General features: G+C 55.8%; 96 protein-coding genes and 4 tRNA genes (1 of these 100 running past the window's edge). 58 read left to right on the forward strand and 42 right to left on the reverse strand.

The window, feature by feature from the left end; genetic code table 11:
- Positions 1–117: 117 nt before the first annotated feature.
- Genes DYY88_RS00575 through thrS form a run of 3 tightly spaced genes read right to left on the reverse strand, consistent with a single transcriptional unit; the run spans position 118 to position 2,716 of the window.
- Positions 118–540: a nucleotidyltransferase domain-containing protein gene (locus DYY88_RS00575; RefSeq protein WP_044150251.1), complete on the reverse strand. Its 423-nt coding sequence runs from the start codon at positions 538–540 to the stop codon at positions 118–120.
- A complete protein-coding gene (locus DYY88_RS00580; protein WP_039724763.1) occupies positions 494–886 on the reverse strand; it encodes a HEPN domain-containing protein in 393 nt (130 codons plus the stop codon). Before DYY88_RS00580 ends, DYY88_RS00575 begins: the two co-directional genes overlap by 47 nt.
- An 18-nt stretch (positions 887–904) precedes the next feature.
- Positions 905–2,716, reverse strand: coding sequence for a threonine--tRNA ligase (thrS, locus tag DYY88_RS00585; RefSeq protein ID WP_039724762.1), 1,812 nt, complete (start codon positions 2,714–2,716; stop codon positions 905–907).
- Positions 2,717–3,198: 482 nt separating this feature from the next.
- On the opposite strand from thrS, the gene DYY88_RS00590 reads away from it, so the two are divergent.
- From DYY88_RS00590 to cax, 3 genes are all read left to right on the forward strand, one after another.
- On the forward strand, positions 3,199–5,397 hold the full coding sequence (locus DYY88_RS00590; RefSeq protein ID WP_044150255.1) for an amino acid permease: 2,199 nt from the start codon (positions 3,199–3,201) through the stop codon (positions 5,395–5,397).
- Positions 5,398–5,466: 69 nt separating this feature from the next.
- On the forward strand, positions 5,467–5,844 hold the full coding sequence (locus DYY88_RS24395; protein WP_207223279.1) for a hypothetical protein: 378 nt from the start codon (positions 5,467–5,469) through the stop codon (positions 5,842–5,844).
- A 339-nt stretch (positions 5,845–6,183) separates the two neighbouring features.
- Positions 6,184–7,299 (forward strand): calcium/proton exchanger, encoded by a 1,116-nt coding sequence (cax, locus tag DYY88_RS00600; RefSeq protein WP_084606903.1) that lies wholly within the window; start codon positions 6,184–6,186, stop codon positions 7,297–7,299.
- Positions 7,300–7,411: 112 nt separating this feature from the next.
- On the opposite strand, the gene DYY88_RS00605 is transcribed toward cax, so the two are convergent.
- Complete coding sequence (locus DYY88_RS00605; protein WP_039724761.1) at positions 7,412–11,809, reverse strand: tetratricopeptide repeat protein; 4,398 nt, start codon at positions 11,807–11,809, stop codon at positions 7,412–7,414.
- A gap of 639 nt (positions 11,810–12,448) precedes the next feature.
- On the opposite strand from DYY88_RS00605, the gene DYY88_RS00610 reads away from it, so the two are divergent.
- Positions 12,449–15,025, forward strand: coding sequence for a GAF domain-containing protein (locus tag DYY88_RS00610; RefSeq protein WP_039724759.1), 2,577 nt, complete (start codon positions 12,449–12,451; stop codon positions 15,023–15,025).
- Between the two features lie 70 nt (positions 15,026–15,095).
- Here DYY88_RS00610 and DYY88_RS00615 read toward each other — a convergent pair whose 3' ends face one another.
- Both DYY88_RS00615 and pta read right to left on the reverse strand, forming a co-directional pair.
- A complete protein-coding gene (locus DYY88_RS00615; protein WP_039724758.1) occupies positions 15,096–17,342 on the reverse strand; it encodes a glycosyltransferase family 2 protein in 2,247 nt (748 codons plus the stop codon).
- A gap of 340 nt (positions 17,343–17,682) precedes the next feature.
- Positions 17,683–19,824, reverse strand: coding sequence for a phosphate acetyltransferase (pta, locus tag DYY88_RS00620; RefSeq protein ID WP_039724757.1), 2,142 nt, complete (start codon positions 19,822–19,824; stop codon positions 17,683–17,685).
- A 215-nt stretch (positions 19,825–20,039) separates the two neighbouring features.
- On the opposite strand from pta, the gene DYY88_RS00625 reads away from it, so the two are divergent.
- The 7 genes from DYY88_RS00625 (at position 20,040) to DYY88_RS00655 (ending at position 26,023) form a co-directional block, all read left to right on the forward strand.
- Positions 20,040–20,516, forward strand: coding sequence for a hypothetical protein (locus DYY88_RS00625; RefSeq protein WP_039724756.1), 477 nt, complete (start codon positions 20,040–20,042; stop codon positions 20,514–20,516).
- Between the two features lie 356 nt (positions 20,517–20,872).
- Positions 20,873–21,412, forward strand: a complete 540-nt coding sequence (locus DYY88_RS00630) for a universal stress protein (RefSeq protein WP_039724755.1) — start codon at positions 20,873–20,875, stop codon at positions 21,410–21,412.
- 358 nt (positions 21,413–21,770) lie between these two features.
- Positions 21,771–23,003 (forward strand): DUF4336 domain-containing protein, encoded by a 1,233-nt coding sequence (locus DYY88_RS00635; RefSeq protein WP_039724754.1) that lies wholly within the window; start codon positions 21,771–21,773, stop codon positions 23,001–23,003.
- A 143-nt stretch (positions 23,004–23,146) separates the two neighbouring features.
- Positions 23,147–23,228, forward strand: a tRNA-Tyr gene (locus DYY88_RS00640).
- A 9-nt stretch (positions 23,229–23,237) separates the two neighbouring features.
- Positions 23,238–23,309 (forward strand) — tRNA-Thr (locus DYY88_RS00645).
- Positions 23,310–23,517: 208 nt separating this feature from the next.
- Complete coding sequence (locus DYY88_RS00650) at positions 23,518–25,449, forward strand: CHASE2 domain-containing protein (protein WP_130199285.1); 1,932 nt, start codon at positions 23,518–23,520, stop codon at positions 25,447–25,449.
- 220 nt (positions 25,450–25,669) lie between these two features.
- Positions 25,670–26,023 (forward strand): hypothetical protein, encoded by a 354-nt coding sequence (locus DYY88_RS00655; RefSeq protein ID WP_039724751.1) that lies wholly within the window; start codon positions 25,670–25,672, stop codon positions 26,021–26,023.
- A 136-nt stretch (positions 26,024–26,159) separates the two neighbouring features.
- On the opposite strand, the gene DYY88_RS00660 is transcribed toward DYY88_RS00655, so the two are convergent.
- Positions 26,160–28,076, reverse strand: coding sequence for a mechanosensitive ion channel family protein (locus DYY88_RS00660; protein WP_242517556.1), 1,917 nt, complete (start codon positions 28,074–28,076; stop codon positions 26,160–26,162).
- Positions 28,077–28,368: 292 nt separating this feature from the next.
- Between DYY88_RS00660 and DYY88_RS00665 the strand changes: the two genes are divergently transcribed.
- On the forward strand, positions 28,369–28,692 hold the full coding sequence (locus tag DYY88_RS00665; RefSeq protein ID WP_052288149.1) for a DUF190 domain-containing protein: 324 nt from the start codon (positions 28,369–28,371) through the stop codon (positions 28,690–28,692).
- A 77-nt stretch (positions 28,693–28,769) separates the two neighbouring features.
- Here the strand turns inward: DYY88_RS00665 and DYY88_RS00670 are convergent, their stop codons facing one another.
- Positions 28,770–29,396: a ParA family protein gene (locus tag DYY88_RS00670; RefSeq protein ID WP_039724749.1), complete on the reverse strand. Its 627-nt coding sequence runs from the start codon at positions 29,394–29,396 to the stop codon at positions 28,770–28,772.
- 184 nt (positions 29,397–29,580) lie between these two features.
- On the opposite strand from DYY88_RS00670, the gene DYY88_RS00675 reads away from it, so the two are divergent.
- The 3 genes from DYY88_RS00675 (at position 29,581) to DYY88_RS00685 (ending at position 32,878) form a co-directional block, all read left to right on the forward strand.
- Positions 29,581–30,279 carry a diacylglycerol/polyprenol kinase family protein gene (locus tag DYY88_RS00675; protein ID WP_236146264.1) on the forward strand — a complete coding sequence of 233 codons (699 nt, stop codon included), beginning with the start codon at positions 29,581–29,583 and terminating at the stop codon, positions 30,277–30,279.
- Positions 30,280–30,404: 125 nt separating this feature from the next.
- Positions 30,405–30,764 carry a translation initiation factor gene (locus DYY88_RS00680; RefSeq protein ID WP_039724748.1) on the forward strand — a complete coding sequence of 120 codons (360 nt, stop codon included), beginning with the start codon at positions 30,405–30,407 and terminating at the stop codon, positions 30,762–30,764.
- A 362-nt stretch (positions 30,765–31,126) separates the two neighbouring features.
- Positions 31,127–32,878 (forward strand): glycoside hydrolase family 10-like protein, encoded by a 1,752-nt coding sequence (locus DYY88_RS00685; protein ID WP_160299477.1) that lies wholly within the window; start codon positions 31,127–31,129, stop codon positions 32,876–32,878.
- 193 nt (positions 32,879–33,071) lie between these two features.
- On the opposite strand, the gene DYY88_RS00690 is transcribed toward DYY88_RS00685, so the two are convergent.
- A complete protein-coding gene (locus tag DYY88_RS00690; RefSeq protein ID WP_039724747.1) occupies positions 33,072–33,956 on the reverse strand; it encodes a PfkB family carbohydrate kinase in 885 nt (294 codons plus the stop codon).
- A gap of 61 nt (positions 33,957–34,017) precedes the next feature.
- Here DYY88_RS00690 and rsmI point away from each other — a divergent pair, with 61 nt between their 5' ends.
- Positions 34,018–34,947, forward strand: a complete 930-nt coding sequence (gene rsmI / locus DYY88_RS00695) for a 16S rRNA (cytidine(1402)-2'-O)-methyltransferase (protein WP_044150258.1) — start codon at positions 34,018–34,020, stop codon at positions 34,945–34,947.
- A gap of 1 nt (position 34,948) precedes the next feature.
- On the opposite strand, the gene DYY88_RS23885 is transcribed toward rsmI, so the two are convergent.
- Positions 34,949–35,107 carry a hypothetical protein gene (locus DYY88_RS23885; RefSeq protein ID WP_160299476.1) on the reverse strand — a complete coding sequence of 53 codons (159 nt, stop codon included), beginning with the start codon at positions 35,105–35,107 and terminating at the stop codon, positions 34,949–34,951.
- 345 nt (positions 35,108–35,452) lie between these two features.
- On the opposite strand from DYY88_RS23885, the gene DYY88_RS00700 reads away from it, so the two are divergent.
- From DYY88_RS00700 to DYY88_RS00725, 6 genes are all read left to right on the forward strand, one after another.
- Positions 35,453–37,225: an ABC transporter ATP-binding protein gene (locus DYY88_RS00700; protein ID WP_044150260.1), complete on the forward strand. Its 1,773-nt coding sequence runs from the start codon at positions 35,453–35,455 to the stop codon at positions 37,223–37,225.
- A gap of 103 nt (positions 37,226–37,328) precedes the next feature.
- Positions 37,329–37,943 (forward strand): transcriptional repressor LexA, encoded by a 615-nt coding sequence (lexA, locus tag DYY88_RS00705; protein WP_039724745.1) that lies wholly within the window; start codon positions 37,329–37,331, stop codon positions 37,941–37,943.
- A gap of 180 nt (positions 37,944–38,123) precedes the next feature.
- On the forward strand, positions 38,124–39,863 hold the full coding sequence (locus DYY88_RS00710) for a DUF3352 domain-containing protein (RefSeq protein ID WP_039724744.1): 1,740 nt from the start codon (positions 38,124–38,126) through the stop codon (positions 39,861–39,863).
- A gap of 120 nt (positions 39,864–39,983) precedes the next feature.
- Positions 39,984–40,304: an STAS domain-containing protein gene (locus DYY88_RS00715; protein WP_039724743.1), complete on the forward strand. Its 321-nt coding sequence runs from the start codon at positions 39,984–39,986 to the stop codon at positions 40,302–40,304.
- Positions 40,305–40,554: 250 nt separating this feature from the next.
- On the forward strand, positions 40,555–41,478 hold the full coding sequence (locus DYY88_RS00720; RefSeq protein ID WP_039724742.1) for a vitamin K epoxide reductase family protein: 924 nt from the start codon (positions 40,555–40,557) through the stop codon (positions 41,476–41,478).
- 316 nt (positions 41,479–41,794) lie between these two features.
- The gene (locus tag DYY88_RS00725) at positions 41,795–42,541 is read left to right on the forward strand and encodes a pirin family protein (protein WP_039724740.1); all 747 of its coding nucleotides are present in this window, start codon (positions 41,795–41,797) and stop codon (positions 42,539–42,541) included.
- A 1-nt stretch (position 42,542) separates the two neighbouring features.
- On the opposite strand, the gene DYY88_RS00730 is transcribed toward DYY88_RS00725, so the two are convergent.
- From DYY88_RS00730 to gshA, 5 genes are all read right to left on the reverse strand, one after another.
- Positions 42,543–42,731, reverse strand: a complete 189-nt coding sequence (locus tag DYY88_RS00730) for a CPXCG motif-containing cysteine-rich protein (RefSeq protein ID WP_039724995.1) — start codon at positions 42,729–42,731, stop codon at positions 42,543–42,545.
- A gap of 129 nt (positions 42,732–42,860) precedes the next feature.
- A tRNA-Met gene (locus DYY88_RS00735) sits at positions 42,861–42,932 on the reverse strand.
- A gap of 196 nt (positions 42,933–43,128) precedes the next feature.
- A complete protein-coding gene (locus tag DYY88_RS00740) occupies positions 43,129–44,898 on the reverse strand; it encodes a peptidoglycan DD-metalloendopeptidase family protein (protein ID WP_207223280.1) in 1,770 nt (589 codons plus the stop codon).
- Positions 44,899–45,818: 920 nt separating this feature from the next.
- A complete protein-coding gene (locus DYY88_RS00745) occupies positions 45,819–46,274 on the reverse strand; it encodes a tRNA (cytidine(34)-2'-O)-methyltransferase (RefSeq protein WP_039724739.1) in 456 nt (151 codons plus the stop codon).
- Positions 46,275–46,411: 137 nt separating this feature from the next.
- On the reverse strand, positions 46,412–47,563 hold the full coding sequence (gshA, locus tag DYY88_RS00750; protein WP_039724738.1) for a glutamate--cysteine ligase: 1,152 nt from the start codon (positions 47,561–47,563) through the stop codon (positions 46,412–46,414).
- A gap of 700 nt (positions 47,564–48,263) precedes the next feature.
- On the opposite strand from gshA, the gene acsF reads away from it, so the two are divergent.
- Positions 48,264–49,322, forward strand: coding sequence for a magnesium-protoporphyrin IX monomethyl ester (oxidative) cyclase (gene acsF / locus DYY88_RS00755; RefSeq protein WP_039724737.1), 1,059 nt, complete (start codon positions 48,264–48,266; stop codon positions 49,320–49,322).
- Positions 49,323–49,533: 211 nt separating this feature from the next.
- On the opposite strand, the gene DYY88_RS00760 is transcribed toward acsF, so the two are convergent.
- Together DYY88_RS00760 and DYY88_RS00765 are read right to left on the reverse strand one after the other, a co-directional pair.
- Positions 49,534–52,242: a DEAD/DEAH box helicase gene (locus DYY88_RS00760; RefSeq protein WP_242517557.1), complete on the reverse strand. Its 2,709-nt coding sequence runs from the start codon at positions 52,240–52,242 to the stop codon at positions 49,534–49,536.
- 159 nt (positions 52,243–52,401) lie between these two features.
- On the reverse strand, positions 52,402–52,926 hold the full coding sequence (locus DYY88_RS00765; protein ID WP_039724734.1) for a GNAT family N-acetyltransferase: 525 nt from the start codon (positions 52,924–52,926) through the stop codon (positions 52,402–52,404).
- Between the two features lie 275 nt (positions 52,927–53,201).
- On the opposite strand from DYY88_RS00765, the gene DYY88_RS00770 reads away from it, so the two are divergent.
- The 6 genes from DYY88_RS00770 (at position 53,202) to DYY88_RS00795 (ending at position 58,799) form a co-directional block, all read left to right on the forward strand.
- Positions 53,202–53,927: a hypothetical protein gene (locus DYY88_RS00770; protein ID WP_039724732.1), complete on the forward strand. Its 726-nt coding sequence runs from the start codon at positions 53,202–53,204 to the stop codon at positions 53,925–53,927.
- 57 nt (positions 53,928–53,984) lie between these two features.
- Positions 53,985–54,908 carry an alpha/beta fold hydrolase gene (locus DYY88_RS00775; RefSeq protein WP_044150264.1) on the forward strand — a complete coding sequence of 308 codons (924 nt, stop codon included), beginning with the start codon at positions 53,985–53,987 and terminating at the stop codon, positions 54,906–54,908.
- A gap of 105 nt (positions 54,909–55,013) precedes the next feature.
- Positions 55,014–55,085: transfer RNA gene (locus DYY88_RS00780), tRNA-Gln, on the forward strand.
- 12 nt (positions 55,086–55,097) lie between these two features.
- Positions 55,098–55,853 carry a PAP/fibrillin family protein gene (locus DYY88_RS00785; protein WP_039724992.1) on the forward strand — a complete coding sequence of 252 codons (756 nt, stop codon included), beginning with the start codon at positions 55,098–55,100 and terminating at the stop codon, positions 55,851–55,853.
- A gap of 238 nt (positions 55,854–56,091) precedes the next feature.
- Positions 56,092–57,621 (forward strand): YifB family Mg chelatase-like AAA ATPase, encoded by a 1,530-nt coding sequence (locus DYY88_RS00790; protein WP_039724990.1) that lies wholly within the window; start codon positions 56,092–56,094, stop codon positions 57,619–57,621.
- Between the two features lie 197 nt (positions 57,622–57,818).
- Positions 57,819–58,799 carry an alpha/beta hydrolase gene (locus tag DYY88_RS00795; protein WP_039724731.1) on the forward strand — a complete coding sequence of 327 codons (981 nt, stop codon included), beginning with the start codon at positions 57,819–57,821 and terminating at the stop codon, positions 58,797–58,799.
- Between the two features lie 135 nt (positions 58,800–58,934).
- Here the strand turns inward: DYY88_RS00795 and DYY88_RS24810 are convergent, their stop codons facing one another.
- Positions 58,935–59,057 carry a hypothetical protein gene (locus tag DYY88_RS24810; RefSeq protein ID WP_302849218.1) on the reverse strand — a complete coding sequence of 41 codons (123 nt, stop codon included), beginning with the start codon at positions 59,055–59,057 and terminating at the stop codon, positions 58,935–58,937.
- 558 nt (positions 59,058–59,615) lie between these two features.
- Positions 59,616–60,476 carry a TerC family protein gene (locus DYY88_RS00800; RefSeq protein WP_044150269.1) on the reverse strand — a complete coding sequence of 287 codons (861 nt, stop codon included), beginning with the start codon at positions 60,474–60,476 and terminating at the stop codon, positions 59,616–59,618.
- 377 nt (positions 60,477–60,853) lie between these two features.
- Here DYY88_RS00800 and DYY88_RS00805 point away from each other — a divergent pair, with 377 nt between their 5' ends.
- The 10 genes from DYY88_RS00805 to thiS all read left to right on the forward strand — a co-directional run bounded on the left by DYY88_RS00805 (position 60,854) and on the right by thiS (position 70,459).
- Positions 60,854–63,040, forward strand: coding sequence for a CHASE2 domain-containing protein (locus DYY88_RS00805; RefSeq protein ID WP_084606899.1), 2,187 nt, complete (start codon positions 60,854–60,856; stop codon positions 63,038–63,040).
- A 78-nt stretch (positions 63,041–63,118) separates the two neighbouring features.
- The gene (locus DYY88_RS00810) at positions 63,119–63,391 is read left to right on the forward strand and encodes a GIY-YIG nuclease family protein (protein WP_039724986.1); all 273 of its coding nucleotides are present in this window, start codon (positions 63,119–63,121) and stop codon (positions 63,389–63,391) included.
- A gap of 269 nt (positions 63,392–63,660) precedes the next feature.
- On the forward strand, positions 63,661–64,104 hold the full coding sequence (locus tag DYY88_RS00815) for a VOC family protein (RefSeq protein WP_236146263.1): 444 nt from the start codon (positions 63,661–63,663) through the stop codon (positions 64,102–64,104).
- Between the two features lie 37 nt (positions 64,105–64,141).
- Positions 64,142–64,297, forward strand: coding sequence for a hypothetical protein (locus DYY88_RS23890; protein ID WP_163685885.1), 156 nt, complete (start codon positions 64,142–64,144; stop codon positions 64,295–64,297).
- 15 nt (positions 64,298–64,312) lie between these two features.
- Positions 64,313–65,317 carry a diguanylate cyclase domain-containing protein gene (locus tag DYY88_RS00820; RefSeq protein WP_052288144.1) on the forward strand — a complete coding sequence of 335 codons (1,005 nt, stop codon included), beginning with the start codon at positions 64,313–64,315 and terminating at the stop codon, positions 65,315–65,317.
- A 488-nt stretch (positions 65,318–65,805) separates the two neighbouring features.
- Entirely contained in the window at positions 65,806–67,260 is a 1,455-nt protein-coding gene (gene gatA / locus DYY88_RS00825; RefSeq protein WP_039724728.1) for an Asp-tRNA(Asn)/Glu-tRNA(Gln) amidotransferase subunit GatA, read from the forward strand.
- Positions 67,261–67,423: 163 nt separating this feature from the next.
- Positions 67,424–68,386, forward strand: coding sequence for a prolyl aminopeptidase (gene pip / locus DYY88_RS00830; protein ID WP_367889244.1), 963 nt, complete (start codon positions 67,424–67,426; stop codon positions 68,384–68,386).
- A gap of 120 nt (positions 68,387–68,506) precedes the next feature.
- Complete coding sequence (locus tag DYY88_RS00835; RefSeq protein ID WP_039724727.1) at positions 68,507–69,007, forward strand: pentapeptide repeat-containing protein; 501 nt, start codon at positions 68,507–68,509, stop codon at positions 69,005–69,007.
- A gap of 137 nt (positions 69,008–69,144) precedes the next feature.
- A complete protein-coding gene (locus tag DYY88_RS00840) occupies positions 69,145–70,203 on the forward strand; it encodes a thiamine phosphate synthase (protein WP_039724726.1) in 1,059 nt (352 codons plus the stop codon).
- 13 nt (positions 70,204–70,216) lie between these two features.
- Complete coding sequence (thiS, locus tag DYY88_RS00845; RefSeq protein WP_367889245.1) at positions 70,217–70,459, forward strand: sulfur carrier protein ThiS; 243 nt, start codon at positions 70,217–70,219, stop codon at positions 70,457–70,459.
- Between the two features lie 111 nt (positions 70,460–70,570).
- Here thiS and DYY88_RS00850 read toward each other — a convergent pair whose 3' ends face one another.
- The 7 genes from DYY88_RS00850 to DYY88_RS23895 form a co-directional block, all read right to left on the reverse strand.
- A complete protein-coding gene (locus DYY88_RS00850) occupies positions 70,571–71,071 on the reverse strand; it encodes a MogA/MoaB family molybdenum cofactor biosynthesis protein (RefSeq protein ID WP_039724724.1) in 501 nt (166 codons plus the stop codon).
- A gap of 5 nt (positions 71,072–71,076) precedes the next feature.
- Positions 71,077–71,412, reverse strand: coding sequence for a photosystem II reaction center protein Psb28 (gene psb28, locus DYY88_RS00855; protein ID WP_039724723.1), 336 nt, complete (start codon positions 71,410–71,412; stop codon positions 71,077–71,079).
- Positions 71,413–71,688: 276 nt separating this feature from the next.
- On the reverse strand, positions 71,689–72,015 hold the full coding sequence (locus DYY88_RS00860; protein ID WP_039724722.1) for a hypothetical protein: 327 nt from the start codon (positions 72,013–72,015) through the stop codon (positions 71,689–71,691).
- 303 nt (positions 72,016–72,318) lie between these two features.
- The gene (gene lnt / locus DYY88_RS00865; RefSeq protein WP_084606898.1) at positions 72,319–73,989 is read right to left on the reverse strand and encodes an apolipoprotein N-acyltransferase; all 1,671 of its coding nucleotides are present in this window, start codon (positions 73,987–73,989) and stop codon (positions 72,319–72,321) included.
- Positions 73,990–74,241: 252 nt separating this feature from the next.
- Positions 74,242–75,228, reverse strand: a complete 987-nt coding sequence (gene dusA, locus DYY88_RS00870) for a tRNA dihydrouridine(20/20a) synthase DusA (RefSeq protein ID WP_130199286.1) — start codon at positions 75,226–75,228, stop codon at positions 74,242–74,244.
- Positions 75,229–75,414: 186 nt separating this feature from the next.
- The gene (gene accC / locus DYY88_RS00875) at positions 75,415–76,761 is read right to left on the reverse strand and encodes an acetyl-CoA carboxylase biotin carboxylase subunit (protein ID WP_039724720.1); all 1,347 of its coding nucleotides are present in this window, start codon (positions 76,759–76,761) and stop codon (positions 75,415–75,417) included.
- A gap of 620 nt (positions 76,762–77,381) precedes the next feature.
- The gene (locus tag DYY88_RS23895; protein WP_160299474.1) at positions 77,382–77,552 is read right to left on the reverse strand and encodes a hypothetical protein; all 171 of its coding nucleotides are present in this window, start codon (positions 77,550–77,552) and stop codon (positions 77,382–77,384) included.
- A gap of 126 nt (positions 77,553–77,678) precedes the next feature.
- Between DYY88_RS23895 and DYY88_RS00880 the strand changes: the two genes are divergently transcribed.
- From DYY88_RS00880 to dnaK, 5 genes are all read left to right on the forward strand, one after another.
- Positions 77,679–78,527 (forward strand): EI24 domain-containing protein, encoded by an 849-nt coding sequence (locus tag DYY88_RS00880; RefSeq protein ID WP_044150272.1) that lies wholly within the window; start codon positions 77,679–77,681, stop codon positions 78,525–78,527.
- Positions 78,528–78,856: 329 nt separating this feature from the next.
- The gene (locus DYY88_RS00885) at positions 78,857–80,455 is read left to right on the forward strand and encodes an Hsp70 family protein (protein WP_039724719.1); all 1,599 of its coding nucleotides are present in this window, start codon (positions 78,857–78,859) and stop codon (positions 80,453–80,455) included.
- 381 nt (positions 80,456–80,836) lie between these two features.
- Positions 80,837–81,172, forward strand: a complete 336-nt coding sequence (locus DYY88_RS00890; protein ID WP_039724717.1) for a hypothetical protein — start codon at positions 80,837–80,839, stop codon at positions 81,170–81,172.
- Positions 81,173–81,273: 101 nt separating this feature from the next.
- A complete protein-coding gene (locus tag DYY88_RS00895) occupies positions 81,274–81,897 on the forward strand; it encodes a CBS domain-containing protein (RefSeq protein WP_039724716.1) in 624 nt (207 codons plus the stop codon).
- A 130-nt stretch (positions 81,898–82,027) separates the two neighbouring features.
- Positions 82,028–83,944, forward strand: coding sequence for a molecular chaperone DnaK (gene dnaK, locus DYY88_RS00900; RefSeq protein ID WP_039724714.1), 1,917 nt, complete (start codon positions 82,028–82,030; stop codon positions 83,942–83,944).
- 129 nt (positions 83,945–84,073) lie between these two features.
- Here dnaK and DYY88_RS00905 read toward each other — a convergent pair whose 3' ends face one another.
- The gene (locus tag DYY88_RS00905) at positions 84,074–84,487 is read right to left on the reverse strand and encodes a hypothetical protein (RefSeq protein WP_039724713.1); all 414 of its coding nucleotides are present in this window, start codon (positions 84,485–84,487) and stop codon (positions 84,074–84,076) included.
- Positions 84,488–84,572: 85 nt separating this feature from the next.
- Complete coding sequence (locus DYY88_RS00910) at positions 84,573–85,532, reverse strand: DNA-methyltransferase (protein WP_039724712.1); 960 nt, start codon at positions 85,530–85,532, stop codon at positions 84,573–84,575.
- Positions 85,533–85,595: 63 nt separating this feature from the next.
- Between DYY88_RS00910 and DYY88_RS00915 the strand changes: the two genes are divergently transcribed.
- The 3 genes from DYY88_RS00915 (at position 85,596) to DYY88_RS00925 (ending at position 89,483) form a co-directional block, all read left to right on the forward strand.
- Positions 85,596–87,911, forward strand: coding sequence for a transglutaminase family protein (locus DYY88_RS00915; RefSeq protein ID WP_052288143.1), 2,316 nt, complete (start codon positions 85,596–85,598; stop codon positions 87,909–87,911).
- A gap of 83 nt (positions 87,912–87,994) precedes the next feature.
- Positions 87,995–89,110 (forward strand): SpoIID/LytB domain-containing protein, encoded by a 1,116-nt coding sequence (locus DYY88_RS00920; RefSeq protein WP_052288142.1) that lies wholly within the window; start codon positions 87,995–87,997, stop codon positions 89,108–89,110.
- A 175-nt stretch (positions 89,111–89,285) separates the two neighbouring features.
- The gene (locus DYY88_RS00925; RefSeq protein ID WP_039724711.1) at positions 89,286–89,483 is read left to right on the forward strand and encodes a hypothetical protein; all 198 of its coding nucleotides are present in this window, start codon (positions 89,286–89,288) and stop codon (positions 89,481–89,483) included.
- Between the two features lie 231 nt (positions 89,484–89,714).
- Here DYY88_RS00925 and DYY88_RS00930 read toward each other — a convergent pair whose 3' ends face one another.
- Complete coding sequence (locus DYY88_RS00930) at positions 89,715–90,989, reverse strand: MSMEG_0569 family flavin-dependent oxidoreductase (protein WP_039724710.1); 1,275 nt, start codon at positions 90,987–90,989, stop codon at positions 89,715–89,717.
- 347 nt (positions 90,990–91,336) lie between these two features.
- Here DYY88_RS00930 and DYY88_RS24815 point away from each other — a divergent pair, with 347 nt between their 5' ends.
- The 4 genes from DYY88_RS24815 to DYY88_RS00945 all read left to right on the forward strand — a co-directional run bounded on the left by DYY88_RS24815 (position 91,337) and on the right by DYY88_RS00945 (position 94,547).
- Complete coding sequence (locus tag DYY88_RS24815) at positions 91,337–91,468, forward strand: hypothetical protein (protein WP_302849219.1); 132 nt, start codon at positions 91,337–91,339, stop codon at positions 91,466–91,468.
- Between the two features lie 145 nt (positions 91,469–91,613).
- Complete coding sequence (locus tag DYY88_RS00935) at positions 91,614–92,096, forward strand: MSMEG_0572/Sll0783 family nitrogen starvation response protein (RefSeq protein ID WP_039724709.1); 483 nt, start codon at positions 91,614–91,616, stop codon at positions 92,094–92,096.
- Between the two features lie 112 nt (positions 92,097–92,208).
- On the forward strand, positions 92,209–93,231 hold the full coding sequence (locus DYY88_RS00940; protein WP_044150276.1) for a Nit6803 family nitrilase: 1,023 nt from the start codon (positions 92,209–92,211) through the stop codon (positions 93,229–93,231).
- 230 nt (positions 93,232–93,461) lie between these two features.
- Positions 93,462–94,547 (forward strand): MSMEG_0568 family radical SAM protein, encoded by a 1,086-nt coding sequence (locus DYY88_RS00945; RefSeq protein WP_039724708.1) that lies wholly within the window; start codon positions 93,462–93,464, stop codon positions 94,545–94,547.
- Between the two features lie 227 nt (positions 94,548–94,774).
- Here the strand turns inward: DYY88_RS00945 and DYY88_RS00950 are convergent, their stop codons facing one another.
- The 6 genes from DYY88_RS00950 to DYY88_RS00975 all read right to left on the reverse strand — a co-directional run bounded on the left by DYY88_RS00950 (position 94,775) and on the right by DYY88_RS00975 (position 99,489).
- Positions 94,775–95,605, reverse strand: coding sequence for an energy-coupling factor ABC transporter ATP-binding protein (locus DYY88_RS00950; protein ID WP_084606897.1), 831 nt, complete (start codon positions 95,603–95,605; stop codon positions 94,775–94,777).
- Complete coding sequence (cbiQ, locus tag DYY88_RS00955; protein WP_039724707.1) at positions 95,602–96,381, reverse strand: cobalt ECF transporter T component CbiQ; 780 nt, start codon at positions 96,379–96,381, stop codon at positions 95,602–95,604. The genes DYY88_RS00950 and cbiQ overlap by 4 nt, the downstream gene beginning before the upstream one ends.
- A 4-nt stretch (positions 96,382–96,385) precedes the next feature.
- A complete protein-coding gene (cbiM, locus tag DYY88_RS00960; RefSeq protein ID WP_039724706.1) occupies positions 96,386–97,030 on the reverse strand; it encodes a cobalt transporter CbiM in 645 nt (214 codons plus the stop codon).
- A complete protein-coding gene (locus DYY88_RS00965; RefSeq protein ID WP_052288141.1) occupies positions 97,030–97,500 on the reverse strand; it encodes a carboxypeptidase-like regulatory domain-containing protein in 471 nt (156 codons plus the stop codon). The genes cbiM and DYY88_RS00965 overlap by 1 nt, the downstream gene beginning before the upstream one ends.
- On the reverse strand, positions 97,500–98,369 hold the full coding sequence (locus tag DYY88_RS00970; protein ID WP_201278887.1) for a DUF4382 domain-containing protein: 870 nt from the start codon (positions 98,367–98,369) through the stop codon (positions 97,500–97,502). Before DYY88_RS00970 ends, DYY88_RS00965 begins: the two co-directional genes overlap by 1 nt.
- A gap of 202 nt (positions 98,370–98,571) precedes the next feature.
- On the reverse strand, positions 98,572–99,489 hold the full coding sequence (locus tag DYY88_RS00975; RefSeq protein ID WP_039724704.1) for a hypothetical protein: 918 nt from the start codon (positions 99,487–99,489) through the stop codon (positions 98,572–98,574).
- A 440-nt stretch (positions 99,490–99,929) separates the two neighbouring features.
- Between DYY88_RS00975 and DYY88_RS00980 the strand changes: the two genes are divergently transcribed.
- Positions 99,930–101,486, forward strand: coding sequence for an ArnT family glycosyltransferase (locus DYY88_RS00980; RefSeq protein ID WP_052288140.1), 1,557 nt, complete (start codon positions 99,930–99,932; stop codon positions 101,484–101,486).
- A 144-nt stretch (positions 101,487–101,630) separates the two neighbouring features.
- On the opposite strand, the gene DYY88_RS00985 is transcribed toward DYY88_RS00980, so the two are convergent.
- Positions 101,631–102,095 (reverse strand): type IV pilin-like G/H family protein, encoded by a 465-nt coding sequence (locus DYY88_RS00985; protein WP_052288139.1) that lies wholly within the window; start codon positions 102,093–102,095, stop codon positions 101,631–101,633.
- A 62-nt stretch (positions 102,096–102,157) separates the two neighbouring features.
- Positions 102,158–103,546, reverse strand: a complete 1,389-nt coding sequence (locus tag DYY88_RS00990; protein WP_052288138.1) for a GAF domain-containing protein — start codon at positions 103,544–103,546, stop codon at positions 102,158–102,160.
- Between the two features lie 457 nt (positions 103,547–104,003).
- Here DYY88_RS00990 and fabG point away from each other — a divergent pair, with 457 nt between their 5' ends.
- Both fabG and DYY88_RS01000 read left to right on the forward strand, forming a co-directional pair.
- Positions 104,004–104,723 (forward strand): 3-oxoacyl-ACP reductase FabG, encoded by a 720-nt coding sequence (fabG, locus tag DYY88_RS00995; protein ID WP_242517558.1) that lies wholly within the window; start codon positions 104,004–104,006, stop codon positions 104,721–104,723.
- The gene (locus DYY88_RS01000; RefSeq protein ID WP_039724703.1) at positions 104,710–105,597 is read left to right on the forward strand and encodes a CPBP family intramembrane glutamic endopeptidase; all 888 of its coding nucleotides are present in this window, start codon (positions 104,710–104,712) and stop codon (positions 105,595–105,597) included. The genes fabG and DYY88_RS01000 overlap by 14 nt, the downstream gene beginning before the upstream one ends.
- A gap of 74 nt (positions 105,598–105,671) precedes the next feature.
- Here DYY88_RS01000 and DYY88_RS01005 read toward each other — a convergent pair whose 3' ends face one another.
- Positions 105,672–106,397, reverse strand: a complete 726-nt coding sequence (locus tag DYY88_RS01005) for a rhomboid family intramembrane serine protease (RefSeq protein WP_039724969.1) — start codon at positions 106,395–106,397, stop codon at positions 105,672–105,674.
- Positions 106,398–107,384: 987 nt separating this feature from the next.
- On the opposite strand from DYY88_RS01005, the gene DYY88_RS01010 reads away from it, so the two are divergent.
- Complete coding sequence (locus DYY88_RS01010) at positions 107,385–107,720, forward strand: DUF1830 domain-containing protein (protein WP_039724702.1); 336 nt, start codon at positions 107,385–107,387, stop codon at positions 107,718–107,720.
- Between the two features lie 117 nt (positions 107,721–107,837).
- Here DYY88_RS01010 and DYY88_RS01015 read toward each other — a convergent pair whose 3' ends face one another.
- Complete coding sequence (locus DYY88_RS01015) at positions 107,838–108,485, reverse strand: DUF924 family protein (protein ID WP_437438570.1); 648 nt, start codon at positions 108,483–108,485, stop codon at positions 107,838–107,840.
- A 250-nt stretch (positions 108,486–108,735) separates the two neighbouring features.
- The gene (bchB, locus tag DYY88_RS01020) at positions 108,736–110,262 is read right to left on the reverse strand and encodes a ferredoxin:protochlorophyllide reductase (ATP-dependent) subunit B (RefSeq protein ID WP_039724701.1); all 1,527 of its coding nucleotides are present in this window, start codon (positions 110,260–110,262) and stop codon (positions 108,736–108,738) included.
- A gap of 384 nt (positions 110,263–110,646) precedes the next feature.
- Here bchB and DYY88_RS01025 point away from each other — a divergent pair, with 384 nt between their 5' ends.
- Positions 110,647–111,792 carry a hybrid sensor histidine kinase/response regulator gene (locus DYY88_RS01025; RefSeq protein WP_044150280.1) on the forward strand — a complete coding sequence of 382 codons (1,146 nt, stop codon included), beginning with the start codon at positions 110,647–110,649 and terminating at the stop codon, positions 111,790–111,792.
- Positions 111,793–112,149: 357 nt separating this feature from the next.
- Positions 112,150–113,553 carry a 3-isopropylmalate dehydratase large subunit gene (gene leuC, locus DYY88_RS01030; RefSeq protein WP_039724700.1) on the forward strand — a complete coding sequence of 468 codons (1,404 nt, stop codon included), beginning with the start codon at positions 112,150–112,152 and terminating at the stop codon, positions 113,551–113,553.
- A 157-nt stretch (positions 113,554–113,710) separates the two neighbouring features.
- On the opposite strand, the gene DYY88_RS23900 is transcribed toward leuC, so the two are convergent.
- Positions 113,711–113,917 carry a hypothetical protein gene (locus DYY88_RS23900; protein WP_207223309.1) on the reverse strand — a complete coding sequence of 69 codons (207 nt, stop codon included), beginning with the start codon at positions 113,915–113,917 and terminating at the stop codon, positions 113,711–113,713.
- An 88-nt stretch (positions 113,918–114,005) separates the two neighbouring features.
- On the opposite strand from DYY88_RS23900, the gene DYY88_RS01035 reads away from it, so the two are divergent.
- Positions 114,006–114,815: a Uma2 family endonuclease gene (locus tag DYY88_RS01035; protein WP_039724698.1), complete on the forward strand. Its 810-nt coding sequence runs from the start codon at positions 114,006–114,008 to the stop codon at positions 114,813–114,815.
- A gap of 71 nt (positions 114,816–114,886) precedes the next feature.
- Here the strand turns inward: DYY88_RS01035 and trmB are convergent, their stop codons facing one another.
- On the reverse strand, positions 114,887–115,343 hold the 3' portion of the coding sequence (gene trmB / locus DYY88_RS01040) for a tRNA (guanosine(46)-N7)-methyltransferase TrmB (protein WP_039724967.1). Its footprint extends 176 nt past the window's final position; only the last 457 of its 633 coding nucleotides appear in the window; the start codon falls outside the window, past its right edge; the stop codon is at positions 114,887–114,889.

The following is a 115,343-nucleotide window of genomic DNA, read 5'->3' on the forward strand; positions in this document are numbered from 1 at the left end:
TACAATCACCGCTAGCTTCTGCTAAACGAGGTGTCTGCGATTCTCTGATAGGCTCGTACAAAACCCCTACAGGATTAGCCCTTAGAGGGAGGCTTGGGAAATCACATCCGTCGGCGTTCACTCATCCCCCTCCCCCACTGCGACCGCGCTCGACTCTGCCGCAGTTTCATTGCGGGAACGCGGACAACTGAGCCACACTGTCTCTGTAACCAAGGTGGAGTGAAAACGAGGCTGATTAACCGTTAGCTGTGCCCATTCGGCAGCGGTGTAAATCTGCGCCTCCACCGGTACGGGAATGGACAAAAAATTCCACTGCTGACTTCTCTGAGTAAAGGACACATCGCTCTGGCGCAAAATCATGACCACATCTAAGTCACTGCCGACCCCGGCATCACCGCGAGCATAAGAGCCAAAATAGCCGATCGCGATCGCGCCGGTTAAATCTGGCTCATGTCGAGCTACCCATTGCCGCAAGGCCTGATCGACTTCGTCTCTACTCGGCCATCGCAAGATCGATGAATTCAAGGATCGCACGGGCATGACCAATTGCCTCCTGGCTTTGAAGGGGACCGTAATGATCAAAAGGTGAGCCTTCTGGATGACTGTCCGGATAGCGAGTGGGAATATAGAAATTGTCCAGCACTCGGGCTCGTTCAATCAGCAATGGGGGCAATGCTAATTCAGGTGGCAGTTCTGAGAGCAACCGCACCAGAAGATGTCCCCAAGCTTCCTGACTTAATGATAAATGCAACGCTTTGATAGCCTTCTCAGAAGCCTGATGCGCTGCAAAACAGGCCCATTCGTGACGGGACTCCGAAGCCGAGGCGATCGCCTGCTCCAGGTCTCGTTGGGCTTGATTAAACCAATCTTGTGACCGATTCGGCATGGCTAAGCCGTGAGCAACTTAGAAGTTGCCGTGGGAAGTGAGGGCCGTTTGCAAGCGCTCGATGACTTCATCGACGGGAATCACCCCAAGTTCACCTTCGGCGCGGGTGCGGATGCTGAGGGCGTTGGCCTCTTGTTCCTTTGCGCCGACGATCGCCATGACGGGAATCTTGCCTTTTTCGCCGTTGCGGATGAGTTTGCCGAGGCGATCGCCACTGGTATCCACAGTGGCGCGAATGCCCGCTACCACCATGCGATCGGCGACTTGCTGGGCATAACCCGTCAGCTCCGTGGTCACGGGCAACAGGCGAATCTGCTCCGGCGCGAGCCACACCGGGAAGTCCCCAGCATATTCCTCGATCAAAATGCCAATCAGCCGCTCCAGCGACCCGAACGGGGCGCGGTGAATCATCACGGGGCGTTGACGGCTGCCGTCTTCCGCCACATATTCCAGGTCAAAGCGCTCGGGCAGGTTGTAGTCGACCTGTACGGTGCCTAACTGCCACTCGCGATCGAGGGCGTCGTTGAAAATAAAGTCCAGTTTCGGGCCGTAGAATGCCGCTTCCCCCGGCGCTTCAAAGAAATCCATTTCCAGAGTTTCCACCGCCCGCCGAATCGCGTTCTGGGACTTCTCCCACACCTCGTCGGAGCCGATGTACTTATCCGACTCCGGATCGCGGAAACTCAGCCGCGCTTTGAAATTCTTCAGTTGCAGGCTGCGAAAGACTGCCAGGATCAGGTCCACCACTTTCAGGAACTCGTCGTCCAGCTGATCGGGGGTGACGAAGAGGTGAGCATCATCCACCGTGAAGCCCCGCACGCGGGTCAAGCCGCCGAGTTCGCCCGATTGCTCGTAGCGATAAACCGTGCCAAATTCTGCGTATCGAAGGGGCAGCTCCCGATAAGACCGCAGCTCACTCTTGTAAATCTGGATGTGGAAGGGACAGTTCATCGGCTTCATCACAAAGCCCACCTCACCCTGCCGAGACTCGTCATCCTCCGCCATCATGGGGAACATGTCTTCCTGGTACTTTTGCCAGTGCCCGGAAGTTTTGAACAAATCCACCCGTGCGATGTGGGGGGTCACGACGGGCAGGTAGCCGCGCTTCACCTGCTCCTGCTTGAGAAAGTCTTCCAGCGTCGATCGCAGCAGCGTCCCCCTGGGCGTCCACAGTGGCAATCCTGGCCCGACCTCATCGGCAAACACAAACAGCCCCAGTTCTTTACCCAGGCGGCGATGGTCGCGCTTCTTCGCTTCTTCGCGGCGGCGCTTATATTCGGCGAGTTGTTCAGGCGTTTCCCAGGCGGTGCCGTAAATGCGTTGCAGCTGCGCTTTTTCCGCATCGCCGCGCCAGTAAGCCCCGGCTACACTTTCCAGGTCAAAGGCTTTGGGGTTGAGATCTTTGGTCGTTTCCACGTGGGGGCCGGCACAGAGATCCCACCAGTCTTCACCCAGGTGATAGAGCGTGATGGGGTCTTCCAGTCCTTCTAAAATCTCCAGCTTGTAGGGCTCGCCCAGTTCATTAATGCGGCGCTGGGCTTCTTCACGGCTCACTTCTTCTCGCGTGACGGGCAAGCCCTTGTTGATGATTTTGATCATCTGCTTTTTGATGGCTTTCAAATCCTTTTCCGTAAAGGGATCGGGATTATCAAAGTCGTAGTAAAAGCCGTAGTCAATCCACGGGCCAATAGTGACTTGGGCCTTGGGAAAGAGCTTTTGCACCGCCATCGCCATCACGTGGGAAAAGGTATGGCGAATGCGCTTGAGGGTGTCCGACTCGTCGGTGCGGGGGAGATGGATTTTTTCGGGAGAGTCGCCAGCGTTAGCCATAGTGAACGGAGAAAAGAGTGCGATGTGACCACAGCCAGTCTACTAGGGAAAGCGGGTGTGGCATGGGGTTTTTGTGATTATTTTCATCCTAATCGGTACGGGGGGAATCGGGGGAGGTGGGGAGTAGGTGGGTATGAGGGTGGCAGGGTGGTTGGGTATGAGGGTGAGGTGGGGAGTGTGAGGGTGGCGGGGTGGTTGGGAGTGTGAGGGTGGTTGGGTGGTTGGGTATGAGGGTGAGGTGGGTGGAGTAAGTGGCAGGGGTGAGCGAACCGGGGCGCAGGGGGGAGGGGGAGAATCGGAGCAGGCTGTGGTCCCGATTGAGGGTATTCGGTATCTTGGCGTCTCGGGCAAACGGGCTGGCCCTGGGTCGCCAATGCCCGCATATTGGCTGGGGTCGAGCTATAGCCTCAGGGGGATGTGAGATCGGGCGCAACCGGGAAGGATTGAGAGGTTACATTTCCACAATTTCAACATCTATTTGCATGCCCCAAGATACTGCCTCTATGGCTCCGGCTAAAGCGACCCAAGCAACAGGATTGGGCACGTTTGGGGGCGTTTATACGCCGTCGGTGCTGACCATTTTGGGGGTGATTATGTACCTCCGGTTTGGCTGGGTGGTGGGCAATGTGGGCTTGTTTGGCTCGTGGATGATTGTCACGTTGGCTGTCAGCATTACGTTGCTTACGGCACTGTCGATTTGCGCGATCGCGACTGACCGGGTGGTGCGCGTGGGCGGGGCCTATTTCATGATTAGTCGCTCCCTGGGCATCGAGACCGGGGGCGCGGTGGGCATTCCGCTGTACTTTGCCCAGGCGTTATCTGTCGCCCTGTACACCATCGGTTTTGCCGAGAGTGTGGTGAATGCCTTTGGGCGGTTTGACCAGACCTATGTGGCGCTGATTGTCACGATCGCGGTGGCGGTGCTGGCGCTCACCTCGGCTGAAATTGCGATCAAAGCGCAGTATTTCATCATGGGGGCGATCGCGCTCTCGCTGCTGTCCCTGGCGCTGGGTTCACCGCTGGAGGCGACTCAATTAGAGCCCTGGGGCACGGAGGGCGGCGAATCGTTTTGGACGGTGTTTGCGGTCTTTTTCCCAGCGGTGACGGGCATCATGGCAGGCGTCAACATGTCCGGCGACCTCAAGGAACCGACCCGCTCGATCCCCATTGGGACGCTGGCGGCGGTGGGGACGGGCTACCTGATTTACATGATTCTGCCGTTTTTTCTGGCCACCCGCGCCGATGCCGCCACCCTGGTGGAAGATCCGCTCATCATGCAGCAGATTGCGCTGTGGGGACCCGCGATTTTGTTGGGTATTTGGGGGGCCACGTTGTCGAGTGCGATCGGCAGCATTCTCGGGGCGCCGCGCATTTTGCAAGCTTTGGCCCGCGATGGCGTCTTGCCGCGTTGGTTGGGCTTTTTGGGCAAAGGCAGTGGGGCGAATGATGAACCCCGCATTGGGACGGCTGTGACCCTGGGGGTGGTAGTTTTGGCCGTTGTCATCGGCGATTTAAATCTGATTGCCCCGGTGTTGACGATGTTTTTTCTCACCACCTATCTGGTGCTCAACATCTCGGCTGGGGTCGAGGGCTTTCTCGACAGTCCCTCCTTTCGGCCCATGTTTGCGGTGCATTGGTCGCTGTCGGTGTTGGGGGCGCTGGGCTGCTTGTCAGTGATGTTTTTGATCAATCCGGTGGCCACCGTCGTCGCTGGGGTGATTGTGGCAGTGATTTTCTTATGGATTCAGCGGCGCGAATTGCGCAGCACCTGGGGCGATGCTCGCCGGGGCATTTGGATGGCGATTTTGCGCACTAGCCTGTTTCAACTCGGGCACGACCCGGATACCAAAAACTGGCGACCCCACATGCTGGTGCTTTCCGGTTCGCCCATGCGGCGGTGGGGCTTGATTGAGCTGGCCGACACCCTCAATCACAATCGCGGCCTCTTCACCATTACTAGCGTGTTGCCGCCGGGGTCGCGCAGCGTCATCCAACAAGAGGAGATGGAGAAGAGCATCAGCAACTACCTGCGGGAACGGCAGGTGCGGGCGCTGGTGCGGGTGCTGACGGCTCCCGATCCTTTTGAAGGGGTGGAGCGGTTAGTGGAAATTTATGGGCTGGGGCCGCTGGTGCCCGACACCATACTGCTGGGAGATAATGAAACGCCGAAAAATCGCGATCGCTACTGCCACCTGATCCGCACTCTGCACCAGGCGAAGCGCAACGTCGTCATTTATCGCGAAAATCCTGAAACCCCCAGTTATCGCCGTCGCCAGATTGATGTCTGGTGGGGCGGTCTGCACGCCAATGGGGCGCTGATGCTGATTTTGGCGGAGCTGCTGCGGGATGGGTTGGACTGGCGCAAGGCGCAAATTCACCTCAAGCTGGTGGTGCCGGACGAGCCCGCCGCCGACCTGGCCCAAGCCAATATCGATGATCTGGTGCAGAACTTGCGCATCGATGCGGTAACCCAGGTGCTGGTGGCCAATGGGCGATCGTTTGACGAGATCTTGCACCAGTCGTCGCGCCACGCCGATCGCATCTTGTTGGGCATGGCCGAACCGACCGACGACTTCCAGACTTATTACAGCAACCTGCAAGAACGGCTGCAGGGATTGCCCTCAACCATGTTGGTTTTAGCGGCCCCCAACTTCGCCTTTGCCGACGTGTTGCAAAGCTAGCGGTCAGGATAGGGGGCGATCGCGTCCCACCTTGACACGCCCCCCGCCGCCCCGTAAGGTCAAAGCCTATTGGCTGTTTTGAGACCTCACCCCTCCTCACTGCCCAGTCCCTACATCGCCCACCTCAACATTGGAATTTCACTACCCATGCGTTGCACCATCATCAGTCGCGCCGGACAAGTCCTCGCCTACGGTCGCCTCTTCATTCGTCCCCTCGATGACGGGACCCTGCGCCTGGATTTAGAAACCGATCGCGGTCGGGTGCTGGAAGGAGGCCTGATTGGCGAAGACGGTGACATGTCTGAGGCTGGAGCAATTTTGTCCGCCCAGTTTTTTGATGTATGGGGTATGAGCGACCTCACCCTCAGCATTCAATGCGGCGAAACCAGCACGCCCCCCAACGCCGCCCTGCCCCCCTCTGCCGACATCGACATGTCGCTACTGTAGGGCAACTAAAACCTCACCGCCTGCGGCACCTCTCCTTGCAAAGGAGAGGATTATTCACATGCTGGCAAAACTTGTCCTGAATCTGACCGGAGTTCCGGTCCCTCTCCTTTTGAAGGAGAGGTTAGGTGAGGTTCTACAACCCATCAAACTGCCGCAAGCGATTTCTGAACCCCTTGACCGACAGGCAATGCGGCAACTGTTGTGGGATCGCTAGATTTTGTGGAGACTTGGCAACTTCAATCAGGCAAATTTGCCGTATCTTAGGGGCGGTATCCTACCGTCGAGTTGCCCCCTCAGGGTCACGGTGCTACCTGTTGTCGCGATTGGGACTCACTGCCTGTGACTACTGCCGCCAAGCCAAAATCTTTGCTCACCCTGACAAATCTGGTCTCCTTTGGACTGCTGCTATTTGTGCCCCTCGCCGTCTGGGCCGAACACGCGGAGTGGGACCCCTTAGTGGTGTTTGCCGTGTCCGCGATCGCGATCGTCCCCCTGGCCATGTGGCTCAGCACCGCCACGGAAGAAGTCGCCGTGGTCACGGGTCCCTCTATCGGTGGCTTGCTGAACGCCGTCTTTGGCAATGCGACTGAACTCATCATCGCCGTGGTCGCCCTGAAAGCTGGGTTGGTTGGCGTGGTCAAAGCGAGTATTACGGGCTCGCTACTGGCGAATCTTTTACTGGTGATGGGGCTGTCGATGTTGGTGGGGGGTATCAAATATAAAGAGCAGGAATTTGCCTCCATCATTGCCCGCATCAATGGCTCCACCATGACCCTGGCGGTGACGGCCCTGGTGCTCCCGGCGTTGTTAATCCAGACCTCGCAGGTGGTCGCCCCCGAGACCATCGAACACCTGTCGGTGACGGTGGCGGTTGTCCTGCTGGTGGTCTACATATTGACTCTTGTCTTTTCCCTCAAGACCCACAGCTATCTCTATGACGTGGGCGTCGAAGATCTCGAAATCGATCCCGCAGCGGACGAACACGCCGAAAAGCCCAATCTCTGGCTGTGGGTCGGCGTGTTGTTGACGGCCACCCTCGGCGTCGCCTTCGTGTCGGAAATTTTTGTCGCCGCGTTAGAAGAGGCCACAGCCACCCTCGGGTTTACGGAACTGTTTTCGGGGGTGATTTTGGTGCCGCTGGTGGGCGGCGCGGCGGAATATCTGACCGCAGTGCGCGTGGCCGCCAAAAACAATATGGATCTGGCGGTGTCCATTTCCATGGGGTCGAGTCTGTTGGTGGCGCTGCTGATTGTGCCGGTGTTGGTGTTGGTGGGGCAGGCGATCGGGCAGCCCATGGATTTGAATTTCAATTTGTTTGAGGTGGTTGCGGTCATCATCGCGGTGGCGCTGGTCAATCTCATTAGCCTGGATGGTCGCTCTAACTGGCTGGAGGGGGTATTGCTGTTGGCGACCTTCGTCATTTTGGGCACGGCGTTTTACTTCCACCCGGTGTAGGCATGGGGCTGGAATCCTGCGCGTCAGGCGGTGGGAAAAAATGGATACCGTTGAGGATGCGCTGAGGGACCGGGTGCCTGGGCAAAGTCATGAACCGTGCTGGAAAACCGACTTAGGCACCCGGTCCCTGGGGGGCGAGGCGATCGATCAACCACAACACCTCCGCTGCATCGTCGTAATCGAGGGCGGGGTCCTCGGCCAGGGCCGGGTCGCGAGAGCCGTTGAGGATGGCGACCATCGCCTGGATGAGCCGCTGGAGGGAGTCGGGTGCTTCTGGGTCGTTGGTCAGCTCGGCAAATAGCGACTGCACCTCATCGACCTGCTGCTGAGCCAGCAGCCCCAAAACGTGGTCAACCAGCTTGCCGCCGCCATACTGCGCATAGCCCCCCTGCTGCCGATAGGCCAGGTAAGCATCACGGGCCTGTTGCCATGCTGCCCAAGCCGCAGCACCTTCATCGGCAGCAGTCTCAATATTTTGTAGACTTGCGAAGAGAGGCCAAATTTCTCCAATAACACCAAGGTGTTGCCTGCATTCAATCGCTCTCTGAATTTCCCTTCGTGCCTCTCCATACCGCTTGATTTCATACAAGGCGTCTGCTAGATTTTTGCGATCAATGCTTTCACTTGTCAACTTGCCCAAGGAGCAGTGAATATCAGCAGCCTGTCTACAAAAAGTTATTGCCTCTTCTAACCGATATAAGCAGGAACTATAGAGGCTACCCAACTGACCTAAACTTACCGCTTTTCCTGCCAAATCATTTGTTTGAGTCCATATTTTAAGTGCTTTTCGATAAGCTGTTTCTGCCTCTGGATATTTTCCCGCTCCTTGATAAGCTATGCCTATTTGGTGGCAAGCAAGAGCGATTTTTGCAGGCATCCTCAACTTCTCGTATATCTTTAACGCTACTTCGAGACTCTCGATAGCTTCACTATGCTTTCCTTGTCTGCGCAGCAGGGTCGATAAATTCAGTCTGCACACTGCTACGTCATGAAAAGAATTACGTTTGCTAGCCTGCTTAATCGCAGTTTCATATATCTTTTGAGCTTGCTCTAATTTCCCTAACTGCATCAGGCAAGTCGCTTGCTCTGTCAGAGAAACATATATCATCTGATGATTATCTCTTTCACTTGACAACTCATATAACCGCTGAGTTTCGACAAATAACTCTAGGGCAGAGTCTGCTCGACCAGCTTCTAGCAAGACCATTCCAAGTAAATAGTGTGCCATAGCTATTGACTCATCAGCCCCTTTGTATGCTGTGGGACCAATGACTTTAGATTTCGCCAGTAGTGCTTGGGCCTTTTCGTAAGCAGATTGTAGTTCACCCTTCTGTAAAAGTCGCTCAATTAGCGAACGCTCATTTTCGAATAGAGTATATCCCCATTCTGACGAAAACTTAGCTATATGCTCTCGAAATCTTACCGCTTGTGCTAAAGCTTTTGTTTGCCCCAAGCTCGTTGTCAACTGTTCAATTACCCCAGCAATAAAAATGGATTTTTCAATCATTGAATTATCTAGGGCTACTTGTTGCTCTAACCATTCTAATAAAGCCATTAAGTTAGGCAACTCAAACAAAGCCAAACGAGAAGCCAAGATGTTATTGCCACCTAAGATATTGTTTCTTAGAAAATAGACGAATTGCATTGTAGCAATACCCCAACTTGTTTTAAGCTCAGAAATTTGCTCTGGAGATTGCTGTGATTTTAAGTAAGCAGGCAGGGCAGGGTCGAGGCGCAGGTAGGTGTATTCCTGCTGCTCTGCTATGCCAACTTCAATCAGTCTGGCAGCAATGGCTTCGGCCTCTTCAACTTCAACTCCCATTACCAATCGCAAGAGGATTAGATTTCCCCCTCCATGCACCACCGCCAACCGCTTCACCCGCTCCTGCGCCTCCTCCGGCAATCTCCGCAGGGACAGTTCCACGCTGGCATACAGCGAATTCTCCCGATCGCCCGGATTCTCGGCCTCCAACTTCTCCATGAGCTGGGTCAGCCGTTGGGTCGTCAACGCTACCCCGGTACGCACTTCCCTCGCCAGCAGCACCAGGGCGCGGGGGTGACGGTTCACGGTTTCCACCAGTTCGGTAATTTCTGCCGGGGTGGTGGCGTTGTCGGTGGCGGGGGGTTCCCAGCCGTGTTGGGCCATCACCTGCTCCACCAGTTGAATGGCGTCCTCTTTGGTCAGGCGATCCAATGTGACAGTGCATTTTCTGGGTTGGGCAAAGGGGGCGGGCAGGGGTTCGCGGCTGGTGAACAGCAGGCGACAGCGAGGATCGGCGGCGAGCAATTTCTGGCAGAGGGCCAGCAGTTCGGTGACATCCGCCACGCCTGCGGGGTTCTGACCCTGGGCATCGGGCAGCACGCTTTCTAGATTGTCGAGCACAATCACTGTGGAGAAGTCCCGCAGGGCGCGTTCGATGGGTTGCAGGGCGGCGGTGAGGTCGTCGCCGTACTGGGCCACCAGGTACTTCGGCACCAGTTGGCGACCGATGATATCCAGCACGCCCTTTACGTCCTGCACATTCTGGGGCTCCACGCTGACGAAGGCCGCCCGCTGAAACCGACCCGACTGCACCAACCAGCGGGCGAGTTCCACTGCCAGGGCCGTCTTGCCCAGGCCGCCGCTGCCGCGAATCACGGCGTAGGGTTCCTGCTGGAGCAGGCGCTCCAGGCGCAGCAGTTGACGGCTGCGACCGACAAAGTGGTGCTCCGGTTCGGGGGGGAGCTGGCCCAGTTGGATCTGGCGGCGCTCTCGGGCCAGGCGGGCGGCGGCTTCCCCCACGGTGACGGTGAAGAGCTGGGAGTCGGCTTCATCCTGGTAGAGCACGGGCACAAACCAGTCCTGCAGCTCCAGGTTGCCCGCCCCCATAATTTTGCCCCGTTCCGGGTCGCCGTAGAGTTCCTCCTGCCCGGCCAGCATGGCATCCCCCACCCGTTTGCCCTCGGCCAGGGTGCGGTAAAAGGGCTCCACAAAGCGGCGGGCGGTTTCCACCAGTACCGAATGGCTCATGGCCACTACGGAACCCACCCCTTCTTCCAGCAGCCGGGCGGCGACGGAGGCCATGGGGTCATCGGTGGCCTGGGCGGTCTGGCAGGCTTCCAGAAAAATCAGCGGCACGCCGTAGTGCTGCAGCTCCGCCGCCAGCTCTGGCGCGTGGATGAGCTTCAGCAGGCGCTGGCCCAGCTTGTCGCTGTCGCGGGGGTCTTCAAAACAGAGGGCACCCAGCCCCACCCGGCGGTCGTACACGCCGTGGCCGTCAAAGTGGACGATTTCGTAGGGGTCGTTGGCGGCTCGGGCCTGTTTCAGGGCGGCTTTCATCGCGGGGAAGGTGGGCGGCGAGAGCAGATCGACCTTCACCAGGTCTGACCCCAGGGTGTCTACCGCCTGCACCAGGGCTCTGGCGCTGATGCGGTGGTCGATGTAGCCAACGGGGTGACCGTCGCCATCCACTTCGGGGCGGGGGCTGATCAGCAGCACCCGGATGGGCAGGTCGGCTTGCAGCGTTTCCGTGCGCTTGCGGTTGGGCAGTCGCCGCCGCACCCGCACCCCGTTGGCCCCCTGAGAGAGGTAGCCGTCGCCGTCGTGGAGGATTTCCCAGGGTAGGGTGAGCAGGTCGTTGGCGGCTTCGCGGAACCGGGCGGCTGCGTCGTCGGGGGTGCCTTCGGGCGGGTCGCCATCCACCTGCACAGAGAAGCGACGGCTGCCCGTCGTGCGTCGCCATTCGGCCAACGGTTCCCGTGCCGACTCTGCCAGGGTCGCCGCCTGATACAGGGCCTGCCCCCACTGGGGCAACTGTTCTTCAGTTTTAATCGCCCGCTGCTTAAAGACGCCCGTGGGCCACTGGTAGTATTTCTCGATGTACCAGCGAATCTCCTCCAGTTCCACAGGACCGAGGGGCGCGGTGAAGGTGTACTGGCGGCTGGTAATCTGGCGGCTATCGGCGTCAGCGGGAATATAGGTGAGTTCCGCCATGGCGGTGGCGCGGCGAATGCCCCCACTCTCCACAATTTGCGGATTTTTGAGTTCCAGCAGCAGTTCTTCAACGGGTTCGACTTCGACAGTTTTGCCCCCTTGCCAATCGTTGGGGAGTTGCAGTCCCAGGGCTGCCGCAATGCGTGGTATCGCTTCCGTCAAGCCCGTCGGCCCTGCCTCCACAAAAATGTAGAGCGGGTCGTTGGGGAAGAGCATCGCCACCATGCCATCCGGGTCAACCCCTGGCAGCAAAACGGGAATGACCTTGTAGCCGTCGTCGCGGGCTTGAGCCACCTCCAGCGCAAACTGGGTTTCTTTTGGCACCCATTTGGAGTTGAAGGTGTCAGGGCTAAAGACGACCAGAAAATGATCGGCGGCTTCAATGGCGTCTTTAATGGTGTCAGTCAGCGCATCGCCCCCGGTCAGCTCGCGGGAATCGACCCACGATATTTGCCCGTGGAGTTCGAGGATTTCTCGCAGCTGTTTGACGATCGCATCGTCCTTCGTCGAGTGGGAGATAAAAATATGGGCCGACATTTCTCTACTCGCTGATTTTTTTGATTTTAGCCGCCGCCACAGGATTGGGCGAGTTGGGGTGGTTGAGGGGACGGGTCCCTCGAAGGGAGTACGTGTTTAGCGTCGATTTAAGCAGCGCGATTTTGCCGCACCATGGCTTGGGCGACTTGTTCGATGAACGAGTCGCCTCNNNTCGGTCATCCTATCAGCGCGATAGTCACTACCTTAAGCCTCCTTTTCTCTGCTGGGAGGAATGACAACCGAACACAGACGCTAAACACGTACCGAAGGGACCCGTCCCCTGAAAAGGCTTGTCGCTCTCACGGGTAGCGCTGGGTAAACTCATGGACACTGAAACGTCGCTTTCACCGTCCCCATTTCTCGGCCCGCCACGGCGACTCACCCACCGTCTGATCAATCTGTAGCTTGGGCCGCATTTTCTCTCGGGGCAAATCAGTTAAAGGTAGAGTAGTTAAGTATTAAGCTGAGGCTCCATCGCCTTTGACAGAGGGGATAGGATTGTTGATGAAGCATCGTGCTAATTTTGGGTAATTGCCACGATGTGGGTGGTAGCTAACTGCCGCGATCGCCCCCGTTTTCCGCTTGTCTGCTCGCTCTCGATTTCCCTATTCCCATAGCTTGTAGTAGCAATCCTCCACTATGGCAACGTCTAACTCCAGCATGTTGGCGACCTTCTCCCAAGTGAGTCCCCAAGGGGGCGGCTTAACCCGTCGGGTCAAAGATCTACCGGCGCCTCAGTTCATCGATTTATTGGATCAGATCACCCGGGAGTTTGAACACTTCCTGCGGGCGATCGACATGATCAACAACGAATCGCTGGAGAACATGCTGGAGCAGATTTTGGAGGCGTTTACCCTCAAAATCGGCCAGATTCTCCAGGCCGATCGCACCACCATCTTCATGGTCGATTGGGATAAAGAAGAACTCTGGTCCAAAATTGCCCAGGGCGACGACGAAGCCCGCCTCGAAATTCGCGTCCCCGTGGGCAAAGGCATTGCGGGCCATGTGGCCGCGTCCGGCGAATGCCTGAACATTCCCGATGCCTACGCCAGTGATCTCTTCAATCCCAAGACCGACAAGGAAACGGGCTACCGCACCCACAGCATTCTCTGCATTCCCGTTTTCAATAAAACGAAGGAAGCGGTGGTGGCCGTGGTGCAACTGCTGAACAAGCTTGATCCCAGCAACCAGCCCACCGCTTTTGATAGCCAGGATGAGCGCAGCTTCCGCGAGTTCGCGTCATCCATCGGCATCATTCTCGAAAGCTGCAACTCCTTCTACGTTGCGGCCCGTAACCAAAAGGGCGTCTCTTCCCTACTAAAAGCGATCTCCTCCCTCGAACAAAGTTTGGATTTGGAGAAAACGCTGCAATCCGTCATGGCGGAAGCCCGCGATTTGATGAGTGCCGATCGCAGCACCCTATGGCTCATCGACGAAACCACCAACGAACTGTGGTCAAAGGTGAAATCCGGCGACGGCAAAACCATGATTGACCTGCGCATTCCCGCCGATCGCGGCGTGGTGGGCTACGTCGCCACCACCGGGGAACCTCTCAACATTCCCGACGCCTACCAAGATCCCCGCTTTGATCCCGCATCCGACAAGCGCACTGGCTACCTGACCCGCAATATCCTTTGTATGCCGGTGTTTGACTCCTCCGGCAAACTGATTGCGGTCACCCAGCTGATCAACAAAAAGCAGGGCTCCTTCAACAGCTCCGACGAAGAGTTCATGCGGGCGTTCAACATTCAGGCGGGCATCGCGCTGGAAAATGCCCAACTGTTTGAAGACGTGCTGGTCGAAAAGCAATATCAGAAAGATATTCTGCAAAGCCTGTCTGATGCGGTCATCTCGACAGATCTGGAAGGTCGCGTCGTCACCATTAACGATGCCGCGCTGGAACTGCTGGGCTGTCCCGAATCGACCGACGACACCGACCACACCCTGCGAGAAGCCTGGGAAAAGCAGCTCATTAACCGCTGCGTGTGGGACATCATTCCCCTCGAAAAGTTGCAGTTCCGCCTGGAAGATAGCCTGGAAACTGGGGCCAAGCACTACGTGCCCGAGCAAACGCTGAAGGTCGCCATTCCCGCCGCGATCGCCCTCGCTGCCGAAGGCCAAACCATTGACCCCGCCGAGGCGCTGCTACTGCTGCCCGACGCCGACAACGCCGACCAGTTTTGGCCCTGGGGACACCGCACCGACGCCACGCCCCTGAGCAAATCTCAAGTGCAACTGCTGGAGCGCAGCATTAACCTGACGGTAAACCCGCTGACCAATCCCGAGGGCGGCGTGCGCGGCGGCCTGCTGGTGCTCGAAGACATCAGCCAAGAAAAGCGGATGAAGACCACCCTGTACCGCTACATGACTCCCGGCGTGGCCGATCGAGTCATGGCCCTGGGCGAAGACATGCTCATGCGCGGCGAACGGCGGGACGTCACTGTCCTCTTTTCCGACATTCGGGGCTACACCACCCTGTCGGAGAATCTCGAAGCCGACAAGGTGGTGGAACTGCTCAACGCCTATTTTGAAACCATGGTGGAGGCCGTCTTTACCTACGAAGGCACCCTCGACAAATTCATTGGCGATGCCATCATGGCCGTTTATGGCGCGCCACTACCGCTGCAAAATCATGCTTGGGCGGCAGTCCAGTCCGCGTTGGATATGCGTCACCGCCTCGCCATCTTCAACGCTGAACGGGTGGCCCAAAAGCAACCGGAAGTGCGCATCGGCATCGGCATCAGCTCCGGCGAAGTGGTCTCCGGCAACATCGGCTCCCAGCGCAAGATGGAATACACCGTGATCGGCGACGGGGTGAACCTCAGCTCCCGCCTGGAAGGGGTAACGAAGCAGTATGGCTGCGACATCGTGTTGAGCGAGCACACCTATGAGCTGTGCGAAGACCTGATTTGGGTGCGGGAACTGGACAAAACCCGCGTCAAAGGGAAGACCCAGCCCGTCAGCATCTATGAGCTGATTGACTTTAAGAAAAATGCCCTCGACCAGACCTCTCAAGACTTCTTGGCGCTGTATCAAGAAGGGCGAGCTGCATACACCAGCATGGAATTCAAAAAAGCAATTGCCTGTTTTGAAAAAGCCGCCCAACTGCGCCCTAGCGATCGCGCCGTCGATGTCCACATCAATCGCGCCAACGCCTATCTGGTGAATCCCCCTCCCGCCGATTGGGATGGCGTCCACACCATGACTACCAAGTAAGCTCAGCCATGCTGTAGGGTGGTATCGAGGTAACGAGACCCACGGTTGCCACGGCTCGTGTGAATTGCGGTTAACCGCGCGTGAGCAGCACGGGTTTGGGCCGAGGCGATCGCTCCGTCAAAAATCGTGGTCTTAACAACGACTGCAAAATCAGCCAAAGCGACTGCCATTCATTGGGCGAACAGCGACTTTGCCACTGACCAGGACGGCAAAATAAGAGCTCCGTAATGTGGCGTTGTTGCGGTAAATCGAGCGGCGCAAATTGCAGGGTCAAAGTGGGTAAACCATCGACCGGGCGCTGCTGCACCAAAGTGGCGGGCAGGGTAAAGTGCTCATCGACGAGAGCGATCGCAATTGGGGTTCCCGTCACCGCCGCAGAGGGCAAAGTATCGACTTTGGTAAGTTCCACTTCCGCCGCAATCTCAGAAATCATGGTGGTGGTGCCCCACACACATTGTTCAGTCCCGTCGGGCAGAGTGAGCTGCAGGCGAGCCACGCGGCGCACGTTAAACCACTCGTAGGGACTGGGACGCGGGGCATCGAGCAACACCAGCAAGGCGAGCCCCAGCATCATCAAGTTATAGCTGCTCCAGAGCCAACCAATGCCCACCCCGCGCCAATGCTCAGCCGGACTGGCCATGGTCATCAGACAGTGCCCCAGATTGACCCACAAGCTCAGCGCCGTAAGCCCAAACATCAGCATCAACGGCCAAGCTAAGGCCCAGTTGAACCGATAGCGATCGCTCGCCGTGCCTTTGGGCGTGACTTTGAAGCCATTGCCAAAGGGTCGCACCATTACTTGAAACACGGTCACGGCGAGAGGAAAGGCCAGCACCAGGGAATACACATCGGAGAGCAGGGCGGAGCGCGATCGATAATTTAGCCAGGAAAAGACGCTCAGTTGCACCAGGTAAAAGGGCAGGAAAAAATACAACAGTTCGGTCTCTGTGGCCCGCAGCGGAATGACGTTGAAAAAAGCGTAGGCCAGGGGCATGGCGAGAAAGCCGACGCGAGCCACGCTGCTGAACCAGTGAATCAATCCCTCGAAGTAGGCGAGACGCTGAATCGGCGTCAGTCCCGGAATGGTGACCGGATTCGATTTAATGAAAAAGGCTTGCAGGGTGCCTTGCTCCCAGCGCACCCGTTGCAAAGCGTGGGCGGCAATATTTTCTGCCGCCAGACCCGCGCTCAGTTTTTCGTTCAGATACACCAGTTGATAGCCCTGGGCAGCGATGCGGATGCCCGTGAAAAAGTCTTCACTGACCGCTTCGGTCACAAAGCCACCAATATCGGTCAACGCTGAGCGGCGCACGACAAACGATGTCCCCGCACACACCACGGCTCCGGCCCCATCGCGCACCCGCTGAATCTGCCGATAAAACACCTCTTCTTCGGGCGTGAGCACATCTTCTAAACCGAGATTGCGGGCGATGGGGTCAGGATTGTAAAAGCTCTGGGGCGTTTGCACCAACCCCACCTGCGGATCCTGGAAAAAGCCTACCGTGCGGGTAAGAAAGTTCCTCGTTGGCACAAAGTCCGCATCAAAACAAACGATGAGCTCGCCCTGAGTTTTGGGCAGGGCGTGGTTCAGGTTACCGGCTTTGGCGTGGCGATTGTCGGGGCGGGTGAGGTATTCACAACCAAGTTTTGCTGCCAGGGCCTGAATCTCTGGGCGGCGAGTGTCGTCGAGCAAGTACACCGTTTTGGGTTCGTACTCCATCGCCTGACAGCCGATGATCGTCCGCCGCAGAATAAACTCCGGTTCGTCATAGGTTGGGATCAGCACATCTACAGTGGGGCGATACTCGCCACTGGCGACCATTTGCGAGAGCTGATCGGCGGCTTTATGGCGATCGCGCACCCGCAGCAGCAAAAACAACTGCACCAACCCGCTAAAGAGGATCAGCAACTCTAGCGCGAACAAGCCCAAGCTAAAGACGCCGTTCAACGGGGTGCTGAGGTTGAGGGTCGAGGTAGTGCGCCAGGTCAGATACCGCAACGTCAAGACACCCAAAATGCCCACGACCACGGTTCGGGACCAGGTTTGCGGCGTCGGTGACACCCGCATAATGCCCCACACCACCAACATCAACGCTGTCGCCCAAAACCAAAAATAGTGACCGATCGCCATCGGCGTCATCGCCCATGTCGGCGGATGCTGCTGGAGATAATCGAGCTGTTCAAAAATGGTGCTGATGGTGTCGTGACCGCTAAACCAGGCGATCGCGATACCAGCGGCGATCGCTAAAGCACCCATCATGAACAAGGTGGCTAGTTGGGGACGCCAAGGCTGGCGGAAAAACCGTGCAGAAGTCATAACTCTCAAGAAGCCAAATGAATGACAGTGGGAATATCTGCATCCGCACCGCAGCCCAGCGACCGTCAGTGACCGTCGTCAAAACTCAACTGCGACCTCTCCGCAGACTAGGCCATCATTTAGATAGAAAAATCTCTATCCAGAAAATAACGCTTTTATAGCTTCTTTGCATTGCTTAATTCTGGGGTGAGCGATCGCTGAGAGTACGATAAGAAATCGCCCTGGGCGTCAAACATGGGGGGAGTCTCTCAGCCCACTGGAACTCTGGATCGCTACTCGGGAATCGGGCCGAGAGCTCGCTGCGTTGGTAACGCCTCAAGAGTCGGCAACACCATGATCGTTAATGAGGAATGGCAGCCCCTGGGGCCGTTTGCGCCTGCACGGCGGTAATGGCGACAGTATTGACGATGTCTTCGACGGTGCAGCCCCGGCTCAGGTCGTTGACCGGCTTGCGGAGTCCTTGCAAAACGGGACCGATCGCGATCGCCCCGGTTTCCCGCTGCACCGCTTTATAGGTGTTGTTGCCCGTGTTCAAATCGGGAAAGATTAGCACCGTGGCTTTGCCCGCCACGGCAGAGCCTTTCATCTTCTGCGCACCCACTTCGAGGTCCACCGCCGCGTCGTATTGAATAGGGCCTTCGAGGAGTAAGTCAGGACGGCGATCGCGGGCCAACTTCGTCGCAGCCCGCACCTTTTCCACCTCTTCGCCCTTACCCGATTCCCCTGAGGAATAAGACAGTAGCGCCACTTTTGGGTCAACGCCAAAAATGCGGGCCGTATCTGCTGAAGAGATGGCAATTTCCGCTAGCTGTTCCGCCGTCGGATTGGGGTTGATGGCGCAGTCGCCGTACACCAGCACCCGCTGTTCTAAACACATGAAAAACACCGACGACACCACCGAGACGCCGGGTTGGGTTTTGACAAACTGTAGGGCCGGACGAATGGTGTGCTGCGTCGTATGCACTGCGCCCGAAACCATGCCATCGGCATCGCCTTTGTACACCATCATGGTGCCAAAGTAAGAGACATCCATCATCACGTCGAGGGCATTGTCGAGGGTGACGCCTTTGTGCTGCCGCAGTTCAAAAAAGGTCTGAGCATAGTCTTGCAGGGCCGGACTCTCGGACGGATGCACCACATTCACCTGGTCGAGATCCAGCCGCACCTGATATTTTTCGATCACCCGCTGCACGTCGTGGCGATGTCCCAATAGCGTCAGTTTGACGATGCCCCGGTCGAGCAACATGGCCGCCGCTTTGAGAATGCGGGGATCATAGGCTTCGGGCAGAACGATATGCTGCAACTGCGACTTCGCCCGTTCCATCAGGTTGTAGGTAAACATTTTGGGCGTCATGCCCCGGACCCGCACGGCACTAATTTGCTGGTCTAGGCGCTGCAAATCTACATGCTGATCGAACATCTGGATGCTGAGGTCGATCTTTTCGCGATCGTCGGGCCAAAGCGTACTGTGCACCTCATTGACCTGGGCCGCCGTGGTAAAAGTGTCGGTCTTGACGGAGAGAATCGGCAGCGGGTCGGGGATGCCTTCGATCAGGCGAGCGATCGCCGGTTCGGGCTGCATTCCCGTCGAGAGCAAAATGCCTGCCAGAGGCGGATAGCTGCTGGATTGATGGGCCTGCAACATGCCCGCAATGATGTCGCCGCGATCGCCCGGCGTAATCACCAAACAATCCGGCTCGACCCAGTCCAGACAGTTCTGCAACTGCATGGCCGCCACGATGCGCTTCGTCGCGAGATTCTTAAGACGGCGATGCCCGTACAGCACCTGGGCTTGCAGCTGAGCGGCAATATCCCGCATTCGGGGACTCGCCAACCGGGGATGCCTTGGAATCACCGACAGCAATAACCCCCGCATGCCAAAGTGCCGGAACAATTCTTCCTTCAATTCATTAACGGCATCCGGGGCCGCATTGTTGAGAATGATGCCCGCAATGTCGCACCCGACTTCTTGATAGGCTTCCACCGCCATCTCCACGGGGCCTAAGGCTTCGGCCACGGAGCGATCGTGGGCGGTGCCCAAAATCAACACGGGTGCGCCCAAGTTTTTGGCAATTTCCTGATTAAAGCTAAATTCAAAGGCCAAATTTTCCGCCAGATAATCCGACCCTTCGCAGAGCAAAAAGTCGCCCCGCGATTCCAAAGCTTTGTACTTGCGAATGATGGTGTCGATGACGTCGTCAGTGCGATGTTGGGCGATCAGATCTTGGGCTTCGCGCGATCGCAACCCAAACGATTCTTCATAGGTTTGCTTCAGCTCAAAATGGTTGACGATGAGGTGGATGTCTTCGTCTTGCTCGTGCTCGGGGGCGATGACGGCAGCTGCTGGCCCAGGGCCTTGAATCAACGGGCGAAAGAAGTGGACTCGCGTCGTCCGCCGCAACAGCAACTCGATAATGCCCAGGGAGACCAACGCCTTGCCGCTACCGGCTTCCGCCGTACTGATAAACAATGAATTCGTCATTGTGAATTCTCCTGGTCAATTCGCGCGGTCATGTCTACCCTGCCCGGTCACCTAAATTGAATCTCGGAAAACGCTCTGCCCAGCAGATATTAACCATGACTTTTGAATTCACCGCGCGATCGCCCCAGAGCGGTATTACACTTTGCGTGAATAGTGCATTTTTGCGCTGAGCTTCGGCTATGATTCTATAGTTCTTATGAACTATTTAGAGCATTATGGTTCAATACACCCTGACTCAGAGTCCCGAAGTGATTCTCAATGTGGCGGGTAAAGATTCTCGCAAAGCCCGTGAGAAGGCGATGGATCAGTTGGTAGAACTGATGGATGATGGCCAGTTGCCCACCAACTTGGCCGATGGATTTGACCCTCAACAATTTATTGAAGTGAAAACGCCTGAACCGACGGCTGATGTCAAAAACCAGGAAGATGCGGTGGTCGAAGCGGTGCAAGTGCTCAGTCACCTCGCGACCCTGAAAATGAAGATGCAAGATTCTCGTGAGGAAGCGCTAGAGGTGCGCCAACTCATTGACTTGTTGTTTAGCGATGAGCCGATTAGCGAGGCCCAAATTGCCAGCTTGAAAGACGGCTTCAAAACCTTAAAAGGATTTGCCCAAACCAATCTCAAGTACCGGGATGCGCGATCGCAGGCCGAAAGCGCGCGGCAAATTTTGGATGAAGCACTCAAGCCCTAGTGACCCATCCAGCCACTGGGCTCCCTTCATGGGGTTTTATTGCAAGTTGCGATCGCATGTTAAGCCCTGCTGAGTAGCCGAAAACCGCCGCTTTAATTTTATTGCAAGTTGCGATCGCATGTTAAGCCCTGCTGAGTAGCCGAAAACCGCCGCTTTAAAATGAGATCAAAGAGACCCATCGTTTACGGAATCGTGATTGGCAAACTGATGGGCCTCCAAAAGCGATGCCGACCGCTTGGTGACGCAGGGTTCGCTTGTGGCTGACACAGCTGGCTCGAATCTTTGCGAAATCGAGTAGGTCAAGTTTGCGGTATCGCGATCGCTCCAGTAGCCGAGTACCTAGTCAGGAGGCTGTTATGTATCGCAAGATTTTGGTGGCTGTTGATCACTCCGCCTTGCAAAACTACTTGCTCGAGAAGGCGATGGGTCTAGCCAAGCTGATGAAAGCAGACTTGATCATTGTCCACGCCCTATCCGCATACGATGAAGGCAGTCCTGGCCTCCCGATGCGGGCTTATCATTCCTACTACCCCATCAGCGACAGCGTCGCCTGGGAAACTTACCAAAAACGGTGGGAGGACTACGAGCAACAGGGCCTCAATGAACTGCGACAGTTAGCCGATCAGGCCACCGCCGAAGGGATCAAAACCGAGTTTACGCAAACGGCAGGTGACCCAGGCCGAGTCATTTGTGACATGGCTGCTAGTTGGCAGGCTGACCTGATCGTGGTGGGTAACCGGGGACGCTCCGGCCTGAGTGAATTTTTCTTGGGCAGTGTGAGCAACTACGTGATGCACCATGCACCTTGTTCGGTATTGGTGGTGCATAACACGGAAGTCCCGAACGCCCAAGCAAAGACTGCTGAAACTGCCGAGACAGCAGGGGCGATCGCGTAACCGCTCGCCCGGTCTTGGCCGCAGGCTAACGAGTGTCACTGATTTACCGACAAGGTGCCGTCGCATTGAGGTTGACTAACCTGGGTGCGACGGTTTTGTGTGCGGGGCGATCGCTGAGGGGACGGGTCCCTTGGTCAACTATCAACATATCGGTTGATGTCATAGGGACCCGTCCCCCTAGCCAGCAAGCACTTCCGATCGAGGCAGTCCGGCGATCTCGACCTCGTAATACCAGGGATGATTGACACTCTGGGGAGATCGCCCAGGGGCAGCCGCTCGGTGAGCCGTGACGACATCCCGCTGCTCGATCGCTGACAGAAGTCTCTACAATTCATAAGGGCACGAATCTTTGAGCACTATGGCGGGGCAAGACTCGATTTCGCAGCGGCACAGCAATCAGCAAAAGCGCGATCGCGCTTGGCCCTTTTGGCCCGTCGTACCACTCTATCCTTACGGTCAGCGACCCACCCTCATGCAAGAGGTGGTGCCAGGCACAATCTGGACGTTTGACCAGTACCAAGGCATTTTTTATGTGGTGGTGCCCATTCGCATGACGGTGGTGCGGCTGCAAACTGGGGGCTTACTGGTTTACGCGCCAGTGGCTCCCACACGGGAATGTGTGGCCATGGTGCGATCGCTCGAAGCCCGTTACGGTACCGTCCGCTACATCATCCAGTCCACCACCACCGGAATTGAGCACAAGGTATTTGTCGGGCCATTTGCCCGGCGCTTTCCCCAGGCGCAGATTTACGTCGCGCCGAATCAGTGGAGTTTTCCACTCAATTTGCCGTTGAGCTGGTTGGGCTTGCCCGCCCAGCGCACCCAGATCTTGAGGGACGATCAACCGCTGCCGTTTGCCGATGAGTTTGACTGGGCGACTTTAGGCCCCATCAAGCTCGGGCTAGGGCCGTTTGTTGAGGTGGCCCTGTTTCACCGTGCGACCCGCACCCTGCTGTTGACCGATAGCCTGGTGTCGGTGCCCGCCGAGCCGCCAGCGGTGCTACATCTCGATCCCTTTCCGCTGCTATTTCATGCCCGCGATCGCGCCGATGAGGCGATCGTCGATACCCCTGAGGCGCGGCGACGGGGCTGGCATCGCATCGCTCTCTTCGCCTTTTTCTTTCAGCCCAGCACCCTCGATACGCCCACCCTCGGCACCGCTTTCCAAGAAGCGAAGTCGGCCCCAGACCGCTCGCGACGCGCGTACTTCGGTTTATACCCGTTCTATTGGCAAGCCGATTGGGCCGCCTCGTTCGAAGCGCTCCATGGCGGGGGGCGGCCCTTTGTGGCGCCCGTCTTACAAACGCTGATTTTTAACCGGGGCCTACAAGAGGTGCAAGCCTGGGTCGATCAAGTATGCCAATGGCAATTCGAACAGGTGATTCCTTGCCATCTCACCGCCCCAATCGCGATGGGGCCGACTGAGTTTCGAGCCGCGTTTGCGACGATTTTGCAACCGCAGACAGCCCAGCGCGATCGCCCCCTGCCTACCCGAGATTTCGCCTTTCTCAAAGCGCTGGATGAGGGCTTGGTCAGACGTGGCATTACGCCCCCTGCCAATGCCGCCACCGCCCCTCAAGATGTGCTGTAACTAGCCAGACATTCACCCCGGTGCAAGTACCGTCAGCAGCCGTTCCCAGCGGCAGCCCGGGGTCATCAATATTCCTCAGATTTTTGTCCGAATTTCCGTAGTGTGATGACATTGTTGTGTTAGGATTAACAACCGTGGATGGCGGGTCGATGCCCGAGTGGTTAATGGGGGCGGACTGTAAATCCGCTGGCTATGCCTACGCTGGTTCGAATCCAGCTCGGCCCATCCACGCCCGCCCATGTAGCTCAGCGGTAGAGCACACCCTTGGTAAGGGTGAGGTCACGAGTTCAATTCTCGTCATGGGCTTTTGAAATACCAGTGTTTTTGTCGAATAACGCTTTGTTTGTCAGCGATCGCAAACGCTGATTAGCCGTTAAGGGTAGAAAGCCTCTGGCAGACAGGAGTGCCCCCACGGAATTCCTGGCTTAATGCACAGCATTCGGCAATTCCCCGACTACCCTAGTCACAGGGAGACCTGTGCTCCTGTGTTGGCCTGCCCCCGCGATCGCCCTCAGTGACCCATTCCTCACCTCCTCCAGTAACCCTGTGGCAGCGGCTGTCTCAAGCTAGCTGGCAGCGGCGTGTGGTGCCAGGACTGACGGTCATTGTCTTGATGGTGGTGCTGCGGCTGCTGGGCGTTTTTCAAGAGTTAGAGTGGGCCGCGCTGGATAGCTTTTTGCGATGGCGACCCGCCGAGCCCACCGACGATCGCCTGCTGATCGTGGGCATCACGGAAGCAGACATTCAGCAGGTGGGCACTTATCCCATTCCTGACGGGGTGCTGGCGGCCTTAATTACCGAACTCCAGCGTCACGATCCGCAGGTGATCGGGCTCGATCTGTTTCGCGACTTGCCTATCCAGCCCGGTTCTGACCAGTTGAATCAGCTGATGGCAGAGTCCCCCGAGCTCTTTGGCATCGAAAAGGTGTTGTCATCGGCGATCGCGCCCCCGCCCGCTTTGCCAGAAGCTCGCGTCGGCTTCAACGACTTTGCGCTGGATGACGACGGCTTTGTGCGTCGCGCTTTTCTGGGGGTATTTCCGCCACCGGCTCACCCGGAAGGACCTGAGCGCTTTCGCTTTTCCTTTCCCTTTGTGTTGGCCGAGGCCTATCTGGCTCAAGACAACCTGTATTTAGAAAACGGTCGCCGTCACCGTGACAATATGCGATTTGGGACCGCTGAATTCTGGCGGTTTCGGCCCAACGATGGGGGCTATGCGGGCGCTGACGCCTCGGGGGTGCAGATGTTGATCAACGTGCGCAGCGGCCCGACCCCCTTCACGATGGTCTCTCTCTCGGCCGTGCTGGCGGGAGAAGTGCCCCCTGATCTGATTAGCGATCGCGTCGTGCTGATCGGCGTCACCTCCCTCGGTCAAAAAGACTTGGTCAATTCGGCGGCGGTCAACACGCTCAATCCGGGCTTGGTCTACGGCGTCGAAATGCATGCCCACATCACCAGCCAAATTCTCAGTACCGTGCTGGACGATCGCCCCCAAATTAACGTCTGGCCCAACCCGTGGGAATATCTGTGGATCATTGCCTGGGGCGCGATCGGCATGTTGCTAGTGGGGTTGATTGCGCGTCCCGCCTGGTACTTGCTAGGTGTTGGCCTGATTGGCCTGGGACTGTTTGTCAGCAGCTACGTGGTGTTGTGGCTGGGGGGCTGGTGGCTGCCCGTCATGCCCACCCTGATTGCTTTTACGTTGAATGGTTTGGTGCTGCCGGGATTTTATCTCTACGACCAAACCCTGCGATCGCGGATCGCGGCCCGCCAGCGGGTGATCGAAGAAACCTACGACGCCATCCACAACGGCCCACTGCAATCCCTCGCGCTGCTGCTCAAGCAAAAAGAGGAACTCTCGCCTACGGTGCAGGCCCAACTCGCTGACTTAAACCAAGAACTCCGCACCGTTTACAACCGACTCCAGCAGGAGTCGCTGCCCGCCGAAGAGCAGTTGCCCCTGGGCGGTGGTAAAGTCATCGACCTCCGCGACGAATTGCATGAAGTGCTCTACGAGGTCTACATCGCCACGCTGAAACGCGACTTTCCTGGCTTTGCCACCCTCAAGTTTCAAGTGGTGAAATTTGAGCCGATGCAAGAAGCGAGCTTATCCGCCGACGATCGCCGAGCACTCTGCCGCTTGCTCGAAGAAATGCTGTGTAATGTGGGCAAACACGCGATCGAGGCCAAGCGCCTGACCATCGCCTGTTACGCCACCGAGACCGATAACATCATTCGCGTCGCCGACAATGGTAAAGGGCAACCCCTGCCCGACACCGCCCCCACGCCAACCACGGGCGGACGCGGTACCCAACAGGCCCAAGCCCTGGCCCAACGGCTCGGCGGCACCTACGAGCGCGAGTTTACGCCCACTGGCACCCACTGCGAACTGCGCTGGCCTACTCAGCGGCCTCGTCCTCGCTGGTGGCCGCGATCGCGGTCTTAGGGGTTCTCCAGAAATGAACATGTCCGGCGGCGGTGCATGACGCTGCGCTCATGCACCCTACGAGGGGAAAATTCATTTCCAGAGATCTCGTTAAATCTCGTGAAGAACGGCAGCCAGATGACCGATGCCGACAGCGGGCTAACCTTTACGCAACCTTAAGACGCGCAAGTTTCGCTCGATTTGCCCACACAATAGCCACTAGCTGCTTATTGAGATGACCATGACTTCGACCACCGTCACGCAAATCACGCTCAACCTGCTGCAAGGTTCGGTGCGATTCAATTTTTCTCACACCGCTGCTCAAGACCTCAAGGCGGCCCTGACGGAACTGGTGGGCCAACTCAAGGCGATCGCCACCCAATCGCCGACCTCAGGTAAGCGAGCAGTCGTACCCACGATGGAATATCAGCACACGGGCGATGTGTTTTTAGAAGTATTTTGCAATCCGAACATCTGGCCCAGTCCGTTTGCGGCCAAGCTGTTGATCACCGTGCGAGACGATCGCCTGCGCCTCACCACCGAAGCCGAGTTGCCCCGCGTAATCGAAGACCTCAATCAGTTTTTGAATAGCTGAGGCCGTTGAGCTCGGGCTGCTGCCGTGGGTAACCGTCGTGACCAGGGGCAGGGGGGCTGAGGAGCAGGGGAGCTGAAGACTTGAGGTATCGTGTTTTGCGTTCCTGCCTTCTCGCTCCCCTGTCGAGGCGATCGCCTTAGCTAGAGACGATCACTTTTGAGTCTCCTGGGGCATGTTGCCCATGATTCGTTGGGCCAGGGTCTAGCGTATAAGTTTGGCGTGGAGTCCCAATATCGATGCCCTGTTCTGACAAGGCTTGCCGCACTCGCAGTCGATATTCACGACCCACGGCCCACTGTTGCGACGGCACTGTTTGAATCCAGATCGTGATCGTCATGCCTCGATGCGACACATCATCAATGCCGAGCACATCCGGGGGGGCCAGCATCTTGTCTTGCCATTGCGGCTCGTTGTAAAAGGCTTGCGACAGCTCCTTGAGGACTCGTAGCGCCTTGGCCGGATCAGTCTGATAGGCCACATCAATACTGAAATTAACTCGTGACCAACTGCGCGTCAGGTTTTTGACCTGGCTGATGGCGCTATTGGGAATGGTCACTAGCTCACCGTCGCTACTGCGCAACTGGGTCACTCGCAAGTTCAAATTCTCGACCAAACCGGAAGCATCGTCTAAATCACTGCCCAGATCAACCACATCGCCGATCGCAAACTGATCTTCCGCCAAGATTAAAAATCCATTGACCAAATCTTTGACCAGGCTTTGGGAACCGAAGGAAATCGCTAGACCAAAAATGCCGCCAATGGCAACGACTGACCCGGTGGGCACTCCTAATATGCTGAGTGCTAACAAGAGGCCAATACTCACAAAAATGATGGTAATCAGCCCCTTGGCCGCGCCTGCGATCGTCGAAATGCGCAACTGCCGCCGCTGCAAGTCGCCAAAGGTCAGCAAGTCGCCAAAGTCAAACCCTTCGCGCTCAGTGGTGAAGCGATCGATGAGCCGACGCATGACGCGAATGACTAACCCGGTGACGAACCAAACCCCGAGCAGTTGAATGGGCTTACCAACAATGCCAGCACTGAATCGCTCTAGATAGGGGAATTGCCGAAACAGCTGGTAAATGCCGAGGTACCAAATCAACACCACCAACCAAAAGAGCAGCCATTGCAGTAAGCCAAAGAAATTGAGGCGGCGATCGAGGTTCCAAACCTCATCTAAATTTTCTAAAAAATGAGCCCGATTTTGCCCGGCTTGTTCAGCGGGTGACGGTGGCTCTATCGGCCTTTGCTGTGGATCTGCCTGAACGTCCACGGATGGCGGTTTGCTCAGGGCCTTTTTGCGATTATGCAGTTGCCGCTGGTAGCGTCGGACCCACATTTTCAGCGCTACAAAGATGCCTGTGAGCACAATCAGTCCAAATAAAACGGCGGCGGCTTTCAAAGCGTCTTGGCGAAATTGCCCCGGCGACAGTTGTTGAATGCCATTGCGCAGTTCTGCTGAGAGAATGTCGCTCCACTCTTCTCCGAGTTCCTGAATCGGGACGCCATGATAGTCGGCATCGGTTTCGGTCACGGTGACTAAGACGAGGGGTTGGGTGTAGTTGTCATCCCGCGTGACGATGACATCGACATCGTTGAGTTTAGCCAGGCCTACCGTCAGAGACTCCAAATCCATGGGCGGATCGCGACGACGCAAAACGGCACGCTGAATGCGGGCATTGACTTCCTCGGCCCGGCGCTCAGCCGCATTAGCCGGAATATTGGCGGGAGCGCTGCGATCGTAAACCGTGGGGGCAGCGACTTCAAACAAAACATCTCCGGTAACCGGAGAGTAGACCGAGGCCACCTCAATGCTGCCCAGTCGCGTCACACTGGGGGGCGGATTGAAACCATCGGCGCTGCCCAAATTGTCGGGCAGGGAGAACTGAGCCGAGCTCGCCGCTGCGGTCAGCAAAATGAGGCCGCAGGTGATGGCCGCGATCGCCACCAGTCTCAGAACCCGTTTCAGGGGTTGGCTCAACATCGGATTTTTTTGAAGTTGGCTCATCATTGCCATCGTGCAGTGTTGCAAACCATCGGTATTAGCGGACGCCACAGGCAGTCGCAAAAACCGGGGTCATTCTACCCAATTGAGTTGGGCCTTGTCTGAATGGGGCAACAAGCAGGCAGATCCTCCAGCAAGCGGTGAGCATCTGGTGACAACCAGGGGGCGATCGCTAAGTCGCGCCCCACAGGCGTTGTGAGCTGGGTGAGCTGTCCACTGTTCATAAACGGCAGGCTAATTATTACGGGACTTTACTAGACCCCTCGATTTGCTGCAATTAGTGGTGCAGAGTCAGGCGAGTGCAGTAAAACAGAGACGAGAACCGGCAGCAGGAGTCAGAGTCATGAAAGTGTGGAAACAACTGAGCATTTATACCAGCGAAGGGAGTCGGCTAGGCACTCGGGCGCTGCACACGGCCATGATTGCGACCGCTTTGGAGCAGGGGCTCTACAGCGCGATCGCCGTCAAATCGATGGAAGGCTTTGGGCCACAGATGGCGATTCCCACGGCGAACCATATGGCCCTGGATTCGGACTTGCCTATCGAGGTCCGAATTATCGACGAACCTGAGCGCATTAACGAATTTCTGGCCAGTCAGCGCGACACCTTGGGCACCTGCGTCGTGGTTCTGCGCGATATCGAAATCTTCTGGGCTCCCCAGTCATAAAGCGATCGCTCAACCAGAATGTCCCACCCGTAGGGTGCATGAGCGCAGCGTAATGCACCGCTGAGCTGCAGATCCCCTCACGCCCCACCTGGCGGGGCCGGGTATTCCCCATCCTTGAGCAGCTCTTGACCAACGGCTTCATAATCTTGCCAGGCGTTCTCAGCTTTGGCATCTTTGGCCGCATAAACCGGCACCCCGGCCTTGGCCGCTTTTTGATACACGCTATAACGTCGAATGCCCTGTTGAAAAACGGGAAGTTGGGCTTCGGCCAAGAGCGATCGCACTTCCGCTTCCGCTTTCGTCGGTTTCGGCGGCATCGAGGTGAGCAAGATGCGGTAGCGGGCGGTGGGAATGGTTTTGAGCGTATTCACCGTCAGCACCAGGGCTTCCAGAGCCATCACGTCCGTCGTCGTCGGCAATACGAGCACATCACAGGCTGCCGTCAGCGTCGCCAGATCCTCTTGCGTTGGGCGGGCTTGGGTGTCGATCACGATGTGTTGGTAGGCCGCACTCACCACGTCAGGGTGCCACTCATCCAATACCGGAAAAGGCAACTCCCCTCGGCTCGCCCAGCCTAAGGAAGAGCGATTCGGGTCGGCGTCAATCAACAACGTTTCGGCCTGGCCCTGCAAAAAGGTCGCCAGGTGAATCGCGGTGGTCGTTTTACCGACTCCGCCCTTAAAGCTCGTCACCGTCACGATCATGGGTCTATCGTCTGCCGTTTAGTTGCGATCGCTCGCCCCCCTGACTGCTCCATTGCGACATCTCACCCTGTGAAGGAGCGCTAAGGATGAGCCGCCCGCCCGTTGAATGGCATGCCCACCCTAGGCCATCGTCTTTAGCCTATGCAAAGACGGTAGAGTATTGGCACAGCATTGAGGATTTTTTTTGTTAGAGACGCTGCTAGATTCGACCCATTGGTCTGGCCTGATGGCCCAGGTGGTGTTGGTGGGCGCTTGGTTGGGCGTCGTCGGCGTCATCTCCGAAAGTCTCTACTTAACCAAATCCGTCTCGGTGGAAATCACCCGCAAAATCGTCCACATCGGGGCGGGCAACGTCATTTTGTTGGCCTGGTGGCTGCACACCCCAGCTTGGATGGGCATAGCCGCCTCCTTACTCTTCAGTCTCGTGGCATTGCTCTCTTACTGGCTGCCAATTCTGCCGGGCATTAACAGTGTGGGACGCACCAGTCTGGGCACGTTCTTCTATGCGGTGAGCATTGGCTTGCTGACCGCGACGTTTTGGGAGGGCTCCCCCGAGTTCACCATGCTGGGCATTTTGACCATGACCTGGGGCGACGGCATGGCGGCCATTATCGGCCAGTCGCTGGGGCGACATCGCTACACCGTGTGGGACATGACCAAAAGCTGGGAGGGCACCAGCACCATGCTGTTGGTGAGCTTTGGGGTGAGTCTGGGGGTGTTGTCCATCGTTCACGGGCTGACCCCCACGATTGCAGCGATCGCCCTCCTCACCGCCCTCACTGCCACCTTTTTGGAATCTTTTGCGCGCTGGGGTTTAGACAATCTCACCGTACCGCTGGGAAGCGCATTTCTGGCCTATGGGCTGTGGCAATGGTGGGGCTGACAAACGCAGCGGAACGAACGGCGACGGGCAGCCGTCCAATTTGATCTATGGTTAAAAGCCAGTGATCGTTGCCGTCTGACCGAATCAGGCCATAGGATCACGATGCACGTTCAGGATGACCGGCTATGGGTAAACGCAAATCATCACAGGCAGGGGGCAAAGGGGGCGATCGCACCGTTTACTCTGAGTTCGCCACCGCTCGCACCGCCGCTACCGAACGGGCCGTGCCCGATTTGCCCCCCAACCAGCAAAAACTCAAGGTCGAAGTGAGTCGCAAAGGGCGCGGCGGCAAAACCGTCACCGTGATCAGCGGCTTTCAACACCGCCCCGACACGCTGAAGACGCTGGCGAAAAAACTGAAGGCCCAATGCGGCACTGGCGGCACCGCTAAAGATAATGTCATCGAAATTCAGGGCGACCAGGCCGATACCGTCTTAGCGGCGCTGCAAACGGCAGGCTACACCGCCAAACGCAGCGGCGGCTGACCCTGGCGGCGGCTCCCATTTTTCCTTTCTTCGGTAACTTCTCCGTGATGAAACTCAGTCCCCAGTCTCAGCGATTTTTTACGGGTCTCTTGCTCGGCCTGATTTTGGTCACCACCATTGGCGCGTTTATCCCGCTCTTGGCTCAGCCCAACTCGAGTGGGCGAAGTGAAGCGCTTGATGGGGCAGCCTTGAGTTCGACCAATGTGGCTCGGCACAAGAATCCGTTGGCCCTCACCCTAAATCCCTCTCCCAAGGTTGGGAGAGGGACTTCAAGCTACTCGCTCCCCTTCTCCCAGTTTTGGGAGAAGGGGTTGGGGGATGAGGGCGGATCGGGGTCGAGACCGATGCCATCGAGCCCTCATATGGCCTCTAGCCCCCAGATTTTGGCGCAGACAAATCCCTTACCAGGCGACATCGACGGCTACTGGGCCGCTGGCTGCATTAACGAGTTGGCCCGGCGGGGAGCGATCGTGCTCAATGATTTGCAGCCTGCCCCACCTGACGGCCCCTCGTTAGATCTGGCGCGGTTTTATCCCAACGCCCCCGCCACTTGGGAGGTGGTGACCACTATGCTGAACCGGAGTTTTCCCACCGAGGCGGCCTATGGTGGGGCTTCGACCCTGGAGACGGCTTTGGGGCTGGCGTCTCCGGTGAATATGCTGTACACCTTTCCGGCGGAATATGCCGATCCGGGGCGGGCGATTACCCGGGGGGAAGCAGTGACCGCGATCGCCGCCAAAGCCCAGCTACCCTACGTTGCTCGAGCTAATGAATTGCTCAGAGAGAGTTTGGAAGATGGCGATCGCGTGCCGCCCTACGCCGTAGAGGGAACTGCTGCGGTGCTCGCCGCGAATGCGCTCGTCAGTTCCGAAAATCCCCGACGGGCCAATAGTTTTGCCCCCATTACCCGGGGTGAGGTCGCGGCGTTAGTCTGTGCCGCCAGTCCCGATTTGCAGTTGCGCGTCACCATCGCTCCGGCCCGTCACGCCGTGCCCGCCACCCTCGCCGCCCAAGCCGAACCCACAGAGGAATTGCGCGGCGTATGGCTGACCAATATCGACAGCGAAGTCCTGTTTTCCCGCGACGAGCTCGCGGCAGGGATTCAGCGGCTCAAGGCGATGAACATCAACACCCTGTATCCCGTCGTGTGGAACATGGGCTACACCCAATACCCCAGTGCGGTGGCGGAGCGCTATTTGGGGCGATCGCGCCGTCTCTGGCCGGGCGAAAATCCCCCGTTTGAAGCGGCCCAGGGCGATCGCGACATGCTGCAAGAGCTGATCGAGCTGGCCCACGCCGCAGACATGGCGGTGATTCCCTGGTTTGAATTTGGCTTCATGGCCCCCGGTGACTATCCGCTGCACGAGACCCGCCCCGAGTGGTTTACTCAGCGGCGTGACGGCACCAAAGACATCCCCATGGGCAACGAAGTCTTCACCTGGATGAATCCCTTCCATCCCCAAACGCGCGGGCTCTTGTTGGGGATGATTGACGAAATCTTAGCCAATTACGATGTCGAGGGGGTGCAAGTTGATGACCACCTTGGCTTGCCCGTCGATATGGGCTACGACCCTTACACCGTCGGGCTTTATCGCCAAGAGCACGGCGGCAGCGCCCCCCCCGATGACGAAAACGATGCGGAGTGGATGCGCTGGCGGGCTGACAAAATCAGCCAGTTCATGGCTGAAGTGCGGCAGGTGATCGATCTCCGTCAACCCGGCGGGATCTTGTCGGTGTCGCCCAATCCCTATCCTTTTTCCTACATGAAGTATTTGCAGGATTGGCCCACCTGGGAGGCCAACGGCATGCTCGACGAAATCATTGTGCAAATCTACCGCAATGACCTGGAGCGCTTTGTCTGGGAACTGAACAAACCCGCCACCGCTGAGGCCCGCAAATCCACAGCGACCAGCATTGGCCTGCTCAGCGGTCTCAAAAATCGCCCCACCGATATGGACTTGCTGACGGAGCAGTTGGAGGCCGTTCGCGATCGCGGCTATGCCGGGGTTTCCTACTTCTTTTATCAAAGCTTGTGGTCGTGGAGCAACGAGCCCCTGGCCGAGCGAGAGCAGCAGTTTCAGACCTCGTTTTCCCAAACCGCAGCGCGCCCTTAGGCATTCTCTAGCAACGGATCGCCCTCGTCGGGTAGCGTCGAGGCATCTGGCTCAACGGAGGCCCCAAGATTCATCCATGAAGACTTAGGGTGTTGCTCGAAAATAGCATCCCCAGTGGTTGGGGTTTGGCAGTGCCCAACCCTGACAGAAGCCTTTCAGTCTGGGGAGTCAATTGACAGGCTGATGCTTTCATTCAAGGCGGCGGAGACCGCTCGTCCAGGTGAGTGATCCACTGTCGAGTACCGAACGACTGGCAAGCGATCGCGGCCACTGCCGCTGCTTCCGACAATGCCGGGAGAAAGTCGGCGCATTCCGCATACTGAGCGCAGAACGCCCCGTGAAAAATATCGCCCGCGCCTAGCGTATCGACAGGCTGAATGGTCGGTACTGCCAATTTCCCTGACGTTGCTTCGGTCGCGTAGAGAATCGGTCGTTCGCCGCGAGTCACCGCTACGTGGGGAATGTGGAGCGATCGCAAATAGGCGATCGCCGCCGCTTCCGTCCCATATCCCGGTGGGGCAAAGTTGGCCGATGCAATCACCGCCGTGGCGAAAGGCAAAACCTGCTCGAAGCCCGCCTTCCAGCTGCCCCCATCCACCACTACGGGAATTTGCTGCTGCTGAGCCCCTTGGGCGAACTGCTCGCTAATTTTCATCTGATGCCCATCAATCAGCAGACAGTCAGCATCGGCCAAGATTGCCTCAGCAGGCCCGGTCTGAGGTTGAGGGCGATCGACCGCATTGCGAGAAATGACGGCGCGATCGCCCGTCGCGACATTCACCAAAATGGACGAAAACGGTGGCGGTGCAGTGACCGTGGGCATCAAGTCCACCAGTTCCACCCCGTGCTGGGCCAGATCATCGCGGATGACCGTGGCGAGGGGATGCTGCCCCAACCCGCCAACCAACTTCGCCTGTCCCCCCAGGGCGCTAAAGGCGATCGCCGCATTCGTGGCCGGGCCACCCGCTGCCAGCAGCACCGCCTCCGCCACTTGCTTCTCGTTAGGCTGCAAGGCCGAGCGCGTTTGGTAAATGCAGTCGAGGGTGATCAGCCCGACAAAGACGCCAATCTTAGCCATTGTTGGTCACTCCGGAACGACTGGGTTTATTCTGAAGCACAGCAAGCAGGACGACACAGCGGTGACGGATCTCAATGGCAATGGCACGCTCTATATCGTCGGCACTCCGATTGGCAACCTGGCGGATATGACGTTTCGGGCGATCGACACCCTGAAGCACGTCACGCTGATCGCCGCTGAAGATACGCGCCATACGGGCAAACTGCTGCATCACTTTCAGATCGGGACGCCCCAAACTAGCTACCACGCCCACAACTGGCGCAAGCGATTGCCGGAGTTGCTGGCGCACTTGCAGCACGGTCAGGATATTGCCCTCGTCAGCGATGCGGGGATGCCGGGCATTTCCGATCCCGGCTTTGAATTAGTGGAAGCCTGCGCTGAGGCCGCGATCCCCGTGGTGGCGATTCCCGGTGCGACGGCGGCAATTACCGCGCTGTGCATTTCGGGACTGCCGCCCCAACCTTTTGCCTTTGAGGGCTTTTTGCCGACCAAGGGGCGCGATCGCCGCGACCACATTGCCCAACTGGCGCAGGAACCCCGTACCCTGGTGCTGTACGAAGCCCCCCATCGCCTGCTGACCACCCTCAAAGATCTGCAAGGCCCCTTTGAAGACACGCGCCGTCTGGCCGTCACTCGCGAACTCACCAAACAATTCGAAGAGGTGTGGCGCGGCACCCTGGCTGAGGCGATCGCCCATTTCACCACCACCGCACCCAAAGGCGAATTCACGCTGGTTATTGCGGGCAAGCCACCGTCCGAGACGCCGCCCTTCACGATTGAGGAATTGACGGCCCAGCTGACAGAGTTGTTGGCGCAGGGGCTCTCGCGATCGCAGGCCAGCCGTCAGCTCGCCCAGACCACCAGTTACAGCAAACGTGAAATCTACCAACTGGCGATCGCGCTGCCTGATCCACCGCTGGTAGAGGATGCCGTCAACCAGTCAGGTGACGATCAGGCGGGGGAATCGCATCTGGGCGACGGAGCGGGATAATTCAAGGATTTTGCTGCCAACTGTCCGTGTGCTCATCCACCGTCTTACGCTTTTGCTCAACCGCCTCAAACCGTTTGAGTTGGCGGACTGTATGACTCTGGGAGGCAGGGACACGGATCTCTTCGCGACGATTAAACTTCATCATTGGGGGCATTTGCATAACAGGATATTGATTAAAACAGCGGGCCCAGGGGCGATCGCTCATCAAAATGCGTGTTCATCGTCGGTATCAATCCTCGCTATCGTCACGGCGAGTCTGAGTCGCCATCACCTTTACGGTGTGATCTCAGTCTTGGCGGTGATGCGTTGCGATTGCCGCTGCTTCCAGCCCTCGCCAGGGCCAGACGGCTCAATTCAGCGCCCTGCAATATTTTGTTAAGATTCTCATCTGCCGTCCTACCGCATCGATGAGTCCTTCGGGGACCGTGTGTCGCGATCGCCCCCGGTTTTAGTTCACGCCCCTGATGCCGCCCTTGCCGCTGTTTTCTACCTGAGTCTGTCTGTCATGACGTCCTCCCATCCCTTTCAACGCTTGCTGCGCTATGGTCGTCGCTATCGTCGCCAAGTCTGGCTCGCGAGCCTGTGCTCAGTCTTTAACAAATTTTTTGACCTGGCGCCTCCGGTGCTCATCGGCTTAGCGGTTGATGTCGTCGTGCAGCAGCAAGATTCGTGGATTGCCAGTTGGGGGATTGCCAGCGTTCGCGGCCAGTTTTTGGTGCTCACTGCCCTCACCATCGTCACCTGGGGGCTGGAATCCGCCTTTCAATATGCCTACTCGGTGCTGTGGCGCAACTTGGCCCAGACCATGCAGCGCGATTTGCGGATTGAAGCCTACAGCCATTTGCAAGACATGGATCTGGCCTATTTTGAAGACCACAGCACGGGCGGTCTGATGGCAGTGCTGAACGACGACATCAACCAGCTCGAACGCTTCCTGGATGTTGGGGCCAACGAAGTTCTCCAGGTCATCACGACGATCATTCTGGTAGGTGGTGCATTTCTATTCCTGGCCCCGTCAGTGGCGTGGATGGCGATTATCCCGATGCCGTTTATCGTCTGGGGGGCGATCGCCTTTCAAAAGTTACTGGCCCCCCGCTATGCCACCGTCCGCGAGCGGGTCAGCGCCCTTAACAGCCGCCTGTCGAATAATTTATCCGGCATTCTCACCATCAAAAGCTTCACCGCTGAGGGTTACGAAATTGAGCGCATCCGCGAAGACAGCGAAGCTTATCGGGTCAGCAATCAGCGGGCGATCGCTTTTAGCGCCGCTTACATTCCCTTGATTCGCGTGCTGATTTTGCTGGGCTTTACGGCCACCCTCGTGTTTGGTGGCCTCATGGCGGTGGAAGGTGAGCTAGCCGTCGGCACCTACAGCGTCCTGGTCTTTTTGACCCAGCGATTGCTGTGGCCGCTGACTCGGCTCGGCGACACCCTCGACCAATACCAGCGGGCGATGGCCTCGACCAATCGCGTCATGGACCTGTTGGATTTGCCGATCACCCTGCATCCAGGGCACCAGCGCTTGCCGGTGAGCAATGTCAAAGGAGCCGTGCGGTTCGAAGACGTCACCTTTGGCTATGGCGATCGCCGCCCGGTACTGCAAAATTTGACGCTCAAAATTCCCGCCGGACATACCGTCGCCATTGTCGGCGCGACGGGCTCGGGCAAAAGTACCCTCGTGAAATTGCTGCTGCGCCTTTACGAAGTCAACGCCGGACGGATTACGCTAGATGGCTTGGATATTCGCGACCTCGCCACCCAAGACTTGCGCCAGGCCATCGGCCTCGTCAGTCAGGATGTATTTCTGTTTCACGGCACCGTGGCGGAAAATATCGCCTATGGCACCTTCGACGCAAGTCGCGAAGCCATCATCCAGGCAGCCCGTACGGCGGAAGCGGACGAGTTCATTCAACAACTGCCCCAAGGCTATGACACGATTGTGGGTGAACGGGGGCAAAAGCTCTCCGGTGGGCAGCGGCAGCGGTTAGCGATCGCCCGCGCCATTCTCAAAAATCCGCCGATCCTCGTGCTCGACGAAGCGACCTCCGCCGTGGACAACGAAACGGAAGCGGCGATTCAGCGATCGCTGGAACACATTACTCAAGATCGCACCACGATTGCGATCGCCCATCGCCTGTCCACCATTCGCAACGCTGACCGCATCTATGTCATGGCCCAAGGCCAACTCGTGGAATGGGGCACCCATGAAGAACTGATCGAGCGAGATGACCTATATGCGGGGCTCTGGCGAGTGCAAATGGGCCTGAAAGCAGGTTAGTTATTGCCTCAAGTCCACATTTTTTATCAAAAGGTGGACTTTTCCAAAGTTCGCTGGTACAGTTGTTCTTGATACAACAGCGGCTGAGCCGAGGACGGCGGCAATGGAACCTTTAACCGAAGCGCAACAAGAACTTTACGACTGGCTGGTCATTTACATTCGCGAAAACCAGCACTCGCCTTCGATTCGGCAAATGATGCGGGCAATGCAGTTAAAATCACCTGCCCCGATTCAAAGTCGCCTCGATCATCTACGCAAAAAGGGCTACATCGACTGGGAAGAGGGTCGAGCCCGCACCATTCGGATTTTACAAGACGTTCAGGGTATTCCTATTTACGGGAGTATCGCTGCGGGTTATGTCAACGAAGCCCAACCCGAAGCCGAAACGCCGCGCTTTAATCCGGGGCATTTTGAAACTAAGCCCGGCGATTATGCACTGTATGTCAATGGCGACAGCATGATCGACGCCATGATTTGCGATGGTGATGTGGTGATTTTACGGCCAATCAAAGATCCGAAGCGAGTGCGTACCGATACCATCGTGGCGGCTCGGGTTCCCGATGGCACGACTCTAAAATATTTCCGCCTACAAGGAGAAAAAGTTGAGTTAGTACCCGCTAACCCCAACTATCCAGTCCAGACCTTTCCCGCCGAGCAAGTTCAGCTTCAAGGGCGACTCATCGGCGTATGGCGCGAATTTCCCGGCGATGATATCTAGCTGACAGTATTGGCGGTTGGCTACAACTCAAGGTGGGCGATCACCGGCGGTTGCATCAGCTGTCTCCATACCCTTGTAAAGACTTGCCGAGAAACGGTCGCTGGAGTAATACACTATTCACGACGAGTAGCACGCACTCGTTAGTTAAGACGCCAGCAAGCGCACGGTAAAAGGGACTCTATGAAATCGCGCACCGTCTACTCAGCGATCGCCATTTTGGCTGGGATTTTGCTATTAGTTGGCATTGCTGGCTTTTGGGGCTTGACATCGCAAAATCCGCGCGGATTAATTACCCGAGGGGGTCAGGCGCAGCCCCAAGCCGCTCAGTTTGTGCCGCGCCAGTCGCCCTTGATGGTTTCTTTGCTGGCCCGTCCTGATCGCCTGTGGCAATTGCGTCAGCTCTTGACCCCGGCCAATCAGCGTTTTCAGGTGCGGCAAGAATGGCAGTCACTCCAGCAATCGCTCGAAGATTTAGTGGGCTGGGACTATGAGGCAGACGTCCGCCCCTGGTTAGATGAAGAGGCGACCCTAGCCATTACAGCGGCTGACCTCGACTACGATGCCAGCAATGGTCTGCAACCTGGCTATTTAGTCGTCTTAAGTTGTCGCGACGCCGAAGCCGCCCGTGAGGCTCTGCATCGCCTCTGGCAGCAACGCGCAGTACAGCGCAATCTACGCTTTGAGACGGTATCCGGTATTTCGCTGATCTCAGACCAAGCATTGGCGACCACTGGGCGAGCACCGATATCCGGTTTCTCTGCCAACTTAGCTTTAGAGACGTTGGCCACCACTATGATCGGCGATCGCTATGTCCTGTTGGCGAATGATGCCCAGGTTTTGCGACAGGCGATCGCCACCTATCAGGCACCGGATGTGAGTTGGGTCAAGGCCGCTCCTTATCACACCGCCATCACCACCCTGCCAGAAAATCGAGTCGGCTGGTTGGTCGCCAATATTCCGCAGCTATTAGCCTGGTTTGGCGATGAAAAGTTACTCACCGCTCCACCCATCAGTCCCACAGGCCAGCAGGCCCATTTGGCGTTCATTTCATTCCAAGCTTTAGCAGAGGGATTGTTGGGCAATACCGCCATTGCGACCCATCCATTGTCATCTGTCCCAGAGGCGATCACACCACCACAAGCAACATCTGCCCGCCTGCCAGCAGCAATTTCCCTAGTGCCTGAGAGTGCGCTGTTTGTCACCGCTGGGGCTCAGCTATCTCAGCAGTTACAGTCGCTCAGTGACAATATTGGCGGTTATCCCATTGCACAGCAAGCGATCGCGGCGCTGTTGCAGTCCTGGTCGTTGACCCCAGAGTCCGTCCCAGCAGGATTATCAGCCGCCCTGGCTGGGGACTATGCCCTCGCGCTGCTGCCTGGCGATCGCCCCGACTGGGCCTTAATCACTGCAGCCGCAACTACTGACTTAGCAGCGCTTGACGACTTTGCCGCAGGCCAAGGGTTGACCGTCAATCGACTGACTTACAACGAACAACCCCTCACCACGTGGACGCGGTTTACGCTCAACCGTACCCGTAATAACGCACCGCTACAGTTGACGACCCAAGTCATTGCCGCCCACACTACAGTGCAGAACCATGAAGTCTTATCGACGTCTTTAGAGGGATTGCAGCAAGTATTGCAGCAGGTTAATCAAGGCTCTCTGGCGGACCAAACAACCTTGATGCAGTTGACAGAAGAGCTGCCAACGCTAGGCTCAGAACTTATCTATATCGACTGGCCAGCACTATTGCCATCCTTGCAGCAGCGATTCCCTTGGCTTTTAGCGGTCGAAGCAGCGACTCAACCCTTTAGCCAGCACATCGGGCCAATCCTCATTAGTGATCGGCCTACCGCATCCGCTTTACAGATGGGCACAGTCGCCATTCAACTCCGCGAAAACCCAGCAAAAATGTCCTAACCTGGGCAACAAGCTGTGTATTTTGAGAGAACTAGGGCAACCTTACATCAGTAGGCACTTAGTTAGCCACTTAACCTGATTGATTGACGGTGCAGCCCCCTGCAGATTTACGAGGAACGTATGGAAGCTAATATTCGTATTCTTGAGCCCACTGGCATCCTGGATGGCACTCAAGCCGAAATTTTCCGCAAGGAAGTTGATATCGCGCTGGAAGAGGGTGTGGATGTGCTCTTGATCGACCTCAAAGATATTACTTTTGTCGACAGCTCTGGTTTGGGCATTTTAGTCGTCGTTCTCAAAAAGGTTAGAGCTTGCAACAAATTGCTGTACGTCTGTTCCATCAATGAACAGGTCAAAATGCTGTTTGAACTGACCAGCATGGACCGCGTCTTCGAAGTGCTGCCTGATCGTGAAGCCTTTAAAGCAAAGGTTGCGTCGTAACTCTAAAAATCGAGTTCTGTAACGCCATGGCGTCTCAAAATCGCTTGCAGACGGCGGCGGGTTAAACAATATTGCCGCCCAGGATCGTTCTTAAACCGAACATAGCGATTCTGGGCACAGGTTCGCTGGGGAAATGGCTGACCAGTGAACTCCCGATTACATTCGTCTATGAAATCTGCAAGATAGTCATGTCATGAGGCAGAATAAATAGGAAATTTGCTGACTGAATCGCCAGAGGATAGACACTGACATGCCACGTCGCCGACAGGAAACTTTGTGGATTCATCGCTGGGCCCGTTGGATTATTGGCGCGATCGCTTTGATGGGGGCCTGCGGCACTGCTTATCTCACAGTTGTCAAGGTGATGGGCGGTGATGCAGCTTGTCCTACTGGGGGGTGCGATCGTGTCCTTTCTAGTCCCTACGCAGAAGTCTTTGGGCTGCCCTTGACGCTGTTTGGTTTTTTGGGCTATCTCAGCATGGCAGGCATGGCCCTGGCTCCATTAGTCATTAATCCTGACCGGCAAAAAGAGCTCCGCACCCAACTCGAATCTTTGACCTGGCCGCTGCTGTTCATTGGCGCAACAGCGATGCTGGTTTTCAGCGGCTATTTGATGTACTTACTGGCCTTTGAGATTCAGGCTGCCTGCCTCTACTGCATTACCTCAGCGATCTTTGCAGCATCAATGTTTGCGCTTACCATCTTGGGGCGTCGTCGGGATGACGTCGGCCAACTCGCCTTTATGGGTGTCATTGTGGTTGTGGTCACCCTCGTAGGCACGCTGGCCGTTTATGCTCCGATTAATAATCCGCAATCAGCCCAAGCCGACCTTCCTGGGGAGGTTGGCCCAGCCGTCACAACTGTTTCTGGCCCCTCGGAAATTCAACTCGCTCAGCATCTATCGGCAACCGATGCCAAGATGTATGGCGCTTACTGGTGTCCTCACTGCCATGACCAAAAGCAGCTGTTTGGTGCAGAAGCAGCTAAAGAAATTCCTTACGTCGAATGCGCTGAAGGCGGTCGAAATGCTCAAGTCAGTGTCTGTCGCTCAGTAGAAGGCTTAACAGGATTCCCGTCATGGGAAGTCAATGGCGAGTTCCTAGTGGGTGCGCAAACCCTAGAAACCTTGGCTGACGCCTCGAACTATTCCGGTCCCAGAGATTTCCAAAATTAAGTCGGCATCGAGTAAGAGATCACTGTTGAAGTAGACTACGCAAGTTGCGATTTATCGCGGTAAGCCTACTTTGGCAGCTTAGTTCTATGCCTCTATGATGACTTTAGCCTTGAAGGTGGATGACTCCCCCTGCGATTTGCAGGCTAAAGATTGAAGATACGGCTGGGCAGATTCAGGCTGAGTAACTCGTGTGTCAAAATTGGTCTGTGTTTTCAGAGCCGCTTATTAGGCTTGTCGACAGTCGATATTGGCGTATCTCGACCATAGAACTTTGCACATATTGCTACATTGAGAGTCCTCATTTTCGGTAACAGGTATGGTAGCTAGTTTTTCCTCAGGAGCAACGGTCAGACTGCGCCGAAGTTGCGATCGCGGGTTTGAAGATTTTGGCTGGACCGATAACTGGATGACATTTTCATTCGGTGGTTATCACAATCCTGACTGGATGAATTTCGGTCCGTTAAGGGTCATGGTGGAGAACCATATTCAACCCCATTCAGGCTTTGCACCGCATTCTCATCGCGATGTTGAAGTGTTGACGTATGTGGTTGACGGCACATTGACCCACCAAGATAGCTTTGGGCACCAAGCCGAAATTCATGCTGGCGAAATGCAACTCATCAGTGCGGGTAGTCAGGGAATGATCCATTCTGAGTACAACCACCACGAACAGGTTGAACACAACTACCAAATGTGGCTGATTCCTGATCGGGCCCCGACTCGTTTTGGCTACCATCAGCTTCGATTTGCCGAGCACGAGCGACAGGGATGCCTAAAGCTTTATGTTTCGCCAGATGGCCGCGATGGGTCGATGCCAATCAATACGGATGCCTTAATCTACAATGGGCGATTTGAGGCGAGCGATCGCATTAACTATGCCTTAAAACCAGATCGGGGCGTATGGCTCCAAGTTGTAAAGGGTGCCTTACAGGTGGCAGGGCATGAATTATTAGCAGGAGATGGTATCGGCATTGTCGACACCGCTCACATTGAAGCAAATTTCACTGACCTTAGCGAAATTTTGCTATTTGATTTAAAGATGAATGCACCGCGTATTTGGTAATTCACTCAACATAGTCAGCCACAATATCAACCTCTAAAGTATGGTCGTCAATGGCAATGTATAGCTGATTAGGGCGACAGCAGATTTGACAATCTTCCACATAACTCTGTTGCAGACCCGCTGATATGTCGATAAAGGTTGTATTCAGTTCACCGCAAAAAGCGCAACGATATTCGCTAGTGTTCTGCATTTCAATCTGTTCGCCACACCCTATTTGCAATCGATTAGCCTGTCTCCCCCAAAAGAGACAAATTAAATAGTTGAACACTAATTCATTAGACTTAGTGACTAAGAAGTATTCACGAACTAATTTACTAAATGGCTCAGGCGTGATTTGAACACGCGACCAAGGGCTTATGAGTCCCCTGCTCTACCACTGAGCTACTGAGCCAGAGTGCTTTTTGCAACTTTTTTAATTTAACACAAAGCGGTTTCCCTGCCGAACAGAAATTAGATTTGATCTGCTGTCCTGAAAACATCTATCCGCGACGCAGGTGATGTTAGCCAGCCGCGTCATCAATCCACAGCATGAGCCCAAAGAAAAAAGGGGGCAGCTTACGCTACCCCCTTTAATTCAACGAAACCATTTATCGGCTACGAGGCAACATCGCAATGGGATTCACCGTTCCCTGGTTGGGAATATGAATCTCAAAGTGCAAATGAGGACCAGTACTAAATCCAGTGCTACCCATCTCAGCAATTTGTTGACCTTGACGAACTTGCTGGCCAGCCCGAACAATCAGGCGACTGTTGTGAGCATAGCGAGTCATACTCCCATCAGCATGGCGAATGTCCACAAGATTGCCATAACCACCCGAATTCCAGCCGGAACTCACAACAACGCCAGGAGCTGCCGCATAAATTGGCGTCCCCACAGGACCAGCAATATCGACACCACGATGCATACGCCCCCAGCGCCAGCCATAGCCAGACGTCAGAACGCCCTGAGCTGGCCACATGTAACCATCAAACCGGTTAGGAGCCTCAGGCAAGTAAGCATCTTGCCCGGGCAACATCGGCATCTCGGGGGTGACAACGCGACCAGTCGCATTCTCCACAATGGGAGAATACACTTCAGAGCCCAACGGCGCTGCCGCTAGCAGATTATCAGCCTCAAGCTCCGCCTCAACATCTAAAGCTTCTGGCTCGGAGTTGTTGACAAACTGAGGATTCAGGGCAACTTCGTTGGCTCCCCGGGCAACCTCAGGTGCAGCAGCCAGCCTCTCTACATCACGAGCATCGCTCGCCGCCGAGAGGTCAGATGACTGCTTTAATGCCTCAGCCTGATCAGAGCGTAACTCTGTGGAAGCTGTCGCCTGAGACAACAAAGTAGCCACAAACGGATCGGCTTCAGCTTCGACTGTCGGAGAACTGCTGGCAGCCGAGTTACGACCAAGTTCAACCTTCGTCAAGTCAACAGCAGCAGCACTGGTCGGCACAACGGCAACATCAGGCAAAGCAGCCACTATCTGCTCAGAAGAATCTGCTTGATGAGGACGCAGCCCGTCAACATCCGCAACGCTAGCAAGTGTTGCCTCAGTAGCCGGAATTACAAGCTCATCCCCTGGCATCAAACGCCGGGAATCAGCAACTTGGTTCAGGGCTTGCAAATCATCAGGATCAAGTCCGTAACTGCGAGCAATCGACCAGATAGTTTCTCCAGAACCGACCCGATGAGTAAACTCATTACCGCGATCGCGGAATATCTCGGTTCTCGGGCTAACCGTAGCCTTCTGGGAACCTTCCGGTTGCTCAGCAGGAACTCCTAACTGGTCGGCAAATTCTTGTACCGACTCAACCTGAGGTTGCGCTGTCGGGAGTGAAGCAAGGGGCTTACTACTTCTCAGCAAATCTGTCTTTGACAAGCCGCTATTTTGACCCAGGGGCTCTGCATTGATAGAAGCCTCATCCAGGCCTGATGCTTCGCTTACTCCCAGCTCAGCAGCTGCGTCTAATGAACTTTCTGCCGAAGTGGCCTCAGGCAGCTCATCAACGATAGTGGCCTGCATCATCCCCGGCATCGATGCTTCTGGCAGCGCTGCCACAGTCAAGTCTGGAGTGGCTGGCGACTGCGCTGGCGTGACGGAGAGATTGAGCGACGAAACCGAGTAGGCTGGTAATTCTTGAGTATCAGTTTCATCAACAGTTGGGACTTTCAGTACCTGACCCACCTGGATTACCTGATCCTCAGCCATGCCGTTGGCGGCGCGAATGGCTTCGACGGTTAGGCCATGCTGCTCAGCAATCCCCCAAATAGTTTCACCGTCGGTAACCGTGTGAAAAATGGCGGGGGCAGCTTCGGGGCGGGCAGAGCCAAAGGATGGCAACGTATTGGAGCCACCAGCAACAGAAGGCAAAGCTGCCAGCTGCATCGAATCAGCAGCTTCGGCACTGGAGACTAACGAGCCAACTGCACCTAGTGATAATGCGAGGCTAAGAGCCGTAAAGGATGTACGCACTCTCTTACTAGCTCCAAAGACTCCTAGTTCGCCTTGTAAGGGCAACAGGGCACTTGCTTGACTCTGCGTGTCAGGCGCAAATTCCTGAGAAAAAACGGGACTCAAAGGAATAATCCTCCTCATAACCAGAGCTCGACAGTTTCAAAGGTCATCCCGAAGGCGACTCTAACTTGAATCATCTGAGGTTCAAAGACCCAGAAACTAAGGCATTCCCACTATCCTCGTGGTTAAGCAATTTAGCTTCGAGAGCTAACAATACACTGCCTATCAGATTTAAGCAAGTTTACATAATTTTTCCCGGAGATCAAGATTTTTCAATTTCCACATCGAAAGGGCTCCAAATAGGCTATGGCGATCGCGGATAAATCTTGCCATGACGGTGTTTCAAGACTGGCCAGTCAGTAAACAGTCGCGTCGCAAAGAAGACCGAAATGTCGCAAATATAGGGCGCTTGACCAATGCCAACCGCTGTCAGGGGAAATCCTGAAACCCTTGCCTCAAGGGAGATTTGAGGTTCAGGCTGACATGAGCAAATTGGCGTTCCTCCAAGTTAGCCAGCCAGCTGGCAGAGAGCGCCGCTAATTCGGTCTACGCATCTGTTTTAGTGATAGAAAATTCTTATTTCCTAATTTTGTTTTTGTAGCTGGGACAACAAAAGCACTGACTAGATTCATTTTTTTTTAGCGAAGTCGTCTGCTTTTGATTATTAGTAATTACCAGGCTGATGCGGAAATTAAATATCACCCAGCAGCGATGATAACCGCTGGGAAACCACCGAAACGAACGCTCGGAGCTAACTTTGGATGAGACCTGCCAGGTTAAACCTGCATCTGACGAAGGGCTTCAAATAGACCAATGGCGGCACTGGCCGATAAATTTAGGCTGCGCACCCCCGGTTCAGCCATGGGAATCCGAGCAGTAGTGTCGCAGGCAGCCAGAATATCCGTTGATAACCCAGCGGTTTCTTTGCCAAAGAGCAGCCAGTCATCGGGCGCGTACTCAATATCGGTGTAGCATTCAACCCCAGACTTACTAAACCCAATGAGACGTCCCGGTTGTTCGCGAGCGGCAGCGACAAACGCAGTCCAAGACGGATGTAGATGCAGATCAACATATGGCCAGTAATCTAGCCCGGCTCGTTTGAGATAGCGATCGCTCAACTCAAAGCCCAACGGCTCAACCAAATGAAGTGGAGTGCGGGTGGCGGCGCAGGTGCGAGCAATGTTGCCAGTATTGGGCGGAATTTCAGGATGAACGAGGACGACCCGGGGCATAGCTGTCTCAATTACTCAGCAGAGTTGGAGCGGATTGTAAAGGGCCAGTCGCATTAACGATACATTTTTTTAATGAATCGACCGATGCACTGGTTTTTAGGGCTTGATCACGGTTGACACGATCCCGAAAACCTTGCCTAAGCCATGCAGGGTAGGCACAGTTCTTCGGCGAGTTGCTGGTCTTGCTCGGCAGCGGCCCGAATGGCGATCGCTAAAATCTCGGGTACGGTCTGGCCCTGCTCATGGAGGGCGAGCCAGCGTTGGGCCTCATTTCCCTCCGCCAAAATCGTGCGAATCGGGGTGAGAAAACAACTGAACCCGTGCTGATGGGCGATCGGCCACAGCGTTTCATACAAATCCTGAATCCAGCGGTGAGCAGTGATGGCCCGACCATCGACCCAGTGATGCACAGTGGCATCTAGGCTGGCTTTAGCAACTGCGGCTTCATTTGCCATGGCCAGTTTGACTAAATCATCGGCACGGGTGGCGGCGGGTAGTTGACTAATTTGCAACGGGTCTAAAGAGGGGTCGGCCATCATCTGTAACAGACGCGCCTCAAGCAATGCGGTCACTGCGAGCAAATGCAACGGATTGATCACTAAATCGCAAATGCGGAGTTCCAGCCGATTCAAGCAGTAGGGACGGCGATCGCCATTGGGACGCACCGAATTCCATAGGTGACGCACATTCTGCATCGTCCCGGCAGCCAGTTGGGCTTCCATCCAATCAATATGGTGCTGATGGCTGGCAAATAGGGGGACATGGGCTGGCGTTTGGGGAAATAAGTGCCAGCGGGTTGAGTGATAGCCGGTGGCCCGATTGTCTAAAAACGGTGATGAGGCAGTTAACGCCAGGTAAAGCGGCGCTTCTAGCCGAATCAAGCGGCACGCTTGCATCAACAACTCAGTATCAGGAATGCCGATATTAATATGAATGCTCGCGGTGACGACATCGGTATGATAAGTCTGCTCAATGTAGGCGTGATAGGGGTTTTGGGGGTCAGAGCGATAAAACCGTCGGGTGTCGCCCGACGATAGGGTACTGCCCGGCACGAGGGTATAGTCGCCGAGGGTTTGCAAATAGGTGCGCAACGTTTGTCGGGGGCGCACAAGCTCACATAACAGTTGCTCGTAGCGGCTCAGCGGAGCCGTCGTGTATTCCACATTGCGGGAGTCAGGCTCGCGGACAAACCCATTGAGATTGGCCACGATGCGATCCGAGAAGCCAATGATCTCTCCGGCTGGCGTTCCCGTATAAATTTCGACTTCAAACCCTTTAGATAGCGACACGGCTATTTCTCGCTGCGACAGTCTATTCAATAGTACCGGGCAAACCTGAGTTGTCTCTAAGGAGGTGGCCGATTACGGCACGGAGTAAGCTCATTGCGAAAGGGGCGGACCTCAGATCCGACTGGTGCACTCCTAGAACCGCATGTCGCCAACCCACTTAGATGGGAATTTGTGGGAATTTAATTGAGTGTGAACAGCCGTCCCGGCTGTTTCAGAGCCAGCAAGATGCTTGACCAACAAAACTTGAGTTCGCGAGCAATCCTGATTCCTGAGGCAGCGGCCTCGCCGGACAGCCCTGCTGCTGATATCAGTTCGGGATAACAGCCATTACACATCTATATATATGCAGTCAAAATTAATCGATGCGATTTTCCTGAGTCATCACTCGTCCATATCAGCAGTCCAGTCCGGCTATTTTTGCCGATACTGGATCGTCGCTTTGCCATGGGCCTGAGATTGGGGTGTTGCAGTTTGCAGTTCGTAAAGTTCAGTCTTTACGACAGGATGAGCGAAAAAGTCTCTATCACCATTTTTTTACTGCGCGTTACTTAGAAACGCTGAAGTAACTGCTGTCGCAATGTTTGACGGTTTGTAACAGCTGCGAAGCGGGGCCGCGATCGCTCTATCACTTCCTGATACCGTGAGTGCAGTCTATTGATTGAATAGATTTTATCCTTTTCCACGGTTTATCGAAATAACTATGGTCAGTACCGTTTCTCCATCCCCCAGCGTTAAAACTGCGGTCGAAGAAAATCTACTCACCCCCCGGTTTTACACCACTGATTTTGACAAAGCAGCCCAAATGGATTTGTCAGCTGGCGAGGCCGACTTGCAAGCCATGGTGGCAGAAATGCGCGCGGACTATAACCGCTATCACTTTGTGCGTAATGAAGCCTTTGACCAGGCGTGGGATCACATTCAAGGAGAAGAGCGCCAGGCCTTTATCGATTATTTAGAGCGCTCTTGCGTATCGGAATTTTCGGGCTTTTTGCTGTTCAAAGAACTGTCGCGCAAGCTGAAAGGTCGGAATCCCCTGTTGGCAGAAATCTTTCACCTGATGGCGCGGGACGAGGCGCGGCACGCGGGCTTTATCAACAAGGCGATGGCTGATTTCAATATTTCCCTCGATCTGGCGAAGCTCACGAAGAATCGCACTTACACGTTCTTCCCCGTAGAGTGGGTCATCTATGCGGTCTACCTGTCAGAAAAAATCGGCTATTGGCGCTACATCCTCATCTTCCATCACTTAGAGCAGCAGCCCGAAAACAAGTTCTACCCCCTCTTCAACTACTTTGAGAGCTGGTGTCAGGACGAAAACCGCCACGGCGATATTTTTAAGGCACTGCTGCGATCGCAACCCCACATGTGGCAAGGCTGGAAAGCTCGGTTTTGGAGCCGCTTTTTCCTGCTGTCGGTCTTTGCCACACACTCGCTAACGGTGCATGAGCGCAGCAAATTTTACGAAATGCTCGGGCTGGACGCCACGGCCTTTGATGAGGAAGTCGTGCGACAGACTAATTTGACGGCAGCACGGGCCTTTCCGGTGATGCTGAATGTCGATCATCCGGACTTCTTTAAGCGGCTGGATCGCTGTGTGGAGCGCAATGTAAAGCTGAAGGCGATCGCGGAAAGTCACCAGCCTCAGCCCCTCAAGTTCCTTCGCAAGTTACCCCACATTGCTGGGACGGCGGGCGACCTATTATGCCTATTTATGATGAAACCGATTGATACGGAATCCCTGCGCGGCCAAGTTTGTTAAGAGAACCGCCTCCAAGTAACGTGCCCGGAGCAAGATTTCTGCAGGGGTTTGGCAATGCCCAGCCCCTGCAAGCGGGGACATTTTTTATTTTCAAGTAACTTCCTGAGCGCCTTTGCCTTGGGAATGCTCTCAACGGTTTCCCCATCGACTCAAAAGCCCCGGGACATTAGCGTTCAGGGCTCTTTTTGCGTGTCGCCATAGCCGGACAAGGCTAATTTTCGTTGACGGGGAAGCGGTTCATCCATTCGCAGGCTTGGCGGGCGTTGGTGCGCAGCGCGTCAGTAATGTGCGGCACGTGGGGAATTTGGGAGAGGAAGTCGAGGGTGCGGCGCAACACGCGCACAATGTCCCCTTCGTCCAAACTGGTGTGATCACAGAGTTCTGTCCAGTCGCTGCGATCGCTGCCCGCTTCGCGTTTTTCCTCAAAGCCTTCAGGAGCAGCCAGGTTAGCCTTTTCGCCAAACTCCACCCACCGTTCCACCAGGCCAATCAGGTCATATTCCAACCAGATGGGAAACATGACATCGTGGCGGCGCTGCTGCTGAAAGATTTCGCGACGGAGCTGGCGTAAGCCGCCGAGGGCGTTATCCACCGGGGTGGAATGATCGTAGTCGACCCATGTATCGGGGCGAGCACTTTCGGTGACCAGAGCCGCGCAAGCCGACGCGAGTTGAGCCGGAGTCAGGGCGTCAAATTCGCCGGAAGCGAGGGCCAATCCTAGCCATAACTCATTGTCGCCCCGAATGGCGGCGGCGGTTTCTCCCAGGGGGGTGGGTTGGTTATCGGCTAAACACCCGAACTCTTCTAGCACGGCCATGATGCTGACAAATTCTTGCCAATAGCGATCGCTCGACCGGGCCAGGGCCTGCTGGCGATCTCGCAGATCCGACTCTAAGCGCTGGATGCGGCGATATTGCTTGAGCGTCTTTTTGGGATTGCCATACTCGCGAGCGGGATGGGTGGCCATGCGCTCTTCCACCTCGTGGGTGCGGGCCAACTGCTCTTTCACCTCGGGGGCAATTTCTTCCAACGGCGGGGGTTGGGGCACCTGACAGGCGATCGTGGCGGTATGGGCATCGCCGGGATAGTGAGCGCCGGGTTTGTGGGGCAACCCGGCGGGCGGTTCCAAATCATCGACCGCTGCGACGCGGGTATATTCCGCATGGAGGCCGACGACATCGCCCGTAGTGACCACAAACCACTGGTTGTCTTGGCTCAGGCAAATCAAATAGGGAAACTGACCGGAGCCCGGCACTTTGGTCACAATCACGGCGGGCAGCGGAGCCGATACCGGGACGTGCTTGCCCTTCAACGAAATCGTCGTTCCCGCGACGGCAAAGGCCAGCGCTGGCCCCATGTCACCCTTTAAAACTTCGGCGGCCTGTTGCTGCAAAATTTTCAGCAGGCGCTTTTCTTCCCGCAGGCGTTCCCGCAGATTTTCAAAGTCGGCAAACACTTCTTCATCAAAGGCTTCGACCTGGGCGCGCACATGCTCGATTTCGTCCTTGAGGTCGGCGATCGCTTGCTGCTGGGGCGCGAGCTGCACATTCGCCAAATACTGCCCAAAGCTGCGCTCGACCAGGGTCCGGGCTTCTTCTAACGTGTGGCGCTGCAGCAGATTGAGCACCATGCCATAGCTGGGGGTGAATTGACTCACCAGGGGATCAGGGCCAACCGTGGCTAAATATGCCGCCTCGCGAGCGCCCTCAAACGGCGTTTCCACCGTGACGACGTGGCCCAGTTCGTCCATGCCCCGACGGCCAGCCCGCCCGGACATTTGCAAAAACTCCGACGCCATCAGCAAGCGATGACCACTGTCCGTCCGCTTGGACAAACTGGAAACCACCGTGGTGCGGGCGGGCATGTTGATCCCCGCCGCCAGCGTCTCAGTGGCAAAGACGACCTTGATCAATCCAGCTTGAAAGAGTTCTTCTACCAGCCCTTTCCAAGCGGGCAAAATCCCGGCGTGGTGGGCGGCGATGCCCCGATACAGGGGCTCTACTTGTCCAGCGCGGCCCGCATCGGGATTCCACGCCATAAATTCGTCAATCTTGAGCTTGAGTTGGGCGGCTTCGGCGTCGTTGACTAACGAGACGTTGCCCATGGCCGTGACGGCGCGATCGCACCCCCGCCGACTAAAGATGAAGTAAATCGCCGGTAACATCTCCCGCTGATGCAGTTGCCCGACCACATAGGGAATCGCCAGCGCATCTTTCTTGCTGCGCTGTTTAGGGTTTTTGCGGCGCTGCTTTAACCGGGGATTAAGGCCCGACTGTTGAGCATTGAGAAGGGGAAATAAGCCCTTGCTATGGCAATAGTGAAAGTGCAGCGGCACGGGCCGAAAATCCGAATAGATTAGCTGGGTCGGGCCATGCACCTGACTCAGCCAGTCCGTCAGTTGACCGCCATTTTCGACCGTGGCCGACAGCGCCACGATTTGCAGCTCAGGCGGACAGTAAATGATCGACTCTTCCCAAACGGTGCCCCGCTGGCGATCGTTCATGTAGTGACATTCGTCCAGCACGACGGCTTCCACATCCACCAACGAGGTGCCCACCTCGCCAATGCGGGTGCCGTAAAGCATGTTGCGAAATACTTCCGTCGTCATCACCACGATCGCCGCATCGCGGTTGATAGCAATATCCCCCGTGAGCAAGCCGACATTGTCAACGCCAAACTGTTCGCGAAAGTCCCGCAGTTTTTGATTGGAAAGCGCTTTGAGGGGCGTGGTGTAAAAGACTCGTTTGCCGCGATCGAGGGCGCGATGAATGGCATATTCGCCCACCAAGGTTTTACCGGAGCCGGTGGGGGCACACACCACGACGGATTGGCCTTCATCCAGCGCGCGAATAGCGTCTTTTTGAAAGGAATCAAGTTGAAACGGGAACAGCGTTGCCAGATTAAGCACTGGACTAGGCACACATGACGAAATTACTGGGTTCTATTCTAGTGTGTCTTCGGAATAACGCCGATCAGGGGACGATTCCGGTCGGTTTTATCGATATCGGGGGACATCAGCCGAAGGAACCTTCCCCTTGGTCGCTGGCGATCGCGCCCCCTGTCATCATCAGGATTGGGCTTAATCGGGATACCAGAACATGCCTTTGATGCCCTCGGGATCAGGCATAAAGCCCAAATTTCGATAAAAGTCCACCACATGCGGGTCAGCAAACAGCGTGACATTGCTAATGTCTTCGCTGCGGAGTTTTTTGATGAGCTGCTTCATCAACGTTTTGCCCAATCCCTTGCCTTGATAGTCAGGGTGCACCACCACATCCCAGATCGTCGCATTGAAGGCATGGTCAGAAGTCGCCCGCGAAAAGCCGATTAAGCGGCGGCGATTGCCCTGCACTTCCCACATAGTGACGACCAGAAAGCTGTGCTCGATCGCTTTCCGGACCTTCCGAATCGGCCGTCTGGCCCACCCCACGGCATCGCACAGTTCCTCTAGCTCATAGAGGTCAATGTCGCGTTCCGTACTAAAAACAATTTGTGCACCGCGATCTTGACTGGAGACCTCGGTCAGAGTTTTCGCTGATAAATCCTTGTCCCGGGGGGGCGTATCGGTCTCAGCACCAGTGAATAAACTTTTCCAGAAACCCATACAGGTTTGGACAATAAATAATAAGAGACAGTGACAGTCTACTAGACTAATATATCTGCTTAACCTTGTCTCTCACTGGTCACGAAACAACAAAGTTGCCCAATCCAGTCTGCCGGTTGCTCCTGCTGACACGGGAACCTTGAAAATAGTTCGGACAGAACGGCAAACTGAACCCTAGGTGCAGGGATAAGATATGGACACGCCTGTGTGATTGGGCGATCAGGGTTTGGCTCGAAAGTTTGACTTGACCCAAGGTAATTGAGTGTTCCCCGGTTATGGCTGCTGGTTTAAAACCATCCACAGTAGAGTTGCTGAAGCGATTTAATCGCGCTTTTCCGCAGTTCTATGAACAGTTTGTCAGCAGCGAAATTCAGCTTCAGAATTTACGCTTAGCGTATCAGCTCTACAAAACGCGCAAAGCAGTGATCGAACTCAAGCCCGAAGGCAACCGGAGCGCCCTGCATTTCGCTTACCGCAATCAATCGTTTTTGCTCAGCGATATTTTTGGGGTCCTGGCGGCCTACGGCTTAACCATCCACAACCTCAGCCTTTACGGGCAGATCTATCCGCCCATGCTGGTGTTTATCAAGCTGGTGGTATCGCGAGGGGGCAAAGCCTTACCGACCAAGACGGCAGATAACGTGTGTCGAGCTGTGCGAGAGGCATTAGCCGGGCATTTTGAAGTGGAAGAAATGCTAACGGTCGAGTTCAACCTGGATCAAGGGTTGGAGCAAGTCGAAACGGAATTTTATGTAGATCCGGTCTTTCATTTACCCGCGATCTTGATTGAGGCCGACAACCAGCCGGGGCTGTTTTACAAAGTGATGTACGCCATCTGGCAGGAAGATTTGCTGGTGGTGAATGCCAACTTGTTAGTGTGGCGGGGGCGGACCCGGTTGATTTTGTACTTACTGGGGCCGAATGAGAGTCTGATTCCTGAGTATCTGGGGCATAAGATTGCCGAAGGGATGCGATATCGCCTCTTGACGGGTACCAAGTGATTCTGGCCGATCGCGATCGCGCCACCACTGGTTTCGCCGTCAGGATATGATGGATTTATGACTTATGCGAATGTCTTTGGTGTCCCCCACGCTTATCGCCTGACGGCACCGGCAAATCCGCCATCCGCGACGCTGGTATTTATTCATGGCTGGCTCTTGAGTCAATGCTATTGGCAACCGGTCATTGAGCAACTGGCGGCAGACTTTCAATGTTTAAGTTACGACCTTAGAGGCTTTGGGGCATCGAACCAGGCCGTGGACGAGCGATCGCACCCGACGCTGCCTTCTCGCCACTCGTCATCACCTCATCCCTACAGCCTCGAAGCCTATGCCGAAGACTTAGGCGAGTTACTCAACCAATTAGAGCTGACGTCTCCAGTTTGGTTGGTCGGGCACTCTTTGGGCGGCAGCATTGCCTTATGGGCGGCCAAGTTATTTCCTCAGCAAATTCAGGGCGTGATTTGTGTCAATGCGGGCGGCGGCGTGTATTTGCCCGATGAGTTTGCACAATTTCGTCAAGCGGGCAAACAAATTGTCCGGTGGCGCCCCGCTTGGTTGCGACATTTGCCCCTGATCAATTGGGCGTTTACTCGCATGATGGTGCAGCAACCGCTCATGCTGAACTGGGGGCAGCAGCGAGTGGCTGATTTGCTCGCGGCGCAGGCCACAGCCGCTACGGGCGTGCTGCTGGAATCGACGACCGAGGCTGAAGTGCATCGGTTGCCGCAAGTCGTTGCGAACCTGCAACAGCCTGCCTACTTTATTGCGGGGGCTGACGACACCGTGATGGAAGTCAAATACGTCAATCATTTGGCCAGCTTTCATCCCCTGTTTGAAAGCGTTGAGGGCAACGTCAAAATTTTGCCGGATTGTGGCCATATGGCGATGGTTGAACAACCCGAGGCCCTGACCGAGACCATTCAAAAGTTAGTTACGATCGCGCCAGTTTCTTCGCCAGTACGCGACTCTGCGCTGAAATAGGCGATCCACTGATATCGCCTCGGTTTCACAAAAAAATTGGCGCGATCGCGAAAATTGCTTGACAGAGATGGGTTAAAAACTGCTAGATTATTTAAGCCTACTCAATGGGGTGTCGCCAAGTGGTAAGGCAGCGGGTTTTGGTCCCGCCATTCCTAGGTTCGAATCCTAGCACCCCAGTTTTGTTTGAATATGTCTTGTCCACAGCAATCTGAAGCCAAGCAAGCCCTGCTGACTGTATTGGCTGAACATCATGGTGATGCTAAGGCAGCGCCAGTGCAGCAAGCGATCGCTCGACTGGTTGAGCTTAGTGACAGCTCAGCACCAGCCTATGCGCCCGAGTTGCCGGGGTGCTGGCAACTCGTGAGTGCGCCTAACTTTCCCGATGGCCAGCAAACCGCCGCTGGAGCTTGGCAATATACCTTGGGGCGACTGGCATTTAACATGTTTCAACCCCAAACCTTGTCGGTGCAGCTAACCCAGGTCTGGCAAGACATTCAGCCCCTAGCGGCGGAGCATCACTACACACACAACATCGTGGTGCATTTTCAGACGGTGCGACCAGGGTTGCCCACCGTTCATGGCATTGTGCGCAATTTGGGGGTGTGCCAGCCCGCTGACGACACGGCCCTGCAAGTCCAGTTTACTGGGGGCGTTTTGGAACCTGCGCCAGAGACCGATATGTCCGCCTGGCAACAAGTCTTTCAGTCAGTGGTCCCTGCCTCAATTAGTTGGCGTGATCGCCTGCAAAGACTGGTCCTCAAGCTCATTTTTGGTTTGGGCGCACCTCAAGCAATTGATCCCCAAACGGGGCGAGCCGAATTTCCGATGCCGCGATCGCCCAAAGGACGGCTCAACATTCTCTATCTCGATGACACGTTGCGCATCATGCAGAGTCAAAAGGAACAAACCTGGATGGTTTGCGAACGGGTTGCCACCGATCAATAAATCCTGGCCTGGTGCAAACGCGCCACTTTGCCGATACCGCAGACACGGGCTCCACAAAGCCAGCACCAGCCAATCCTCCCAATGCGCCTACCAAGGCTGCCCCCTTGCTCCCCCGCTCCCCTGTGGCTTCAAGGATCTGTAGCGCTCTTGAAGATAACCAGGATTAGGCGACTGTCACCTGAACGGAAGGCAGCGATATGGGAACGCTAGACCTACTATCACCATGGGTCAGGGTGTCATGTTATCGAGAATCTGGAGTGCCGCGATCGTCGGCATCGACGCCATCAAAGTCGGGGTCGAAGTTGACTTGTCAGGGGGCTTGCCCACGATGGTGGTGGTGGGATTGCCCGATACCGCTGTGCAAGAATCGCGCGAACGCTGCCGGGCGGCCCTAAAGAATTCAGGCTTTCCGTTTCCCATGCGGAAAATCGTGATTAACCTGACCCCAGCCGACCTGCGCAAAGAAGGCCCCAGCTTTGACTTACCGATCAGTGTGGGGATTCTCGCCGCGACTGAACAGGTGAAGCCTGACTTGTTGGATGATTTCCTCTTCATGGGCGAGTTGTCGCTGGATGGGACGTTGCGTCCCGTGGCGGGGGTATTAGCGATCGCCGCTGCCGCTAAATCCCTGGGCATCAAAGGCGTGGTGGTACCGGCGGATAATGCTCGCGAGGCTGCCGTCGTGCCCGGCCTTGAGGTCTACGGCTTCAAGCATTTGAGCGAAATGGCCGACTTCTTGAACCAACCGGAGCAACACTTACCCTTCCAACTCGACGGCCAGGCAGAACTCGCGAACGCCCACAAAAATCAGCTCGACTTGCGTGATGTCAAAGGTCAAGCTCAAGCCCGTCGTGCCCTCGAAATTGCCGCAGCCGGTGGTCATAACCTCATCTTCGTCGGGCCGCCTGGCAGCGGCAAAACCATGCTGGCCCGCCGCCTGCCCAGCATTTTGCCACCGCTCTCGTTTGAAGAAGCGCTGGAAGTGACCCAAATCCATTCCGTGGCGGGGCTGTTGAAGGAAAAGGGAAGTCTGGTCACCAGTCGACCGTTTCGCAGTCCGCATCACTCGGCGTCAGGCCCGTCTCTCGTCGGAGGCGGCAGTTTTCCCAAGCCGGGGGAAATCTCGTTGGCCCACCGTGGGGTACTGTTTTTGGACGAGATGACTGAATTTAAACGGGATGTGCTGGAATTTCTTAGGCAGCCTTTAGAAGACGGATTCGTTACCATTACCCGCACTCGCCAATCGGTCGAGTTTCCAGCCCAGTTTACGCTAATTTCCAGCACGAATCCGTGCCCGTGTGGTTACTATGGCGACCCGGTGCAGCCCTGTACCTGTAGTCCCCGCAGTCGCGAACAGTATTGGGCACGGTTGTCTGGCCCGTTGATGGATCGGATTGACTTGCAGGTGGTGGTAGGGCGACTGAAGCCCGAAGAGATGACCCGCATCAGTGAGGGCGAATCGTCGGAACAGGTGCGAGTTCGGGTGGAGCAAGCCCGCGATCGCGCCCACACCCGTTTTCAGTCCGAACCATCGCTACAGTGCAATGCCGATATGCAAAGCCGCCATTTGCGACACTGGTGTCCGCTCGATACGACGACCCAGAGCTTATTGGAAAATGCCGTGCGCAAGTTAGGGCTATCCGCTCGCGCGACCGATCGCATTCTCAAGGTGGCTCGCACCATTGCCGATCTGGATAATGCGGACAGCTTGCAGGCCCAACACGTCGCGGAAGCGATTCAATACCGCACCATCGATCGCATGCAGTAAGTCACGGCAAGCCCGCCTGAGCCTCGTTGGCTATGCCCTTGGTGAAATGCCTGTTGGTCCCGCCAATCGTCAGACCTGAAGCTTTGTGTCAGGCAGCGGTGTCTCTTCCCCCAAGCGCCTATGTTTTAAAAATGTCGGCCCGTCACGATCCACAGCGGTCACCGACTGTCATCGGGTCATTGAGGGATGGAAATACTATGGTCACGGTCTATTTCGGCACCAACCGCAACCTGAGTCCGAACGCTGAGGGGATTGATTTTGGCGATCGCTTTTCAGAAACCGACTTAGGGGACTTGCGGTTTGGTCAGGCGGAGGTGATTGACGGCACCCTCGATTCCAGCCGCATTCAACTGCTGCCGGATACGAAAGCGGAAGGCTCGATGAAGCTGTTCCAAGATCTGCAACAGACAATGCGATCGCAGTCGCTCGATTCCATTCTGCTAATTCATGGCTTTAACGTGACGTTTAAGGGGGCTTTAGAAGGGGCCGCCAATTTCAAAACGCGGCTGGCGGCCTTGTCAGACAACCAATACACCCCTAACGTATTCGTGTTTTCCTGGCCCTCCAATGGCGAACTGTTTGATTACAAGGACGATCGCCACGACGCCCAGGCCTCTGGCTACGCCTTTGCCCGGGGATTGAAAAAGTTGACGGAGTTTTTGCGCGATCCCAGCTCTGGGGAACCCTGCCAGCAACGGGTCAACCTCGTGGCTCACAGCATGGGCAACTACGTCTTGCGCCACGCCCTACAAGAGACACAAAAGCTCAGCGGCAATCGTATCTTGCCGCGATTATTTGACAACATTATCTTGACCGCCGCCGACGAAGATAACGATGCGTTTGAGCACGATTACAAATTTGCGCGGCTGCCTGAGTTGGGCAAACAAGTGACCGTCTATTTCAACACCGAAGATCAGGCGCTCACGGTGAGTGATGTGACCAAGGGCAATCCTGATCGGTTAGGGCAAAGTGGACCGCGCTATCCCCGGCAACTGCCCTATAAGGTAGCTGTGGTGGACGTGAGTGACCTGGTCTCGATCTTGAGAGAGCACTCTTATCACGTGACGAATGATCAGGTGGTGCGAGATGTCATCGCCGTCTTGCAAGGGCAAAGTCCTGACAACTTGACTGCGCGCCGTTACATTGAGCACGCCAACAAGTTCAAGTTGAGCCGATAGCGCCCCCATACAGGCCGGATGGATAGCCAAATACAACCGGGGAGCGGAGGGGTAACTGACGAGCCGAGATCGCGCTCCTAAAATTGGCAGTTTGCCGCTGGGTCGATTGCCGCTTTGGCTTTGTAGTGAGCCTTCTCACAAACAAATCAAGAAGGCGATGGCCAAAAAAGCAAATGTTAAAACAGCGGAGTCGCGGAATAAGTTTCTGACAAGGGGATACAGCGTCAGGGAATAAGGTAAAACCGAAGTGCGTTTCATGATGCCTCCTCTCCAAATGCCGGGGGGCATGGAGTGATGCAACTTTGCGTTGCATCGGCCTACTCTCTGGTCAAGATTCACAGCCAACAGCGGTGAACAGCGGTTGCCGAAATAGCCCAATGGGTGGTTGTAGCGATGAGGCCAGATGCAAAGTTGATTGCTGACATCCCGATTTTAAGGGGCTGCCACCGTAGATTTACCTGCCGTGAAATAGTATTCACCAGGTGTCGCCAAACGAGACAAAACGTGGCAAAAGTTCATCTGCCTCTGACTTTTCTCATAAAGTCTTTGCGCAGTATGAATGCCTGGGCCATGAAGTGATCTAGCGTTGCGCAGATCGCTCCGTTCATTGATTTGACGGAAAAACGAGGGGCTTAGGTTAGGAAGCAGGATTTTTCAAATCCAACCCAAGTTTTGTTGAGCAAGCATCTTGCTGGCCCCAGGACAGCCGTCTCGGCTGTCCACACTTCGATTCAATGCCCATACTTTAAACTTTTGGGCTCTCGGCACCTGACTGCAGATTGCTATACGCCCCATTACACAGTCTGGCCGCAACCCTTATTCCAGTTGTGATGGTTGATCATCGCGGCTCGTCACCCCCGCCGGTTGGCGCGGAGTCTCTACCTGAGTGGCGGATTCGGAGGCATGCGTGGCCCGGTCGCCGGTAGTCGAGGTGTGATGACCGTTCGCATGAGCGGCAATAGCGGAGTCAGGGTCGGACTCATCAGCGGCTGGAGTTTGTGCGGTTTGAGTTTTCTTAGAAAAGCCCCAGGCAAAGACGCCGGCGATTAGCAAAATCATCAGCCATTGCGGAGGCACCCAGCTGTCATTAGCAACGCGCAGCAGTAATCGCAAGCCTACAAACGCGACGGTGATAAACCCCGCATCTTCAAGATGTTCGTATTCGTCGAGCCAGCGGATGAAGAGCTGCGCCATAAAGCGCAAGGTGAGGATGCCGATGCTGCCCCCCAGCAACACCACCCAAACATCGCGGGAGAGGGCGATCGCAGTCGTCACACTATCTAGAGAAAACGCCAGATCCGTTAACGCAATCGTTGGAATCGCTTGCCAGACGGAGGCAAACCGAGGGCCATGGTGATGATGTTGCTCGTCTTCTGTCGACGTGAAATGCTGATAAACCAACCACAGTAGATAAGCGGCCCCCGCCACTTCAAATTGCCAAAATCGCAGCACCCAAGACGCGGTCAAGATCAGTAGCATCCGGAGTACGAATGCGGCCACCAGCCCAACATTCAACGCCCGCTGCTGTTGCTTTTCTGACTCTAGTCCCTGCGCGATCGCGGCCAGGGCGATCGCATTATCCGCCGACAACACGGCCTCCAGCGCAATCAACACCGGCAGCAGCAACAAGGTGTCAATGCCAAAATTAGTAGATATATCGAGTAAACGATCCAGCATTCTCAAATAATGATTTTAGAAATGGGTAAGCCTGAGACCAAAGTCGCTGCCGGAGCCATCGCAGACTGCGATCAGCTGCTCTCGCTGATGAGCGTTAGGGATCAAGTCTAGATGTGGCCTTTACCAGCATAAAACATCTACTGAACGGGCGTGGCAGATCATAGGGTATCAACCCTGGGCTAGTGACTTGATCGGTCAACCGCAAAAATCAGGAAGTTTAATTTTGGGGTCGAAGACTGTGGTGTGGGGACTGCCCGATCTGAAGCGGCTGCGCTATCAATGGAGATACTTGGGAAGGTGAGCCGCGATCGCGCGATCGGACAGATGCACGGCAGTCGTATTTGGACGGTAGGGACGGGGCTAGTAATTAGGAGCGCATGGGCATTGCCTGTGGTGGTCATCCTGTTCGGCAATGGCAATTGATGGGAAAGTCGGAGTTGATGACTGAGCAGTGGCTAAACGAACGATACAAGGTGCTGCATCCCTTGGGGCAGGGGGGCTTTGCCCAAACCTATCTGGCGGTTGATGAGCAGCGATCGCAGATGCGCTGCGTGATCAAGCACCTCATGCCAACCGACACCTCAACCCAGTTTTTGGCCACTGCCAGACGATTGTTTCAATCAGAAGTGCAAGTCATGCGACGGCTGGGGAAGCATCCGGCGATTCCCACGTTGCTAGATGCCTTTGAGGTCGAGGGCGAGTTTTATTTGGTGCAGGAGTTTGTGGATGGCGAGGCGCTGAGCGAGCGGTTTCAGCAGCAGGGGCGCTTCAGTGAGGCCGAGGCCGTGCAGTTATTGACGGCGGTGTTGCAAATTTTGGTCTTCATTCACCAAGCACAGGTGGTGCATCGCGATATTAAGCCCAGCAACTTGATGCGCCGCCGCGCCGATGGGCAATACGTCTTGATCGACTTTGGTGCGGTGAAGGAAATCACGACAGAATTAAGCACCACCCCCAGCGAAAAGTTCACCGTGAGTATTGGCACCCAGGGCTATGCTGCGCCCGAACAAATGGCGGGACGGCCTCGCTACAGCAGCGATCTGTATTCGTTGGGGATGACGGTGATTCGCGGGTTAACCGGGCGATCGCCGACGGAATTACCGGAAAATCCCGTCACGGGTGAACTGCAATGGACTGACAGCGCCCCCACCGTCCATGAAGGGTTAAGGGTGTTCTTAAATCGGTTGACCCACGTCTCGATTTATCAACGTTATCCCTCGGCTGCCGCCGCTTTAGCGGATCTGGCCCATTATCAGACGTTAGCGATCCCCTCGGCAACGGCAATAGCGCCGACAGAATTGTCACCATCGGACTCGCCGCCAGGGGGGTGGCAAGTGCAGGCGGGGCGACAGGCGATCGCGGCGGTGCTGATTGGGGCGATCGTTCTGCTGATTCGCCAACTGGGGGGTTGGGTACCCATCGAACTGTGGCTGCACGACCAGTGGGTGCAGCGCCAACCGCTGCCACCTGTGGACGATCGCCTGTTGGTGGTCGAAATCACCGAAGCCGATTTGATGCAGCTACAACAACCGACGCCGAGTGATGCCGTCTTAGCTGAACTCATCACCACGCTACAAACCTATGATCCCGCCGTGATTGGGCTGGATTTGTATCGCGACATTCCCCAAGGTGACGGCCACGAACAACTGCTCGCGGCGCTAACTGCCGATAATGTGGTGGCGATTCGCCAGTTGGGCAGCAGTCGGTCAGAACAAATTCCCGCCCCGCGCGGGGTGCCCCCCGACCGAGTCGGCTTCAATGACTTTCCGGTGGATGCCGATGGGGTGGTGCGCCGCAGTCTCATTTACGCAACCGTGGATGATCGCCCCGACACCGAAATCTTTTATTCATTAGCGTTGCGGTTGTCCCTCGCCTACCTGCAGCCACGGGGCATTGTGCCTCGGGCCAGTGACGTGAATGCTGAGTATCTGGCGCTCAACGAGGCCACTTTTGTGCCACTCACCCCCAACTTTGGCGGCTATCGCCAGCTCGATGCCGCCGGTTATCAGCTCTTGCTGCAATATCGGGGCGCGCGCGATACCATCCCCACAATCACCTTGGGAGAAATGTTGGATGGCCAGTTTCAGGCGGAGATGATTCGCGATCGCGTCATCCTCATCGGAACGACAGCCGCTTCGGCCAAAGACTTCTTTCTGACCCCTTACAGTGCCACGGCTGAAACCGACTTTTTAATGTCTGGCGTCATGCTCCACGCCCATGCAACGAGCCAAATTTTGTCGGCGGCGCTCGATGCGCAACCGCTGCCGTGGGCCGTACCAGAAGCGGTTGAGCTGTTGTGGATTATGGTGGGCGCAACGGGCGGGGTAATATTGGGGCGTCAGGGTCAGCGTCTACGAGTCTTAGGATTAGGTTTAGGGGTCGGTGGTGTCGTGTTGCTTGCGGTACCTGCAGCCGTCGCGACTCAAGCCGGCTGGCTACCCGTGGTGCCTGCGGTCATGACGTTTGCCGGGAGCGCGATCGCGGCAGCACTGATTCAAAACTACACCGCAGATAAACGTTCGTCGGCTGCTTTGTGGGCTGACGTCGGGTTCCCAAGAGACTAATATTACTTGATATGTCTCACTCGGACGCAAGGCGAGTCTTGAGACAAGCTCGAAGTCAACCTATCCATGGGTCGCAAGATGGCCTCCAAAATTTACGCCGTCGCTAATTTTGGCACAGTGCGCTTGTACGTCGGTGAGGTGAAACACCTCAAAACACGCTGGCCCAAAATGCTAGAGCAACTAGAGCAGGGCAAATTTCCAGAGCCGACCATTCAGGCTGAATGGGCCAAGCATCGAGGAGATCGCCGCTTCACCTTTCACACGCCCCAAGAAATCAACACGGACCCGCAGCTGCGCGGTCGCAAGCTCTTTGCCAAAGATATTAACAAAGCCCGCCAACCGGAAGCCTGAGACGATGTTTTGTCGGGCAGGCATCTTGCCTGCTTCGGGACAGCCGAGACGGCTGTCCACACTTAGATTAAATTCCCATGCTTGAAACTTTTGGGCTCTCGGCACCTGACTGCGGATTGCTATATTTTCAAGCAACTCCCTGACCTTGCGGCGATCGCTAACCAGACTGGCCTGCCAGGATACTCTCAGATGTCTCTAAGATGAAGGTGTCTGATTGAGCGAGGCACGACCCTCGCCAATTCTGTTGCTCACGTAGTAGTCAATGGCTCATGATGGAATCTACCCAAGCCCCCGTTTTATTTCATTTGGCTTTTCCCGTAGCCGATATTCCCACCACCAAATCGTTTTATGTCGACGGGCTGGGCTGCGAGGCCGGGCGTGAGTCCCCCAATTCCATTATTCTCAATCTTTATAATCATCAGATTGTGGCCCACACCACCGATGATTTAACGCCCCAAAAGGGCATTTATCCCCGCCACTTTGGCCTGGTGTTTTTGGCCGAAGCAGACTTTGATGCATTACTCAACCGGGCTGTTGAGCAAGGGCTCAAACTGTTTCAACAGCCCAAACGTCGTTTTCCCGGTTCACCATTAGAGCATCGCACCTTCTTTTTAGAAGATCCCTTCTACAACCTGCTGGAATTCAAGTATTACTGCAATCCCCAAGCCATCTTTGGCGAAGTAGCCCATAGTCAGGTGGGTGAGGCTCACTAACGAGATCGCGCCACTGCCCTTTAGGATGAGTCCAGCAATGGCTCATCCGACCCGCTGCATTCCGGCTTATTGTCTACAGGTAGTCGCAACGCTGCCCAAGTGGCGGGCGGAGGGGAACAATTCCCTGGCATCGAGCTTTACTGATCCGTTAACCGACCGTCGCTGGGGGATATTTCGGGGTGATTGTTGGTAAATCTGAACTTGGCTTATGAGTGAGTCCCTGCAAACCGTCTTCGGTGCGCCTTTTCAAGCGGATGTGTTGATCGTCGATGACACCGTCGAAAACATTTTGCTGCTGGCAGAAATCTTGGAAACCAATGGCTACAGCGTTCGCAAAGCCGTGAATGCGGAGATGGCAAGTGCCGCAGTGCAGGCGCTGTTGCCCGACATTATTTTGCTGGATATCAATATGCCAGAGGTGGATGGCTACACCTTGTGTCAGCGGTTGAAAGCCGATCCCATCACGGCGGCCATTCCGGTGATTTTTCTCAGCGCGTTGAGTGACCCCTTCGATAAAGTCAGGGCGTTTGAAATCGGCGGCGTGGACTACATTACCAAGCCGTTTCATATGGCGGAGGTGTTGGTGCGGGTGCGGAGCCAAGTGCTGGCCCGACAGAGTCTCTTGCAGATGCAGCAGCTCGTTAAAGAACGCACTAAAGCTCTGGAAATTGCCAATATGCAGCTTATGCAGGCGGCTCATCATGACAGTCTGACGGGGCTAGCCAATCGAGACCTGCTGATGGAGTCGCTGCAACGGTTGTTGGAAGGCATTCAAACGGATCCGACTTATCAGTTTGCGGTCCTGTTTTGTGACTGCGATCGCTTCCAGCAGATCAATGCCGCCTATGGTCATTTTGTCGGTGACCAGTTGCTGATGCAGATTGCCGAACGACTCCGGCAGGTGGTAGATGACCAAGATGTCGTATCTCGATTTAGTGGCGATGAGTTTGTGGTGGTAATGTCTCAGGTAGACTCGGCCGCCCAAGCGATCGCCCAGGTCGAAACGCTCTTGGCCAAGCTGCAGCCGAGCTTTGAGTTAACTCAGACAGAGGTCTCCTTAGATCTGAGTATCGGGGTCGTTTTGAGTGACCCGACCCGACACCAAACGCCAGAGCAAATTTTGCACGACGCTGACCGCGCGATGTATCGCGCTAAAGCGAACCGTGATGAAGCGTATAGCCTTTACTCAACCACGCCTGAAACCAAACGATAAGCGGGGTTATCCCGTGGAGGGTGGTTGATCCAGGCTGGCGATCGCGGCGAGATCGCTAGCCGCCTCTTACTTGCCATTTCTATGCGTTGCGCAGATCGCTCCGTTCATTGATTTGATGGAAAAACGAGGGGATTAGGTTAAGAAGCAGGCTTTTTCAAATCAATCCAACCCAAGTTTTGTTGAGCAAGCATCTTGCTTGCCCCAGGACAGCCGTCTCGGCTGTCCACACTTCGATTCAATGCCCATACTTTAAACTTTTGGGCTCTCGGCACCTGACTGCGAATTGCTATAGCAGCGATGCAACGCTATTCCCGCAATTTCTGAGAGCGTGGTTGAGCGCCGCACTTGTGCAGTGCACCGGAAGCACACGATGCAATTCTTGGTGATCGCCCCATTGCTTCGAAATCATCCGGTGAGCGACGCCGTCCTTTCCTATACTGGTAGGTTGTTAATGCTTCCGCTATTGCAAGCGCACCCTGAGGCCAGTTATGTCGCTGATTCGCGAGTTACATCGTCAACTCACGCAAAAAGAACGCTCTGCCGTCGAGATTACCCAAGCTTATTTAGAGCGCATCAAGACGCTAGAGCCCAAGCTACACAGCTTTTTGACCGTGACGGAAGCAACCGCGATCGCTCAAGCTCAGGCCATTGACCAAAAAATTGCGGCGGGCGAAGACATCGGCTTGCTGGAAGGCATCCCCATCGGCTTGAAGGACAACCTCTGCACCCAAGGCGTCCGCACCACCTGCGCTTCCAAAGTATTGGAAAACTTCGTGCCACCCTACGAATCGACCGTCACCCAACGGCTGGTAGAAGCGGGCACGATCGCTCTGGGTAAAACCAATCTAGATGAGTTTGCCATGGGCAGCTCGACCGAAAACTCGGCTTATCAGGTGACGGGGAATCCGTGGGATCCTAGCCGGGTGCCCGGTGGCTCTTCTGGCGGCTCGGCGGCGGCAGTGGCAGCGGATGAATGTCCCGTGGCCTTGGGTTCCGACACTGGGGGCTCCATTCGCCAACCGGCGTCCCTCTGTGGGGTGGTGGGTCTCAAGCCGACTTACGGTTTGGTTTCCCGGTACGGGCTGGTCGCTTATGCTTCCTCGTTAGACCAAATTGGCCCTCTCAGCCGCACGGTAGAAGATGCCGCCATCGTGTTGCAGGCGATCGCCGGACATGATCCCAAAGATTCCACTAGTCTCAATGTCGAGATTCCTGACTACACCCAAAATCTGCAGCCGGGGCTGGACTGCAAAGGGCGCACCATCGGCATCATTCAAGAAACCTTTGGCGAAGGGTTAGACCCCGTGGTGGATGAAGCGGTCAAGGCAGCGATCGCCCAATACGAAGCCCTCGGGGCCACCGTAAAAACCCTTTCCCTGCCGCGTTTCCGTTACGGCTTACCCAGCTACTACATCATCGCCCCATCGGAAGCGTCGTCAAACCTGGCCCGCTACGACGGCGTGAAATATGGGGCGAGAGCCGAAGAGAGTAGCCTCGTCTCGATGTACACCAAAACGCGAGCCGCGGGCTTTGGGGCCGAAGTCAAGCGCCGCATCATGATCGGCACCTATGCGCTGTCGGCGGGCTACTACGACGCCTACTACCTCAAAGCGCAAAAAGTCCGCACGCTGATCAAGCAAGATTTTGAAGCGGCCTTTCAAGAAGTGGATGCGCTGGTGTGTCCGACGTCGCCAACGACGGCCTTTACCGCTGGCTCGAAAGTGGATGACCCCATCAGCATGTACCTGTCTGACCTGATGACCATTCCCGTCAATCTCGCGGGTCTCCCGGGCATCAGCATTCCCTGTGGGTTTGATGCAGCGGGGCTGCCCATCGGCCTGCAGCTCATCGGTAATGTGCTGCAAGAGCAAACGCTGTTCGAAATGGCCTACGCCTACGAGCAAGCCACCGACTGGCATACTAAAACCCCAAGTTTGGGCTAACGAGCTGCTAGGGGACGCGTCCCTATTCCTTGGCCGATAGCAATTGCCCCGGATAGAGCACCAGGGACGCGTCCCCTCAAGCGCTGCTCATCTACGCAGCGATCGCCCATTGGTTGCCAGCTTGAGATCATCGTTAACACTCAACCTTTGGAATGGCTAAGCCGTGACTTCTTCTGAACTGCGGGGACTGTATCCCCCCCTTGAGCCGGATTACACGCATTACTTACCCGTCTCTGAGCGCCACACCCTTTACGTCGAAGCGGCGGGCAATCCCAATGGGAAACCCGTCATTTTTTTGCATGGCGGGCCGGGCGGCGGCACGGTACCCCTGTATCGCCAGTTTTTTGATCCGCAAAAATGGCGCATTATTTTGTTTGACCAGCGGGGCTGTGGCCGCAGTCGGCCCCATGCCGAGCTCGCCGAAAATACCACCTGGCACTTGGTCGAAGACATCGAAACCATTCGCGAGCACTTTGGCATTGAGGCTTGGGTCGTCTTTGGCGGCAGTTGGGGCAGCACGTTGGCCTTGGCCTATGCCCAGACTCATCCAGATCGCTGTCGAGGCTTGATTTTGCGGGGCATCTTTACCCTGCGCCCCGAAGAGATTCACTGGTTTTATCAATCTGGGGCCAGCTATGTGTTCCCCGATGCGTGGGAGACGTACCTCGCGCCCATTCCCCCTGAGGAGCGGGATGATCTGCTGTCAGCCTACTATCGCCGCTTGACCGACGCCGATCCTCAAGTGCGGCTGGAAGCGGCCCGGGCCTGGTCGATTTGGGAAGCCAGTACGAGCAAGCTGATTCCCGATGTGGCGCTGATGGAACGGTTTGGCGAGGCGGAGTTTGCGATCGCCTTTGCCCGCATCGAGTGCCACTACTTTATGAACCACGGTTTCTTTGAGCAGCCCAATCAATTGATTGCCCAGGCCGATCGCGTGCGATCGATTCCCGGTGTGATTGTGCAGGGACGCTACGATGTTGTCTGCCCGATGAAAACGGCGTGGGAGCTGCACCGTGCTTGGCCCGAAGCGGAGTTTATTGTGGTGCCTGACGCTGGCCACTCCGCCACGGAACCCGGCATCGTTGATGCGTTAATTCAGGCTAGTGATCGCTTTGCCGAACTGTAGTGCCGTCCAGCATTGCCCTCATTAAAGGGTTGATGTCATTTCCACCGTGCGGACGCTTCCACCTGTGCCGACCGCCCTGTAGGATCACAAGTGTTAACTCAAGAATCTCCAGTAGATGTCATGAAAACGCTGCCTGTGAGCGCGATCGTCCGCCGCCTACTCGTGGGGATCGTACTTTTAATCACGGTTTGGGGGGTTGCCGTGCCTTCCGTTTACGCCGAGAGCTACGATCGCCAAAGCCTCCGCTATGCAGAATTTGCCCATCGCGATTTCCGGGGCGATGATTTTACCCGTGCCGATTTGGCCAATGCCGACTTACAAGGCACCGATTTTCGAGGCGCCCGACTGTTTGATACGACCTTGAGTCAAGCCAATATGACGGGGGCCAACATGACCGGGGCCACCCTGGACGGCGCTCGCTTCATTCGCGCTAACTTAACCAACGCCATCCTTGAAGGGGCCTATGCCTTTGACACCGACTTTAGCGACGCGATTATTGAAGGGGCCGATTTTACGGATGTTCTGTTAGATCCCAAAACCAACCGCCAATTGTGCGAAGTCGCAGCGGGCACCAATCCCGTCACCGGGCGCAACACCCGCGATACGCTGTATTGTCCTTGAGCAACAGCCGTTCGTCGCTGGGGGACGATCGCCGCCCTGTCCCTCTTGGGAACGTGAGCAGGAAACCCAATGTCGCAGCGGCATCAACCCCCTAAACCGTTTGTCTCCTCACCCTCAAATTTATTTCGCAGCACTAGATGAATCCCCCCTTATCCTCCGCTACGACTGAGCTGCCTGTGCGGCGCATTTTGGATGCGAATCTCGATCGCGCCCGCGAAGGACTGCGAGTGCTGGAAGATTGGTGTCGCTTTGGGCTGAATCATCACGACTTGACGGACAAACTCAAGCATCTGCGACAAAGTCTGGGGCAGTGGCACACAGCAGATTTACGGGCTGCTCGCGATACGCCCAACGATACGGGGACTTCGATTACGCATCCCCAAGAGCAGCGTCGCACCAGTGTGACTCAGGTACTCCAGGCGAATTTTTGTCGAGTCGAGGAAGCGCTGCGATCGCTGGAAGAGTTTGGCAAGCTGCATCAGGCTGATTTCGCCGCCGCGTGCAAACAGTGGCGATATCAAATCTATACGCTGGAAAGTGAAATCATGGGCCACCAGCGGTTTCAGCAACTGCAACAGGCGCAGCTGTATCTGGTCACGTCCCCAGCGCCCAATATCGTGGCGGTGGTGGAAGCGGCGTTGCAAGGCGGCTTACCGCTGGTGCAGTATCGCGAAAAGACCGGCAATGATTGCGATCGCATCGTCATCGCCCAGCAACTCAAAGACTTGTGCCACCAGTACGGTGCGCTGTTTTTGATCAATGATCGCGTCGATCTGGCCCTCGCGGTCGAGGCGGACGGCGTCCACTTGGGCCAACAAGATCTCCCCATTGCCACGGCACGGCAGCTATTGGGCAGCGATCGCATTATTGGCCGCTCCACCACCAACCCCGAAGAGATGGCCAAAGCCTTGGCAGAAGGGGCGGATTACATCGGCGTGGGTCCCGTATATGCGACCCCAACCAAGCCAGGCAAAGCCGCTGCGGGACTCGACTATGTCCGCTATGCTGCCGCGAATTCCCCAGTGCCTTTCTTTGCCATTGGCGGCATTGACGCGCAAAATCTGGATGAAGTGATGGCCGCTGGGGGCGATCGCGTGGCCATCGTTCGGGCGTTGATGCAGGCCGAAAATCCGACAGCGGTGAGCCAAAACCTCATCGCACGGTTGCGAGCCGCGCCCCCGCACGCTCGAGCCTAACCGGCACCTGTATTTGAAAATTTCTTTGATTGTGTGTGTTGAGATGTCTCAGGTGATTCAACTACAAGTGAATGGCGAAGCGGCAGAATGCGCCGCCCAAACCCTGCTGCCGGACTACCTCCAGCAAATCGGCCTCAATCCGCGACTGGTGGCAGTGGAATATAACGGCGAAATTTTGCATCGCCAGTTTTGGGAAGAAACGTATTTGCAGGCGGGCGATCGCTTAGAGATTGTCACCATCGTGGGCGGCGGTTAGGAGCATCGCCCACAAAAGACAGCCCGATCCCCAAGATTTTAGGGCTATGCGCTGAAATAACCGGCCCAAACCAGCCCCAACAATTGGGGCTGCTATTGATCAGTAACGCCCTTACTCCCCCCGCATCTGAGTCGTGAGGTGAATCAACTCAGGCAAGATGAGTTTGCTCATCGCGAGTTCCACAGCCTTGCTCGAACCGGGCATCGAAAAGATCAGGGTAGATTTGCAAACGCCCGCGATCGCCCGTGAAGCCATCGCCCGCGAGCCGATTTGCTCGTAGCTCAGCATCCGAAACAGTTCACCAAAGCCGGGCAACGTTTTGGTTAGCAAGCCCGCGATCGCCTCATAAGTGGTATCGCGCGGCGCAATGCCCGTGCCCCCATTCACCAAGATCGCCTCAATGTTAGGCACGGCTACCCAGGTCAGAATTTGCCGCCGCACCTGCTCGGGCTCATCTTTCACCAAGTTATAGGCCACCACCTGATGCCGACGACGTGACAGACGCTCGGTGATCACGTTACCGCTTTTGTCCACATCGGGCGTGCGTGTATCACTGACCGTCAACACGGCACATTTCACCGCGATCGCAGCATCAGGATGGGGCTGTGGCATGGCAGTTAGCTCTTGGTAAAGCCCAAGCCATTTTGCTCAGCGTAGCGATTCATAAACCGCATGAACCGTTCCCACTCCATTTCGTCCTTCATGACATACAGCACTTCAATGCCAGCAGGCTTACCGTCGATAAACTTACCTTTGACTTCCCGAGTGGAAATCTCGCCTTCTTCGTCCACCATGTACATGCCCGTAATCTCGACCCCTTCATCTTCCGAGAGGGCTTTGGGATGGTCGAAGTAAAAAGTCGCAGTGCCATCACTCCCGTCAGGAGCTCTTGTCAAGCGCACATCAGGAATAACTTCTTCCGCAACGCCACGAGCAAATTCAATACGCGCCATAGATCAATAGCCGATTTTTTTACAAACAATAATCTCCTATCCTCTCACTTTAAGCACTGATTTAGATCTGCCGTTGGGCAGAAACCATCAGTGCCGCAGTCGTGCGTGTCACAAGTTGTGAATCGCCGTGAATCGCCGGTCGTTCAAAGTCACTGGTCAGGCGACTGAAGGATGCCCACAAGGTTAGGCGTCTGTGAACAAGCAATCACCGAAACGATGCGCAATCCCAGTTGCGGTTTTCGTCATGCACTCCCCTGTCATAAAGGATTTGTGCTCTCAGCCATCCAGCTGCGGGGGGCTCTCAACGGCATCAGTCCCCCAAGTGGGATAGGGCAAGATGGCCACCGCCCCTGCTGAGGGAAAGTTGCTTTCCGGCACGTCAAAGGCGCCATTGCTCAGCAGGTGGTTGCGGAGATAGGCTTCGGCTTCGGCCACGGTGCCAAAGCTGAAATTTGCGAGGTATAGGTAAGGTTGCACCTGCTCGGTCGGGCGCTCGATCGTCACCGCAGGCTCCCACAATCGCAGCCTGATTTGTCCGGCCCAGGGCTGAATCTCGTACCGAATCTCGTAATCGTTAGTAGCGGTGAACGCAGCTACAGACATATTTCTCAAATGGACGTTTGGTGGTGAATCAATCTTGCTTAGCTAGCGCCGACCGACCTCACCCACGATCAAGATCGTGGACAGTTAGTTTCCCAAAAGAACTGACGGTGGTCAGCAAGGCCAATAGCATATTCGCAAGTCGCCCTGAAAACGGCGTCCTGCATGACTAACGGACACATCCCGGTGAGTGATCGGGGGCGGTCATTTGTGAAGATGCAGTAAAGATGGTTGATGACACTTTAAACAGCGCTCCGTGTAAGTGTCAGGATCTTTCAAGAGTTTCTTTTTTATTGTTCAAAGGATCTACGGAGTTTTACGGAGATTTGGCAGGCAGAGCACGATCGCGATCGCCCCTAAGCTCCACGTCACCCAATTGCCCCAGCGTACGTAGGGGGTGAGCGCTTGGCGACGATAGATTTGCGTCAGGTGAGTCACGTACTGATTGGGCTCCGACAGCCAAACCGTGTCGCCGTGGGGAGTGACCACCCCAGAAATGCCAGTGTTAGTCACCCGCACCGCCCAGCGATCGCTCTCCACTGCTCGCATCACGTCGTGGGCATGGTGTTGCATCATCATGCGCGGGGGATAGGGATCATGATTAGAAGCGGTCATGATCCACTCTGCACCGTTGGCCACCTGCCGCCGAAATAGTTCACTGTAGGGGGACTCATAGCAGATGCCGATCGCGGCGGAGCCAAAGGCGGTCGCAAAAATCTGGTCGGTGCTGCCGGGGAGCAAACTGCTGCTAACAGGCGACAGCCGCGAAATGAGTCGCCCCAACGTGCGCTCAAAGGGAATGTATTCGCCCAGGGGCACCAGCTTGACCTTGCTGTATTGGCTGGTGACGGTGCCCTGAGCGTCTAGATTGACCAGGCTTTGGGTCATCTCGCGATTAGCGATGGGACCCACGGGCCGAAAAGTGCCCAGCCATAACGGGATGCCCAGTTCTCGCACGGCTGACAAAAGGGGACTTCGTCGCTGCAACTCGCGGGTCCAAAAGTCAGGAATGGCCCCTTCTGGGGTGAGTACGGCGTCGGCCCCCTGGGCCACCAGCTCCCGATAGCCGTCAGTGTAGGCGGCGATCGCCTGCCGAGTACCGGCGGGGGTCAGCTTTTCACGGGTGGGAATGTTGCCCTGAATCAGACCAATTTTGAGGGCCACGTCAGGGCGATCGCCCAAAGGCTGGTGATAGAGGCCACTGCCCACACCGTGCAAGGTGACTAGCAGCAAAAAGCCCGCGATCGCGGCCCCTCGGGACGCCGTTCGACGGTTGGTAACAGTCCCCCGGCCCCAGCTCATCGCAGCCCAGCAACCATTCACGGCGACGATCGCGGCAGTGATGCCCACGGGTCCCACCCAGCGCCCCAACTGCAAGATCCACAAGTTGCCCGGACTCTGGGTAAATGACAGAAACGGCCAGGCCAAGGGTCCCCAGCTCAGCAGGGTTTCCAGCAGGCACCAGAACGCGGTGCCCACCCCAATGCGTGCAGGCCAACTGAGCCGGGCGCGATCGCTCAGCCACCGCAGCAGCACCGCCCACAGGCCAAAGGTCACCGTCCCCAGTCCGGTAATAAATGCCCAGGCAAATAAGGCAATGCCCACACTGGCTAACCAGGGCACCCCCATCCAGGTGAGGGGATGCAGATGCGTCATCCAAGAGAGGACGATGCCGTGATATATGGCGCTCCACAGGCAGCCCAAGCCAAATGCCCGCCACAGCGACGTCCGTCCCGGCTGCAGCACCGCCCGCCACAGGGGCGCTAACGCCACCCACGCCAGCGGCCACAGGTTTACCGGGGCGGGGGTTAACCCCATGAGCAGGCCCCCGATCGCCACCCAGAGCCACGGCGATCGCCACCTCGCAGTGGCCACCGTGACAGCGCGGCCCGACTGCGCCAGCTTGACCCGATTGGGGCCCTCAGATTGTGTGACTAGCGACGGACGGTGTTTGCGCCCCGGTGGAAATAAGCCCATTACCCAGATCAAGAAGTGTAAAGCGCCGCGAACTGTTTGCAGTATCGCATCTCGGTTCGCCGTGAGTAGACGGATTGCCTGATGTCGGCAGCCTATGCCGTGAGTTTTGCGGCGCTACCGGAAAAAAAGAGCCTGTCCGGCAGAGGGCAGACTACGGATGGAGATAGGGTCATCCAGGTTAGTCGGGAAGACCACCATTCCCCAGCATCCCAATATCGCGCTTCGGCTTTTGCTCGCTTGAGCGCATGGACTTTATACCAAGACTGAGGCGTTAGCCGCCTTTTCTACTCCAGCCAAAGCGGCTTCCAGCACCTCGCTCCCAGCACCGGGAAGGCAGGCATTTTCAGTAATCAACCGTCGCCAGGTGCGGCTGCCGGGTTGGCCGTGAAACAGCATCAGCATATGGCGGGTGATGCTGTTGAGTTTGAGTCCTTGCCCCGTCCAGTGGTCAACGTAGGGCAGCATGGCGTGGACAACCTGCGATCGCGTCGGCACCGCCTCGGTGCTGCCAAAAAATTGGCGATCGCACTCAGCAAACAGGTAGGGCGTATCGTAAGCGGCGCGGCCAATCATCACCGCATCCACCTGTGCCAGATGAGTTTGGGTTTGGGCCAGGGTGGTGATGCCGCCGTTGATCTCAATCCACAACTGAGGAAAGTCACGCTTGAGGCGATATACATCGGCATAACGCAGGGGCGGCACATTCCGATTTTCTTTGGGGCTCAGCCCCTTCAACCACGCTTTGCGGGCATGGACGGTGAACCGCTGACAGCCCGTGGCCGCCACCGTCGCGACAAACTGCGCCATGGCGTCATAGCTGTCGAGATCATCAACGCCAATGCGATGCTTCACACTGACGGGAATTGATGTGGCCGCCATCATCGCCGCGACGCACTCGGCCACCAGCTCGGGTTGCGCCATCAGACAGGCGCCAAAGTTACCGCTTTGCACGCGATCGCTCGGGCACCCGACATTCAAATTGATTTCGTCATACCCAAAGTCTTCAGCGATGCGGGCGCACTCCGCCAACAGTTGGGGATCGTCGCCCCCGACTTGCAGCACCAGTGGCTTTTCCGCCGGAGAGAAGCCCAATAATCGATCGCGATCGCCATGTTTGATCGCCTGAGCCGTGACCATTTCGGTGTACAGCAGCGTCCGCTGGGTAATTTGCCGCATGAAGTACCGATAGTGGCGATCGGTGCGATCCATCATGGGCGCAATGCTGACGGGATACCCCATGACAGAGGGTGGGTTAGAGATGGAGTGCGAGGAGGCAGCGACGATCATGCCGACATTAGGACGATTAACGGGTCTTTCAACTTAACTCAAAACCGAGGTTTCCTCACCGTCAGCCGGCTCGATCAAGGCCTGGGCAACAGCCGCTTTCTGAGCGCTCCGGTGCCGCGATCAGGGATTGAGAAGCCCTTAAGTATCTAGCAGTTGATTTACAAAGTTGGTATAGACTTCCCCAGAGAGAAAATTGGGGTTTTCTAGCACCATTTGATGGAAGGGGATCGTGGTGGGCAGTCCGGTGATGGCACATTCCCGCAGCGCCCGCTTCATACGGAGGATAGCGGTGGCGCGGTCGGGTCCCCAGACGATGAGTTTGCCGACGAGGGAATCGTAATAGGGCGGAATTTCATAGTCGGTGTAGACGTGGGAGTCGATGCGGACGCCAGGGCCACCGGGGGGCAGATAGCCATTGATGCGACCCGGCGCAGGACGGAAATTATATTTCGGGTCTTCGGCGTTAATGCGGCACTCGATCGCGTGTCCTTGCAGGTTCACCTGTTCTTGGGTGATGGAGAGGCGATCGCCCTGGGCAATCCGAATCTGCTCCCCAATCAGGTCAATGCCCGTGACCATCTCCGTCACGGGATGCTCCACCTGAATGCGGGTGTTCATCTCCATGAAGTAGAAGTTGCCGTAGGCATCCACCAGAAACTCCACGGTGCCCGCCCCGACATAATTGATGGACTTCGCGGCTCGCACCGCCGCATCGCCCATTTTTTCTCGCAGTTCTGGGTTCAACGCCGGACTGGGAGATTCTTCCAGCAGTTTTTGGTGCCGTCGCTGAATGGAGCAATCGCGCTCCCCCAGGTGAATCACGTTGCCGTAACTGTCGGCCAAAATCTGGAACTCCACGTGGCGCGGCTTTTCGACAAACTTTTCCATGTAGACGCCGGGATTACCAAAAGCGGCTTCCGCTTCGCCCTGGGCGGCAAGGAATAGTTTTCTGAGTTCGTCGGCGTGTTTGACCAAGCGCATACCGCGACCGCCGCCCCCTGCGGTGGCTTTAATCATCACCGGGTAGCCGATGTCATCCGCGATCGCTTTCGCCTCGACTTCGCTTTTCAACAGCCCCTCGCTGCCAGGAATGGTCGGGACCCCGACCCGCTGCATCGTTTCCTTGGCGGTCGATTTATCGCCCATCGCTAACATGGATTCTGGCGTGGGGCCGATGAAAGTGAGATTGTGGTCGGCGCAGATTTCCGCAAAGCGCGCATTTTCCGCCAAAAATCCATAACCCGGATGGATCGCCTCGACGCCCCGAGTCAGCGCCGCCGCAATAATATTCGGAATGTTCAAATAGCTTTTGCTGCTGAGAGCTTCGCCGATGCAAACGGATTCGTCGGCCAACTGCACATGCAGGGCATGGCGATCGACGGTAGAATGCACGGCAACCGTGGCAATGCCCATTTCTTCGCAAGTGCGGAGAATTCGGAGCGCAATTTCCCCACGGTTAGCAATCAGAATTTTGGAAAAGCGCATTCGACTCGCAGTACCCTCAGCAGCATAGACAGCGGCTTATGGGCTCGCTCGATAGCTCACCAAGAGAGTGGGGAGTCGCCATCCAGCCAAGCCTTAAACCGTAAGACGGTAGCTAATCCTACCATGGGGCAGGGGCGTGGGCAGCGTGAGTAATCTGTTGTGCAACGATCTGGCCCTCACCTCCCCAGCCCTTCTCTCCCAAAACTTGAAGAGGAGGGAGTTTGAAGGGGTTCTGGTGCCCTTCTCCCAAGGTTGGCTACTCAGTACACACAGCTCGGTTGCTCTCGCAAAGGGGGCTAGATTAATGGCCAGTTATTACGGACACCTTGTGTGTACGTAGTAGCCCAAGGTTGGGGACAAACGCAGTACTGACAAGCTTTTCGGGAAAGTGGCCCGTCGCGTGAGTCGGTGCAAAGGTGATGACAAGGCTAATGTCTTACCGCTGAGTGGTTTCGATGTCGCGAATTGGTGACAACTACTCAAGCGATCGCTGACCGAGAAATCCTCTGGGGCAAGCGGGGTGTCAATTACGGTTGATGTCAAGAAATCCAGCCGCAACAAGGATTTAAGCCGGTTGAGGCCACCAACGGACGAGGGGACCCGCATGACTTCAGGAACACCTAAGTCAAAATTTGGCGGCGGCCAGTACCGCGATAAATATAGCCCTGGCTGACTAAATCGGCTGCCTCAAACTGGGCGTGGCTGGCGGTGGGTGCGATCGCGCTGCCCAAGGTCGTCACGACTGTCGCGGCGATCGCGATCGGCAAGGCACTCAAAACAATGACTTTCATCACAAACTGAAATGTAGGGAACACTTCACTTTTCGGTAAACCGACTGCCCATCCGGAGAGTTCAGCACCCGCAATGGCTCCATTGCAGGGCAAGATGGATCACAGTTGTCGGGCCATGACTGAACTATGGAGAAATTGGAGACCCAAAACCGACTGCGGCCTCGAGGCGGCGGCATCCCCGGCATCTTGCTGGGTTTCACCTATCCTCTACGGACACTGCGCCTGTTTCTGCGAGAAAAATCGCTGTTGCCCTTTGTGCTCATTCCCCTGGCGATCAACACGGTGCTGGGCATCACGCTGTATACGCTCGGCGTGCGGTGGGGATTGCGCCTCGTCGATACCTGGGTGCTGCAGCTCACGACCTGGCTCGAACCCGCCTGGTTGGATACCACAGTGCAAATCCTGGCCCCGGTGGTTCAGGGCGTCCTGATTTTGCTGTTGTTCATCGTGTTGGGATTTGTGCTGCTGCAATTTGGCACCATTCTCGGTTCACCCTTTTACGGGCAAATGTCGGAAAAGATTGAACTGCTGCGGTCTGGCCAGCTAGAACGGCCCGAATCACTGGGAGCCGGAGCGATTTTTATTGACATCTGGCGGGCCATTTTGTTTGAGCTCAAAAAGCTGCTGCTGTTAGCGTTCATTGGCCTACCGCTATTGCTCTGCAACTTTATTCCCGGTGTCGGCACGCTGATCGCCACCAGCGGCGGCATTGCCCTCGCCTGTCTGCTGATCTGTCTCGATATGTTTGATGCCCCGTTGGAACGTCGCCGCCTCAAGTTTCGCCAAAAGTTAGGCATTGTCTTTCGCGGCTTACCGGCCAGCGGCAGCTTTGCCTTCGCCTGTTTTTTCCTGGTCAGCATTCCGTTTATGAATTTGTTAGCGATTCCGGTCTGTGTGGCTTCGGGAACGCTGTTTTTCTGCGATCGCATCCTCCAACCGCTGCCCGAGGAGGCGTCTTCGAAAGCGTCTTCCTGAGTGGCTGGGTGATGGGGTGGTTAGGTAGCTGGGTAGTTGGGTGGCTGGGTAGCTGAGTGGCTGGGTGATGGGGTGGTTGGGTAGTTGGGTAGTTGGGTAGTTGGGTAGCGGTAAGTCAGCCGATAGGACTTGATCCCTGAGCAATTGAAATGCGTTAATAGAATTCTCTAAAAGCATAGACACAGCCCCGTATCTAAACTCTCACACCTGCCACCCTGCCACCCTCACACCCTGCCACCCTCGCACCCTGCCACCCTCATACCCTCGCACCCTGCTACCCTCACACCCTGCCACTCCCCACTACCCCCTCACACTCCCCCACCCTGTCCATGACCTTTGCGATCGACTTTGGCACTAGCAACACCGTCATTACCCGCTGGAACAGCGCTACCCAAGTCCCTGAAGTGATTTCTTTGCCGGGATTGGCTCAGAAAATTGGCCAAAATCCGCCTTTGGTGCCATCGCTGGCCTATATCAAAGATGCGGCGGCGGGCAGCGTCCAGATTGGCCAACAGGTGCGCGATCGCGGGTTGGATGTGAGCAGCGATCGACGATTTTTTCGCAATTTCAAACGCGGCATTGGCACCTCGATCCAGGGCTTTTTGCCCGAGTTGGATGGGCAAACCGTATCCTTTGAGCAAATCGGCAGTTGGTTCTTGACTGAGGTCATTGCCACCCTACAAACCCGAGAAGGCACCGCCGATGCCCTCGTTTTCACGGTGCCCGTGGACAGCTTTGAGGTGTACCGCAACTGGCTGGGGCAAACCTGTGAAGCGCTTGATTTGCAACAGGTGCGGATGTTGGATGAACCGACGGCAGCGGCGCTCGGCTACGGCATTCAGCAAGAAGAAACGGTGCTGGTGATGGACTTTGGGGGCGGCACGCTGGACTTTTCCCTGGTGGAGTTGGCGATCGCCGCTGACCGCAAACCCCTGGGCTTTATTCTGCGCTGGGGCAACAAGTCCCTGGCCGAATCCTCCTCGCAAAAGCCCCAGCGGGCCAAGGTGCTCGCCAAAGCCGGAGAAAACCTGGGCGGTGCGGACATCGATAATTGGCTGGCCGACTACTTTCACGAACAGCAAGGTATTGGGGTGACGCCCCTCACGCAACGATTGGTCGAGCGGCTGAAAATCCAGCTGTCGGACAAGGCCCAGGCGACGGAGAGCTTCTTTGACGACGAAACCCTGGACAGTCTTACCCTCAAGCTGGATCGCGCCACTTTTGAAGACATTCTGCGGCAGCGACAGTTTTTCGAGCGGTTGGATGGCTGCATGGAGCAAATCTTGCAGCAGGGACGCCGCCAGGGCATCAGTATTCAAGATATTGACGCCGTGTTGTTGGTCGGTGGCACGGCCCAAATTCCCGCCGTGCAACAGTGGCTGGCTGGCTATTTTCCATCGGAGAAGATTCGCGGAGATCGCCCCTTTACCGCCGTCGCCGAAGGAGCCTTGCAAGTGCAGCAAGGCATCGAACTCACCGACTTTCTGTATCACAGCTATGGCATCCGCTATTGGGATCGCCGCAACCGTCGTCACGGCTGGCAACCCATCATTCGCTCGGGCCAGCCTTACCCCTCGCCCGCACCGGTCGAGATGGTGCTGGGGGCTTCCACCGACAATCAGCCCAGCATTGAGCTGGTAATTGGTGAACTGGGCAACGAAGACGCCCTGGTTACGACGGAAGTGTTTTTTGAGGGCGATCGCCTGGTCACTCGCCAAACCCAAAAAGACGCCCAACAGATACAGCCCCTCAATGACACCGGAGCCGGACGCACCATTGCCAAGTTGGACCCGCTGGGCGTGCCGGGCAGCGATCGCATTCGCGTCCAGTTTGCCGTGGATGGCGATCGCACCTTACGCATTACTGTCGACGACATCCTCACCGGGGATACCCTGGTCGAAAATCGCCCCGTCGTGCAACTGAGCTAAGCGGAAGCAGGTCTAGCTCAGCAACAGCCATTATTAATGTGGGTTTACGATGGGGAGAACTGTGCCAGCAAATTTCAGGCGAGAAAAATTCAAAATTCAACCCTCTTGTTCTCACCCACAAAATCCTCAGATCTAAAGACAGTAATTAGCCCTAACAAAACACTTTCCAAAAGAATTTCAGAGGCTGACAACGGCGACCCTTTTGATTAGCCAGGAATCATGTCAAAGCTGATGAATAGTGGCGATAAGATTTATCGCGATCGCTCGCCGCTTGTCCAAATGCTCACAATCACAGCGTTATATTGAAGATACGAAAAGGGTGCTGAATCAGTTTAATTAAGTTTAAAAACAGCCGTCAAAACATAAACGGGAGGTGCCGCGATGCTGTCACCTTTGAAGGAACAACCTTTAACCTACAATCTATTCCCACCGATCGCTGATCCCTGGACGTTACCGTTGGAATCGGCGTCCCACTTTGCCACATGGCCTCGGTCAGTGCCCCTCGACCCTAGTCACGAATTAACGGGCATGCCACTGCCAGAAATGTTGATGCCAGAGGGCGTGCCGGGAGTACCTTGCTTGTCGGCCCCCTTTTCAAGCCAAAGTGCGATCGCGATCCTGTTAGCCGATGAACTCAAATTGGCACCGACAGCTGATGATTCCTTGCGGCGGGGAGTGGAAGATGCGATCGCGGTTTTGACCGCAGGGACAGCTTGAAGCGATGACCGTGCAGTGATGCAGAGTGTATCGAAGGTGAGCCATCCTCTTCGGTCATTAGCTATGGTCTAGCCACTGGCGCTGAATTTACGAGAGACCCGATGAAAGTTGCCGACATTATGACGTGCCCGGTTGTGACGATTCACAATACGGCCCCCGTTGCTGCTGCCGCCAAATTAATGCAGCAACGCCAGATTCAGGCGCTAATCGTGCCGCCCAGCTATGAGCAGGATGCCTACGGCATTGTGACGGTGGAGGATATCGTCGGCAAAGTCATCGCCTTTGGCCGCAATCCGCAGCACTTGCGCGTGTTCGAGATTATGACCAAGCCCTGCATCGTGCTCAATCCTGACTTGGGGGTGGAATATGCCGCCCAACTCCTGACGCGCTATCAACTCCACAGTGCGCCGGTCATCCAAAAAGAATTGCTGGGACTGCTTTCCGTGACTGATATTTTGGCGCGGAGTGATGCCCTAGAGCAGCCGCAAGAACTGCTGCTCGCCCACAAGATTGAAGAATTGTCAGCGATCGCCCGTCAGGTTTGCCAAACGCAAGGCCCCGGTTCTGAGGCCTGCGCCAAAGCTTGGGCCGCCGTCGATGCCCTCCAGGCAGAGAGCGCTCACCAGCAAGCCAAACCCCTTGAGCAAACAGCTTTTGAAGCTTTTTGTGACGAATTTCCTGAAGCGCTGCGCGATCGCGACCTCGACGCCTGGTGCAGTGGTTAGCCGCGATCGCCTAGAAACACTCCAGGGTCCGCCCCATCCGGTTTCCCTACACCCAAGTTCGGTATCCCCCCCTACAGCGAATCCGGCATACCCGGCACACTGTGAATAGCTGTTAAGCCGGAGCAAATCTATGGGAAAAGTCGTTGGTATCGACCTCGGAACTACAAACTCAGTTGTGGCAGTGATGGAAGGGGGTAAACCCACCGTTATCGCCAACGCTGAAGGTTTTCGCACGACGCCATCTGTCGTGTCTTATGCCAAGAATGGCGATCGCCTCGTGGGGCAAATCGCTAAGCGCGGCGCGGTGATGAACCCCGAAAATACGTTTTATTCAGTCAAGCGCTTTATTGGTCGCCGAGTCGATGAAGTCGGCACCGAGTCCACTGAAGTCGCTTACAAAGTGTTGACTTCGGGCAGCAGCCTCAAGCTGGACTGTCCACAAGCAGGCAAACAATTTGCCCCCGAAGAAATTTCGGCACAGGTGCTGCGCAAGTTGGCGGATGACGCCAGCAAGTACCTGGGCGAGACCGTCACCCAAGCGGTGATTACGGTGCCTGCCTATTTCAATGACTCCCAGCGTCAAGCCACTAAGGACGCAGGCAAAATTGCCGGTCTCGAAGTGTTGCGAATCATCAACGAGCCGACCGCCGCTTCCTTGGCCTACGGTTTGGACAAGAAGAGCAACGAAACCATTCTCGTCTTTGACTTGGGTGGCGGTACCTTCGACGTCTCCATTCTGGAAGTCGGCGACGGCGTGTTTGAAGTGCTCTCCACCTCAGGTGACACTCACCTCGGGGGTGACGACTTCGATAAGAAGATCGTGGATTACTTGGCTGAAGACTTCCAGCGCAATGAAGGCATTGACCTGCGCAAGGACAAGCAAGCCTTGCAACGTCTGACCGAAGCCGCTGAGAAAGCCAAGATTGAGCTGTCTAGTGCCGGACAGGCAGAAATCAACCTGCCCTTCATCACGGCGACTCAAGATGGTCCTAAGCATTTAGAAACGACGCTAACGCGGGCCAAGTTTGAGGAACTCGTTTCCGACCTGATTGATCGTTGTCGCATTCCCGTTGAGCAGTCGCTTAAAGATGCCAAGCTCAATCGCGAAAACATTGACGAAGTGGTACTGGTCGGTGGTTCCACCCGGATTCCCGCTGTTCAGGAAGTCGTCAAAAAAATCTTGGGCAAAGCGCCGAACCAGACCGTGAACCCGGATGAAGTGGTGGCCATTGGTGCAGCCATTCAGGGCGGCGTGTTGGCTGGCGAAGTGAAGGACATCCTGCTGCTGGACGTGACACCGCTCTCCCTCGGTGTAGAAACCCTGGGCGGCGTGATGACCAAGCTCATTCCTCGGAACACCACTGTCCCCACCAAGAAGTCTGAGACCTTCTCCACGGCAGTGGATGGTCAGACCAATGTGGAAATTCACGTGCTCCAGGGTGAGCGGGAAATGTCCACCGATAACAAGAGCCTGGGTACCTTCCGCTTGGATGGCATTCCCCCGGCACCTCGAGGCGTGCCTCAGATTGAGGTGACCTTTGACATCGATGCCAACGGGATCTTGAGCGTTACTGCCAAGGATAAGGGCACGGGCAAAGAGCAGACCATCAGTATCACGGGCGCTTCGACTTTGGATGATAACGAAGTCGATCGCATGGTGAAAGACGCTGAAGCCAATGCGGCGGCTGACAAAGAGCGCCGTGAACGGGTCGAACTCAAGAACCAGGCCGACACGCTGGCCTATCAAGCCAAGAAGCAGATTGAAGAGCTGGGCGATAAAGTGCCAGCCGATGAGAAGACCAAGATTGATGGTCAGATCAAAGAGCTGGAAGAAGCCGTGGCGTCTGAAGACTACGACAAGATGAAGTCTTTGACCACGGAAGTGCAGCAAGCGCTGTACAGCATCAGCGCCAACCTGTATCAGCAGGCGGGCGGCCCTGAGGCGGCGGCTGGTGGCGAAGCCCCTGGCGGTGACGCTGGAGATGCAGGTTCCAGCGGTGGCGAAGATGTTATCGACGCTGAATTTACTGAGCCTGAGAACAAGTAAGTTCTCAGCGGTCGACAGGCCCTTCTGGAAACCTGTCGACCCAACTCTCAGCCCAAAAGCTTGCTCCGGCTAGCAAGGAAAAACGGATGGCGATCGCCATCCGCTTTTTTGTGTCAATTTTTCGGGCGCTCAGATAGGAAACCGATAGATAATGCCGCCGGACTCGGTCGCTTCGTACAAACCGTTGAGCTGCACCGCTTTTTCATCCAAATAAGCTTTGGCATCATCTAAGGAAAGATCGGTCTTTGTGGCAAAAATGATCGGGCTTACCACGCCATTATTCGCTTGCAGTTCGGTGAGAAAGAGTAACTCAAGTTCGCGATCGCTCTTCTGCTCACTGGCTTGGTGTTGTTGCCGCAGACTGTGAATCAAAAGTCCGCTAATGGCGATCGGGGGCAAGCCGAAAAAGATCAGCGCCGGGATGGCTCCTTCTTTATCCTCTGCTGGAATATTCGGGTTGAAGGCTTCCACGGTTGCCCAAATGCTGAGCGGGAGCCCCCACAGCAGCAGCAATCCGGCCACAATCTTTTTCACCAGCTTCATGAAGACTCCTCTCGGATGAATCCTTCTCCTGATAAGGTATGCCCAAAATGGGAGAAAATTGCTGAAATTTACAGGAATTTTGATGTCAGTGGGCAGTTTCTGTAGAGATTGGCGGGGCGGAGTTGCGTTCCCAAAAGTAACCGTCGGTATAGCCTTGAATGCGGCGATCGCGCTCCGCCAAGGCCAGTCGCTTTTCGGCCAGACAGCAATACTCCCGGTTGGTCTCAATGCCGATGTAGTGGCGCTGCAGCTTTTTGGCCACCACCGACGTGGTGCCTGACCCTAGAAACGGATCGAGCACCACATCCCCAGCCTGACTGCTGGCAAGAATGAGCTTGGCGATGAGCTTTTCGGGCTTTTGAGTCGGGTGGTCGGTGTTTTCCGGCATCGACCAAAACGGCACCGAAATATCCGTCCACAAATTCGACGGGTGGGTCAGGCGAAAGCGGCCCTGCTGGGAGTCTTGCCAATCTTTGGGCGCACCGTGGCGATCGCGATAGGGAGCGATCACCCGGCGCTTCAGCTTCACCGCCTCCACGTTAAAGGTGTAGCGATCGGAAACCGTGGCAAACCAGATATCTTCAGCGGCGTTCTTCCAATTCGTTTTGGCTCCTCGCCCCTTTTCGCGCTCCCACGTAATTCGATTGCGGATGGTGAAATGCTCCGCCAGCAACGGATACAAAATGGCCGATGATTGCCAGTCTGCACAGACGTAGAGTGAGGCGGTGGGCTTGAGCAAGCGCTTGAGGGGCAGCAGCCAGGACTCAAACCACGTGAGGTAATCGACGGGCGATCGCGACTGAAACAATTGGCCGTTGAAATTTTTGCGGAGATTGTAGGGGGGGTCAAGTATAAGGAGATCGATGCAGGCAGTGGGCAGATAGGCGATCGCCCCTTGGCAATCTTGCTGCACCGTCGTGTCAAGCACGGCCTCAAGCGGCATCGCCTGAGTCCACCGTTGGAGCCGCGCCCCATAGATTTGACCGTCAGTGGACGACAGCGTCAAGGTACGATTACGAGGGGCTTTCGGTTTTGATGGCGACACAGCACAATCCTAAAAGTCCGAAAAGATTTAGCACGGTTCCAACCACGCTGCCCTAGGATAGCTCTGACATCATTTCGATTCACCCCTCCCGCCGATTGCTTAAGCACGAAGCCTGTGACTATTCAGCCGTTTACCAAAGCTCAGTGGACTGCGATTGACGCCCTGGGTCGCCAAATTGACCAACGGTTGCACGCCGCCCAAATTGGGCTGACGATGGGGGGTGAGCCGACCTACGTTTCGGCCCGCGATCGCACTGATTTGCAATGGCGCTACGAAGCCCTGGGCACCGAAAAACGGCAGCTCGCCGAGGCCCTATTACTGCGTTTGGCACAGCGCTTAAACCCGGTTGGCGGCCTACGACATTACGGCATCGGCAAACTATATCCTGGCGAACCCTATCCGCGCTGGGCTTTGGGATGTTTTTGGCGACTGGATGGCCAACCGTTGTGGGGCAACGCCGACCTGCTCGCCACCGCTGCCCCCTCGGGGAAGCCCCAAACTTGGGCGGCCGCCAAAAGCTTTATCTACGAATTGGCTACCTGTCTCGCGATTCCCCACGCGGCGATCATGCCCGCCTACGAAATCGAAGAAACTGTACCTGCTGGCTTTGTACTGCCGTTGCTGACCACGGAAGTGAATGGCACCCCCCTCTGGCAAAGCTGCCGCTGGACGGGCTTTGACCAAGGCATGGTGTTGGTGCCGGGGGATGGCCCCGTCGGGCTGCGGCTGCCCTTGACCGAACTCACCGATACCGAGCAGCTTTTGACCGAGGCGCAACCCGCCTTTGATAGTGCCCCTATTCGCCCTGAAGCGGTCTCCTCCCTTGCCCCGGCGGATAGTATTCGCCTCGCTTTGGTCGTCTCTGTAGAAAACGGCATCGTGCAGGTGTTTTTGCCGCCGATCGCCACAGGCCGCAGCTTTGCCGACGTGATTACCGCGATTGAGGCCACGGCAGAAGTGCTGGATCAGCCCGTGCAGTTGAGCGGCTATGGTCCCCCCATTAATCAAGGCATTGAGGGGTTTAAACTCACGCCAGACCCGGGAGTGTTGGAAGTTAACATTCACCCGGTTGCCACCTGGCCCGAGCTGGTGCAGTTACACCACGCATTGGATGAGGAGGCGATCGCCTGCGGCCTCGCTTGCGAAAAATATGGTCGTGACGGTCAGTTGCTGGGCACGGGCGGCGGTTCGCACATCACCATTGGCGGCAAAACGCCCGCGACCAGTCCCCTCCTCCAACGACCAGATTTGCTGCGCAGCTTGATTACCTACTGGCAGCATCACCCCAGCCTGTCCTATGTCTTCGCGGGGCAATACATCGGCCCCACCAGCCAGTCGCCCCGCATTGACGAAGCCCGCCACGACAGCCTGTACGAACTGGAACTGGCCTTTCTGGCCTTGATGCCGGGCAAAGCGATCGCCCCTGAAGTGGTGGATCGATTACTCAGTCCCCTCTTGCAAGATGTGACCGGCAACACCCACCGCACCGCCCTCTGCATCGATAAGCTGTACCCCACCTATAATCCCGCTGCCCAACTCGGGCTGCTGGAATTTCGCGGGTTCGAAATGCCCCCCTACACGGGTCTGCGGCTGCTGCAAATGTTGCTGATTCGGGCCTTAATCGCCCGCTTTTGGCAACAGCCGTTTACCCAACCGCTCAAGCGCTGGGGACCAGAGCTGCGCGATCGCTGGCTGCTGCCCCACTATTTAATTCAAGATTTTCAAATCGTGCTGAAGGAGCTAAAAACCGCAGGTCTGCCTTTTGAGCTGGACTGGTTTACGCCGTTTTTGCTGCGTCGATTCCCGCAAAACGGCAAGATTGCGTTACGCGACAACCCGGCACAGGTGCTGGAACTCCGCACCGCCCTGGAACCATGGCCGGTGATTGGCGATGCCGGAGGCGGGGGGACCTCGCGCCCGGTGGATAACTCAATGGAGCGGGTGCAACTCTTTCTCACCGGGGCGGTCGGCGATGCCCCCGCAGTCGGCGCCCTCGCGAAACGGTACGCCATTTTATGTAACGGTCATCGGGTGCCCCTACGTTCCACAGGGGTAGCGGGCGACTACGTTGGAGCCGTGCGCTTTCGAGCGCGATCGCCCCTCGATACCGATCATGCGGCCTTAACGCCCCACGTGCCCCTGCGATTTGACGTGATTGATACTTGGAAATCGCAGCACCTCGGCGGCATGATTTATCACACCGACCCCGTTGATGCAGAGACGCTGCCCCCTTCCCTCGAAGTCGCGCGATCGCGCTTCCAGCAAAGGTTTGTGCCCGTGACGGATGGTCCAGTGCCCGAGCCCCTACCCCCGCTAGTGGTTCACCCCGAAGCCCCTATGACCCTGGACCTGCGATTGGTGCATTTGCGAACCGAGTAGTCGCCAGTTTTTCACATTGCGGTTAAATTAAGCCAGAATACAGGGTGTTTATAAATTCCATTTGTAATCATAAGTAGGCAGCCATGGCGTTGCAGTTTCACCAAGAGTGGCAGCGAATTCAGCGATTGTGTCATCGCGACCCTAAATTTCCCCTGCGGCGGCTGACCTTTGCCAGCGGGGCCTTGTTATCTGGCGCGTTGATATTCAAGGCGATGCCCACTGTCGGCAGCACTGCCACCCCGGTTGAAGAAAGCTTATGGCGCACGACCGGGGCGGTGCGGCAGGCTGTGGTCGATTTGTACCGCATTCAGCGATCGCAACGACACACCGCGATCGCCAACCCAGCTGCGCCTCCCCCCTCATCCGCTGACCAGACCGCCGGTAATTCCACCGCCAGCGCCGCATCGGCCACTGCCCAGTCACAGCCCGAGGCGCCGCAAGTGCAATCCGTCGCCATTACGGGCGATGTGATTGATAACGTTTTAGAAATGCGGGTTGCGATCGCCCGCGATGTCTCATCCCTAACCGTCGGCTCAAGTTCCCAAGGGTGGGTCATCACTACCGACGGGTCCGCCCACTGCGACATCGCCGCCCAAACCAGCTTGACCGCGTCTCCAACCGCTTCGGGCATCAGCTTTGGGGGTTGCCAACTGGGGGGAGCCGTGTGGCTAGAGGCCGAGTCCGGCGGCTTCGTCTTTGTCAAAAATGGTTGGTTCAAAGGGCGAGTACTGCTCTACAACGATGGCGGCCAGTTGATGGCCGTGAACTTTGTCCGTTTAGGCGACTATCTCTCCAGCGTGGTCGGCAGCGAAATGTACCACCACTGGCCCCTCGAAGCTCTCAAAGCTCAAGCGGTCGCGGCTCGCTCTTACGCCCTAACCCACCACGTGCGTCCTGCTAGCGATTATTGGGATCTCGACAACACCCAGCGGTTCCAGGCTTACAAAGGCATCAACCTGGAAACCGCCAACACCCAACGCGCGGTGGCTGAAACGGCGGGTGAGTTCATCAGCTACAACGGTGGTATTGTCGAGTCTCTGTATGCCGCGTCTGATCAAATTGTGCAAGAGGCCCACGGTGGTCAGGGGATGAGCCAACACGGGGCCAAAGACCACGCCGTCAACGGCTACAGCTACGACCAAATTTTGGGCGTGTACTATCCCGGCACCAGCCTGTCGCGCCTCGTGGTGGAGCAGTAGTCGACAACAGATCCTGCATTACCCGTGTTTTTTGTCGCTTGGCTACCCTCACCGTCTGCGGTTCTTTCCATTAACCAGGACGGCAACGCAACTACATGACATAGCTTCACTGAGCTTTAAAGGCAACCATCTGGGCACCTTTAGCTTAAGATTAGTTTAATAATCTATAAAAGCTATGGACAATACTCAATTTGTACAGCTGTCGGCCTTGCCGGGATGGATCATTGGTGTCAGTCATAACCGCCAGCACGGGTATCAATGTTGGCTGATCAACTCGGCGCTGGACGTATTGAATGACGGTTATGAATACTCGACCAGCAGTGCCGCATTGATGGCGGGTCGCTCATTCATCGAAAGACAGTACGAAGCGTAAGCTTGGCGTTGGCGATCGCCCCCATTAACCTGTTACGGCTAAGTCAGGCAGCACTACAAATCAGGTGTTCCGGCCTATCGATTAAGCCGGTAGCCTAAAAAGATCTCTGTAGGGGTTGGGCAATGCCCAACCCCTACTGTTTCTCAGCTGATCTAAAAAGGTTATTTCAGCGCAACGCTCTTAGTGCCGCATCATGCACAACCGATCGGTATTGTTATTCCTGGCGTTCTCCTAAGACCCGATCGCCATTTCGTTAATGCGCTCCAAGAGGGGCGATTGGTACTTGCGCTTGGTCAGCAAATGATCGGCAATATATTGAGCATCGCGGGCGACCCCAGAAAACCGCCCTGACCCCCAGGTATACAGCCAGGGTAAACCGATAAAGTACATGCCTTTAACGGCAGTGACGCCACGATCATGGCAAGGATAGCCCTGGCCATCAAACACGGGCACCTCAATCCAGCGGAAGTTGGTGTGATAGCCCGTAGACCAGATTACTGAGCGGATGTTGGCATCGGCGATCGCCACATCTGTGGGATCTTTTTGTGGTTCCCAAATGGGACAGTACGGCGCTTCGGGAGGAATATCGAGTTGCTGCTGCTCGATGAACCGATCCACCGTTTTTTTGATGCTTTCGGCAACGGCATCAGCCCCATCTAAGTTTTGCTTCAAGTCGGGCTTGAAGTAGAGGCGATCGCCATCAATATCCTGCAAACGTCCGTAGAGCTGCATGCCTTCAGTGGCGAACTGCCGCAGGTCAATCTCGCGACCGCCATCTCGCCCAGTGAGGTAATGATTGGTGCGATGGCGCACGGTCTCCTTCTGCGGATGCTCGTCGATCGGCATATCGTAATAGCCCATTTGATCGAGCCAGTCCACGACATCTTTGCCACGATAGCGACGGGGCGATCGCGGCGCACTGCCTACACAGAGGTGCACTCGTCGCCCGGCCAGGTGCAAATCTTCCGCAATTTGGCAACCGGATTGTCCGGTGCCGACCACCATGACGTCGCCCTCAGGTAGCTGATCGGGGTTGCGATACTGCGAAGAATGGATTTGGTGAATCGACCGGGGCAGTCGCTCTGCCAAACGGGGAATGCGGGGTTTGTGATACCCCCCCGCCGCGATGACCACCTGATCAGCGGTGAACTCGCCCAGGGAGGTGCTCACCCCAAAGCGATCGCCCAATTGCTGCACTCGCGTCACTGCCACCCCCTCTTTCACGGGAGCGTCAAAGCTTTTGGCATAAGCCCGAACGTATTCAACGATTTCCGACTTGACCATAAAGCCGTGGGGGTCGTCGCCCTGGTAGGGAAAGCCCGGTAGCTGACATTGCCAGTTGGGGGTGACCAGACAAAATGAATCCCACCGTTTGTCTTGCCAAGAATGGGCCACCTGATGTTTCTCAAAAATCAGGTGATCAAGATTCCGCTGCTTGAGGTAATAGCTCACTGAGAGCCCCGCCTGACCACCCCCAACAATGAGTACGGAATAGTGGGTTTTCATACTTAATAACCAGACCCCAAAATGACTAAGTTAACGGACTAAAAAACCAAGACTGCCGATTCAAAACCAGCGAACCATTGATTACAGTTCCAGCCACCCTGAAGGCGAACCGATCACTGGCCAACAAACTATTTACAAACAAACCGTTGGCACGACTTGTCAGCATTCGTGAGAAAAACTGAACAGGACCTAAGTTCTGTTAAATTCACCGTAATGGGGAAAAATCATGGTGCGTGTAGTGCTCGCTACAGAACTTAACGCTCTGTCGATACCGTTAGGGTCTTATGGTGAAAAGATGTCTGTGGTCAGTTATCTAACCGGGTAGCGAGGCCCACAGGAACCTGATGATGGGACGCGCGATCGCTCTCCAGGCAAGGCATTTCCAACGTGAGCGCATGGCTGAGCAGCCCCAAAGCAGCGATCGCCCACCTATCACTTTAGACAGGTTGATCCGCCGCGATCGCGCCAATGCCTGGTGAAATCTACAGACCCGCTGTCTTTAACGCCAATCCTCAAGCTTTTGTAAATCTCGATACATGCATTAGGAAAAGAGACCTTTACGGTGCAGTTTATTGCCGTTGAGATAACTGCAATCCCTCGAAGTTTTTTTTAGGAATTGAATCCATGCCTGAAGTGACGACCCCTGCCCATAAGGCTGGCGACTTTTTTGTTGATTACGAAGAGAAAGTCTTTCCCGATGTCCAGGCAGAACCTGGCGAGAAGGCCCTGGTTACGTTTCACACGGTGGCTTTTGAAGGCTCGATCGGTTTGGTGAATTTGTTGCAGGCGACCCGCTTGATTCGCAAAGGGTTTGACACTTCTGTGTTGCTCTATGGCCCCGGGGTGACGTTGGGAGTCCAGCGCGGCTTTCCAAAGCTGGGGGATGAAGCGTTTCCCGGTCACATGGCGATGAATAACCAGCTGGTCAAAGTGATGGAAGAAGGCGGTAAAGTCTATGCCTGTCGCTTTGCCCTGCAAGCGCTCTACGGTCACGGCGAACCGTCTTTGATTCCTGGCATTCGCCCCATCAACCCGCTGGATGTGCTTGACATTGTGCTGGTTCATCGCAAAGAGGGCGCCTTTATTCTCGATACTTGGACCATGTAAGCGATCGCGGCGGCTGGTCTTTGGTCGCCTGATCAGGCCGCATCAAAGACCAGCCGCATTACGATAGATCCTGTGTGTTTCCCCCTGTTGTCCGCTGGCTCTCCTGATACCGATGAATGACGCCAAAACAGTTCGTGCTGCCGCCGTGCAGATTAGTCCTGTCCTCTACAGTCGCGATGGCACGACGGCAAAAGTGCTAGAGGCGATCGCTGCTGCCGCCAAAGAAGGGGTGCAGCTCATCGTTTTTCCGGAAACGTTCATTCCCTACTATCCCTATTTTTCCTTTGTGGAGCCCCCGGTGCTCATGGGCAAAGCCCACATGTTGCTGTATGAGCAGGCGGTGACGGTGCCCGGTCCTGTCGTGGATGCGGTGAGTCGTGCGGCCCGCTCTTATGAAATGGTGGTGGTGCTCGGCGTAAATGAGCGCGACGAAGGCTCGCTGTACAACACCCAACTCATCTTTGATGCCGACGGTACTCTAATCCATAAGCGTCGCAAAATTACACCGACGTACCATGAGCGCATGGTGTGGGGCCAGGGCGATGGAGCCGGACTCGCCGTGCTGGATACTGCCGTTGGTCGGGTGGGTGCCCTAGCCTGTTGGGAGCACTACAATCCCCTGGCGCGATACAGCCTCATGGCGCAGCACGAGCAGATTCACTGTGGGCAGTTCCCCGGTTCCATGGTGGGCTCCATTTTTGCTGAACAGATGGAAGTCACGATGCGGCATCACGCGCTGGAATCTGGCTGCTTTGTGGTGAACGCGACAGGTTGGCTCACTGCGGAACAAAAGACTCAGATTACGCCCAACGAACAGCTCCATAAGGCGCTAAGTGGCGGCTGCTATACCGCCATCATTAGTCCAGAAGGGGCGCATCTCTGTGACCCGGTGGTGGAAGGCGAGGGGATGGCGATCGCCGATCTCGACTTTTCCCTGATTGTGAAACGCAAGCGCATGATGGATTCGGTCGGCCACTATGCCCGCCCCGATCTGCTTAAGTTACAGCTCAATCAGCAAGCCTGGGCCGTGATGCAGGCTCAGGGCGCCCCCGTGCCTCAACTGCCTGCGGTAGAAGCAGACGCCACCCCGTCAGATGCCGTACCCCCCACTCCAGAACCCACTCCCTCCGATTAATCCGTCCCCCGCAGAGGTGCAGGGCCATGGTTTAGCCGGGATCGGGGGATGATTAATCAATCCCGACCAGCGGCGGGCTCGCCCCGCAAAATGATTCCCCTGGTTCCGCAAAATCACTCCAACGCCTCTGTGCCGGTGGCTCCCGCTGCCCCCCTTCCCCGTTAGCCACTACTGCTGCGTGGCTTCCGGCTCGCTCAATTTAGACTCTGCTACTCGTCATCTGAAGAATCATGAACAAGCAACGACTCATCACCGAATTGCAAACCCACGGTCTGAAGATGGTCGACCCGGCAGTGGGAGCCGCTGGCCGCAAGGGCGGGGCAGGACCGTCGGATCACAAAGCCGTGACCGTAGACGGAACCACAGTGATGGTGCCGATTTACACGGGGACTGCCAGCCAGTCACCCTATTCCGTGCAGAGCAGCGATGCGGCCACAGCGACGCTCGCCCACGCCGATGAAGCGATCGCCCCCATCGCCTTTCCCAAGCAGCCAGAGTTCTACAACTTGACGACCGCTGACGGCATTCCCTATTGGAAGATTGCGCTGCTGCACAGTCACGATGTGCTGGCGACCACCGTGCAGCAAACCTGTATGCGCTATCGCGACGAATCGACGGCCTGTCAATTTTGCGCCATTGAAAAATCTCTGGATGCCGATCGCACCATCGCCCGCAAAACGCCGGAACAGCTGGCAGAAGTCGCGGAAGCGGCCGTGCGTTTAGATGGCGTTTCTAACATGATCATGACTACGGGGACGCCCAACAGCAGCGATCGCGGCGCGGCCTACCTGGCGGAATGTGCCAAAGCCATCAAAGCTCGGGTGAACCTCCCGATTCAGGCGCAGTGCGAACCGCCGGACGATTTTGTCTGGTTTGAGCGGATGAAAGCGGCGGGCGTCGATAGCTTGGGCATGCACTTAGAAGCGGTGGACCCCGAAGTGCGGGCTCGCATCATGCCGGGGAAAGCGGAAGTGCCTTTGAGTCATTATTTTGATGCGTTTGAGGCAGCGGTGAAGGTGTTCGGTTGGGGCCAGGTGAGCACTTATTTGCTGGCAGGACTGGGCGATAGTTTAGAAACGCTGGTGGAGGCGAGCGATCGCCTCATCAACTTGGGCGTCTACCCCTTCGTTGTGCCCTTTGTGCCCATTAGCGAAACGCCGCTGGCCAACCATCCCGCCCCTAGCAGCGACTTCATGTTTGCCCTGTATCAAAAAGTGGGCGCGTTGTTGAAAGCCGCTGGCATGACCTCAGAAGCCATCAACGCCGGATGTGCAAAATGTGGCGCTTGTTCCGCCCTTTCCACATTTGAGAAATAGCGGTTCTGGCGATCGTCAGTAATCCCAATTCTCTGCAACAGGACTGCAAACCCCACTCCCTCAAAGCACCTCTCCCTTTCTTGAATGCCCCTTGGGCTATAGCTTGGGAGAGGGATTGGGGTGAGGGCCAAATATAGCGGCAAAGTACAGAATTGAGATGAGGAAACGATCCCCCTCAATCAGAACAGCCGAGACGGCTGTTCACACTTCGTTGGTTGAGTTGCTGCTTACGGTCGGATGTTGTGGTGCATTTCGATGTGGGGCATGAGGGAATGGGGCTTTTCCAGGCCATGTTTTTCCATGAGGGCTTGGTCGCCCATGATGTCGACGGGGTTGCCATCCGCGATTAAGCGACCCTCGTCGATCAGGAGAACGCGATCGCACACCTCCAGCAAAAACTCCAAATCGTGGGAAGCCAGCAACAGCGTCTCGTCAGACCTTTGCAAAAACTGAATCAGGCGGCGGCGGGTGCGCATGTCGAGGCTGGCGGTGGGCTCGTCATAGAGCAACACGCGGGGACACATCGCCATCAGGCCTGCGATCGCCACCATTTGCTTCTCACCGCCAGAGAGGTGGTGCGGGGGGCGATTGGCCAGAAATTGGATGCCTGTGAGTTCCAGTGCCGCCTCAACCCGCTCGTGAACTTCGGCCTCTGATAGGCCCAAATTCAACGGGCCAAAGGCAATATCGTCCCGCACGGAGGGCGAAAATAGCTGGTCTTCGGGATCTTGAAAGAGAAAGCCCAACTCGGGACGAAACTGATTCGGCTCGACGGGGCGATCAAACAGGTGAATGGTGCCCGACTGGGGCGCGAGCAAGCCGCACAGCAACATGAACAGAGTGGTTTTGCCGCAACCGTTGTGGCCAATCAGCCCAACCCGCTCGCCTTCGCGGATATCAACGGTCAAGCCGCACAAAATATCGGGATTGTCAGGATAGGAAAAGGCCAAATCCTGTAGCGCGATCGCCACTGGGCGAACCAGACTGTGGGGAGCGGTAGGAATCGACACGACCGGTGACGGGCTAGACGATGAGACTGAGTTTAGAGAAGGTTTCATAACGATGCCAGAGAAAGTTCGCAAATCACAACGCTGACGGCAGCCGTCAACGTCAAAATGGTGGGCAGGGTGAGGGCTGCTCCCGCAGTGCGCTGCAAGGCGCGAGGCGGTTGCTGACCGTAGCCCCGAAGCCGCATCGCGCTGTAAACTCGCTGCGATTGTTCATAACTGCGCAGCAGCAAACTACCAAAGAGGGCTGCGAGCCAGTTCCAATGCCGCCGCAGCGTTTGTCGCGAGTGGCCATAGCCGCGCAACTCCATCGCTTGGCGCATAGTGGCGAGTTGGTTGGCGACATCAAACAAATAGCGATAGGTCAGCAACGTCATATCGGTCAATAACGTAGGGATGCCGAGCGATCGCATGGCTTCTAGCAGGGTCAGAAAGGGAGTCGTCCCTAACAACACAAACCCGGTGGTCAAAATCGCTAGAAAGCGGCCCGCAATGAGCGCCGCCATTTGGATGCCTTCCAACCGTAAGGAAAAAATCCACCCTTGCCAGAGCACCGTTTCCCCCGAAATCCACGGCAACAGCCCCACCATCGCCACGATGAAAAGCCCTGGATAGGGGAGCCGACGGCAAAGATAGGTGAATGGCAGCTGCGACCACAGATACAGGCTAATCACCACCCCAAATACCCATGGCAGCAATACCAAATGTCGCACCATGGCGATCGCAAACATCAGCCCCAGCAGGCTGAGCAACTTGGGCCGCGCCGCCCAGCGATGAATCGCCGATTGGCCAGGAATATAAACATCGGCATGGAGACTAACAGCCATAACATTAACGCTCTAATAATTCGGGTTTGACGCGCAGTAAGAAAAAGCACAGCAGCACGGCAAACACCCCTTCTAAAAAAATCAGGGGAATGTGGCCCAACATCAGCGCCGTGAGAAAGCTTTTTTCAGTACTTTGTTCGAGCGTCGAGGGAATCGCAAAAATCACTAAGGCAAAAAAGACCAGCGCCGACAGGCCCACGCCAAACGCGCCCGCGACAAAGCTAAACAAACCGAGGGAGACCTTGGGCGGCAGCGACTTGCCCAGGTAATGACGGAGTTGAAACAGTTGCCCTGCCAGCAAAGCGGGAATGCCCATCATGACGGCATCGACGCCCAACGTGGTGACGCCCCCGTGCCCCAGCAATATCGCCTGAAGCAATAGGCCAATTAAAATCGCGGGCCAGGCGTACCAGCCTAAAACGATGCCGAGTAGGCCGTTCAGCACCAGATGCACCGAGACGGGCGGCACCGGCAGGCTGAGGGAGGAACCGACAAAAAACGCGGCGGCCATGAGGGCAGCTTTGGGGACTTCGACCTGAGAGTCTGACGTTTTCTTGATTTGCTTGAGGGCGACCCAGGTCATGCCCCCCGCGATCGCATACCCAGCGACGCAGACGGGAGCAGGCAAAATACCGTCAGGAATATGCACTATTGCTTACCTCGTCGCCCAAAAAACAATGCCGTGCCGACACAGCCCCAGGTTACCGCCCCCGCTACGATCCCGCGCTGTAGCAGACTCAGACCGGCATCATTCGTAAAGGTACTGGCGATCGCCCCCTCAGACTCGACGGGGACGACGGCAATATCACCATGCCCCGCTTGCCGCACCGACACCTCCCAATTGCCCGGAGCTGTGGGCACAAACACAAATTTGCCGTCGGCATCCGTCAGGCCAGTGTATACCGGCGTCTGCGGATCATCGGGCGCAAAGACCTGCACCGTCGCCTCCGCCAGCGGCTCACCCGAGTCATAGGTGGCTTGAATTTCCATCGCCGTGGCGGTGCGCGCTTGAATATGCGCCCCGTGGGCGATCGCGACTCCGGGCAAGCTGCCCATCGCGATCGCCACGATGCCTAAGTGTTGGAGACCGCTACGCAGCGCTGAACCGAACCCCTTCATTAGCTATCCACCAGTTGAGTTTCCTCGCAGTGCCCCTCGCCCACGTGGCCGAGACTGGGCAAAATTCCCATCAGGGTTTGGTATTCTTCGGGCGTTAGTTGGGCCTCCAGCGCGGCCATATCCACATCGAGGGTGCCACCATCCGCGATCGCCGCCAGCGGATCGAAGCCCAGCGCTCCGGTATTGATGTCGTCATCGGCAGGCGCTTCGCCATCGCCAAATAAATGATCAAAGTGGAAGGTGGCCTCTAAATCAGCCGCTTCATCAGCATTGAGAATGCCTTTGCGCTCGTCGCCGACAAAGTCGCCACACACATACTCCAGCTCGGGATCAAGCTTCACGACAAAGTCGATGGTCTCGCCCGCTTTGGTAGCCGTCCCTTGCATCCAAATGGTTTGGCCAGCGGCAGGTCCCTCCGCAGCGGGCATCATCTGCCAAGACAAGGCATTGTAGCGACCGGCGGGCGCTTCAACGGATTTCACCATGATGGGTTCAGCATTGTCGTCGCCCTCCGCCAAGTCGACCGTCACAGTTTCGGCAATAGCGACGGTTTCGGTCGCTTCGGGGGTGCCCCCAGCCTCGGCGTCGAATGGCGGATCGCTCTGGTAGGCGGTAATCCCCGTTAGGGTGACGTACACATGGTCAAAGCTGACTTCCCAGCCATCTTTGGTCACAAACCCCTGACGGACAAAGTCTTCACCATTCGCTCGAATGGTTAACTCGCCCGTGCCATCGGTGGCCGCAGCGACTTCTTCTTCGGGGGCCGATTCGGAAGTGGTGTCGGCGTCCGGAGTGGTTTGGGGGCTACAGGCAAGCAGCAGTGTAGGCAGGGAGGCAGCGATCGCGGCTTGAGTCAAAAATCGATTCATCAACATGCAGAAAAGCTCAAAATCTAGGGGCAACGTTGAGTGCAATCCACACTCCGTTCTCACCCCTCAGTTAAGCCACCCCAGTTGGGAAATACAATACCCCCCTGGGGCATCAAGCCCGGAAATCGGAGACTTCTTAGGCTTTTCCCAACGTTCCGGCAACGTTTAGTTACCGCTAGTCAAGTTTTCTTTGAGCATTGTTTTAAGTTGTTGCGATGCGGCCAAATTGCTGCAGCACCAGGAGGTTGTTAAGCGTCAAGACCCCGGCCCATTCTCGTTGCGCGATCGCCCAAGCCTCAGGAAAGTCGTCTGCCCACGACCAGGTCGGTCCCCAACTGCCATCAGCGGCCTGGGTCGCAATCTCATAATCCAAGTTCGCTTCGATCGCCGCCTCTAAACCAGCTCGAAAGGGCGATCGCGGCTGCTCGACGACCTGCAACGGTCGCAGCCCATAGTCAGCCCAACTCGCAGGTTCGGTATCCACCGTTTGCGGCACCAAAACTTTGAGCTTTGCCATCAGAGGCTCCGCGACTGCCGCTGGGAGCGTTTCGGTTTGCCCCAACCGCAAACAACAGAGGAGATCATGCATTTCTAAGGCGTCGCACTGTTGCACTGTCTCGACTACTTTGGCAGTGACCTGAGCAATGATCTCGGGGGGCACGGCATCGGCGTAGTCATACAAATAGCCCAAAATTTCAGCTGTGGGATTGAGCGAAAATTCGTCGTAGAGATCGCTGGCCGAGTTGCCCCACCACGGCGCATGGGGACTCTGATCCACCGTCGGCGGTATCGCGCGCCAATTCACTGTCTGCGGATTGTACTGCTCGATCAAATAAGCCAAACCCGTTTTCACCAGCGGGTGGGTGGCAGGGGTGTGGAGCGATCGCAATACTTGGAAGGAGATCGACGTGCAAATCACGGAACTCTCTGGCGATCGCACGTCGGCCTCTAAGCCATGGCCAAAGCCGCCATCGGCATTCTGCCAGGTTGCCAACGCCGACCAGACGGCCTCTGCCGAACCTTGCTCGAAATAATAGTCAAAGCGGGCCTTTTCTAGCGATCGGGCCTGGGTCTTGATAAAGGTGCGGGCCGCGGCAAAAGCAGTTGGAGAAAGTTGCATAACATTCACCTGTCATACATTTGTACCATTTTACCCATCAACCCAAATGGGTCAAATGGGTGGCAGAGCTAAGGGGCCTGTTTGGTTGTATAGCGTTGCGCAGATAGCTCCGTTCATTGATTTGAGGGAAAAACGAGGGGCTTAGGTTAGGAAGCAGGATGTTTCAAATCCAACCCAAGTTTTGTTGAGCAAGCATCTTGCTCGCCCCAGGACAGCCGAGACGGCTGTCCACACTTCGATTCAATGCCCATACTTTAAACTTTTGGGCTCTCGGCACCTGACTGCGGATTGCTATAGCGCCATCCTCACCCAATCGACCACCCAGTAGCCTAGCGAGACGCCCGCGATCGTGTATCTTGGCTATGCGCTCCCGCAAGTCTTGCTCGGCGTGAATTGTCCTAGCCCTTAGCCTGCCAACTCATCTCTGCCCCGAGCCCGCCATGACTTCTTTAGTACTGCGCCGCTACTGGCGCATTCTTTTATTACTGCTGGGCCTGCGACTCATCTATTGGCTGGGGGCGTTTCCCAATCCTGATGAGGCATATTACTGGCTGTGGGGGCAGCATCTCGACTGGTCTTATTTTGACCATCCGCCCTTTCACGCCTGGGTGCAGGGCATATTTGCAGCGGCTTTTGGGCGATCGCCCTTCGTTCTACGGCTGCCCAACTTCATCACGACGGGCTTGCTATTGGGGCTGTATTGGGTCATTTGCCAACGCTTGTATGGTCGTCAGGGGGGCAATGCCTTTTGGCTCACAGGCTTGCTGCTGCTCTCTTCGCCGTTATTTTTCTTGTTCTTAGCCATGGCCTGGCACGACCACTGGCTGATCTGGTTTGGGACGGCGGCCAGCTATTGTCTGATTCGTTTCCTGAACCGCGATCGCCCCCACTCTTATGCCTGGCTGTATGCCGCTGGGCTGCTCATCGGGTTGGCAGGGCTGTCTAAATATGTGGCGCTGTTTTTGGGGGTGGGCTTTTTGGTGGCGATCGCTACCCACCCCCGCTGGCGATCGCTCTTCACAAACGGACACCTGTATGGTGCGATCACCCTGGCCTTGCTCGTGATGACCCCGGTGTTTTGGTGGAACTCGCAGCACGATTGGGCTTCCTTTCAGTTTTATTTAGGTCGCAGCGTCCAGACCCCATCATCCACAATTAACTGGTTTGGCCCCATCGGGTTTGCGCTGCTCAGCGCCTTGCTCTTTGGCCCGCTGCATAGTTGGCTCACCTGGCGCTGCCCCCAGCGAGGCTTTACGTCAGCCTTTGGGGCGACTTATCAGCGAGTCGCGCTCATCATTTTCGCCACGTCTTCGTTGCTGCTCGCGGCGTTGTCCCTCATCGCGCCCGTCCTTTATTACTGGAACATTCTGGCCTATCCGCTGTTGTTTCCCTTACTGGCGGGGCAGTTTCTCAGTTCCCAGCGATCGCATCAGGTACGCGATCGCCACCTGCTTAATACGACTCTCGGGTTGGGCACCGTCGTCGCAACCCTCCTCGTTGTTCATTTCACCTTCATGCCGATTTCCGCCCTGATCGCCGACACGGGAGACGATGATACCCGCATGGTGTATGGTTGGCAGCTGACCGCTGAGTGGCTCAAGCGCGAGGCCGCCCCCTTTGCTGAACCGCCGCTGCTGTTAACAACCGATTATCGTTCTGCCTCGGCGCTGGCTTACCTGCTGAATGACCCAACCGTGCTGGCGATTTCGGGGCGGATTGACCAGTTTGACTTTTGGTACGATGCCGCCCAGCTCGATGGGCGGGCGGGCCTGCTGTTAGGAGACGACTGGCACCCCATTTGCCCCACGCATCTGGCCATGTTTGACGAGACCACCCCGCCCAAAACGTTTGCCGCACAGCAATGGGGCACCTTCATCAAGCAATACACCCTGGTGGGCGGCGACGGATTTCGCGCTCAAGGCAACACCGCGGACCCGCTCAGCCCCGACTACCCGCTAGCCTTCACCACCGATGGCGAAAGGTGTGCGAGTCCCTAAGCAATGGAAACTTAATTAGGTGCGGACAGCCGTCTCGGCTGTTCAAGAGCTGGTAAGATGCCTGTCCGACAAACCTGGCATTTTATAAAATCCTGATCCCTAAGCACCCCTCTGAATACTTGCCGCCAAGCTGGATGAATCTGGCTATTGAGCGTTATCGCAGACGGCTTCAGTACCTTCTAACCGGGGAAGGGGAATGCCCGCTTCGGATTCACACTGGGCGACCACTGTCGTGGTACCGTTAGCCCCCTCGATCGCAAATACGCCCGCCGCAAAATTAGGATTGCCCGGGGTTTCGGGTGTGGCCGTCATCACCACCTGAGTCGGCTGCAGATCAGCGATTTCCACCTGATAGCCGCCTTCACCCGGGCGGACCCCAATATCAAGATCGGCGATCGCGCTGGCAAATTGCCCATTCTCCAGATAATAAGCCTGCTGTCCCCGCGTCAAAGACCCCAAAATGGTGCGAATTTGAGCCGTTTCGGAAGCGGTCGTGTCGGGGGCAGGGGCGACTCCACCTCCCGGTGGCGAGAAGAAGCCTAGGCAGCCAGCCGTTAGCGTTGTCGATAATAGGCTGCCGGATACAATCAACCACCGATGGCAATTCATAAGCGCTCTCAAGTGACGACATGGAATCACAATGCCAAGATCTGGCTGAAAAACTTAAATGTCTAATGGGACAGTTGCGCTTTTAAGCGCTCATTTTCAGCCTGGAGCTGAGCGACCTCTGCTTGCAACTGCTCATGTTTCAAGGCCCGTTCGATCGCCGCTCCTGCGTGAATGTTGAACGCCAGCATAAAAAACTCATCGTCGTCGGTAAAGCTGGTCTTAAAGCAGGTCGGCACTTCCACATTGGCTGGCTCGGGCACCACTGAAATGGGCGAGATGCCAGAGCGATATTTATTGAATACTTGCGTGACGGCAATGAGTTGTCCGGCGGTATCAAAGACAGGCATACAGAGCAGGCTATAGGTGCGGTAATGGCCCTCGCGATCAACCCGTTGAGCCAGTTGCGAATCGGGGCGAGCGTACACGTCACAGGGCAAGTTCAAAATGGTTCCCGTTTCCGCGACTTGACCGACGTAGCCGTCGCCAATGGGCGATCGCATGCGGTGCGTGGTGCCATCGGGCAGCGGCAAATCAGTCCACAGGTCGCCGCGATCGCGATCTAATAGCCAAATCGTGCTGTGGTCCGCTTCCAGCAAATATTGCGCCTCTTGCTTAACCCGATGCAGGGTGGCCGCTAGCGAAGACCCGCTATAGTTCAGGGCTTGGGTCGCCTTCACCAACAAAGTGGCCGATTTTTGGCGCTTAGCCGCCTGAAAGAAGGCTTGTGAGCTTTCTAAGATCAGCCGGAACACATCCCGAAAGCTAGCAAACAGCACCTCATCCGCTTGCGTAAAGCCTTGCAGATCGATCCGGTGAATGAGAGGCACACGGGGATCGGCATCCGGCAGACATTTATTCAACACCTCCACAACGGCGAGCACTTCTCCATGCTGATCGATCACGGGTAACGCCATTAACGTGTAGGTGCGATAGCCAGTCTGCGCTTCCAGCTTTTTGGCCGCCCCGGAGCGCACATCATCATAAAAATCGAACGGCACATTGATCGTGGTTTTGGTGCAGGCCACTTCGCCCGCAATGCCTTGGTGCCACGGCAGACGAATTTCGATGCCGGCGGTGGAGTGATCCGTTTCCGTGACGGTTGACCACAGCTCTTGACGATTGTGATCAACCAGAAAGACGGTGGTGCGATCGGCGTTGAGAATTTCCCCCACCTTGAGGGCAAAGGTGCTCAACATGTCTTGCAAAATCACGTCGAAGGTTTGGCTTTCGAGCATCGCCAGGGTTTGTGTCACTACCTGCAATTGCAACTCAACCTGATGAATCACCTCGTGGCAAATATCGCGATTGAGCGGAGCTAACAGATCAGCAAAGGAATGTCCGGGAGATTGCGATCGCTCCAGCAGCGGCGAATTTAATTTGGCAATGACTTCAAAATCTAGCTCTGAGGCCAGTTGCGACCAATCAACAAAACACCCGTTAGTGACAACCATGTGCGATTTCCCGATTCCAAAACAGTGACTCTCAAGGTCGTGCCGTCAAGCCTGCCCTTGAGCGATCGTCGAGCCCCTTCCTTCAAGTCATTGGTGGATCTGTCCATACCGGCATGACCGGGATCAGCTCGACAGCAGAACTCCCGTGTTAATAGTTAGAGTCTGCCCATTGGTCAGAAGGGGCTTGACATAGGGACACTGTTTTTTACTTTTACCCGGTGCCCGGTGTCGCCCGCGCTGACGCGACAATTGCGCTTGGACTAGGACGCAGATTGTTCTACCAGAAACGAGTCAGGGTCTGGTCGTCCTGAGACGTGAGCGGGGCCAACAGTTGCAGGAGATCTCCAACAGTGGGCTCAGTCATGGGGATCTCTCCCCAACCCGAACGGAGACTGAATCACGGCTGGGGAGCAAGGGCCGCTGAGAAGCATCGCGCGATCAGGGCTACCATGGGGCTATGCAGACAGAGCCAACAGAGTTTATGCGCGATCGCCACGTATTGGTCACTGGGGGCACGGGCGGTTTGGGGCGCGGCGTCACCGCCGTGTTGCTCGCCCAAGGCGCCTCGGTCACAATTCCCTACATCAAGTCCCAGGGGGTGGAAGCCTTCCAGGCACAACTGTCGGAAGCGGAGCGATCGCGGGTGCGGTTCGTCTCCGCCGATATGAGCAACGAAGCTTCAGTGATCTCGTTAATTCAGAGTCACGATCGCCTGGATGCCACCATTCATTTGGTGGGGGGCTTTGCCATGGGGCCGACTGCCGACTTTAGTTTTGCCGAATGGCGACAGCAGTTGGACTTAAATTTGAACACCACGTTTCTGGTCTGTAAGCACAGCTTGCAAAAAATGCTGCAGCAAGACTATGGCCGCATTGTCACCGTGGGATCACGGGGGGCGGTGCAGCCAACCGGACAGTTGGCCGCCTATTGTGCCTCGAAGGCCGGTGTCGTGGCGCTGACCCAAGCGATCGCCGACGAAACCAAAGGCACTGGCGTCACGGCGAATGTGGTTTTACCCAGCGTGATCGACACCCCCGGCAATCGTGAGGCCATGGGGGCAGACCAAGCTGACCAGTGGGTAACGCCCGAGTCACTGGGCCAAGTGATTGCCTTTCTCGCTTCCCCCGCTGCCAAAGATATTCGGGGAGCGGCAGTGCCGGTATATGGCCAAACTTGACCCCACAACCGTCTTTGCACAACCCACCTTTCGGCGTTTGTTAGGCGTCATTGTTTTGATGTGGGTCGTCTTGGGGGTATTGCTGGCGATCGCCACCTTAAACCAGGGCGTCGCCGCTACGGATCCCCTGTTGACCCCCATTTTTTACCTCATTGTGTTTGGGGGCGGCAGCCTGTGGGTGCTCTGGCAATATCGCCGCCGCCAGGTCAACCTCAAAATGTTAGTGGGGCCATGGCCTGAGCATCCAGACTGGCCCGCTTGGTTGGGCCTCTGGATGGCTTCTTTTATGTTTTCGCTTGGGGCGTTTCAGCTATCGTTTGTGGCGTTGTCTTACTGGTCGCCAGACTGGGTCACCACCACCTTGGCTGAGTCGCTATTTTTGGACGCAGACGCCACGGCGATTCCCTGGCTGTACAACCTGCTGATGGTGCTACTGCTGGTTGTTGCCGCCCCAGTGCTCGAAGAGTTTTTGTTTCGGGGCTTTTTGCTGCATCGCTGGGGCACCCGTTGGAATCCGCCGCTGGCAGTATTACTGACCTCGGTGCTATTTGGTGTTCTGCACGGCAATGTCATTGGGCTCACGCTGTTTGGTTTGGTGTTGGCCTTGCTGTATTTGCGCACTAACAGCTTAGGCGTCGCGATCGCCATTCATGCGCTCAACAATGCGATCGCGGCCAGTCTCGAAGTCATCTCGCGCTTCACGGGCAATACGGAACCCACCTCGCTAGAGGACTTCCGTGCCGGCATCTGGTTTGGCGCCATCTTGCTGGGCGTATCTCTCCCGTTTTTGGTCAAGTTCATTCGCCGCAGTTGGCCAACCAAAGACACCCCCTTGCCCTATTGGGCCAATCGCGATCGCACCTTGGCACCGTGACGCTCTCATCCTGAACTTGTCCTGGCAGCCCCCTGCTAAATCATCGCGATCGGCTGAACGCTGGAGGTACGGCATTAATCCTCCGCAGATAGCGGCTCTGTCGAGTTGTCTAACAAGCCTAAAAGCGGGCCGATGAGCGCCCCAAACACAAACCCGCCAGCGTGAGCCCAGTAGGCAATGCCTCCTTCCGCCATGCCGATATTGGCCGGAGCGTTGAGACTCGTTAAGCCGTAGGCTGCCTGCTGCAAAAACCAAATGCCCAGGTAGAACATTGCCGGAATTCGCAGGGGCAAAAACAAGAATCCCAGCGGCACAATCGTCAGAATACGAACATCCGGAAAGCGAAAGATGTAAGCGCCCATAACACCTGCGATCGCACCACTAGCCCCCAGCGAAGGCACTTCGGAATACATACCAAAGAACCACTGCGCCAACGTCGCTAGAACGCCGCAGATCAAGTAGAAGAAAAGAAAGCGAGCGTGGCCGAGTTCTTCTTCAACGTTGTTCCCAAAGATCCACAGATAGAGCATGTTGCCGCCGACGTGCAAAAAGCCCGCATGCATAAACTGGGCCGAAACCAGAGTGAACCACTCGTGGACCGTAAAGATGGTGACGCCGCCAGGTGCTTGCAGCGCTTGAGTGAGCTGCTCTGGCACCACCGCCCAAGTCCGAAAAAACGTCATCAGTTCCACTGGCGACAGCGTTAATTCGTACAAAAACACCAGCAAATTTACGGCAATTAAGCCATAGGTCACATAGGGCGTAATTTTGATCGGGTTGTCATCTTTGAGAGGGACCACGGCACACCAATAATCTTTCATCTGACAAGCTATCAAATGTCGACGTCACCTACGACCATCCACCGAATGATTCTGCACGGGCTGGCAATTAACACGGTTGCCAGCCTTGCTGAATCGCCTCCCATCCACCGGCAAAGTGATACTCATAACTGCGACGGGTCTTGGCGAAAATTGAAAAGTCGATGGCCTGCGTAGGCTTGCTCACAGACGGAGCAAGCCTTGGGCAACTCGTCTTGAACAGTCTGTGAATTGCTTCTGTCAGCCAGTCAGCACCTTCAAAGGTTCAGCTCTGGTCAGCTTACTGAGCCAGACAATTACAGATAAAGAAGGATCGAACGCAATCCTTGCGGGAGCCGATGGTGAGTAGGGATCGTTGATTATCGTCAAATCAGATTCGGTAGGTTCCTCCTGACCCACCTGCGAGCCCATTACCTGGCAGCCCTATACAATCAGCAAAGTTTAGGGATCGAAACTTTCAAGTATTCATAGCTACTTTTTGTCGGCCATTGCCACTATCACTCCACAGCCATTAAAACAATCACTTAAAAGTCTTAAAAGTCATGAAAGTTAGAAAATAACCGATTCTAGCAGGATTTTTCTAGACACTATTTCGTATTCAAAAATACGAAATCAAATACAGACTTTCACCTGTTCTCGCGATCGCGATTATGCAAAATCAATACCTAGCCATCGCTTGTGGTGATCGCGATCGCATTACTGGCACCAGCTTCGCAAAGAAAGTTTATTTATCAACGGCGCAGTCAACGGAATGACCATGATCCCCACCCGAAGAGGGATGTGGACATTTGGGTCAGTGATCAGACGTTCTTAAAAAGCAGTCTGCGATACCAATCAGCTGAAATATTGTTGCGGTTTGTAGCAGTTTGTAATTGCTTGGGGATCGTTGGTAGTCGCGTTTACAGCCAAATTTCCGATGGAAGTGTTAACTTGCATTTATGTTGTTAGTCCTACCTATTTTGAAAACCCATGGCTCAGATCATCGATCATATTCCTACTGAACAATCCGAGTCGATTCTTTGCTGCTATGTGAATGCTACTAGCAAGATGCAAATTGTTCGAATTACTAATATACGTGACTGGTACTTTGAGCGTGTTGTCTTTCCGGGGCAGCGGTTGATGTTTGAAGCGCCGCCCCAAGCTCAGCTCGAGATTCATACTGGCATGATGGCTAGCGCCATTTTGTCCGACACGATTTCTTGCGCTCGCTTGGCGGTCGATCCCGAAGAAAATGCTCCCTGGGAACAGCAAATCGCTGCCAACCCTCAGGCTGAGCAAGCCACCGCCGTGACGGCTGGCTCTTAAGATCACGTTGGCTGAGCCATATCGAGAGCGTGTTTGAAATAAACGCCTTTGAAAAAACTTTAATATTTTTGCGATGGTCATTCATCGTTGACGCTTTAGAGAAGTCGTGTCTGCTCCTCAGTCGATAACCCACCAGTTATCGACTTTTTTTGTGCTCCAAGCACTGCTAAAAGCGAGAGCCGGGCTGTTGGAGAAATTCACTTTCGGCGGGGGTTGTAGAGCGGCCCAGGCTCTCATTGCGATGGGGAAACGACCAAATTGAGCAATGACATCGCGGTGGCGGTAAGCATAATCGAGGGTGGACTGTAACTCTGGTGCGACTTGTACCAGAGTTTCAAACAGGCTGACGGCCTGCTCTTGGTGCTCGATGTTTTCGCTGTGTTCAAACGGCAGGTAAAAGAACACGCGCTCGACGGGGAGCAGAGCTTGGTCATAATGGCGGGCGATCGCCGTCTCTGCCGTTGCCAACGCCTGGTCATCGGCCTCCAAGCAGCGGGCCGTGCCCCGAAACATATTCCGAGGAAATTGGTCGAGCAAAATCGTGAGGGCAAGGGTGGCAGAGGGTTCTGCCAGCCAGCGATCGCACTCTCCCCGCCGCGCCTGCTCGTAGAGCGGTAAAAAGCGATCGCGCACCTGTTGATCAAAATCGGGATCTTTACGAAACCAGATTTGGCGCTGTTGCCCATATTCGCTATCCGGTGCAGCGGGATCATCAAACCAAAAGTTCAAAATTGCCTGCGCTTCTGGCCACTGAGATGTCGTCATCTTAGATAGTGCGGAGGATATATTGCTGTGAACATTCACTCACCAGGAAACGGTGCCCGAACAAATCGACCGACCTGTTCGGGATTAGAAGAGGGAACCGTCCCTTTTACGAAGGGAACCGTCCCCTTTAACTACAGTCCCCAGGCAACTAAGGAATCAGGATTTTATAAAATCCAAGTTTTGTCGGGCAGCATTTTGCCTGCTCTTGAACAGCCGAGACGGCTGTTCACACTTAATTTAATTCCAATTCCTAAGCGCCGACCGCTTCTTTGGCGGCATACATGACTTCGACATCAATGCTGGCATGACCATGGTCGCGGGCAAACTTTTCGGTGTTGCGCTTCACCTTGCCCCGCACAAAGCCGGGCACCCGCTTGAGTTCCGTCATGGCATCTGCCGTCCAGGTCAAATCACCATCGGCTGAAACGGTCTTGGTAATCACTTCTTTGGTGTCGTGACCGCCAAAGATTTCCAGCAGATGATCTTCCATACCCAGGGTGAAGGAGTTGTAGATCAGATCCACCAACTGGTTCGAGCCTTCATAACCAAGGAAGGGGCGATACCCAACGGGGAAATTTTGGATATGGATAGGAGCCGCGATAACCCCACAGGGAATATCCAGGCGCTTACCCACATGGCGTTCCATTTGGGTGCCAAAGATGGCGGCGGGCTCAATCGTGGCAATTTTGTCCGCGATCGCGCCGTGGTCTTCGCTAATCAGCACTTCGTCACAGTACTCGCTGACCTGCTGCCGGAACCAGGCTTCATCGTATTTGCAGTAAGTGCCTGCGAGCACGACGTGAATGCCCATCTCTCGGGCCAAAATCTTGGTCATCGCCGCAGCGTGGGTGCTGTCGCCAAACACCACAGCCTTTTTACCCGTCAGGTTTTGACAGTCGATGGAGCGCGAGAACCAGGCTGCATTGGAGACAAACCGCGTTTGCTCATCAATAAATGCTTCGTAATCGACGGCTGCGCCTTGTTCATTCACCACTTGTTGAATGCGGCGAATGCAGCGAGCGGTCTCCACAATGCCCATGGGGGTAATATCGACCGTCGGCTGATCAAACTGTTCCTGTAAATAGTTGGCGGTGGCTGGCCCCACTTCCCGATAGGGCACCAGGTTGAACCATGCCCGAGGCAACTGCTTAATCTGATCGACGGAGGCTTTATCAGGCAGCACTAAATTGACTTCGATGCCCAGATCGCCCATCAACTTCACCAGTTCAGTGCGATCGTGGTTGTTGTGAAAACCAAGGGTCGTCATGCCAATAATGTTGACCGAAGGCTTTTCACTGCGCTCGGTCAGCAAGTCGCCCTTTTTGCGGGCCTTGTCGATGTAAAACCGCACAATTTGCTGCAAGGTGCGATCGGCTGCCTGCAACTCGTTGACGCGGTAATGATTTACATCCGCCAGCAAGACATCGCATTGGGCGTCCAGACTCGCCCGCTCCACAAAGTTCTGCAAATCTTCTTGCAAAATGCTGGAGGTGCAAGTGGGGGTCAGCACAATCAGATCCGGGGTCTCTTCGTGATCTTTGCGCACGATATTATCGACCACCTTTTCTTGCGAGCCTTGGGCCAGCACATGGCGATCGACAATGCTGGCGGTGACGGGGGTAAAGTCGCGTTCCCGCTCCAACATTGAGCGCATGACGTTGAAATAGTCGTCACCTAAAGGTGCATGCATAATGGCATGCACGTTTTTAAATGAGCTGGCAATCCGGAGGGTGCCAATGTGGGCCGGCCCTGCATACATCCAGTAAGCCAGTTTCATAGAGTGAGTCTCCTGTCGTGAGATTTAAAGTCGTGTTTGAGGTTTTTTGCCGAAAACCCTCGCTACCCATCGACGCAAGATTCACTACTGCATATTCAGGTTGTCGTTTTTAATCTAACTAGGGTGCATGTGTTCAGTAGCTTCACTATAGTCAGCGATCGCAGTCAAACCCCGACTGTTACCGCGGCATTCACACACTGCAAAGTTACGCAATAGTCGGCCGCATTCGCCACGGTGCTGCATACCTGGAAACCGGCTGATCATCTGGTTCTTTACAGGATTGCCAAGGCGTTTTCCTGCCAGGCAAGATCTATCTATTGGTAGTGGCTGTGAGGGGGCTTTGACCGCCTATGTTGAGGTATAAGAAAATTTTAATGGCGCATCATGGCAGTTAAACCCGATCACGTTTTTGTGGTAGATGACTCCGCCGATAATTGTTTTTTGCTACAGGCGCTGCTAGAGGATGAAAACTATCGAGTCACCACCTTGTCTAGCGGCATTGAACTGTTGAATGTGGTGGGCGAGCAGCTCCCCGATCTGATCTTGCTGGACGTTATGATGCCGGAGATGAGCGGGTACGAAGCCACTCGACGCATTCGCGAGCGGACCAATCTGCCCTTCATTCCGATTTTGCTGGTAACGGCCCATGAGCGCTCCAACGTCGTGGAAGGGTTGGACATTGGAGCGGATGATTTTATTCGTAAGCCGTTTAATGCCGATGAGCTACTGGCGCGGGTGCGGGCCTTGCTACGCCTAAAGCATAGTGTCGATGCCGAGCGCGAGATGACTCAACAGCGAGATGATTTTGTGTCGCGATTGACTCACGATTTGCGCACGCCTTTGGTCGCGGCAAATCGCATGTTGACCCTGGTTACGGAGGATACGTTTGGTGATATTCCTTCCGAGGCTAAGGGGGCCATCACCCAAACCATTCGCAACAACGACCACTTGCTGGCAATGGTGAATACGTTGCTAGAGGTCTATCGCTACGAAGCCGGACGCAAAGAAACCGCGATCGCTCCCTTTAATCTCAAGCGCCTGTTGGAAGAGGTGGTGGGCCAGCTGCAGCCCCTAGCCCAGGAAAAACATCTGGATTTGAAGCTGGAAGATGGGGTGAATTATCAGGGCGACGATCGCTGCTATACCTTGTTTGGCGATCGCCTAGAACTGCGGCGCGTCATCCTTAATTTGATTGATAACGCTCTAAAATTCACCGACGCTGGACTAGTTCAAGTTCGCTTTGAAAAAACACCGGCTGCCGACCCAACTCACTGGTGCATCCAGGTTAAAGACACGGGGCCTGGTATTCCGGCGGCTGAGCAGGCAGAGATTTTCGCCTGGTTTCGCCCCGGTAAGCATCGCCGCTCCGGCAGTGGCTTGGGCCTGCATCTGTCACAACGCATCATCGCCGCCCACGGCGGCACCCTCACCCTCACGTCAGAAATGGGCCAAGGCAGCACTTTTGTCGTCAATCTGCCCATACAGCCAACCGCTGAAGATACCGCGTTCAGTATGTCAAACAGCAGATGAGCCCCAACAGCCATGGTGGTTACAGCAAGCTAAGCCAGCCAACTCGGTAATTCACAGCACGGTCGCCGACGCTGAGGGCGATCGCGAGAGCAGCTCATCCAGCTTACTCGTCAGAGGGATTAGCGCACTTCGTTTGCATGAGCTGTGCAGGTTTCATGGCGTAACGACGGTACCACTGGTCTTACACCATTCAGAAGTCCCGGCGGTTATAGTGCCAGCGAGGCGACTGCACCCAGGCAAACCCAGTTCTGAACTGGCTCAATGTCTCTGTCAACAACCTCTGAAGTCGCACTCGCAGCCAGTATCAATGGGCTAGTATATTCATCTGGAAAGCATTTTGGCAGGATAAGCAGGCATATGAGTCGCGGCACGCTGTTTGATAAAGTTTGGGACTTGCACACCGTCGGCACGTTAGCGTCTGGGCAGACTCAGCTATTTATCGGCTTGCACCTGATTCACGAAGTGACGAGTCCGCAGGCGTTTGCCATGCTGCGTGAGCGCGGCCTATCGGTGATGTTCCCTGAGCGGACGATCGCTACTGTGGATCATATTGTGCCAACAGAAAGCCAAGCACGTCCCTTTGTCGATGTGCTGGCGGAAGAGATGATTACGGCGTTGGAGCAAAATTGCCGCGAGCACAACATCCGGTTTTACAACATTGGCTCTGGCAATCAGGGCATTGTCCACGTTATTGCGCCCGAACAAGGATTAACCCAACCGGGCATGACCATCGCCTGCGGGGATAGCCACACCTCAACGCACGGCGCGTTTGGGGCGATCGCCTTTGGCATTGGCACCAGTCAAGTGCGTGACGTCTTAGCCTCTCAAACCCTGGCTCTGGCCAAGTTGAAGGTACGCCGCATTGAGGTTAACGGTGACTTGTCCCCTGGTGTCTATGCCAAGGATGTGACCCTGCATATCATCCGCCAACTTGGGGTGAAGGGCGGCGTCGGTTATGCCTACGAATATGCCGGCAGCACCATCGCAGCGATGTCAATGGAAGAGCGCATGACCCTCTGCAATATGGCGATCGAAGGGGGCGCCCGCTGTGGCTATGTCAACCCCGATGCGGTGACCTACGACTATCTCAAAGGCCGTGAGTTTGCCCCTAAGGCTGAGCAGTGGGATGAAGCGGTGAATTGGTGGGAAAGTCTGCGCAGCGACCCTGACGCGGAATACGATGATGTCGTCGTGATTGACGCTGCCGACATTGCGCCCACGGTCACTTGGGGCATTACTCCAGGTCAGGGCATTGGCGTGGATGAGCACATTCCCACAGTGGAAGAGTTGCCTGAGGGCGATCGCGCGATCGCGACCGAAGCCTATCAATATATGAATCTGCAACCCGGCACCGCAATTCAGGGCACGCCGGTGGATGTGTGTTTTATCGGCAGTTGCACCAACGGACGATTGAGTGACCTGCGCGAAGCTGCGAAGGTGGTGCAGGGCAAGAAAGCGGCTGCCACCGTTAAAGCCTTTGTCGTACCGGGCTCAGAGCGGGTGAAACAAGCCGCCGAAGCAGAAGGGCTGGATACGATTTTTGAAGCAGCAGGCTTTGAATGGCGCGAAGCGGGCTGTTCGATGTGTTTGGCGATGAATCCGGATAAGCTGCAAGGCAACCAGATCAGTGCCTCGTCTTCGAATCGCAACTTTAAAGGACGGCAGGGTTCATCTTCGGGCCGGACGTTGTTAATGAGTCCAGCTATGGTCGCAGCGGCAGCGATTTCGGGTCAAGTAACCGACGTGCGCAAACTACTCTAATTGCGCCCATCGCTTAGGAATCAGGATTTTATAAAACCCAAGTTTTTTCGGCAGCATTTTGCCTGCGCTTGAATAGCCGAGACGGCTGTTCACACTTAATTAAGTTCCCATTCCTGAGTAATCAATCGAGGTCGCGCCGCGCTATTAGCGATCGCCCTTATTCCGGTGTTGAACTTTGTTGCTGGCGCTCTAAAGTTTCGATCGCTGCATTCAACGCCGCCAGACGAGCCTCCAACGAGTCGCGCATGGCTTTCAACATACTGATTTTGTGCGCCCGGTACTGCTTGCGGGTCTCTTCGTCCGGAAAGAAGCAGCTCAAAAACATCAATTCGCCTCCTAATTGCAACCGTGTGGCTATGAGCATACCGACTGAGCCTCGGCCATGCTGTGTTGTAGACCGCAGTTTATAGCGCCCATTATCATAGGAGAACGATCGCTCCAGCGTGACACCCATGGTTGAGTCTGACCGCTACCGAACGCTGCCCACTAGCGACGAGTTGCCCGACTCGGATGGGTTGCCTGTGGATAATGAAGAGCAAAATCTGCTGCCCAATTATCTGTTGTTCTTACTGCAATTCATCTGGCCTGAGCGCTACGACTGGTACTTTGCGGTCGATATGGGCATTTATCACCTCACCGGGGTCAATCCGCGCGTGCCAGTAGTACCGGACGGATTTCTCAGTTTAGGTATTCCTCGCCGCAAACCCGGTCGACGCTTTCGGAAAAGCTACGTCACCTGGGAAGAAGATGGCATCGCGCCAATCCTTTTGCTAGAGGTGGTTTCACAAACTCCGGGAGGCGAGTACGACAACAAACGCGCGATTTACCAAAACCTGGGGGTGCTGTACTACGTCATCTACAATCCCGAATACTGGCAGCGCGATCGCCATCAACCCTTTGAGGTATACAAACTCATCGAGGGAGAATATCGGTTGCAACTGGGCGAACCCTACTGGATGCCGGAAGTCGGACTCGGTCTTGGCCGCTTTCAGGGAGAATTGGCCGGTATCGAGCAAGAGTTATTGTCTTGGTTTGACCAACAGGGCCAACGTTATCTCTCCGCTACTGAACAAGCTTCGCAGGCTCAGCAGCAGGCATTACAAGCTCAGCAACAGGCGTTACAGGCTGAAGCGGCGGTGCAAACAGAACGCCAAGCTCGGTTAAGCGCAGTTCAACGACTACAGCAAATGGGGCTGAGTGCAGAGCAAATTGCGGCAGCCCTAGGGCTATCGATTGAGGTCGTGACTCAGCACCTGGAATAGAATTGTCGCGATCGCTCTAGCAAATATCCCAGTCCACTGAAATTCTGGGGCTTCAGCGGTTTGGGGCCAACTTATTGTTTGATAAAAATCGCCCGAAAAACGGGTAAGCCTTTGCCGAGGGTTAATTCCTCTCGATCAGTTTGCGCCGGAAACGGACTCGTCGCCAACCAATCCGGCTCAGTACGCTGAAAGGCCACATTTTCAGCAAAGCGATCGCACATTTCCCGTGCAACCTCCTCCACGTCTGACTGCAAAATCACCCGTCCACCCGTTGGCAAAAAGCTTGCCAAGGCTTGCACCAGTTCTGGCTGTACGACCCGACGTTTTTGGTGACGCTTCTTAAACCACGGATCGGGAAACTGAATACTCACTTGTTGCAAAGTATCCGGCGGCAAAGTCTGGAGCAACTCAGCCAGGGAAGCATTGGCATTACAAAACAAAAAATGTAAGTTGGTGAGTCCGGCGCGATCTCGCTGTTGCTGAGCATAATCCACCAGCGGAGCCCGAATTTCCAGTCCCAAAAAGTTC

The sequence above is a fragment of the Leptolyngbya iicbica LK genome, assembly GCF_004212215.1.
Classification (GTDB): Bacteria; Cyanobacteriota; Cyanobacteriia; order Phormidesmidales; family Phormidesmidaceae; genus Halomicronema; species Halomicronema iicbica.

What these genes read in the sequence shown, in the direction of transcription:
- DYY88_RS00990 (WP_052288138.1), bottom strand. Translation starts at nt 103,546, where the DNA reads ATGGTTGTCACTAACGGGTGTTTTGTTGATTGGTCGCAACTGGCCTCA.
- DYY88_RS00605 (WP_039724761.1), bottom strand. Translation starts at nt 11,809, where the DNA reads ATGTCGGCCCATATTTTTATCTCCCACTCGACGAAGGACGATGCGATC.
- thrS (WP_039724762.1), bottom strand. Translation starts at nt 2,716, where the DNA reads ATGGCTAACGCTGGCGACTCTCCCGAAAAAATCCATCTCCCCCGCACC.
- DYY88_RS00635 (WP_039724754.1), top strand. Translation starts at nt 21,771, where the DNA reads ATGGCGGGGCAAGACTCGATTTCGCAGCGGCACAGCAATCAGCAAAAG.
- DYY88_RS00770 (WP_039724732.1), top strand. Translation starts at nt 53,202, where the DNA reads ATGGCTGCTGGTTTAAAACCATCCACAGTAGAGTTGCTGAAGCGATTT.
- DYY88_RS00700 (WP_044150260.1), top strand. Translation starts at nt 35,453, where the DNA reads ATGACGTCCTCCCATCCCTTTCAACGCTTGCTGCGCTATGGTCGTCGC.
- DYY88_RS00985 (WP_052288139.1), bottom strand. Translation starts at nt 102,095, where the DNA reads ATGAATTGCCATCGGTGGTTGATTGTATCCGGCAGCCTATTATCGACA.
- bchB (WP_039724701.1), bottom strand. Translation starts at nt 110,262, where the DNA reads ATGAAACTGGCTTACTGGATGTATGCAGGGCCGGCCCACATTGGCACC.
- DYY88_RS00680 (WP_039724748.1), top strand. Translation starts at nt 30,405, where the DNA reads ATGGGTAAACGCAAATCATCACAGGCAGGGGGCAAAGGGGGCGATCGC.
- DYY88_RS00970 (WP_201278887.1), bottom strand. Translation starts at nt 98,369, where the DNA reads ATGAATCGATTTTTGACTCAAGCCGCGATCGCTGCCTCCCTGCCTACA.
- psb28 (WP_039724723.1), bottom strand. Translation starts at nt 71,412, where the DNA reads ATGGCGCGTATTGAATTTGCTCGTGGCGTTGCGGAAGAAGTTATTCCT.
- DYY88_RS00890 (WP_039724717.1), top strand. Translation starts at nt 80,837, where the DNA reads ATGCTGTCACCTTTGAAGGAACAACCTTTAACCTACAATCTATTCCCA.
- DYY88_RS00925 (WP_039724711.1), top strand. Translation starts at nt 89,286, where the DNA reads ATGGACAATACTCAATTTGTACAGCTGTCGGCCTTGCCGGGATGGATC.
- DYY88_RS00895 (WP_039724716.1), top strand. Translation starts at nt 81,274, where the DNA reads ATGAAAGTTGCCGACATTATGACGTGCCCGGTTGTGACGATTCACAAT.
- DYY88_RS00795 (WP_039724731.1), top strand. Translation starts at nt 57,819, where the DNA reads ATGGTCACGGTCTATTTCGGCACCAACCGCAACCTGAGTCCGAACGCT.
- DYY88_RS00835 (WP_039724727.1), top strand. Translation starts at nt 68,507, where the DNA reads ATGAAAACGCTGCCTGTGAGCGCGATCGTCCGCCGCCTACTCGTGGGG.
- DYY88_RS00665 (WP_052288149.1), top strand. Translation starts at nt 28,369, where the DNA reads ATGAAAGTGTGGAAACAACTGAGCATTTATACCAGCGAAGGGAGTCGG.
- DYY88_RS23885 (WP_160299476.1), bottom strand. Translation starts at nt 35,107, where the DNA reads ATGCAAATGCCCCCAATGATGAAGTTTAATCGTCGCGAAGAGATCCGT.
- DYY88_RS00880 (WP_044150272.1), top strand. Translation starts at nt 77,679, where the DNA reads ATGGAGAAATTGGAGACCCAAAACCGACTGCGGCCTCGAGGCGGCGGC.
- acsF (WP_039724737.1), top strand. Translation starts at nt 48,264, where the DNA reads ATGGTCAGTACCGTTTCTCCATCCCCCAGCGTTAAAACTGCGGTCGAA.
- lnt (WP_084606898.1), bottom strand. Translation starts at nt 73,989, where the DNA reads ATGGGCTTATTTCCACCGGGGCGCAAACACCGTCCGTCGCTAGTCACA.
- DYY88_RS00655 (WP_039724751.1), top strand. Translation starts at nt 25,670, where the DNA reads ATGACTTCGACCACCGTCACGCAAATCACGCTCAACCTGCTGCAAGGT.
- DYY88_RS01035 (WP_039724698.1), top strand. Translation starts at nt 114,006, where the DNA reads ATGGTTGAGTCTGACCGCTACCGAACGCTGCCCACTAGCGACGAGTTG.
- DYY88_RS00820 (WP_052288144.1), top strand. Translation starts at nt 64,313, where the DNA reads ATGAGTGAGTCCCTGCAAACCGTCTTCGGTGCGCCTTTTCAAGCGGAT.
- DYY88_RS23895 (WP_160299474.1), bottom strand. Translation starts at nt 77,552, where the DNA reads ATGAAAGTCATTGTTTTGAGTGCCTTGCCGATCGCGATCGCCGCGACA.
- DYY88_RS00935 (WP_039724709.1), top strand. Translation starts at nt 91,614, where the DNA reads ATGCCTGAAGTGACGACCCCTGCCCATAAGGCTGGCGACTTTTTTGTT.
- accC (WP_039724720.1), bottom strand. Translation starts at nt 76,761, where the DNA reads ATGCGCTTTTCCAAAATTCTGATTGCTAACCGTGGGGAAATTGCGCTC.
- DYY88_RS00930 (WP_039724710.1), bottom strand. Translation starts at nt 90,989, where the DNA reads ATGAAAACCCACTATTCCGTACTCATTGTTGGGGGTGGTCAGGCGGGG.
- DYY88_RS00715 (WP_039724743.1), top strand. Translation starts at nt 39,984, where the DNA reads ATGGAAGCTAATATTCGTATTCTTGAGCCCACTGGCATCCTGGATGGC.
- DYY88_RS00810 (WP_039724986.1), top strand. Translation starts at nt 63,119, where the DNA reads ATGGCCTCCAAAATTTACGCCGTCGCTAATTTTGGCACAGTGCGCTTG.
- DYY88_RS00885 (WP_039724719.1), top strand. Translation starts at nt 78,857, where the DNA reads ATGACCTTTGCGATCGACTTTGGCACTAGCAACACCGTCATTACCCGC.
- leuC (WP_039724700.1), top strand. Translation starts at nt 112,150, where the DNA reads ATGAGTCGCGGCACGCTGTTTGATAAAGTTTGGGACTTGCACACCGTC.
- DYY88_RS00765 (WP_039724734.1), bottom strand. Translation starts at nt 52,926, where the DNA reads ATGGGTTTCTGGAAAAGTTTATTCACTGGTGCTGAGACCGATACGCCC.
- dusA (WP_130199286.1), bottom strand. Translation starts at nt 75,228, where the DNA reads ATGGGGTATCCCGTCAGCATTGCGCCCATGATGGATCGCACCGATCGC.
- gatA (WP_039724728.1), top strand. Translation starts at nt 65,806, where the DNA reads ATGTCGCTGATTCGCGAGTTACATCGTCAACTCACGCAAAAAGAACGC.
- DYY88_RS01000 (WP_039724703.1), top strand. Translation starts at nt 104,710, where the DNA reads ATGGCCAAACTTGACCCCACAACCGTCTTTGCACAACCCACCTTTCGG.
- DYY88_RS00800 (WP_044150269.1), bottom strand. Translation starts at nt 60,476, where the DNA reads ATGCTGGATCGTTTACTCGATATATCTACTAATTTTGGCATTGACACC.
- DYY88_RS00720 (WP_039724742.1), top strand. Translation starts at nt 40,555, where the DNA reads ATGCCACGTCGCCGACAGGAAACTTTGTGGATTCATCGCTGGGCCCGT.
- DYY88_RS00980 (WP_052288140.1), top strand. Translation starts at nt 99,930, where the DNA reads ATGACTTCTTTAGTACTGCGCCGCTACTGGCGCATTCTTTTATTACTG.
- DYY88_RS00860 (WP_039724722.1), bottom strand. Translation starts at nt 72,015, where the DNA reads ATGTCTGTAGCTGCGTTCACCGCTACTAACGATTACGAGATTCGGTAC.
- DYY88_RS00805 (WP_084606899.1), top strand. Translation starts at nt 60,854, where the DNA reads ATGGGCATTGCCTGTGGTGGTCATCCTGTTCGGCAATGGCAATTGATG.
- DYY88_RS00690 (WP_039724747.1), bottom strand. Translation starts at nt 33,956, where the DNA reads ATGGCTAAGATTGGCGTCTTTGTCGGGCTGATCACCCTCGACTGCATT.
- DYY88_RS00580 (WP_039724763.1), bottom strand. Translation starts at nt 886, where the DNA reads ATGCCGAATCGGTCACAAGATTGGTTTAATCAAGCCCAACGAGACCTG.
- DYY88_RS01025 (WP_044150280.1), top strand. Translation starts at nt 110,647, where the DNA reads ATGGCAGTTAAACCCGATCACGTTTTTGTGGTAGATGACTCCGCCGAT.
- DYY88_RS00710 (WP_039724744.1), top strand. Translation starts at nt 38,124, where the DNA reads ATGAAATCGCGCACCGTCTACTCAGCGATCGCCATTTTGGCTGGGATT.
- DYY88_RS23890 (WP_163685885.1), top strand. Translation starts at nt 64,142, where the DNA reads ATGGCTCATCCGACCCGCTGCATTCCGGCTTATTGTCTACAGGTAGTC.
- DYY88_RS00590 (WP_044150255.1), top strand. Translation starts at nt 3,199, where the DNA reads ATGCCCCAAGATACTGCCTCTATGGCTCCGGCTAAAGCGACCCAAGCA.
- DYY88_RS00775 (WP_044150264.1), top strand. Translation starts at nt 53,985, where the DNA reads ATGACTTATGCGAATGTCTTTGGTGTCCCCCACGCTTATCGCCTGACG.
- DYY88_RS00610 (WP_039724759.1), top strand. Translation starts at nt 12,449, where the DNA reads ATGGCAACGTCTAACTCCAGCATGTTGGCGACCTTCTCCCAAGTGAGT.
- DYY88_RS00940 (WP_044150276.1), top strand. Translation starts at nt 92,209, where the DNA reads ATGAATGACGCCAAAACAGTTCGTGCTGCCGCCGTGCAGATTAGTCCT.
- cbiQ (WP_039724707.1), bottom strand. Translation starts at nt 96,381, where the DNA reads ATGGCTGTTAGTCTCCATGCCGATGTTTATATTCCTGGCCAATCGGCG.
- DYY88_RS00615 (WP_039724758.1), bottom strand. Translation starts at nt 17,342, where the DNA reads ATGACTTCTGCACGGTTTTTCCGCCAGCCTTGGCGTCCCCAACTAGCC.
- DYY88_RS23900 (WP_207223309.1), bottom strand. Translation starts at nt 113,917, where the DNA reads ATGCTCATAGCCACACGGTTGCAATTAGGAGGCGAATTGATGTTTTTG.
- DYY88_RS00850 (WP_039724724.1), bottom strand. Translation starts at nt 71,071, where the DNA reads ATGCCACAGCCCCATCCTGATGCTGCGATCGCGGTGAAATGTGCCGTG.
- lexA (WP_039724745.1), top strand. Translation starts at nt 37,329, where the DNA reads ATGGAACCTTTAACCGAAGCGCAACAAGAACTTTACGACTGGCTGGTC.
- DYY88_RS00785 (WP_039724992.1), top strand. Translation starts at nt 55,098, where the DNA reads ATGTCTTGTCCACAGCAATCTGAAGCCAAGCAAGCCCTGCTGACTGTA.
- DYY88_RS00730 (WP_039724995.1), bottom strand. Translation starts at nt 42,731, where the DNA reads ATGCAGAACACTAGCGAATATCGTTGCGCTTTTTGCGGTGAACTGAAT.
- DYY88_RS00625 (WP_039724756.1), top strand. Translation starts at nt 20,040, where the DNA reads ATGGTTCAATACACCCTGACTCAGAGTCCCGAAGTGATTCTCAATGTG.
- DYY88_RS00745 (WP_039724739.1), bottom strand. Translation starts at nt 46,274, where the DNA reads ATGCCCCGGGTCGTCCTCGTTCATCCTGAAATTCCGCCCAATACTGGC.
- pta (WP_039724757.1), bottom strand. Translation starts at nt 19,824, where the DNA reads ATGACGAATTCATTGTTTATCAGTACGGCGGAAGCCGGTAGCGGCAAG.
- DYY88_RS00840 (WP_039724726.1), top strand. Translation starts at nt 69,145, where the DNA reads ATGAATCCCCCCTTATCCTCCGCTACGACTGAGCTGCCTGTGCGGCGC.
- DYY88_RS00630 (WP_039724755.1), top strand. Translation starts at nt 20,873, where the DNA reads ATGTATCGCAAGATTTTGGTGGCTGTTGATCACTCCGCCTTGCAAAAC.
- DYY88_RS00975 (WP_039724704.1), bottom strand. Translation starts at nt 99,489, where the DNA reads ATGCAACTTTCTCCAACTGCTTTTGCCGCGGCCCGCACCTTTATCAAG.
- DYY88_RS01010 (WP_039724702.1), top strand. Translation starts at nt 107,385, where the DNA reads ATGGCTCAGATCATCGATCATATTCCTACTGAACAATCCGAGTCGATT.
- DYY88_RS00575 (WP_044150251.1), bottom strand. Translation starts at nt 540, where the DNA reads ATGCCCGTGCGATCCTTGAATTCATCGATCTTGCGATGGCCGAGTAGA.
- DYY88_RS00790 (WP_039724990.1), top strand. Translation starts at nt 56,092, where the DNA reads ATGTTATCGAGAATCTGGAGTGCCGCGATCGTCGGCATCGACGCCATC.
- fabG (WP_242517558.1), top strand. Translation starts at nt 104,004, where the DNA reads ATGCAGACAGAGCCAACAGAGTTTATGCGCGATCGCCACGTATTGGTC.
- DYY88_RS00670 (WP_039724749.1), bottom strand. Translation starts at nt 29,396, where the DNA reads ATGATCGTGACGGTGACGAGCTTTAAGGGCGGAGTCGGTAAAACGACC.
- DYY88_RS00965 (WP_052288141.1), bottom strand. Translation starts at nt 97,500, where the DNA reads ATGAAGGGGTTCGGTTCAGCGCTGCGTAGCGGTCTCCAACACTTAGGC.
- DYY88_RS00725 (WP_039724740.1), top strand. Translation starts at nt 41,795, where the DNA reads ATGGTAGCTAGTTTTTCCTCAGGAGCAACGGTCAGACTGCGCCGAAGT.
- DYY88_RS24810 (WP_302849218.1), bottom strand. Translation starts at nt 59,057, where the DNA reads ATGAAACGCACTTCGGTTTTACCTTATTCCCTGACGCTGTATCCCCTT.
- DYY88_RS01015 (WP_437438570.1), bottom strand. Translation starts at nt 108,485, where the DNA reads ATGACGACATCTCAGTGGCCAGAAGCGCAGGCAATTTTGAACTTTTGG.
- DYY88_RS00920 (WP_052288142.1), top strand. Translation starts at nt 87,995, where the DNA reads ATGGCGTTGCAGTTTCACCAAGAGTGGCAGCGAATTCAGCGATTGTGT.
- DYY88_RS00685 (WP_160299477.1), top strand. Translation starts at nt 31,127, where the DNA reads ATGGCCTCTAGCCCCCAGATTTTGGCGCAGACAAATCCCTTACCAGGC.
- dnaK (WP_039724714.1), top strand. Translation starts at nt 82,028, where the DNA reads ATGGGAAAAGTCGTTGGTATCGACCTCGGAACTACAAACTCAGTTGTG.
- DYY88_RS00905 (WP_039724713.1), bottom strand. Translation starts at nt 84,487, where the DNA reads ATGAAGCTGGTGAAAAAGATTGTGGCCGGATTGCTGCTGCTGTGGGGG.
- DYY88_RS00945 (WP_039724708.1), top strand. Translation starts at nt 93,462, where the DNA reads ATGAACAAGCAACGACTCATCACCGAATTGCAAACCCACGGTCTGAAG.
- DYY88_RS00815 (WP_236146263.1), top strand. Translation starts at nt 63,661, where the DNA reads ATGATGGAATCTACCCAAGCCCCCGTTTTATTTCATTTGGCTTTTCCC.
- DYY88_RS00950 (WP_084606897.1), bottom strand. Translation starts at nt 95,605, where the DNA reads ATGAAACCTTCTCTAAACTCAGTCTCATCGTCTAGCCCGTCACCGGTC.
- DYY88_RS24815 (WP_302849219.1), top strand. Translation starts at nt 91,337, where the DNA reads ATGGGACGCGCGATCGCTCTCCAGGCAAGGCATTTCCAACGTGAGCGC.